The sequence below is a fragment of the Nostoc sp. DedQUE08 genome (genome assembly GCF_034530895.1).
Lineage (GTDB): Bacteria > Cyanobacteriota > Cyanobacteriia > Cyanobacteriales > Nostocaceae > Nostoc.
Genome location: NZ_JAVRCD010000027.1, coordinates 1 through 101,804 on the forward strand (window position 1 = coordinate 1; position 101,804 = coordinate 101,804).

Annotated in this window: 88 protein-coding genes, 1 tRNA gene and 1 other annotated feature; of the genes, 48 read left to right on the forward strand and 41 right to left on the reverse strand. The window is 41.5% G+C overall.

Annotated elements, in window-relative coordinates; translation table 11 throughout:
- Nucleotides 1-64 precede the first annotated feature (64 nt).
- Entirely contained in the window at nt 65-244 is a 180-nt protein-coding gene (locus tag RMY64_RS18665; protein ID WP_322700809.1) for a hypothetical protein, read from the forward strand.
- Nucleotides 245-364: 120 nt separating this feature from the next.
- Here the strand turns inward: RMY64_RS18665 and RMY64_RS18670 are convergent, their stop codons facing one another.
- The gene (locus RMY64_RS18670) at nt 365-1,090 is read right to left on the reverse strand and encodes a DUF429 domain-containing protein (protein WP_322671057.1); all 726 of its coding nucleotides are present in this window, start codon (nt 1,088-1,090) and stop codon (nt 365-367) included.
- Between the two features lie 151 nt (nt 1,091-1,241).
- Here RMY64_RS18670 and RMY64_RS18675 point away from each other — a divergent pair, with 151 nt between their 5' ends.
- Both RMY64_RS18675 and RMY64_RS18680 read left to right on the forward strand, forming a co-directional pair.
- Nucleotides 1,242-2,507, forward strand: coding sequence for a glycosyltransferase family 4 protein (locus tag RMY64_RS18675; RefSeq protein ID WP_322671058.1), 1,266 nt, complete (start codon nt 1,242-1,244; stop codon nt 2,505-2,507).
- Nucleotides 2,508-2,699: 192 nt separating this feature from the next.
- Nucleotides 2,700-3,566 carry a calcium-binding protein gene (locus RMY64_RS18680; RefSeq protein ID WP_322671059.1) on the forward strand — a complete coding sequence of 289 codons (867 nt, stop codon included), beginning with the start codon at nt 2,700-2,702 and terminating at the stop codon, nt 3,564-3,566.
- A 105-nt stretch (nt 3,567-3,671) separates the two neighbouring features.
- Here RMY64_RS18680 and RMY64_RS18685 read toward each other — a convergent pair whose 3' ends face one another.
- From RMY64_RS18685 to RMY64_RS18695, 3 genes are all read right to left on the reverse strand, one after another.
- Nucleotides 3,672-4,817, reverse strand: coding sequence for a PepSY-associated TM helix domain-containing protein (locus RMY64_RS18685; RefSeq protein WP_322671060.1), 1,146 nt, complete (start codon nt 4,815-4,817; stop codon nt 3,672-3,674).
- Between the two features lie 54 nt (nt 4,818-4,871).
- On the reverse strand, nt 4,872-7,490 hold the full coding sequence (locus RMY64_RS18690; protein ID WP_322671061.1) for a TonB-dependent siderophore receptor: 2,619 nt from the start codon (nt 7,488-7,490) through the stop codon (nt 4,872-4,874).
- 153 nt (nt 7,491-7,643) lie between these two features.
- Nucleotides 7,644-8,633 carry an AraC family transcriptional regulator gene (locus RMY64_RS18695; RefSeq protein WP_322671062.1) on the reverse strand — a complete coding sequence of 330 codons (990 nt, stop codon included), beginning with the start codon at nt 8,631-8,633 and terminating at the stop codon, nt 7,644-7,646.
- 349 nt (nt 8,634-8,982) lie between these two features.
- Here RMY64_RS18695 and trpS point away from each other — a divergent pair, with 349 nt between their 5' ends.
- From trpS to RMY64_RS18710, 3 genes are all read left to right on the forward strand, one after another.
- Entirely contained in the window at nt 8,983-9,993 is a 1,011-nt protein-coding gene (trpS, locus tag RMY64_RS18700) for a tryptophan--tRNA ligase (RefSeq protein WP_322671063.1), read from the forward strand.
- Nucleotides 9,994-10,051: 58 nt separating this feature from the next.
- Nucleotides 10,052-10,981, forward strand: a complete 930-nt coding sequence (locus RMY64_RS18705) for a methylenetetrahydrofolate reductase (protein WP_322671064.1) — start codon at nt 10,052-10,054, stop codon at nt 10,979-10,981.
- A 126-nt stretch (nt 10,982-11,107) separates the two neighbouring features.
- Complete coding sequence (locus RMY64_RS18710) at nt 11,108-11,911, forward strand: Rpn family recombination-promoting nuclease/putative transposase (RefSeq protein ID WP_322671065.1); 804 nt, start codon at nt 11,108-11,110, stop codon at nt 11,909-11,911.
- A 147-nt stretch (nt 11,912-12,058) separates the two neighbouring features.
- Here RMY64_RS18710 and RMY64_RS18715 read toward each other — a convergent pair whose 3' ends face one another.
- The 3 genes from RMY64_RS18715 to RMY64_RS18725 form a co-directional block, all read right to left on the reverse strand.
- Complete coding sequence (locus RMY64_RS18715) at nt 12,059-12,304, reverse strand: hypothetical protein (RefSeq protein ID WP_322671066.1); 246 nt, start codon at nt 12,302-12,304, stop codon at nt 12,059-12,061.
- A 223-nt stretch (nt 12,305-12,527) separates the two neighbouring features.
- Nucleotides 12,528-13,082, reverse strand: a complete 555-nt coding sequence (locus RMY64_RS18720) for a phosphate-starvation-inducible PsiE family protein (RefSeq protein ID WP_322671067.1) — start codon at nt 13,080-13,082, stop codon at nt 12,528-12,530.
- An 81-nt stretch (nt 13,083-13,163) separates the two neighbouring features.
- Entirely contained in the window at nt 13,164-14,084 is a 921-nt protein-coding gene (locus RMY64_RS18725) for a tetratricopeptide repeat protein (protein WP_322671068.1), read from the reverse strand.
- A 407-nt stretch (nt 14,085-14,491) separates the two neighbouring features.
- On the opposite strand from RMY64_RS18725, the gene RMY64_RS18730 reads away from it, so the two are divergent.
- Together RMY64_RS18730 and RMY64_RS18735 are read left to right on the forward strand one after the other, a co-directional pair.
- Nucleotides 14,492-16,540, forward strand: coding sequence for an elongation factor G (locus RMY64_RS18730; RefSeq protein WP_322671069.1), 2,049 nt, complete (start codon nt 14,492-14,494; stop codon nt 16,538-16,540).
- 318 nt (nt 16,541-16,858) lie between these two features.
- Nucleotides 16,859-17,755, forward strand: a complete 897-nt coding sequence (locus RMY64_RS18735) for an SPFH domain-containing protein (RefSeq protein ID WP_322671070.1) — start codon at nt 16,859-16,861, stop codon at nt 17,753-17,755.
- A gap of 199 nt (nt 17,756-17,954) precedes the next feature.
- Here RMY64_RS18735 and RMY64_RS18740 read toward each other — a convergent pair whose 3' ends face one another.
- Nucleotides 17,955-18,269, reverse strand: a complete 315-nt coding sequence (locus tag RMY64_RS18740; protein WP_322671071.1) for a hypothetical protein — start codon at nt 18,267-18,269, stop codon at nt 17,955-17,957.
- Nucleotides 18,270-18,564: 295 nt separating this feature from the next.
- Here RMY64_RS18740 and RMY64_RS18745 point away from each other — a divergent pair, with 295 nt between their 5' ends.
- Nucleotides 18,565-18,924 (forward strand): hypothetical protein, encoded by a 360-nt coding sequence (locus tag RMY64_RS18745; protein ID WP_322671072.1) that lies wholly within the window; start codon nt 18,565-18,567, stop codon nt 18,922-18,924.
- Between the two features lie 10 nt (nt 18,925-18,934).
- Nucleotides 18,935-19,585: a Uma2 family endonuclease gene (locus RMY64_RS18750; protein ID WP_322671073.1), complete on the forward strand. Its 651-nt coding sequence runs from the start codon at nt 18,935-18,937 to the stop codon at nt 19,583-19,585.
- 136 nt (nt 19,586-19,721) lie between these two features.
- Here RMY64_RS18750 and rplL read toward each other — a convergent pair whose 3' ends face one another.
- From rplL to rplS, 8 genes are all read right to left on the reverse strand, one after another.
- Entirely contained in the window at nt 19,722-20,111 is a 390-nt protein-coding gene (gene rplL, locus RMY64_RS18755; RefSeq protein ID WP_322665357.1) for a 50S ribosomal protein L7/L12, read from the reverse strand.
- A gap of 93 nt (nt 20,112-20,204) precedes the next feature.
- A complete protein-coding gene (gene rplJ / locus RMY64_RS18760) occupies nt 20,205-20,819 on the reverse strand; it encodes a 50S ribosomal protein L10 (protein WP_322686263.1) in 615 nt (204 codons plus the stop codon).
- Nucleotides 20,820-20,882: 63 nt separating this feature from the next.
- Nucleotides 20,883-21,051: a sequence feature (ribosomal protein L10 leader region), on the reverse strand.
- A gap of 56 nt (nt 21,052-21,107) precedes the next feature.
- Nucleotides 21,108-21,821 carry a 50S ribosomal protein L1 gene (rplA, locus tag RMY64_RS18765; RefSeq protein ID WP_322671075.1) on the reverse strand — a complete coding sequence of 238 codons (714 nt, stop codon included), beginning with the start codon at nt 21,819-21,821 and terminating at the stop codon, nt 21,108-21,110.
- 132 nt (nt 21,822-21,953) lie between these two features.
- Nucleotides 21,954-22,379 (reverse strand): 50S ribosomal protein L11, encoded by a 426-nt coding sequence (gene rplK / locus RMY64_RS18770; RefSeq protein WP_094348918.1) that lies wholly within the window; start codon nt 22,377-22,379, stop codon nt 21,954-21,956.
- A 6-nt stretch (nt 22,380-22,385) separates the two neighbouring features.
- On the reverse strand, nt 22,386-23,033 hold the full coding sequence (nusG, locus tag RMY64_RS18775) for a transcription termination/antitermination protein NusG (RefSeq protein WP_322671076.1): 648 nt from the start codon (nt 23,031-23,033) through the stop codon (nt 22,386-22,388).
- Entirely contained in the window at nt 23,033-23,254 is a 222-nt protein-coding gene (secE, locus tag RMY64_RS18780) for a preprotein translocase subunit SecE (RefSeq protein ID WP_322671077.1), read from the reverse strand. Before secE ends, nusG begins: the two co-directional genes overlap by 1 nt.
- A gap of 189 nt (nt 23,255-23,443) precedes the next feature.
- A tRNA-Trp gene (locus RMY64_RS18785) sits at nt 23,444-23,516 on the reverse strand.
- A 152-nt stretch (nt 23,517-23,668) separates the two neighbouring features.
- A complete protein-coding gene (gene rplS / locus RMY64_RS18790) occupies nt 23,669-24,031 on the reverse strand; it encodes a 50S ribosomal protein L19 (RefSeq protein ID WP_322671078.1) in 363 nt (120 codons plus the stop codon).
- 152 nt (nt 24,032-24,183) lie between these two features.
- On the opposite strand from rplS, the gene RMY64_RS18795 reads away from it, so the two are divergent.
- Together RMY64_RS18795 and RMY64_RS18800 are read left to right on the forward strand one after the other, a co-directional pair.
- A complete protein-coding gene (locus tag RMY64_RS18795) occupies nt 24,184-25,242 on the forward strand; it encodes a glycosyltransferase family 2 protein (RefSeq protein ID WP_322671079.1) in 1,059 nt (352 codons plus the stop codon).
- Between the two features lie 502 nt (nt 25,243-25,744).
- The gene (locus RMY64_RS18800; protein WP_322700810.1) at nt 25,745-26,803 is read left to right on the forward strand and encodes a glycosyltransferase family 4 protein; all 1,059 of its coding nucleotides are present in this window, start codon (nt 25,745-25,747) and stop codon (nt 26,801-26,803) included.
- A gap of 122 nt (nt 26,804-26,925) precedes the next feature.
- Here RMY64_RS18800 and RMY64_RS18805 read toward each other — a convergent pair whose 3' ends face one another.
- A complete protein-coding gene (locus RMY64_RS18805) occupies nt 26,926-27,582 on the reverse strand; it encodes a hypothetical protein (protein ID WP_322686266.1) in 657 nt (218 codons plus the stop codon).
- A gap of 347 nt (nt 27,583-27,929) precedes the next feature.
- Between RMY64_RS18805 and RMY64_RS18810 the strand changes: the two genes are divergently transcribed.
- A complete protein-coding gene (locus RMY64_RS18810; protein ID WP_322671082.1) occupies nt 27,930-28,439 on the forward strand; it encodes a hypothetical protein in 510 nt (169 codons plus the stop codon).
- Between the two features lie 35 nt (nt 28,440-28,474).
- On the opposite strand, the gene RMY64_RS18815 is transcribed toward RMY64_RS18810, so the two are convergent.
- A complete protein-coding gene (locus RMY64_RS18815; RefSeq protein ID WP_322700811.1) occupies nt 28,475-29,299 on the reverse strand; it encodes an ABC transporter permease in 825 nt (274 codons plus the stop codon).
- 486 nt (nt 29,300-29,785) lie between these two features.
- Here RMY64_RS18815 and RMY64_RS18820 point away from each other — a divergent pair, with 486 nt between their 5' ends.
- Complete coding sequence (locus tag RMY64_RS18820) at nt 29,786-30,325, forward strand: DUF3172 domain-containing protein (protein WP_322671084.1); 540 nt, start codon at nt 29,786-29,788, stop codon at nt 30,323-30,325.
- A gap of 138 nt (nt 30,326-30,463) precedes the next feature.
- Here RMY64_RS18820 and RMY64_RS18825 read toward each other — a convergent pair whose 3' ends face one another.
- On the reverse strand, nt 30,464-31,228 hold the full coding sequence (locus tag RMY64_RS18825) for a DeoR/GlpR family DNA-binding transcription regulator (protein ID WP_322686269.1): 765 nt from the start codon (nt 31,226-31,228) through the stop codon (nt 30,464-30,466).
- A 440-nt stretch (nt 31,229-31,668) separates the two neighbouring features.
- Here RMY64_RS18825 and RMY64_RS18830 point away from each other — a divergent pair, with 440 nt between their 5' ends.
- Nucleotides 31,669-33,588 carry a transketolase C-terminal domain-containing protein gene (locus RMY64_RS18830; RefSeq protein ID WP_322700812.1) on the forward strand — a complete coding sequence of 640 codons (1,920 nt, stop codon included), beginning with the start codon at nt 31,669-31,671 and terminating at the stop codon, nt 33,586-33,588.
- Between the two features lie 194 nt (nt 33,589-33,782).
- Here RMY64_RS18830 and RMY64_RS18835 read toward each other — a convergent pair whose 3' ends face one another.
- From RMY64_RS18835 to RMY64_RS18860, 6 genes are all read right to left on the reverse strand, one after another.
- Nucleotides 33,783-34,622 (reverse strand): AMIN domain-containing protein, encoded by an 840-nt coding sequence (locus RMY64_RS18835; protein ID WP_322700813.1) that lies wholly within the window; start codon nt 34,620-34,622, stop codon nt 33,783-33,785.
- A gap of 106 nt (nt 34,623-34,728) precedes the next feature.
- Nucleotides 34,729-35,211, reverse strand: coding sequence for a hypothetical protein (locus RMY64_RS18840; RefSeq protein WP_322700814.1), 483 nt, complete (start codon nt 35,209-35,211; stop codon nt 34,729-34,731).
- A 4-nt stretch (nt 35,212-35,215) separates the two neighbouring features.
- Nucleotides 35,216-37,402 carry a cation:proton antiporter gene (locus tag RMY64_RS18845; RefSeq protein WP_322700815.1) on the reverse strand — a complete coding sequence of 729 codons (2,187 nt, stop codon included), beginning with the start codon at nt 37,400-37,402 and terminating at the stop codon, nt 35,216-35,218.
- Between the two features lie 270 nt (nt 37,403-37,672).
- Nucleotides 37,673-38,959, reverse strand: a complete 1,287-nt coding sequence (locus RMY64_RS18850; RefSeq protein ID WP_322700816.1) for a cation:proton antiporter — start codon at nt 38,957-38,959, stop codon at nt 37,673-37,675.
- Between the two features lie 692 nt (nt 38,960-39,651).
- Nucleotides 39,652-40,086 (reverse strand): hypothetical protein, encoded by a 435-nt coding sequence (locus tag RMY64_RS18855; RefSeq protein WP_322700817.1) that lies wholly within the window; start codon nt 40,084-40,086, stop codon nt 39,652-39,654.
- A gap of 161 nt (nt 40,087-40,247) precedes the next feature.
- Complete coding sequence (locus RMY64_RS18860; RefSeq protein ID WP_322671092.1) at nt 40,248-40,994, reverse strand: GDSL-type esterase/lipase family protein; 747 nt, start codon at nt 40,992-40,994, stop codon at nt 40,248-40,250.
- Between the two features lie 618 nt (nt 40,995-41,612).
- On the opposite strand from RMY64_RS18860, the gene RMY64_RS18865 reads away from it, so the two are divergent.
- Both RMY64_RS18865 and RMY64_RS18870 read left to right on the forward strand, forming a co-directional pair.
- Entirely contained in the window at nt 41,613-43,181 is a 1,569-nt protein-coding gene (locus RMY64_RS18865) for an NACHT domain protein (RefSeq protein WP_322700818.1), read from the forward strand.
- A 1-nt stretch (nt 43,182) separates the two neighbouring features.
- Complete coding sequence (locus RMY64_RS18870; RefSeq protein WP_322671094.1) at nt 43,183-44,274, forward strand: WD40 repeat domain-containing protein; 1,092 nt, start codon at nt 43,183-43,185, stop codon at nt 44,272-44,274.
- Nucleotides 44,275-44,296: 22 nt separating this feature from the next.
- Here the strand turns inward: RMY64_RS18870 and RMY64_RS18875 are convergent, their stop codons facing one another.
- Nucleotides 44,297-44,860, reverse strand: coding sequence for a Uma2 family endonuclease (locus tag RMY64_RS18875; RefSeq protein WP_322671095.1), 564 nt, complete (start codon nt 44,858-44,860; stop codon nt 44,297-44,299).
- Nucleotides 44,861-44,905: 45 nt separating this feature from the next.
- On the opposite strand from RMY64_RS18875, the gene RMY64_RS18880 reads away from it, so the two are divergent.
- Nucleotides 44,906-46,087, forward strand: coding sequence for an ATP-binding protein (locus tag RMY64_RS18880; RefSeq protein ID WP_322700819.1), 1,182 nt, complete (start codon nt 44,906-44,908; stop codon nt 46,085-46,087).
- 442 nt (nt 46,088-46,529) lie between these two features.
- Complete coding sequence (locus tag RMY64_RS18885) at nt 46,530-47,732, forward strand: AAA family ATPase (protein WP_322700820.1); 1,203 nt, start codon at nt 46,530-46,532, stop codon at nt 47,730-47,732.
- 9 nt (nt 47,733-47,741) lie between these two features.
- Here RMY64_RS18885 and RMY64_RS18890 read toward each other — a convergent pair whose 3' ends face one another.
- Together RMY64_RS18890 and RMY64_RS18895 are read right to left on the reverse strand one after the other, a co-directional pair.
- Nucleotides 47,742-48,614, reverse strand: coding sequence for a response regulator transcription factor (locus tag RMY64_RS18890; RefSeq protein WP_322700821.1), 873 nt, complete (start codon nt 48,612-48,614; stop codon nt 47,742-47,744).
- 114 nt (nt 48,615-48,728) lie between these two features.
- Nucleotides 48,729-50,708, reverse strand: coding sequence for a scytonemin biosynthesis sensor histidine kinase (locus RMY64_RS18895; protein ID WP_322689415.1), 1,980 nt, complete (start codon nt 50,706-50,708; stop codon nt 48,729-48,731).
- A gap of 1,663 nt (nt 50,709-52,371) precedes the next feature.
- On the opposite strand from RMY64_RS18895, the gene scyA reads away from it, so the two are divergent.
- From scyA to trpC, 12 genes are all read left to right on the forward strand, one after another.
- Nucleotides 52,372-54,249: a scytonemin biosynthesis protein ScyA gene (gene scyA, locus RMY64_RS18900; RefSeq protein WP_322686283.1), complete on the forward strand. Its 1,878-nt coding sequence runs from the start codon at nt 52,372-52,374 to the stop codon at nt 54,247-54,249.
- Between the two features lie 310 nt (nt 54,250-54,559).
- Complete coding sequence (gene scyB / locus RMY64_RS18905) at nt 54,560-55,621, forward strand: tryptophan dehydrogenase ScyB (RefSeq protein ID WP_322671100.1); 1,062 nt, start codon at nt 54,560-54,562, stop codon at nt 55,619-55,621.
- 25 nt (nt 55,622-55,646) lie between these two features.
- Nucleotides 55,647-56,618 (forward strand): scytonemin biosynthesis cyclase/decarboxylase ScyC, encoded by a 972-nt coding sequence (gene scyC, locus RMY64_RS18910; RefSeq protein WP_322671101.1) that lies wholly within the window; start codon nt 55,647-55,649, stop codon nt 56,616-56,618.
- A gap of 90 nt (nt 56,619-56,708) precedes the next feature.
- Nucleotides 56,709-57,974 carry a ScyD/ScyE family protein gene (locus RMY64_RS18915; RefSeq protein ID WP_322700822.1) on the forward strand — a complete coding sequence of 422 codons (1,266 nt, stop codon included), beginning with the start codon at nt 56,709-56,711 and terminating at the stop codon, nt 57,972-57,974.
- 127 nt (nt 57,975-58,101) lie between these two features.
- The gene (locus RMY64_RS18920; protein WP_322700823.1) at nt 58,102-59,478 is read left to right on the forward strand and encodes a ScyD/ScyE family protein; all 1,377 of its coding nucleotides are present in this window, start codon (nt 58,102-58,104) and stop codon (nt 59,476-59,478) included.
- A 172-nt stretch (nt 59,479-59,650) separates the two neighbouring features.
- Nucleotides 59,651-60,847 (forward strand): scytonemin biosynthesis PEP-CTERM protein ScyF, encoded by a 1,197-nt coding sequence (gene scyF, locus RMY64_RS18925; RefSeq protein WP_322671104.1) that lies wholly within the window; start codon nt 59,651-59,653, stop codon nt 60,845-60,847.
- Nucleotides 60,848-61,297: 450 nt separating this feature from the next.
- Complete coding sequence (locus RMY64_RS18930; RefSeq protein ID WP_322700824.1) at nt 61,298-62,650, forward strand: glycosyltransferase family 4 protein; 1,353 nt, start codon at nt 61,298-61,300, stop codon at nt 62,648-62,650.
- A 37-nt stretch (nt 62,651-62,687) separates the two neighbouring features.
- The gene (gene tyrA, locus RMY64_RS18935) at nt 62,688-63,767 is read left to right on the forward strand and encodes a bifunctional chorismate mutase/prephenate dehydrogenase (RefSeq protein ID WP_322700825.1); all 1,080 of its coding nucleotides are present in this window, start codon (nt 62,688-62,690) and stop codon (nt 63,765-63,767) included.
- 12 nt (nt 63,768-63,779) lie between these two features.
- Nucleotides 63,780-64,424 carry a DsbA family oxidoreductase gene (locus RMY64_RS18940; protein WP_322686287.1) on the forward strand — a complete coding sequence of 215 codons (645 nt, stop codon included), beginning with the start codon at nt 63,780-63,782 and terminating at the stop codon, nt 64,422-64,424.
- Nucleotides 64,421-65,617: a 3-dehydroquinate synthase gene (locus tag RMY64_RS18945; protein ID WP_322700826.1), complete on the forward strand. Its 1,197-nt coding sequence runs from the start codon at nt 64,421-64,423 to the stop codon at nt 65,615-65,617. Before RMY64_RS18940 ends, RMY64_RS18945 begins: the two co-directional genes overlap by 4 nt.
- 356 nt (nt 65,618-65,973) lie before the next feature.
- Nucleotides 65,974-68,166, forward strand: a complete 2,193-nt coding sequence (locus RMY64_RS18950; RefSeq protein WP_322700827.1) for an anthranilate synthase — start codon at nt 65,974-65,976, stop codon at nt 68,164-68,166.
- A gap of 151 nt (nt 68,167-68,317) precedes the next feature.
- A complete protein-coding gene (trpC, locus tag RMY64_RS18955; protein WP_322700828.1) occupies nt 68,318-69,151 on the forward strand; it encodes an indole-3-glycerol phosphate synthase TrpC in 834 nt (277 codons plus the stop codon).
- On the opposite strand, the gene RMY64_RS18960 is transcribed toward trpC, so the two are convergent.
- Nucleotides 69,134-69,418 carry a hypothetical protein gene (locus RMY64_RS18960; protein ID WP_322700829.1) on the reverse strand — a complete coding sequence of 95 codons (285 nt, stop codon included), beginning with the start codon at nt 69,416-69,418 and terminating at the stop codon, nt 69,134-69,136. The genes trpC and RMY64_RS18960 overlap by 18 nt on opposite strands.
- Nucleotides 69,419-69,520: 102 nt before the next feature.
- Between RMY64_RS18960 and trpA the strand changes: the two genes are divergently transcribed.
- From trpA to RMY64_RS18995, 7 genes are all read left to right on the forward strand, one after another.
- On the forward strand, nt 69,521-70,354 hold the full coding sequence (gene trpA / locus RMY64_RS18965) for a tryptophan synthase subunit alpha (RefSeq protein ID WP_322700830.1): 834 nt from the start codon (nt 69,521-69,523) through the stop codon (nt 70,352-70,354).
- Between the two features lie 198 nt (nt 70,355-70,552).
- Nucleotides 70,553-71,776, forward strand: coding sequence for a tyrosinase family protein (locus RMY64_RS18970; RefSeq protein ID WP_322700831.1), 1,224 nt, complete (start codon nt 70,553-70,555; stop codon nt 71,774-71,776).
- Between the two features lie 53 nt (nt 71,777-71,829).
- A complete protein-coding gene (gene trpB, locus RMY64_RS18975) occupies nt 71,830-73,059 on the forward strand; it encodes a tryptophan synthase subunit beta (RefSeq protein WP_322671115.1) in 1,230 nt (409 codons plus the stop codon).
- A gap of 86 nt (nt 73,060-73,145) precedes the next feature.
- Nucleotides 73,146-73,301, forward strand: coding sequence for a hypothetical protein (locus tag RMY64_RS18980; RefSeq protein ID WP_322686292.1), 156 nt, complete (start codon nt 73,146-73,148; stop codon nt 73,299-73,301).
- Nucleotides 73,302-73,306: 5 nt separating this feature from the next.
- Nucleotides 73,307-74,482 carry an anthranilate phosphoribosyltransferase gene (trpD, locus tag RMY64_RS18985; protein WP_322686307.1) on the forward strand — a complete coding sequence of 392 codons (1,176 nt, stop codon included), beginning with the start codon at nt 73,307-73,309 and terminating at the stop codon, nt 74,480-74,482.
- Nucleotides 74,483-74,782: 300 nt separating this feature from the next.
- Complete coding sequence (aroF, locus tag RMY64_RS18990; RefSeq protein WP_322671117.1) at nt 74,783-75,853, forward strand: 3-deoxy-7-phosphoheptulonate synthase; 1,071 nt, start codon at nt 74,783-74,785, stop codon at nt 75,851-75,853.
- A 333-nt stretch (nt 75,854-76,186) separates the two neighbouring features.
- Nucleotides 76,187-77,503, forward strand: coding sequence for an alkaline phosphatase PhoX (locus RMY64_RS18995; protein WP_322700832.1), 1,317 nt, complete (start codon nt 76,187-76,189; stop codon nt 77,501-77,503).
- Between the two features lie 243 nt (nt 77,504-77,746).
- Here RMY64_RS18995 and RMY64_RS19000 read toward each other — a convergent pair whose 3' ends face one another.
- Nucleotides 77,747-78,559 (reverse strand): SDR family oxidoreductase, encoded by an 813-nt coding sequence (locus RMY64_RS19000; protein WP_322686294.1) that lies wholly within the window; start codon nt 78,557-78,559, stop codon nt 77,747-77,749.
- A gap of 203 nt (nt 78,560-78,762) precedes the next feature.
- Between RMY64_RS19000 and RMY64_RS19005 the strand changes: the two genes are divergently transcribed.
- Together RMY64_RS19005 and RMY64_RS19010 are read left to right on the forward strand one after the other, a co-directional pair.
- A complete protein-coding gene (locus RMY64_RS19005) occupies nt 78,763-79,740 on the forward strand; it encodes a threo-3-hydroxy-L-aspartate ammonia-lyase (RefSeq protein WP_322700833.1) in 978 nt (325 codons plus the stop codon).
- Nucleotides 79,741-79,889: 149 nt separating this feature from the next.
- Nucleotides 79,890-80,114, forward strand: coding sequence for a hypothetical protein (locus tag RMY64_RS19010; RefSeq protein ID WP_322700834.1), 225 nt, complete (start codon nt 79,890-79,892; stop codon nt 80,112-80,114).
- A gap of 85 nt (nt 80,115-80,199) precedes the next feature.
- Here the strand turns inward: RMY64_RS19010 and RMY64_RS19015 are convergent, their stop codons facing one another.
- The 3 genes from RMY64_RS19015 to RMY64_RS19025 all read right to left on the reverse strand — a co-directional run bounded on the left by RMY64_RS19015 (nt 80,200) and on the right by RMY64_RS19025 (nt 81,079).
- Entirely contained in the window at nt 80,200-80,343 is a 144-nt protein-coding gene (locus RMY64_RS19015; RefSeq protein ID WP_322686297.1) for a hypothetical protein, read from the reverse strand.
- Nucleotides 80,344-80,409: 66 nt separating this feature from the next.
- Complete coding sequence (locus RMY64_RS19020; RefSeq protein WP_322700835.1) at nt 80,410-80,805, reverse strand: type II toxin-antitoxin system VapC family toxin; 396 nt, start codon at nt 80,803-80,805, stop codon at nt 80,410-80,412.
- Nucleotide 80,806: 1 nt separating this feature from the next.
- Nucleotides 80,807-81,079 (reverse strand): prevent-host-death protein, encoded by a 273-nt coding sequence (locus RMY64_RS19025; protein ID WP_322700836.1) that lies wholly within the window; start codon nt 81,077-81,079, stop codon nt 80,807-80,809.
- Here RMY64_RS19025 and RMY64_RS19030 point away from each other — a divergent pair.
- The gene (locus RMY64_RS19030) at nt 81,067-81,255 is read left to right on the forward strand and encodes a hypothetical protein (protein WP_322697085.1); all 189 of its coding nucleotides are present in this window, start codon (nt 81,067-81,069) and stop codon (nt 81,253-81,255) included. The genes RMY64_RS19025 and RMY64_RS19030 overlap by 13 nt on opposite strands.
- Before the next feature lie 75 nt (nt 81,256-81,330).
- Here the strand turns inward: RMY64_RS19030 and RMY64_RS19035 are convergent, their stop codons facing one another.
- Nucleotides 81,331-81,549 (reverse strand): toxin-antitoxin system HicB family antitoxin, encoded by a 219-nt coding sequence (locus tag RMY64_RS19035; protein WP_322700837.1) that lies wholly within the window; start codon nt 81,547-81,549, stop codon nt 81,331-81,333.
- A 289-nt stretch (nt 81,550-81,838) separates the two neighbouring features.
- Here RMY64_RS19035 and RMY64_RS19040 point away from each other — a divergent pair, with 289 nt between their 5' ends.
- From RMY64_RS19040 to RMY64_RS19055, 4 genes are all read left to right on the forward strand, one after another.
- Nucleotides 81,839-83,146 carry an amino acid permease gene (locus RMY64_RS19040; protein WP_322686301.1) on the forward strand — a complete coding sequence of 436 codons (1,308 nt, stop codon included), beginning with the start codon at nt 81,839-81,841 and terminating at the stop codon, nt 83,144-83,146.
- Nucleotides 83,147-83,270: 124 nt separating this feature from the next.
- Nucleotides 83,271-83,816, forward strand: a complete 546-nt coding sequence (locus RMY64_RS19045; protein ID WP_322700838.1) for an RNA 2'-phosphotransferase — start codon at nt 83,271-83,273, stop codon at nt 83,814-83,816.
- Nucleotides 83,817-84,624: 808 nt separating this feature from the next.
- A complete protein-coding gene (locus tag RMY64_RS19050; RefSeq protein ID WP_322700839.1) occupies nt 84,625-85,839 on the forward strand; it encodes a lipid-A-disaccharide synthase-related protein in 1,215 nt (404 codons plus the stop codon).
- Nucleotides 85,840-86,222: 383 nt separating this feature from the next.
- On the forward strand, nt 86,223-87,959 hold the full coding sequence (locus RMY64_RS19055; RefSeq protein WP_322700840.1) for an ABC transporter ATP-binding protein: 1,737 nt from the start codon (nt 86,223-86,225) through the stop codon (nt 87,957-87,959).
- Nucleotides 87,960-88,185: 226 nt separating this feature from the next.
- On the opposite strand, the gene RMY64_RS19060 is transcribed toward RMY64_RS19055, so the two are convergent.
- Entirely contained in the window at nt 88,186-89,394 is a 1,209-nt protein-coding gene (locus RMY64_RS19060; protein ID WP_322700841.1) for a NupC/NupG family nucleoside CNT transporter, read from the reverse strand.
- 255 nt (nt 89,395-89,649) lie between these two features.
- Between RMY64_RS19060 and RMY64_RS19065 the strand changes: the two genes are divergently transcribed.
- On the forward strand, nt 89,650-95,121 hold the full coding sequence (locus RMY64_RS19065; protein ID WP_322700842.1) for an AAA family ATPase: 5,472 nt from the start codon (nt 89,650-89,652) through the stop codon (nt 95,119-95,121).
- Nucleotides 95,122-95,123: 2 nt separating this feature from the next.
- On the opposite strand, the gene RMY64_RS19070 is transcribed toward RMY64_RS19065, so the two are convergent.
- From RMY64_RS19070 to RMY64_RS19095, 6 genes are all read right to left on the reverse strand, one after another.
- The gene (locus RMY64_RS19070; protein WP_322700843.1) at nt 95,124-96,044 is read right to left on the reverse strand and encodes a hypothetical protein; all 921 of its coding nucleotides are present in this window, start codon (nt 96,042-96,044) and stop codon (nt 95,124-95,126) included.
- A gap of 462 nt (nt 96,045-96,506) precedes the next feature.
- Complete coding sequence (locus tag RMY64_RS19075) at nt 96,507-96,737, reverse strand: hypothetical protein (protein WP_322675137.1); 231 nt, start codon at nt 96,735-96,737, stop codon at nt 96,507-96,509.
- A gap of 234 nt (nt 96,738-96,971) precedes the next feature.
- Entirely contained in the window at nt 96,972-97,805 is an 834-nt protein-coding gene (locus RMY64_RS19080; RefSeq protein ID WP_322700844.1) for a hypothetical protein, read from the reverse strand.
- A gap of 264 nt (nt 97,806-98,069) precedes the next feature.
- Nucleotides 98,070-98,864: a hypothetical protein gene (locus RMY64_RS19085; protein ID WP_322700845.1), complete on the reverse strand. Its 795-nt coding sequence runs from the start codon at nt 98,862-98,864 to the stop codon at nt 98,070-98,072.
- A complete protein-coding gene (locus RMY64_RS19090) occupies nt 98,836-99,159 on the reverse strand; it encodes a hypothetical protein (protein WP_322700846.1) in 324 nt (107 codons plus the stop codon). The genes RMY64_RS19085 and RMY64_RS19090 overlap by 29 nt, the downstream gene beginning before the upstream one ends.
- A gap of 108 nt (nt 99,160-99,267) precedes the next feature.
- Nucleotides 99,268-99,735, reverse strand: coding sequence for a hypothetical protein (locus RMY64_RS19095; RefSeq protein ID WP_322700847.1), 468 nt, complete (start codon nt 99,733-99,735; stop codon nt 99,268-99,270).
- Nucleotides 99,736-99,993: 258 nt separating this feature from the next.
- Between RMY64_RS19095 and RMY64_RS19100 the strand changes: the two genes are divergently transcribed.
- Both RMY64_RS19100 and RMY64_RS19105 read left to right on the forward strand, forming a co-directional pair.
- The gene (locus RMY64_RS19100; RefSeq protein ID WP_322700848.1) at nt 99,994-100,809 is read left to right on the forward strand and encodes a cysteine hydrolase family protein; all 816 of its coding nucleotides are present in this window, start codon (nt 99,994-99,996) and stop codon (nt 100,807-100,809) included.
- A gap of 70 nt (nt 100,810-100,879) precedes the next feature.
- The gene (locus RMY64_RS19105) at nt 100,880-101,335 is read left to right on the forward strand and encodes a cupin domain-containing protein (protein WP_194042486.1); all 456 of its coding nucleotides are present in this window, start codon (nt 100,880-100,882) and stop codon (nt 101,333-101,335) included.
- The last annotated feature ends 469 nt before the right edge of the window (nt 101,336-101,804 follow it).

A 101,804-nucleotide genomic window follows, 5' to 3' on the forward strand; every position in this document is an offset into this window, starting at 1 on the left:
ATGGACATTGCACAGTAGATGACCTCAATTCATCCCTCTATTATGCAACGCCTTTTCGGTTTGGATGGTCTTCGCTACGCTAGATGAGCTACAGAGCTTGGAGAAACAAAAGATTCCCGTCAGTGAATGGCAAGAAATTTCTTTTGAACCTGAGGAAGGAGTGACGCCACTGCCGATGGATGAAAATGACCTAGAGCAAATCACCCAGGCAATTAAGGGAACGTTTTTTCCCAAACACAATTAACTATAAATCTACAATACCCCGGTTGATTAGTCTAGTTTACTAGGGATAAGATATTGCGACGCGATCGCAATATCTAAATCAGAAGCAAGGACTTTAAAGCAGCATACGCGAAGCCTTTGCTCAAATTCTTTGAGGGATGATAATGTATCCAGTAGTGCGATCGCCTAATACCAAATTACGTTTTTCTCCCCAATACCACCAGTATGCAGCAACATAGGCGCAAATTAAGCTATCTAGTTTATCTTCGGTTGCTTTGAGAGCTGCACCTGTGGTGGGGATTTCAAGAAGAAACAAACCGCACAGGCGCAGAGGAGGAGAGAAGGAGGGGAGAATATCAAGAAGATAATTTTGGAGTTTAATTAGTTCTAGACGGCGCTCATTGAGTCGTCCTTTTTTGTATTTGAGGATGCGTTCTAAGTTGAATAGGTTAACGATTGCTGGGTGGGGGAAGACTTCTATTTGATATCTGCTGAGTTTTTGCGGTTCTATCGTGGGGGCGTGGGCAAAGCCGCGTGATTCTAATTCTAAGCCAAAGTTGATGGTGCGATCGGCGAAGGGTAAGTTTTGATTAGCTGGATAGCATCCCGCATGATATTTGCCAAAGTATTTGTGGCTGAGTTTATCGGGGAGACGACTCCCGGTAGCGTTGGGTATAAGGGTAGGTGCATCTACGGCAATAATGGCTGGCTCATCTGGTTGGACGCTGCGATCGATCCAGGTGAGGATGTCTGCAATGGCATCTTTGCGGTCTAGATCGAGTAGTTGCAGTTGTCCATCTATCCATTCTAAACAGCACAATCCACTTGGTTGAGATTTCCAGCCCAAATCAATGCCAATAAATTTCATGATTATAACACGAATTTGCGATTATTTTCGCATTTTTGGGGAAGCATTTATCTAAGTTTACTTGCTAAAAGTTGTGATAAATAATCTTATAATCTTAAGCAGCTTGTCTTAATTTATTTTATCTGGTAATAATTTAATCAAGATTATTCCAATGAAAGTTTTATTTTTACATCCCAATTTTCCCTCACAATTTCGCAACCTAGCGATGGTTTTGGGTAAAGATCCTAATTGCCAAGTTGTCTTTGGGACAAATCGTCGGGAAGGGGAAATACCCGGCGTTTTTAAAGCTATTTATACTCCTTCTCGTGAAGCTGCACCTCAAACTCACCACTACGTTCGCAACCTGGAAAATGCTGTTCTCACCGCTCAAGCTGTCTATCGCGTAGCAGAAAAATTAAAATCCGAGGGTTTCTTTCCAGATATAGTTTATGGTCATTCTGGTTGGGGGCCAACTTTATTTATGAAAGATGTTTTCCCCAAAGCCGAATTATTGTGTTATTTCGAGTGGTTTTATCACGCTCACGGTTCCGATGCAGATTTCGATCCCAACGATCCGGTGAATGTTGATGATGAATGCCGCATCAGGGTCAAAAATGCGCCGATTTTAACGGATTTATATAGCTGCGATCGCGGTCTTTCTCCAACTAATTGGCAGCGTCAGCAGTTTCCCAAAGAATATCATAGCAAACTCACTGTAATTCATGATGGTGTCGATACCAATTATTTTGTTCCCAAACCAGGTGCAAAGTTAGTTTTACCAAGAATAAATCTGGATCTTTCTCATGTCGAAGAGTTGGTAACTTATGTAGGACGAGGAATGGAACCTTATAGAGGTTTTCCACAGTTTATGGAAACGGTAGCGCTACTTCAGCAGCGACGACCTAAATGCCACGTGGTAGTTGTCGGAGAAAATCGAGTTGCTTATGGTAAAAATCTCCCTGATGGTCAGACTTATAAACAATTAATGCTAGAAAAATTAAAATCATCTTTGGATTTATCGAGGCTGCACTTTACAGATAGGCTACCTTACAATGAGTACCTTCAGGTTTTGCAAGCTTCTTCTGCTCATGTTTATTTAACCCGTCCTTTTGTATTATCCTGGTCAATGTTAGAAGTAATGGCAGCAGGATGTTTACTAGTAGCGTCTAAGACTGCGCCAGTTTTGGAAGTCGTACAAGATGGGATGAATGGACTGTTGGTAGATTTCTTTTCTCCTCAGAATATTGCTAATAGGGTTGAAGAGGCCCTGAATAATCCCCAAGAGATGCAAGCAATTCGTGCGAAGGCGCGAGAGACAATCATCAAGCGTTATGATTTGGCAAAACTGTTACCACAGCATTTGCAATGGATGTTCGCTGGTAAAAGTTCTGATAGTTTAAAAAAGCGCCCAGTTTCTAAAGGATTTGGCAAAAATTAGTCATTGATCGTTAATCATTGGTCATTGGTCATTGGTCATTAGCCTCTTGCATAAATATTTTTGCCTCAAGCAAAGGTGCAAATAAAAGTGTTAAAATAACTAATTTTGTAAGAATGATATTAATTATTATTTATTGGTTAATGACAAATGACAAATGACAAATGACAAAGAAATATAAAAGCGATATGTAAAATGCGAATTATTTTTACCATTGCCCATTTTTTCAAACCTAGCGGTGAGGGTCGTCATGCTTCCCAACGCAAAGACCCGCAACCCCGCTTGCAGGCGTTAACTAATAGCCTTACCGCCTTACACCAATTATTTGGTAAATCTCAAAGTATTATTAACATTGCTCAACGAATAGCTTTTCCTGCTAACCAGCCGCAATCGCATGAACTAGATATTGTTATTTGTACAACCCAAGATAATCATATTTTAAACCAGCTTCCCTTACCATCCCATTTATATAAGCATCATTCTACTAATATAGAACCTCTGCTTTTGGGTTTTGAGTGCCAAGCTGTTCTGCAAAGTTGTCTCGGTCAATATGATTATTACTGCTTCTTAGAAGATGACTTAATTATCCACGATCCCTGGTTTTTTATAAAATTAAATTGGTTTACTCAACAAGCAGGTGATTTAAATTTGCTCCAGCCAAATCGTTATGAAATCTCCCCTTACGGTTTGGTTCATAAAGCTTACATTGATGGAGATTTGGCTTTGCGAGTAACTGCTCCTTTTCAAAATGTGCAGGAGCAACCAGAACTCAAGGGTACAATTATGAATGCACCAATTACCTTTTGTCGTGCCCTCAATCCTCATGCAGGCTGCTATTTTTTGAATGCAAATCAGATGGCTCACTGGGCTAATCAAACTTATTTCCTTGACCGGGATATTAGTTTTGTTGGGCCTCTAGAAAGTGCTGCCACCTTGGGAATTATGAAGACATTTCGGATTTACAAAACCTCACCGGAGCAAGCAAGCTTTTTGGATATTCAACACTTTGGAACTGGATTTCTAGGGTTAATTGGAGGACAGGTAAGTTTAGCAAAGAGGTAAATCAAATTTAAGAGTTTGGTTTTTGTGAGCAAAATTAATGCGACAACAGACGGCTTTGATTTTTTAGGCTGGAACTTTAGGGTTCAGAGCAACGGAAGGAAATCCCTAATTGCGACGTAAATCTGACAGTTCTATTGAGCGATCGCGTTTTTTAGTTTTAGCTTGATAACGATACCGCCACATCACAAAGCCAGTGATAAATAAAATTAAAGGTGCAACCCCGACAAATACATAAAGGATACGGGATGGAAGCCCCCAAAAGGTACCATAGTGGAGAGGAACGAAGGAGTTGAGGACGCGATCGCCCAATGATAACTTCAAACCATTATCAACACGCAAAACCTTACCACTGTATTGATCGAGATAAACATTACTATTCCCATACTCTATATTTTCCTGGGGCAGTTTCATACGAATTTGTAAAGCATTTTCTGGTCGTTCGGGGAAGTAAATGCTTTTGATAACAGCATTTGGCAAAGCAGCATTAGCAATTTTGAGTTGTTGCGTTAGTTTTAAAGTCGATTGACCAGGAATTGGTTTGGATACTGGTTCGGATAGTTTCGAGGTGAATGTAACAGCGTAAATAATCGGCTCAGTCAAATCGTAGAAGTTCCAGCAAAAGCCAGTAAAGCCAGTAAACAATAAAAAAACCACAGTGATAATGCCAGCCACTTTGTGAATGTCAAAGTTCGCACGTTTAGGATGAGCATCAAACTTGATTTTGAAGCCTGCAATCAATCTGCGCCAACCAGGCCAAAGAACCAAACCTGTGATACTAAGAATACACATTAGCAAGGCAGTAATACCAACGATAATAATTCCGGTTTGACCTGCCATCAAGGTATAGTGCAAATTAAGCATTATCCCAATCAGGGTTTGATCCCATAGACGTTGACCCATAATTTTCCCTGTATAAGGGTTGACAAAAACCTCTGTTCTTTGACCATCAGTTGATGCCAATTGTCCTATATAGGGAGTATCTGAGGTATCTGGCAAATAAATCCGAAAAAGCTTCAAGTCAGTTCGTGCAGCATACCTAGCCTGAATTGTATCGATCGCGGACTCTGGGGATAACTGCTCTTTTTGGGGCGTAATGTGTCCATATTGTTGAGCGATGGCAAAATGGTCAAAATCTTGCTCGAACACCAACAAGCTACCTGTCAAGCCAACGATAACTAGTACCAGTCCTACTGTTAAACCAAGATAGCGGTGCAAAGTAAATGCTAAATCGCGTATTTTTTTAGAGTTCATGGTAGAAGCTGTGTGATAGTAAACAGGACTTAATCAGTTCAAAAATTGCAGGAATCAAAACTGTACAGAAAACGTTCCCAGGACTGTTAAAGGCGCACCAGGAAGCAGATAATAGCCTTGAGAATCGTAATAGCGAGTATCAAAAAGATTCTTAAAGTTCAGCCCAACCCTCCAGTTATCGCGTTTGTAGAAAATCGTGGCATCTGCACGTACATAGGAAGGTATTTTGAACGTGTTGGGGAGTGTGGCTTCGCGATCGCCAGTATAAAATAATCCTCCACCAAATCCTAATCCTCTCATACCACCGTCTTGAATTTCATAAGTCGTCCAGAGACTACCTCCAGCACCGGGAGCATTTACAAGTGTGTCACCTACAGGATTATATTGGTCACCTACACTTACAAATGCGTCGTTGACAAAGTAGGATGCAATCAGATTCCAGCCTGGTAGAATCTGTCCAGAAAGGTCAAATTCTAAACCGCGACTTTTCACCTCTCCTATAGGGATGTAATAGTCAGAGTTACCTGGAGTGGGATCGGTTGTAGCAACATTTTCTTTGGTGATATCATAGGCGGCAAAGGTCGCAGATAGCCTGTCTTTAATCAGTTCGGCTTTGACTCCTACTTCATATTGAGTGCCGCGCTCCGGTGGTAGTTGAGTTCCATCTACTGTCCGCGAGTCGCTGGGATTAAACGAGCGGCTGTAGCTGGCGTAAATTGAAATTGGTTTAATCGGCTGATAAACAATGCCAACGCGAGGTGAAAAGGCTTCATTATACAACCGATCGACAGTGGCATCATCAATTGGATCTCTACCCAAAGAATCCAGCAGTTGCGCGCGATTTTTGCGGTGAATAAAGTCATACCTGCCGCCTACTAATAGCTTCAAATTTGGCAGCAATGTTACTTGATCTTGCAGATAAACGGCGATGGTATTGCGATCGAAACGATCGCGTTCTGCTGCTTCATCAAACTCTGGTGGCTGGGAAGCGCCATACACAGGATTGAATAAATCAATACTGGGAGTCAGTGAAACAGAACTTCGCAGATAATCGTAGCCACGGATGTTTTTATTCCACTCCAACCCCACAAGAACTTGATGTTGGATGGAACCCGTGCTGAAATTAGTGATTAAATCGTTTTGCAGAGAATAGTTTTGGTAATAAGCAGGACCAGCGGCAAACCTTCGCAGCACGGTAAGACCATCTACGATGCTATTTGGGCGAAACGCTGATTCTTCAGAATTATTAACCGTAACGGAAAAGCCACTGCGGAACTGGATGTTTTTACTAAAGCGATGATTGACGTTAAGAAATACAGAGTTTGTCTCTTTGGAGAAATAATCGTCTGGCTCCCCTAAGAAACGATTGATCGGAGCATTAAAAATATTTGGATCGGGCGGAAGACCATCATAATAGGTGCGATCGACTTTCAGGTATTCATACTCCAGTGTCAATGTTGTCGCATCACCAATTTTGTAGGTTAATGCTGGTGCGATCGCAAATGTTTCCTGATGATTAAAATCAATAAAACTACCAAAGTTCTCGTATGCAGCATTCAGGCGGTACAGCAACGTTCTGTCTGAGTTCAGCGGCCCAGAAATATCAATGGAGGGACGATAAGTGCTAAAATTCCCAGCTGTAAATTCAGCAGAGTAGTAAGGCTCACTGAGCGGTTGTTTGGTAATATAATTCACCACACCTCCCGGCTCAAACTGTCCGTATAGCACTGAAGCTGGCCCCTTGAGAACTTCAATCCGCTCAATGTTTGTCGGATTCACAAGGTCGTCTTGAACAGCAAAACCGTTTCTCAAGTTGTTATAAGTTGTGAATCCCCGAATGTTGTAATTATCTGTAGACCCAGCATAGCCCCCTTGCTGAGTTACGCCACTAACATTACGTGTTGCATCACCAATCCGCGTAATTTGCTGATCCTTGATGACTTGTTGAGGAATGACTTGAATTGACTGAGGTATATCGCGCGTAGGAGTATCAGTTCTAGTCGCAGTTGAGGCATCAGGTACGTTATATCCATCCTGTTCGCCCGTCACTACTAGTTCAATCGGTTCATCACCTTCTGCTGATGGTGTTGGCTGTGTCTGAGTTTCTGGCTGACTTGCAGGACTTGGTTGCGTTTGAGGTTGCTGCTGCGATAGCGCAGGAGTTGCAGCATTAGCCACAGAAAATATTAGACCCTCGTCTGGACTGTCAAACAACTCGACAACTGGTACACTCGCTTTGCCCATCACTGTTACTCGAATAGTATTGGCATCAAAGTTGGTAACAGTTATTTCAGTAACACCCGCAATTGGTTTATCCGAGCGGAATGTAAAAGCCTCACCACTAGGTAAACGCAGCTGTGCATTGGGAATATCAGCAATGAAGTTATTACCAGCACTGCGATTTGCGATCTGCAACTGTTCGCCTTTAGATGTCTGTAAAATCACCTCTACACCCTTGTTAGTAGAATTTGCCTTAACTCCCGTCACCTGCACAACTTCTGTTTGTGGCGTTTGGTTTTGTTGTTCTATCTGAGCCAGCCATTCTTTCACTGTTCTTGCAGAGCCGTCTAGCTCTTGTCCACCATGAATTTGAGTTACTTCCTTTGCCTGAGTTGGTTGTATAACGACAGCAATAATCAAACAGCAAATGAACCAAGATTGCGACAGCTTCATAACTCCACACACTCAACCGTATTTCTAAAAACCGAGCCGATTATTTGAGAATTATTATTATCTAACTCTATTTAGGAGAATACGGAAATTTAGGCGATCGCATATATCTGAAACTGGATTTTTTTTCTCGCAATCGGGATTCACCTTTTGCTATCAGCCTTTGCAGCGACGATAATCTCTAGGGGTTACGCCAAATTGTCGCTTAAACAGGTAGCCAAAATGACTTATGCTTTCATATCCCACTTGAGAAGCAATTTCTGCAATGGTTAAATTAGTGCCGAGTAGTAACTGTTGTGCTTGCTCTAGCCGTAAGGATTGCACATACCCACACACCGTAGTGCCAAAAATTTCTCGAAATCCCCGTTTCAGCTTAAAGTCATTGAGTCCGATTTGTCTGGCTAGATTTAGTAGAGAAGGTGGATGCTGGAGCTTTTGATTGAGAATCGCTTTAGCATGATGTAAACGTTCAATTTCATCGGGACGAAAATATAGCGATCGCTCCAATAAAAGATTATTTTCTCTCCACTGAGCAATTTGAAGCGTCAGTAGTTCCAAAACTTTTGCTTCTAAATACATTTGTCTGAGTGTTTCTCGGAACGGACACTGCAATATTTGCTTCAGCACCAATCGCATCGCCGGCGTGATGGCTCCTAATGGCTGATGAAAACGCTCTTTTGTCGGATTTTCGATCAACTGCTGGAGCAGAGTTGGTAATTCCTTGAAGCTACCCTCAAAACTAAAAAGTAAATCAGGATACCAATAAATACTGATACACTGCTTGCGTTGGTTCGCCGTAAAATGCTCAAACTCCCGAATCTCAGGCAAATAAAATAAGTAGTTATAGCCTGCAACTTCTTCATAATCGTCCCTAACTCCAGGCACATTTGGCGTAGTGGTTCTCATTCCACCAGACAGAAAAAATTTAGATGTCAAAAAAGACGAATCATCGTGTTCGCCCTCAAGAACTACTGCTTCCGAATAATCGCTTTCTTGAATTACTAGCTCAAGGCGATCGCGCAGCATAGTCCAGTGACTACTCACTTGACCAAACCAGGTAGAAAATTTTACTTTTCCCTGATAGTGATTAAGCTGTACATCGTCACATAATTGATTAAAGTCTGTCTCGGTTAAACGAATAGTCATGATAATACTCTCAACAAGCAATTGAGAATAGTATCTATTAAGAGGCAAAGCGATAGCAACTGAAAATATTATCTAAAAAGAGTATAAGTAGGTCAGCACAATTAAAGCTAATTGGCTAGGGCTGTTCGGCTGTTCTTTGTCATTAGTCCTACTGAAATTCAGATCAAATCTGCTGTCATTACTAAATCTATAATTCTGCAACGGCCAGTTGACCTGGAAAATGTCAAAATTAAATGAGTTTTGCGTAGGCGAGTTTGGGTTGATGCAGCCTCTTGTAGATGAAGAAAAGCAAATTGTCACCACACCGCCACTTTACTAGCGTGGATTTGAGATAACTAAGTTGAAATTTATGGGCAAGCAACGTGTTCTTTCTGGAGTTCAACCAACCGGCAATTACCATCTAGGTAACTATTTGGGAGCCATTCGCAACTGGGTAGAAGGTCAGAGCGAATACGAAAATTACCTTTTTGTGGCTGATTTACACGCGATTACAGTGCCACACGACCCAAAACAGTTGGCAGCTGATACCTACACTCTTGCTGCTCTTTATCTAGCTTGTGGTCTTGATTTAAATCACTCCACCATTTTTGTTCAATCCCACGTTTCGGCCCACAGTGAACTCACTTGGTTGCTCAACTGCATTACGCCTCTAAACTGGCTGCAAGATATGATCCAGTTTAAGGAAAAGGCTGTTAAACAAGGAGAAAATGTGAGTGCAGGCTTATTGGATTACCCTGTGCTGATGGCATCTGATATTTTGCTTTACCAAGCCGATAAAGTGCCAGTGGGTGAAGACCAAAAGCAACACTTGGAATTGACACGGGATATTGCAGCTCGGTTAAATCACCAATTTGGTAAACCAGAACAACCAGTTTTGAAGTTACCAGACCCTTTGATTCGCAAAGAAGGGGCAAGGGTGATGAGTTTAGCGGACGGTACACGCAAAATGTCGAAGTCCGATCCTTCAGAGTTAAGCCGAATCAGTTTGCTAGATTCACCAGAGCAGATTCAATACAAAATTAAGCGTTGTAAAACCGATCCGATTCGTGGGCTGACTTTTGACGATCCAGCGCGTCCAGAGTGTAATAATTTGTTAACGCTCTATACATTGCTTTCAGGGAAGAAAAAGGAAGATGTAGCTGTTGAGTGTCAAGATATGGGCTGGGGACAATTCAAGCCATTGTTGACAGACACAATTATTGAGTCTCTGAAACCAATTCAAGAAAAATATCACTCGATAACGGCGGACAAAAGCTATTTGGAATCTGTGTTGCGGGATGGAGGGGAAAAAGCTAGAGCGATCGCCAATCAAACTTTATCACAAGTCAAAACGGCTTTAGGCTATTCTCTTCCTCTATAAGTTTTCACCTTTAGGTGTGATTTGTTATACCATTTAAGAAATTGAAAAGCTTAATGTTATGCATCACACCCACAGCCCCACAGGTTTAAATGACTTTCGCAGAGCTGTACAAGCAGGTAAATTTCTAGTTACTGCCGAGGTAGCACCGCCGAAGGGGGGAGATCCAGCGCACATGATTCAAATGGCGGCGACTCTTAAGGGGAGAGTTCATGCCGTCAATGTTACTGATGGTAGCCGCGCCGTGTTAAGGATGTCTTCGTTAATGGCATCGGTGATTTTATCACAGAATGGCATAGAGCCGATTTGTCAAATTGCTTGCCGCGATCGCAATCGTATCGGTTTACAAGCTGATTTGATGGGCGCTCATGCTTTAGGCATAAATAACATTTTAGCTTTGACTGGCGACCCAGTAAAAGCAGGCGATCATGCAGATGCCAAAGCAGTGTTTGACTTGGAAGCTGTGCGATTGCTGCAACTGATTCGGAAGATGAATCAAGGCGTTGATTGTAATGAAAAACCCTTGACTGATGGAGCCTTAGATTTATTTGTTGGTGCAGCAGTAGACCCGCAATGTAAAAGTTGGTCGGGTTTACAAAGTCGATTTGAACGCAAAATCGAAGCCGGAGCGCAGTTTTTTCAAAGTCAATTGATTACCGATTTTGATCTGCTAGAAAAGTTTATGGATACGATTGCTGCTGGTTATAAAAAACCAATTTTGGCAGGAATATTTCTGTTGAAATCAGCCAAAAATGCCCAGTTTATTAATAGATGTGTTCCGGGTGTAAATATTCCCCAACATATTATTGATAGATTGGCAAAAGCCAAAGACCCTTTTGAGGAAGGCATAAAAATTGCCGCCGAGCAAGTGCAGATAGCGCGGCAATTATGTCAAGGAGTTCACATGATGGCGGTGAAGCGTGAAGATGCGATCGCGCCAATTTTAGATTTGGCTGGGATTGCTCCAGTGAATCAATTGGTATCTATGTAAATTAGACAATGAATCTTTTATTAAAGCAGATGGTTATTTCTATCTGCTTTTTTTGTGTTGAAACAGACGCGGTTACACTATTTTTGGTAGACTTTTAATATTCAATGTTCCCTTGACTAAATTTAGGTGCAAACTGACAAAATATTTTATAGCTTATTTCAAGCTTTTCCTAGCATATTTTTTGCCATAATTGGCGACACAACTGCCAATATCAACGCATATCAATTTGTTTCAGTCGAGCTAAAAGAAACTGCTTTCAGGATTGATGGGGTATTCATCCCCACAAGTGAAACTACAAACCAACCACTTTACTTCGTTGAAGTTCAGTTTCAATTAGACGCAAATTTTTATAGACGCTTCTTTGCCGAAATCTTCCTTTACTTGCGTCAAAACGAATCAGTCAATTTTTGGCGTGCAGTTGTCATCTATCCGCAACGAAGTTTAGATCCAAACGATCGGCTACCGTATCAGCTGCTGCTAGACAGTTCACAAGTGCAACGAATTTATCTAGATGAATTAGATACGAGGGAGAACTCACTTCAAGTTGCGATCGTTAAATTAATTATTGAAAGAGAAGAGACAGCCCTTGACAAAGGTAGAGAATTGATTTTACAAGCAAGGCAACAACTGGCAGATGAATCTACCAGCAAGCAAATTGTAGAATTGATAGAGACTATTCTGTTATACAAATTTACCCAGTTAAGCCGAGAGGAGTTAGCAGAAATGTTGGGTATAGACGACGAATTCAAAAAAACACGGATGTATCAATCAATCAAGGAAGACGGCTTAGAAGAAGGTCGCCAGGAAGGTCGCCAGGAAGCTAAGTTAGAAGCTATTCCCCGATTGTTGGCATTGGGATTGAGTGTAGAACAAGTGGCGGTGGCTCTCGATTTAACGGTGGCGCAAGTAGAGCAAGCAGCCCAGAATTAGTTTATCTTATACTGGGCAGTGCTTGCCTCTAATTTAATCAGCAAGTGTAACGGTCAATAGCCTGTTTTAAACATCGCCTCTTTTTGTTTTAGCTAAACCAGAAGCGATGTCTACGACGGGTTTACACCTACGAACTCAAAACCTGGGTTACATCTTACCGTGTTCCAGCACTTGTTGTAGATGTTGGCGAATCTCTTGTGCGTGTTCAATATCAGATTGCCGCAATTTTTGGAACAACTCTACACAAGGTTGAGAACCTACTTGTTCTGCATCTTTGATGTAGGTATCGTAAGCTTTAACAGCTTCAGCCTTGTTGTGCAAAACGGTGACAAAATCATACTCCAAGTCGCTAATCGCTGTTTGAGACTGTCCGTTACCTGTATTTGTAGTCATAGCTTGAACCTCTTTTAGAATTTCTAATTAACGTTATATTCACCCTTAAAGAGCGATTCATCTTCCAAAAAGAGTATATTTCAATACGTCGGAAGTAACTTGCAAAAATAATTTCCTGATACAGCCTCATACAAAGGAGTGGGGAGTGGGAAAATACTTTTACCCACTCCCCGGTACAGACGTGATTAATCGCATCTCTCCCACTCCCCATTTTCATAACAATTTATCCAAGGGGTTGATTCTCATCACATTGACGTGAATACTGTAATTCCAAGTCGTTTTGTCGTTCTCTACCTCCCCTATACACAACCGGACAAAACTTAGTGTTAGCGCTCATACAATCCATGTGTGGTGTCTTAGCGCACACCACGAGTAGTCCACCCAAAACAAATAACAAACCACAAATTGCAAGCGTATTAACCCAAGAAATTTCCAGCGCTCCGTGAACGACTACCTCACGCAGTAAAGATACTATTGTTACCTCAACTGCCACTCCTACAGAGATACTATGTTCTTGCAAATAGACCATTAATAGTCGAAATAACTCGACTAAAATCAACACAAATAGTATTTTTGCAGTCACATGTTTATAGTCTAGTGGCTGCATGAGGGCGATCGCTATCCCCCACAATTGGATTAGCATGACGGCGAACAAACCCAAACACAAAACAATCACAATTAAGTCTTGAAAGGCTTCCATGTTGCGAACAATTGATTGCCGATCGAGCCAGCGATCGCTAAATAAAAATCGACTCTTCAGGCGCTTTTGCATGTACATTTTTCCAATCGGGACTAGTTCAGACAACACCAGCGAGTCAACCCAATAGTTTTATCTTATGCAATATTAAGTTTTTCTGCCTCAGCGAGGTTGGTAATTGAAATTTTGTGCTTGTTGTAACAATTGCTCGGCATTTTTCGCCCACTGGGGATTTTTTTGAGCATTGTATAAATCTCTAGCAAATTGTAATACTTGTACTGCATCGCCATATTGCTGTAACTGGATAAAAACTAACCCAGCACCATAATAAGCGTTGGGATAGTTAGAGTTAGCTTCAGCTGATTTTCTAAAAGCCTCTAATGCCTCTTGTAATTTACTTTGTTGAAAAAAAATCGATCCGAGATTGTAGTAAGCTTCTGGATACTTGGGATTAATTTTTAATGCTTGATAAAATGCACTTCTAGCTTGGTCGAGTTTACCTTGCTGGAGATAACACATCCCTATATGGTAAGGAGGTTCTGGTGCATTTTTGCTATATTCTATGGCTTTTTTAAAAGATGCGATCGCTTTCTCGCAATCTCGTTGCTGTTCTCGTACTAACCCCAAGTTATAGTGGGCAAATCCGAGTTTGGGATCGAGTTTTAAAGCGTGTTGCAAGTAATCGTTAGCTAACTTGAAATTATTCCCTTCTAACAACGCTCCGCCTAAATTAGCAAAAGCTGGAGCAAATTTCGGATCGGCTTGCGTCGCTCGATAAAATGCATCCGCAGAGGGTTGTAATTGTCCCGTTTGTCGGAATGCTAACCCTAAATTATAGTGCGCTGGTGCCAATGCTGGATCTAATTTAGCTGCTTGTTTAAAGGCGGCGATCGCATCTTGTACCTTTCCCGCCTGAATTGCTTGTAAGCCTTGGTTTAACCAGTCTACGGCAGTTTTAGGATTAGATTGTGCCAACTTGAAGGCGACAGGAGGAGATAGAGCAAGAGAGGGCAAGGAAATACTCATAACCAGCATCAAACTTACTAACCCTGCTATGCGATATTTAAAGAATGATAATCTCATTGATTTTCTGACTCACAACACTTTCAGTTAAATTTACTTCATAAAAAGTTTTTTACAAAAGTTTTTGATTTGGGATAAAAATTTGTGATATTTAACTTTTCTTAAGCTAAATCTTACGACAGGCTACAATTTTTTTAACTTTCGATTAAAGGGAGGATAATAACGAATTAAAGAAGGGGTAATTTTGACTCCAGAGAACCATTTTGTTCAAATAGAATTCAGGAGTCAGGAGCCAGAATTCAGCTGGGAATTCTGTACGACTGGCAAAGAAATAAATCGGTTTAAGACCCTCGCGGACTTGCTACTGTCAAGATTTATGAATCCTGAATTCAGAATAGCTGGATTCTTCTTTAACCCTTGATATATACAGAATCATGCGGTTATAAAAAAACCGCAAGGGGGGTTTTATGAACGAAAAAGTAAAATCGGGTTCGCGGAACGTTGCAATTGTTGGGCCTTATTTAAGTGGAAAAACCACTTTACTAGAAAGCTTGTTATTTGTCACAGGGGCAATTTCCCGCAAAGGCAGTGTTAAGGACAGCAATACAGTAGGAGATAGTGCAGCCGAGTCGCGCGATCGCCACATGAGTGTAGAAGTCAGCGCCGCTAGCACTGAGTATAACGGCATTCGCTTCACTTTTATTGACTGTCCGGGAAGTGTAGAATTTGCCCAAGAAACGTACAATGCTTTAATGGGAGTTGATGCGGCAATTGTAGTTTGCGAACCCATCCGCGAACGAGTCCTTACCCTCGCCCCTTTATTTAAATTCCTGGACGATTGGGAAATTCCCCACCTCGTCTTCGTCAACAAAATGGATCGGGCAAATATTCATGTCCTAGAAACGTTGCACGCCCTAAAAGCAGTATCTAGCCGTCCCCTGGTAGCACATCAATTTCCAATCATGAATGGGGAAGAACTCACCGGCTTTATTGATATGGTGAGCGAACAGGCATATCAATATCATCCCGGCGCACCTGCCGATCCCATTCCCTTCCCTGAAAGTTTAAAAGAAGAAGAACATACAGCACGGGCAGAAATGCTCGAAGCCTTAGCAAATTTTGACGACCATTTACTCGAAGAACTTTTAGAAGATATCGAACCTCCTCAAGAGGAAATCCTCAAAGATTTAAAAATGGAATTAGGGGCAGATTTAGTAGTGCCCGTTTTCTTTGGTGTAGCAGAACAAGATTATGGTGTTAGACCTCTATTAGAAGCCTTGTTACGGGAAGCCCCCGAACCAGAAACTACAGCAGAACGTCGTTTAAAAAACATCAAAGGTGATGCAGCTTTAGCGCAGGTATTAAAAACTTATTACACTCCCCAAGGTGGCAAACTTTCTCTGGTGCGTGTTTGGCGCGGCAAATTAACTGATGGCATCGTCCTCAATGGCATTCGCACTGGTGGAATTTACCGCCTCATGGGACAGCAACAGCAGTCAGTTAACCAAGTTAGTGCTGGTGAAATTGTTGCATTGAGCCGTTTAGAAGGAATCAAAACAGGCGATACAATCTCCACAGAACAGCAGTCGGCAATCAAATTACCCAAAGCTGTAGAGTTGGAACCAGTGTATGCTCTGGCTATTACACCAGAAAAGCGCAACGATGAAGTTAAACTCAGCAGTGCCATCACCAAGTTATTAGAAGAAGACTGCTCACTTGCTTGGGAACAACATGGCGATACCCACGAAGTTATCTTGTGGGGACAAGGCGAGATTCATTTACAAGTCGCCCTAGATAGACTGCGCCGCAAATATAACTTGCCAATGACAACCCACTTACCGCAAGTGCCTTACAAAGAAACCATCCGTAAAACGGTGGCTTCAGTTCATGGACGCTACAAGCACCAAAGCGGTGGTCACGGACAGTTTGGTGACGTTTTTCTCGACATCAAACCCCTACCACGCGGTACAGGTTTTAACTTTAATGAAACTATTGTCGGTGGCGTAGTTCCTAAACAGTACATCCCCGGCGTAGAAATGGGCGTGCGAGAATTTTTGACACACGGGCCTTTGGGCTTCCCACTAGTAGATTTGGCGGTAACTTTGACTAATGGTTCATACCACAACGTTGATAGTTCCGAACAAGCCTTTAAGCAAGCTGCGCGATTGGCAATGCAAACGGGAATACCCCAAGCGGAACCTACCCTATTAGAACCAATTCTGCGAGTGGATGTTACCACACCGAGCGAATTTACCTCCAAAGTGCTGCAACTGTTGAGTGGTAGACGGGGGCAAATTTTAGGCTATGAGGGGAGAAACGATTGGCAAGGCTGGGATAATGTCTCTGCATACTTACCACAAGCAGAGATGCAGAATTTTATTGTAGAGCTGCGATCGCTCACTCTTGGCGTTGGTTCCTTCCACTGGGAATATGACCATCTCCAAGAAGTACCCGAAAAGCTTGCCGAACGTGTCATTCACAGCAATGGCAATGGTGTTAACGGCAACGGCAAGTAATACCAATTTGAAAAAATAATGCGACAAATAGACCATTTGTAGAGACGCGATTCATCCCGTCTTTACCCAAAGATGTGTTGCAATCATTAATTGAATTGGTATAATTTTTGATTTTGAATTAATTGTAAAGTAGCGTATGCCCGCCGCAGGCATCGCTTCAAAGCTAAGATTCCTGATTTCTGAGAAAAGTCGGGAATCTTTTTCAATCTATAAAAGAATTCATAAACCTCTAACTTGTGTGAAATGATATGAATTTCATAAAAGCATTTGGGAATTATGTGATTAAGCATATTCGTCTTAACTACACAGAAAAAACTCATGGGCTTTATAGTCTCTCTTGTAACTAGCCTAATTGCAATTCTCGTCTATCTCAATACAGATAAAATATCTAGTGAAAGGTCACGTTTAGCAATACGCACAATTATGATATTAATTGGCAGTATTGCAGTACTGAATTCTTTTTCTAGGCTTTTGGCGATCGTCCCACCTGGTAATGTCGGTGTCGTCAATTTCTTTGGTGACGTTTCCGAAACTACTCTTAATCCTGGTGTCCACTTGCTTAACCCCTTTAGCAAGGTGCTGAATTTTTCTACTCGCCTTAAGGATATAAAGGAAAATGTAGATGCAACATCCCAAGAAGGTTTGAGCCTAAATCTTGATGTCAGTCTTCAGTACAAGCTCGATCCACAAAAGGCAGCTACAGTATATAAAACAATTGGAACTGATGAAACACAACTGGTGATTTCCAGATTCCGCTCTACTGTCCGCGCCATCACGGCAAACTACCCAGCCAATGCTATTTACTCTACCAAACGCCAAGAAATCGCCCAAAAAATTGACCAACAACTTACCCAAGAGCTACCAGCTTTGGGTTTCATCGTTGAGGAAGCTCTTTTACGAAACATCAAAATGCCTGATACTCTACAAGCTGCAATTCAAAACAAACTGAAGACAGAGCAAGAAAATCAGCAGATGAAATTTGTTTTAGAGAAAGAGCGTCAAGAGGCAGAACGAAAGCTGATTGAAGCGCGAGGTATAGCTGATTCCCAAAAAATTATCTCAGGTGGACTTAGCAACCAAGTGCTGCAATTACGAGCGATTGAAGCTACAGAAAAGCTAGCTCAATCCAATAATTCTAAGCTGGTAATTATTGGTTCTGAAAAAGGCAGTGTACCTATTATGATCCAGCCAGAAACAGGAACCTCAAAGCCCTAAAATTTTTTTCTCAGGTTAATGGCTTGGCAAATAATCTTTGCTTCACTTACACCCGCTTGTTAGGCGATCGCTTCTCGCAGATATTCTTGACGTGGTTCAATATAAATCTGCTTACGAATTTTGCTCGACACAATTTAAATGTTACATGATGTACAATTTAAATTGTGTATTAATTTATAGTAATATTGCGATTGCTAACTCAGCGTTGCGAGACATCGCTTAAAAAATATATACGCTTCAACAAATGAGCACTGGGATTCTTAATAGTATTTCCATAGGCAGCAGAGGACTCTACGATAAGAAGCTTATCGTCACAAGTAAAAAATTCTTTAAATTGCCTATGGAGACTTTCAACATCTTCATCTTCTGACATACTAATCCACCATACATTTTTCAAAACTTTCTCAGCACCAGCATCAGCCCTGATTAACTCTTGTTCAATTTGCTTATAATCTTCACTACGGTTTTCTGTGTCTATCAAATCATAGAGAATAAAAAACTGTTTATTTTTCATAAGAACACTCATAAATACCAAAATAGAGATTGATGTTACTATTCATATTTAAAAAAATCATGCTAGTAAACAGTACAAATACTGGCATTTAGCATAAATGCATTATATTATGCATTGTTTTGTAATAGTATTGCGAGCACAGATTTATCTTACGCAAAGCTGAGGGAGTGGGGTTTTATGGATTTTCTTATTAGCGACTGTGGTCGCAAAGACGTAAAGAAGAGTGCAAGATGTATATTATAGTTTGGGTAAACTATAATATACATCTTGCGATGGAAATTTCCATATACTTATTATGTTTGTGTTTTACAACGACAAGAATAAAAAACTTGAAATAATAGAGATTAAATCAGGAATTAGAGCCTTAGATATAGCAATCAATATTTTTAATTGGCCAAATTATTTTTTGATAAACTTATTTAATAACTTAGTAGATAAAATAAATTCACCAGGTAATCTTTCACAAGATGATAGTGAAAATATCAGAAAAATCATTGAGGAAGGTCGTAAACAAAAAGTTTCAGAAATGGAGATCGAAATGAGTCGTGATGTTGCTACAGGAGTGAGTATAAACGGTCTAGAAGGTGTTGACGTAACAATTGGGTGTAAAGGTAATACTAAATATGTGATGAAGGTAAAATACAAATACGATTAGGTGAAGAACAATGGTAACACTTCAATTACAACAATTAAGTGTTCCGCCAGGACATAGAGTAATACTCCAGGATATTAGCTGGCAAGAATTTGAGGCGATTTTAGCAGAACTTGGCGACCATCGAGCTACTCGATTAGCTTACAGCCAGGGAACTTTGGAGATGAGAATGCCATTACCAAAGCATGAGAAAGCCAAAATCATCATTGGAGATTTGGTAAAAATTCTTTTGGAAGAGTTAGAAATTGACTGTGAAACATTTGGCTCAACCACTTTCAAGCGTGAAGATATGGCTTTTAGTGTAGAGCCTGATGACTCTTTCTACATTCAAAATCATGCTCAAATGATTGGTAAAGAGCGAATAGACTTGAGGGTTGACCCGCCACCTGACTTAGCAATTGAAGTTGATGTTACTTCTAAAACTCAACTAGATGCTTACGAAGCATTGCGATTTCCTGAACTGTGGCGATATGAAAATGGCAAGCTACAAATTAATATTCTTCAGGATGGCAAATACATTGAGTCTGAAATTAGTTCTATTTTTCCCAACTTGCCCACTGTTGAAGAAATTCCCCGGTTTGTCGAACAAAGCCGAACTTTAGGTAGAAGCCCAACGCTTAGGGCATTTCGTCAATGGGTAAGAAAGCAAATCAACCCAACTTAATCTAACCCTTGCTTTTTTAACAACAAATTAGCGTTGTAATACTTAATACTATTTTTATCTGCAATATAAGATTATACGATAAAAAAAGGAGCCTAAGTTAGGCTCCTTAATTAAAAAACTGGTAATAGAATTGTGACTACTTAACAGTCACCTTACCGCCAGCTTCTTCGATGCGCTTCTTAGCATCTTCAGCGGCATCCTTAGCAACACCTTCTTTAACTGCCTTGGGCGCAGCTTCCACCAAGTCTTTAGCTTCTTTCAGACCCAAACCTGTCAATTCGCGGACAATTTTCAGTACGGCAATCTTCTTATCAGCTGGGACTGATTCGAGAATGACTTCAAACTCAGTTTGCTCAACAGCTTCTTCAGCAGGAGCAGCAGCAGCACCAGGCCCTGCAAACGCTACGCCAACAGGTGCAGCAGCACTTACACCAAAAGCTTCTTCAATTTGCTTGACTAATTCAGAAGCTTCCAGCAAAGAAAGAGTTTTTAGTTGTTCTAAAATGTTATCGGTTGTAGCAGACATTGATATAACTCCTGTAATTTTGATTATTTATTTGTCATAGGTCATTAGTCTTTAACTACAGACTTTTGACTTTTGACTGATGAACCACGAAGTCTATTCAGCAGCAGTTTCAGTGCTACTATCACCTTCAGCAGTGCTTTCGGTGCCGCTATCTTGCACAGCAGCAGTTTCAGTACTACCACCACTTTGCTCTTGGTCGGCCACAGCCTGCAAAGCACGAGCCAGCGAACCAGGAACTTCGTTGATACCCACAGCAATCTTGGTAGCCAAGGAATTGATAGCCCCAGCAATTTGTGCGATGAGTTGTTCCTTAGATGGCAAGTCTCCTAGTACCTTGACATCAGGTTCTTTGAGTAGGCGACCTTCCAGTACACCACCGCGAAGTTCTGTCTTCTTGGTGACTTTTTGGAATTCTTGGTATGCCTTAATTGCCGATGAAAAATCATCTTTTACCAGCAAAAAGGCGGAAGAACCATTGAGCAATTCCGATAAAGGCTGCCATTTTTCATCGTCTTTGATAGCAATGCCCATTAAGGTGTTCTTTGTCACCTTACAAACAGTGCCACTGGGACGTAACCGCCGCCGTAAGTCTGTAATTTCCGAAACTGTTAGCCCCTGATAGTCAATTACCAGTGCCAGAGTTGACTCACTCAAAGTTTCTTTGAGGTCAGCAACTATTTCTTTTTTATCTTCTACTGTTCTACCCATTCCAATCTCACCTCCTTAAAACAATCGGGGAAGTGCCCTAGTTGTGTGTTTTTTCTCAACCTGAATCCAAACAACAAACCCCGGCTAAGTTAGCCGGGGTTGAGTAGTAAGACTCGTGATGCCATAGTTATCACACCTTTATGGGTGGTAATTCTGACAATTAGAGTTTTAACCTCGGCAGGATATTTAAGCTGTTAGCACCTGCTGTCTCCGGCTTTGCTTATTTAATTTTGTCATTTGTCCTTTGTCATTTGTCCTTTGCCTTTACAAATGACTAATGACTAAAAATTAACTTGCTTGGCTCAGTTTCAAATCTCTTAGGGCACTGATATCAACTTTAATTGATGGCCCCATTGTGGCTGACACATAAAATGTGCGCCAATAACGGCCTTTAGCTCCTGAAGGACGGTTACGGTCAATTGTCTCCTGCAATGCCTTCAGGTTGACTAACAAATCTTCAGGCGAGAAGGTTGTCTTACCAAACATAACATGGACAATACCAGTTCGATCGGCCCGGAATTCTAATTTACCTGCTTTGAATTCTGCGATCGCACTTCCGATATCAAATGTTACGGTTCCACCCTTGGGCGATGGCATCAAACCACGCGGCCCAAGCAACTTACCCAGCTTTGCCACCTGTGGCATCACATCGGGCGTGGCAATCAGCTTGTCAAAATCCATTCTACCTTTCTGGATTTCGTCAATCAGTTCTTCCGATCCAACTATATCAGCACCAGCGTTGCTTGCTTCGTTGACCTTTTCTCCTCTGGCTATCACCGCCACGCGGACGATTTGTCCTGTACCTTTAGGCAGTGCTACCGTTGTCCGCAACTGTTGGTCTGTATACTTGGGGTCAATTCCCAACCGGATATGCGCTTCAGCAGCTTCGGTAAATTTAGCTGTTGCTGTGTCTTTAAGAAGGGCTAAAGCCTCTAGGGGTTGATAATCTTTTTCTTCTACTTTTGCTTGCAGACCCTGCAAACGACGCGATATTTTTGGCATTTGTTCTCCTGGGGTAATTCCGAAGCCTCGCCTCTCCCCCGATAATTTTTAGTTATTTGTCTTTTGTCATTTGTCCTTTGTCATTTGTGATTTGTTGATTTTTTCTAATGACTAATGACCAATGACCAATGACTAATCCGTAACTGTTACACCCATATTTTTAGCCGTTCCTGCCACAATCTTCATTGCCGCGTCGATATCGTTGGCATTGAGGTCGGGGAGTTTGGTTTGGGCTATCTCTTGCAATTGTGCTTTGGTTATTGACCCAACTTTCTTTTTGTTGGGTTCATTTGAGCCTTTTTCAACTTTCGCCGCCTTCCGAATCAGTACTGATGCGGGTGGCGTTTTGAGTACGAATGTAAAACTCCGGTCTTCAAAAACCGAAATTTCTACAGGTATCACCATTCCAGCTTGGTCTGCTGTTTTGGCGTTGTACTCTTTACAAAACATCATGATGTTGACACCATGTTGACCCAAGGCGGGACCAACTGGCGGTGCTGGGTTGGCTTTTCCAGCATTCAGGGCCAGTTTAATGACCGCCACTACTTTCTTCGCCATTTGTATTTAACTCTGTTTCTCTACCTGATTAAATTCCAATTCTACTGGTGTATCCCTGCCGAAAATTGAGAGCAAGGCTTTAAGTTTACTCCGTTCTGGAGAGACTTCAATTACCTCGCCTTCAAAGTCTTTAAATGGACCAGAAAGCACCATTATCTTATCACCAGTAGCCATGTCAATTTTGACAACAGCTTCTTGTTCGCTGGTTTGTTTGAATATACGTTCAACTTCTGAAGAACTTAGTGGTATGGGGTTGACATGACCGCGACCCTTGCTGCTACCACGTTTTTGTTCTGAACCGACAAAGTTAATTACATGAGAGGTGTTGCGTACCACCTGCCAAGTATCATCATCCATCATCATCCGCACCAGCACATAGCCAGGGAAAACTTTTTCTTCTGTATGCTGGCGACTGCCATCTTTGCGGATTTTCACCGCTGGCGTCTGCGGAATTTCTACTTGGATAATTTTGTCAGCGACATCAAAAGTTTGAATGCGTTGCTCTAAGTTAGTCTTTACACGCTTCTCACAGCCTGAAGCTACTTGTACTGCATACCAGCGTGCTTCTTTTGACGCTGCTTCTGCTGCTTCTGCTTCTGCTGTTTCTTCTGACTGCAACATTGAGTTGCGTGGTTCATCTGTTGCAAAACTCATTAGAACACCTGTTTTGCTGCCCAAGCAAACAATCCATCGACCAAGTATATCAAAGATGCGGAGAGTGCCACCATTAACAACACAGCGGCGGATTCGCTCACTATCTGTTTCCGACTGGGCCAAACTACTTTTTCAAGCTCTTCTTTGGTTCCCTGTATGAAGTTGCCAAAGCTAAACCCATTTGCGGTTTCTGGCAATTCTGCTTCACTTTTTTTGGCCACGACCGTTTATCCCCCGTTTCTTATACTAGATCCTGTTTAATTGTCATCTAGGTTTTGCAGTTTCGACTCTATTTCACTTACTGTCAGTAAAACAACTGCAAATACAATAAGTTTACCCGAAATTATTAGCGCTAACTGCTATATTAGCAGTTGCGTAATTATTTCGGGCTTTGTTTTTTTGCTCTTGAGCGCGCCCTGGAGGACTTGAACCCCCGACATCAGGTTTTGGAGACCTGCGTTCTACCAACTGAACTAAGAGCGCACAAGCTGTTTTTTATTCAGTGATTGCGCTGAACTAAATTTCAGTTTAACGCAATATGCGATTTATATCATACCTTAATTGTGTCGGGAAAACAAGTCAGCGGCAGATGCCGCTTGCAGCTTGAGATTTCTCCCATACTTTTGCAGTCCGAATCACAAAGGGCGGTCAAACCGTTGCTTGATTCGGGTTGCTTTACCTACGCGATCGCGGAGATAATACAGTTTAGCACGGCGGACTTTACCGCGACGTAACACCTTAATGCTGTCAATCCGGGGAGAATGCAACAGAAATACCCGCTCAACGCCCACGCCTTGAAAAACCTTACGAACTGTAATAGTTTCGTTGATGCCGCCGTTGCGCTTGGCAATCACAACTCCCTCATAGGGTTGCACGCGGTATTTTTCGCCTTCCTTGATTTTCACTCCCACTTTTACAGTGTCGCCCACATAAATGTCGGGCACATTCGATTTTATCTGTTCCGCTTCAATGGAGCGGATAATCTCTTGAGCGTTCATAGTCTTTCTGTCTGCTTAAAAAAACTCACGATCATCAATGATAAATCGATAATCCTATTTCAGTCTACTTGTTAGGATTGATAATTGTACTGATACAACAGCTTAAAGATCGAAGCTATATTGCAGAATGCCGTACTACAAAGGAAAAATTTATGAAATTTAGCATCGTCATCAGTACCTATAATCGCTTGAATTTGCTGAAAAGAGCAATTGATTCGGCTCGTAACCAAACAATTGAGTGCGAGGTAGTTGTTGCTGACGATTGTTCTGATGATGACACCCAAACCTATCTCAAAAGCTTAGGGGATAAGGTTGTTTACCATCGTAACGAAGTAAACCTTGGTCATGCAGCAACGGTAAATGCTGGAGTTGCCAAAGCTAGCGGCGACTGGATTAAGTTTTTAGATGATGATGACTATTTAGCGCCCAACTGCATAGAAGAGATGGCAAAGGCGATCGCACTTCGTCTTGATGCTGTAATCTGCTCTTGTGTGGCGGCTCAGGTGGATGGCAATCAAGTTGAACTCTCTCGCACCCCCCAAGTTGGCCCCGGTTTAGCTTTTTATATCCCCCAAGCCGATATTCACTATGGGATGCTTTTAGAGCTTGTACCCTTTGGCACACCTGTACAAGTAGCTTGTCGACGTGATGCTTTTCTACAAAGTGGTGGTTGGGACTCCACACTCGATGCTAACTGTGATGACATCGATTCCTGGATTCGGATTGCTCAGTTTGGCGATGCTATTTTCTTCAATCAGTGTCTTGCTTACCGCACTATTTGGCCGGGTGCGTATAATCAGAAGTTTTCTTTGTCTCGGCGGTTGGCGACAAATATTTTAATGAAGGAAAAAATTTACGCTTTGGTAAATGAGCAACATCGCTCAAAGATTCCTGTCTTTCAGGATATAAAAAATTACCTAAGACTCCATTGGATTTTAGTTGCACTGAAGCAAAAAAATCTCAAGAGTTTTCTTTCCATGATAGATCCATCTATACTTTCTCCTCGGTCTTGGAAGTTTTTGCTAACTGCTATTTCATCACGCCGCTCTCAGGGAAACAATTCTCAGGTTCGTAAACTTGTATTGATTGAGTTGTACTATGATGTCTGGCAAAATGCCCAGAATAAAAGCGCCAGTCTTCAAAATTTAGAATTAGATTCTGTGCCACTGGTGGACTTGCCCATGAGCGCCCAGTCGAACTCTCAGTACTAGATGAGGACGTTACTACCAATTACCAGATCGGTAGCTGTGAAATTCTTCAAAGTTGCCAATGTGGTAGTGTAATCACTCTTACCGTAATTATAATTAACTTGTGTAGAAATACCCGATTGGGCAAATAGTAGGTAGCCATCACTTACGGGATTGCTGCCAGTTTTTTATTCTCTGTTTTGACTGCTGTGTGAAATGGAATTTATATAATCTGCTGTGGGGTACTAGAGTTCGATACCAGAGTATTAAGAAATAGAAAATAAGGTTATAGCAACTTTAAATAGCAGATTCAGCCTTCAGAATTTTGGAGTTTTACCCCGATTTATTGAGCCGTTACTGAATAAGTCTTTAAGCTAAGTAACTGGTTAGAAGCGCTCTTAATCAGTAGAAAGTGGTCAATTTTACGCACTACTGACTACTTTTTAGTTGTCGCTGAAGACCTCAATAATTATGTTGATTTCTATTCAGTTACTTATCTTTATTTTTTATACACGTCTCAAAGATTATGCGAATCATACATATTTTGAACCACATTCAAGAAATAGGTAACGGTATTGTGAATGTGGCTGTGGATCTGGCTTGTCTACAGGCAAAATCTGGTTATGAAGTCGCGGTTGTTTCTGCTGGTGGAGAATACGAGGCTTTACTAGATATTTGTGGTGTCAAACATTACCACTTAGACCAAAGCAGGAAACCGCTAAATACGATTAAAGCAGCTATACGTTACCGAGCGATCGCAGCTCAATTTCAGCCGGATATTGTTCATGCTCACATGATGACGGCGGTAATATTAGCACGCATTTTTAAGGGACGCAAATATGCTTTAGTTTCTACAGTCCACAATGAATTTCAGCGTGCTAGCTTGCTGATGGGTTTAGCTGACAGAGTAATTGCTGTCAGTCAGGCTGTATGTGATTCTATGATTAGGCGTGGTATTCCAGAAAACAAGTTGCGAGTGGTATGTAATGGCACTTTAGGCAGTCCTCGCACCCGACAAATACAAGATTATCAACCTTTACCATTACAGCATCCAGCGATCGCCACTGTCGCCGGGATGTATCAACGCAAAGGAATTGCTGAGTTAATTGCTGCCTTTGAACAAATTGCCTCAGATTTTCCCCAAGCCCATCTTTATTTGGTAGGAAACGGCCCTGATAAACAGCTATTTGAGGCACAGGTACAAGCAACTTCTGTAAAAGAACGCATTCATTTTGAAGGCTTCCAACCAGAACCTCAACGCTATTTGATATCTTGTGACATATTTGTGCTGGCTTCTCACCGTGACCCGTGCCCTTTGGTGCTTTCGGAAGCTAGAGAAACTGGAACCGCGATCGTCGGCACTCAGGTAGACGGGATTCCTGAAGCTTTAGACAACGGGCGAGCAGGTCTTTTAGTGCCAGCAAAAGATAGTCATGCTTTAGCTGGGGTTTTAGTGCAATTACTGAGTAATACCGAGATGCTGCAAGAGTGGAAACAGCGGGCAAAGAAAAACTTAGATAGGCTGAGTGTTGCCCGCGTCCATCAGGAAACAATGACAGTGTATCGTGAGTTAATTACAGAATGAGGGCATTGGGCATTGGGCATTGGGCATTGGGTAATAATCAATAATTCTTCTGCCCCTGCTTCCCCTGCTTCCTCTGCTCCCCTGCCCCTCTGCTCCCCTGCTCCCTGCTCCCCCCAGTCCTCTTAACAGAGCGATCGCTTTAATTTGAAAGCTACGCCTAAAGCGCCAAAAACCAGTACACCCAAAACGTTAGTTGATTCAGGAACAGCGGTGTAATAAGAAGCCACTCTGATGGGCCCGTCTTTATCTTCTTGATCTGCTGGAATTGGTGGAATGATTCCAGCACCTGGCGCTAGATTAGGTAGGCTAGCGAATGGATTGTAAAATAGGCTTCCATTAGGGATTACGCCACCACTAAAAGTGACAGTACTACCCTTGATAGTAATGTCTTTAAAAACGTCCTTAAGATCGGGGTTAACAGAGGAACCAATCTTCCCATCTCCATTAACATCTCCCCACTCGACTGGTTCATTATCAAATGGTGGAGTAGAATTCGGATTACTATAGGACAGCGTTTTTAAATCAAAGACCAAGCTATTTATATCGTATCCGGTAGCATTTACAAAGTTATTAGCTACATCTGGAACACCATATTCTATTACTTCTCCTGGTAGAAACCCTGTAAGGGTTCTTGGTTTTTTGATATCGAGTATGGCTTGATTTTTAGTCGTCACAATGGGTTCTACAAAAATGACGGCTCTTGCTGGTGTCGAAGACAAAAAACTAATTCCTGCTGCTCCTAGAGCAGACAAGGCTATTTTTGTGGCAATTCTAGTCATATTTGTGTCCTTCTGATATTTCTTAACAGAATGCTATAACGTGTGAGTTAAATCAAACAGCAAAAACTCACTTTTCAACCGCATCTACTTGCTAGATAAATAGTGGTTAAGGTGTGCCTGTTTACTGAGTTGATATTTACTCATAGGTTGATTTATAAAGCAATTCTTGTAATGCTTTATCATGATAACTAGTAATTTCACGCAATCTTTATAAAAAATCCAAATTAGAACTTATGCATTGACAGATTAGACAAGATGTGAAGCATAAGTAATTATCCTGACTTTTGATGAACTGTGGTTCATTGCTGTCTTAACGGGACGCTACAACATAGCAGGTTTGAGATGAAATGGTTATAAGATTTAGAGACTATGGCAAACGGCTTTCTGATTTTGAGCAAGAAATTTTAGTATGTTGTCCCCAATGCAATCGCATTGCCAAGGTATTGACTGTAAACTCTGAGCAATCAAGTCTCAGTTCCATGAAAAGAATTACCTGTCAGCACTGTAGCTATACAAAACAACAGTCAAATGCTGCTAAACGAAAATCTGCACTGCTATTGTTGCAGAACAATTACAGGCATAAAAGAAATTCTCGCTATGGAATATTAGACCATTTTTTTGGCTTGCCCTTGTGGCTACAAATCTCTTGTTGCGGTCAGTTGCTATGGGCATATAATGAAGCTCATTTGAACTTCCTGGAAAGCTATGTTCAATCAAGGTTGCGAGAACGCTTGCCAGATGAGTCATTAGGCTGGCACAATGGCAGTCTTGCCAGTCGCCTACCCCGATGGATCAAGCTAACGCAGCATCGGGAAAAAGTTTTACAGAAAATTCAACAGTTAAAGCACAGGTTGTAATCAATGCTTTTACGAATTACGAATTACGAATTACTTTAATCTTGCTGATGAGCAAATTTATAACCACCCCAGAGAGAAAGAGCGATCGCAACCACCAACAAAATCGGTATGCTGTACCAAGGAAACTGAGACAAGGGTAAATGGGCAGCTGCACGCAGTCCGATGCTGGCGTAGGTTAACGGTAACAGGTAAACTACGACTTTAAGGGCTGCCGGTAATGTACCAGGGTCAAAGAAGGTTGCCCCTAAGAATGACATGGGGATAATAATAAAGTTATTGTAGAGTCCAACTGATTCGAGCGATCGCACACTCAACCCTACAATCACTCCTAATCCAGCAAATACCGCACAATTGAGCACCACTAACAGTAAAAACAGTGGGTTGACAAAATTCCAGTTTCCACTTAAGAGCAACGCTACCAAAATCACGGAACCGGAAGTCATCAAACCCCGCACGACTCCCGCCAGCATTTTACCAATGTACAGCGCTAAGGGATTTATGGGAGTTAACAACAATTCCTCAAAGGTTTTGGTAAATAATCTGTCTCCACAAATTGAAAATGTCGTTCCAGCAAAGCTAACTGTCATCGACGACAGCGCCACCATTCCCGGTAATATAAATTCCAAATAGTTGTCATAGTTACCACTAATTCCCGAACCGGGTTTGATGGAACTACCTAAACCCAAGCCAAAAGCTAAAATATATATCAGTGGCGATATTAAACCTGATGCAGCAACTGGTAAAATTCTCACGCGTAAATCTAGCCAATCTCCCCAAAAAATAGTCAGACTATCAGCCAGGAAGATTTGAAGTTGCGAATTGAACCTCTTGCCCGAAGGTAGTGCTCTTTGAGATGTCACTTGCTTTCAATTAGTTATGAAAATTTCATTAAATCTTAATTTACATTGTTTTACACATCAATTACTAGTAGTCTGCGAACCCAAAAATGCGCTTGTGAGGACTGGGGAAAGGGGAAAGGGAAAACGGGTAAGGGATTTAAACCCTTTCCCACTTCCCCTTTAACCTTTACCCCGCCAAGTTCCCTTGGCGTACTATTAGGGGAAACAAAAATATCTCATCCGAAAAATTGAATAATTAACAACAAAAGTTAGATAGTTTAAGCATTCTGACTATATCAATTGTGAAAGTAAATAGCTATATCTGATAACAATTAAAAGTATTAAAATTTTGTTCCAATATCTAGATAAAATAGTATTTTTCTCATTTAACAAGAATATCGCAGAGAAAATCACAGGCAATTACAGTCAAGAATAGGCATACTGAAAGAGGGAGAAAAAACTTTAGACTACTCCCTCCCAAATCGGCGTGAAGGTGATTAAGCAACAATGAAACGTAAATCTACTGGTAGATCGGCTACTACTTCTAAACCCTCTATTTTCCAATCCCCTCTATTTAACTTCACCACCATCGCAATTATGGGAGGGGTGTTGATTTTGGGAATTGGGATTGGCATTGCTTTTAGTTCTACAGCCACATTGTCCCCAGCAAATGTGGCTTCCCGTGACTTCATTGACACCAAAGCACCAAACCCTGAAATTTGTGTGCAGTATGGAGCCAGTGCAATGGTAATGGACGCTAGATTGTTCGTTACTCTCAGCCCCTTTAATGTCTATGTTTCCCAGCCCACTATGCGTCCTGGATGCGTTCTCCGACAAAATAACTGGGCGCTTTTAGAGCAACGTAAGTTAGTGACATCCGATCAGGTAAGAGATTGCAAAAATCGCCTGAACACCTTTGGCTTTACAGGTAACTTGGACAGTGACAAACCTGATATTAGATGTATATATCAGAATGAAGCGGCTCAAAACTTCTTCAACGCTCAACCGGGAGCAGTTGGAACACCTCAGGAAACGGATAGATTTTAGATTTGGGCATTGGGCATTGGGCATTGGGCAAAACAGTTCTGAGTGCTGAGTTAGGAGTTAGAAGTGAGGAATTATTTTCCTTGTCTTCCTTGTCTCCCCAATCCCCAGTTCCCTGCGATCGCATCTGCCTTCATCAGCTCACTCGTACTCGTCACGTATAATTGTTAAACCTAAAGCTTTGTAGGCACTCAGCATATTATTAGATACTGTCGGTGCTGTTACTAGGTAAGTCAGGGCATGAATGGACTCCACGAGATAAGGAGCAGCCGTGTCTAGTTTTTCTGCTGTGACTAATCCGACTACCTCAGCCGATCCAGCAATCATCGCTCGTTTGACGTGGGCTTCGTCTAGGTTAGGTACACTAATCCCAACTTCTGGATGCAAACTGCAAACTCCCAACATGCACAAATCTGCACGAATCATCCGTAATGTCTCAATTGTGACAGTACCCACGTTCACCAAGGCTTTTTTGTAGAGTTGTCCACCTAACATCACAACTTCTATATGGGGATGTTCTGCTAAAGCAACTGCTATTGGCGGACTATTTGTGATCACTGTTGCGTGCAAATCTAGGGGCAAATGACGGGTTACTTGGAGAGTTGTTGTACCTCCATCTAAAATCACCACCTGTCCTGTACTAACTAATTTTGCTGCTGTCCGAGCGATCGCTTCCTTTTCTTTTGGCGCTTGCTTTTGGCGATCGGCATAACTAGCGGTGGCTGGAGATTTCAGGAGCGCTCCCCCATGAACGCGTTGCAATAGTCCGGTTTGTGCCAGTTCTCGCAAATCCCGGCGAATCGTATCCTCAGAAACCTTGAGAACAGCACTAAGTTCTGTCGAAAGTACCTTTTTATCACGACGCAGAATTTCTAAGATAAATTGTCGTCGTTCAGCAGTTAGCATAATTAATTTTCCTGAAAATGCGTTTTTGAACTTGAAATTGCACGTTTGTGAGTTTATACTTATTGATATGCAAGTTCTTGTACGGTAATCCGTAACTTCAATTGAATTCAAGCACATTCATGCACAATTGCATGTATTGATTTTGGCATTTGATGAAATCACACGGTTCCACAAAGGTTCTGAGTGGTTAGCTTGAGCTTGGATAATTGTTGCCCATCGGGGTTTTAACAATTTTTTTGTAATGCGATCGCGCATCCCATCTCAATACGGTTCGGTTAATGTGCTTATTCCTCGAAGATCCCCCCAACCCCCCTTAAAAAAGGGGGCTTCTGACCCTCTTTTACCCCCTTAAAAAGGGGGTCGCCATAGGCGGGGGGATCTTATCCGAACCATATTGCATTCCAATCTGTTCAAATTGTTTTTTATTCAATCAATAAACCATGACTACTATTAATACCCAATTTCCAATCGATCTCGGTGCTTACAAACCTTTAGCGCTCAATCCGGCAAATTCGAGCCTGACAGATGAACAGCGAGAGACTCTCAAAGCGAATATTCAACTTTGCCGAGATGCGATCGTCTTTTTTACAGCGACTGGCGCTGCTAGCGGAGTGGGCGGCCATACTGGTGGGCCATACGATACAGTACCAGAGGTGATAATCCTCGATGCCTTTTTCCGAGGAGCATCGGAGCAATTTGTGCCGATTTTCTTTGACGAAGCAGGACATCGAGTCGCCACCCAATATCTGATGGCAACATTGCATGGTGACTTACCTGCCGAGCAACTTTTACGTTATCGGCAAGCACATTCCAATTTACCGGGACACCCCGAACTAAAACTAACTCCTGGTGTGAAATTTAGTTCTGGGCGCTTGGGCCATATTTGGCCTTACATCAATGGTGTGGCAATGGCGAATCCAGGCAAGGCTGTTTTCTGTCTCGGTTCTGATGGATCGCAGCAAGAAGGCAACGATGCCGAAGCTGCTCGCTTGGCTGTTGCTCAACATCTCAACGTCAAACTGCTTATTGATGACAACGACGTAACGATCGCCGGACATCCTTCTAAATATTTACCTGGTTTCAGCGTCGCCAAAACCTTAGAAGGCCACGGGTTGAAAGTACTTCAGGGAGACGGGGAAGACTTAGACGATTTATACCGTCGCATTTGCGAAGCTGTGAATACTCCCGGAGCGATCGCTATTATCAATAAACGCCCGATGTGTCCTGGTATTGAAGGTTTAGAAGGTTCCATTCATGGTCATGATGTCATTTCTGTAGATTTAGCAGTTAAATATCTAGAATCTCGCGGACAAACTGCGGCTGTCGAATACCTTAAAAGTATTGAGAAACCCAAACAAACATATACATTTCTAGGTTCTGGCGATAAATGGGGCGCTAACCGTAGTGTATTTGGTGAAGCCGTGGTGGGTGTCCTCAGTCGCATGAGTGAAGTGGAGCGTAAAGAAAAAGTTAAGGTCATTGATAGCGATCTAGAAGGCTCCTGCGGTTTGAAGAAAATTCATGAAACATACCCAGAAATATTTATTTCCTCCGGCATCATGGAACGGAGCAACTTCTCTGCTGCGGCTGGATTCGGGATGGACGAGGGCAAGCAAGGTATTTTTGCGACCTTCAGCGCCTTCCTAGAAATGTGTATCTCAGAAATCACGATGGCACGGCTAAACTATTCCAATGTTCTGTGTCATTTTTCCCATGCGGGTATAGATGACATGGCAGATAACAGCTGCCACTTTGGTATAAATAATATGTTTGCCGACAATGGCTTGGATGATGGCTACCCAACACAGTTGTACTTCCCAGCAGATAATAATCAAATGACAGCTTGTGTAGAAGCTGTATTCCATGAGCCTGGACTGCGGTTTATTTTCTCCACCCGTTCCAAAGTGCCCAATATTCAGGACAGCAACGGCAACGACTTGTTTGGAAGTGGTTACAAATTTGTTCCCGGTAAAGATGAGGTTATACGAGAAGGGACACAAGGCTACATTATCAGTTTTGGCGATGCTCTCTACCGTGCTGTTGATGCTGTAGAACGCCTGAAGCAAGAAGGGCTAGACGTTGGTTTGATTAACAAAGCAACTTTAAACACCATTGATGAAGAAATAATTACCAAAGTTGGTAAAGCTCCTTTTGTGCTTGTAGTAGAACCTTTCAACCGTCGCACTGGCTTAGGCAGCCGTTTCGGTTCTTGGCTACTAGAGCGGGGGTTGACTCCCAAATATGCCCATCTTGGAACTTATAAAGAAGGTTGCGGCGGTTTGTGGGAACAGTACCCATATCAAGGTATCGATCCAGTCGGCATCATCAACAAGGTGAAGGAGTTAGTTGGAAAAAAATAATTCATTTATTAGGGCATAGGGCATAGCAGGGAAGCAGGGGAGTAATGAGTAATGAGTAACGAGTAATGAGTTGGAGCAGGGGGACAAGGAGGAATTATTGAACAAGTCTCTCCCAAGTCTTCCCCCTCTTCCTTGTCAACCTTTGTCTCTTCTGCATACCCAATGCCCAATGCCCCATACCCAATTCCCAATTTTTATTTAGTTTTAGGTAAAGGTTGACCAAACTCGATTACCTGGGGTTCGGGATCGTTGGGGATTGTTGGAATTGGAAATTCCGACACCCCTAAAGGAGGAATGTTATTTAAATTACTGGGTTGATTTGGGAAAGAAGCAGGGGGAAGACTCGAAGCAGGTTGTTGAGAGGGAGAGGATGTATTTTGATTTAAAGCAGGTACAGTGACAAAAGGCTGCCCTGAGTTAATAGTAGTTGTTGAGGGCAGTTGATTGGATGGAGGCGGAACTGTGAGTAAGGGGGATTGTTGATTAGTAGCGGTTACAGGTTGTTTACTAGGCGGCTTTTGGAGTGTTTGAGGTTGTTTCTTGGCTGAAGGAGGGGAATTTCCTGATTTTACGGCAGTAGTTTTACCAGAAATAACCGGACGTAATACCCAGCGAGTGGAGTTTTTTCGGGAAACTGGTTGCAGTTGTACCTTTTTGGGATTAAAAACAGTCCCTGCTGCTAAATCTAGGACAATACGTGTATCGTTTGCGTTTAGCTGAGAAATGCGAATGCTTTTGATTGCTCCAGAATAATTTTGTTGTGTGGTAACTTTGCCCAACTTAGTATTCGGTAAATCTACAACCAGACGAGAGGGTTGGGCTAAGTAGAAATAACGAGGGGTTGTGCCTGCTGAAAGAGTGATTTCGAGTTGCTGTGTCTTGGGAGAAAAACGCCAATTATTTAGCTTTGCCCCTGGTGTACCAGCATTAGTAAAAGTTTCGAGAGCGATCGCTGTATAAAAACTTAATATACTGATGCTAAATAACTGCTTGCCCCATTGGTAAGATTGCTTAGTTTTTAGTTCCCGATTCATTCTGTTTATTTGCTCCATAAAACCCATACAATGCACTTACATTGCTGTTTACTTCGCGCTTGCAATCCCGTAGACGCGATGAATCGCGTCTCTACCCACCCCCAATTCAATTAGCTTTTTGAGGCACAGCAGTAAATTTCAGAGTTTGTGGAATACCATTCACGGTTAATTGACCTGTCATATTACCTTTATCCACAAGTTGCATTTGAATTGTGACTGAGGTTAGAGGATCGTTTTGGGGGCGAGGAATATTACAAAGTATCGATCTGCCTACTTTCCCAGATAAATTTAATTGTTGATTTTTGAAGATGCCTGCCAGAGAGTGCTTTTCGTCAGTGTCGGCGTTAGCGTTTGCCGGTAATACAGAGGCATTTAAGTAAATACCTGACTGCTCAATGTTTAACGTCAGAGTATCCGATTTTTCACAGTTAGGCAAATTCTCCGCTAGGGTTAGACGATAGCGACCGTTAACTGGCGGAGGAGCCTTGAGTTTGTTTTCTCCGTAAACAGTGACAGTTTTAAACAACAGTAGCACTGAAATTATTGCTACTCCGTAAAAACTTAAAGATTTGAGGTTGAAATGATTCATGTTCTCAGTTCCTCAATGTTGGCTCTTGACTGCTAACATCAGGAAGCATAGAAGCCAGATGAGCGGTGACTTGACTGTAACGGCGGGTAATCAGCAGGGAGGAGCAACATTGAATGGCTAGTTGATCTGTATATCTTCCCAAGGTTTGACGCTCGATACCCCAAGCGCGGCTGGTGCCAGCAATTGTTAGGTCTACATTTTTTGAGGCTTCGACTACAGCTTGGATTGGATCTGGAGCTTGGACAATTTTGATTTCAATGCGATCGCGTACACTGGCGGGCAATTGTTCCATCATCGTATTTAGCTCGTAATTCAATTCTTCCTTGGCGTGATTTTCTACTATCTGTAATATCTGCAACACACAAGTCTCACGATTGATTAGCAGTCTCAGAGCTATTATTAGTGCTAAATCATCATGGATATTGGCCGAATAAGGTACTAATAAACTTTCTAATTGCTCTTTACCTTTATCTACAAACACTGCTACATCCACTGGGGCAGTAGTAAGCATTTGTCCGACTCGTCCACCTAAACGATTACTACTAAAAGCTGGTCGATGCCAGCCAACGAGAATTAAATCAGCTTGTTCTAATGTGGCAATCTGTGCTGTTTCACGGGCAACGTTGCTAGATATGCGAACGATCGGATGCACACAGGAACGTGTTTCTGGCGGTTCGAGAGTATTAATCAATTCTTCTAGCTGCTGGCGGCGCTGGGCGATTAATCGGTCTGCTTCAACTGGCGTACTTTCAAAGGCATAATCTTCTTGAAATTCAATCAGGCTCAGAGGGTTAACAACAGCGGGATATTGAAAGTTGATGGCGATATTTGCTGCCAACTGTACCAAGCCTTTTTGGGTACTCGGATTCGCCACTGGCACTAAAATTCGGTAGGGACGAATGTAAGTTTCGGCATCAGCGGCGGTGGTAGTTGTTTGTGCTTCTAACTCCGGTTCCACCACATCTAACCTGATCAGCTTTTTCGGATATGTCCATTCCAGCAGTGGCGAGGTCATGAAGGTAGTTACCAATGCCATAATTACCAGCATGGTAAATATTAAGGGAGAAATTACCTTTAACTCTAAACCAATGTTTAGCACTATCAGTTCGGTTAAACCGCGAGTATTCATTAACCAACCGAGTGCTGAGGCTTCCCGTTTACTAATGCCACTGACACGCGCTGCTACATAAGTACCAACATATTTGCCTGCGATCGCCACAGCTAAAACCAACGCACACAAAAGCCACAATTCGGGACGGTTGAGCAAGCCAATCTGCGTTTTTAAACCACTGTAGGCAAAAAATATTGGCAGCAAGAAAATTAGGACAAAATCTTCTGTTTTTATTGCCAATTCTCGGACTAAATCTTCATTTTTGGGCATGGCTGCTCCCAGCAAAAATGCTCCAAAAATTAAGTGAATCCCAATTAGTTCAGTGATTAGCGCCGATGCAACCACTGCCATATAAATCCCAGCTAGCAGTAATTGGCTGAGTCTTCCCGCACGGAGGTAGTGTTTGGCAAGGCCTTGCAAGAACCAACGACCGACTGTCAACATCAAGCCGATGTAAACTATGCTGGCGATAATTGTGGGTACAGCACCAGCAAAGTCACCAGTTCGCGCAACTGCGATCGCAACTGCCAAGAGACACCAAGCTGTCACATCATCCACTGCTGCACAAGTTAACGCCAATGTTCCTAAACGCGTTCCTTGTAAATTGTTTTCAGTAATGATTCGCGCCAACACTGGAAAGGCAGTAATCGACATCGCCGCCCCCAAAAATAAAGCAAAGGCGGTGAACGATACACTTGCATTGGAAACTAGGGGATAAAGTACTACCGCTAGCAATGTTCCTAGAGAAAACGGCACCAAAATGCTGACATGAGAAGTTAAAACTGCTACTTCTAATTGACCGCCGAGGTATTTGGGATTTAGTTCTAGCCCAATTAGAAACATGAAAAATATTAGTCCCACCTGAGACAAAACATTCAGAAAAGGAAAAGTTTCTGGTGGAAACAAGCTAACTGCTAGATGGGGAGCAACTAACCCAAATAAAGATGGGCCGAGCATAATTCCGGCGACAATTTCACCAATTACTAGCGGTTGCTTAATAGAACGAAATGCTAGCCCTACTAGCCGTGAAAGCCCAATAACAATCAGCACCTCAACCAGAACGAGAATAACGATGTGCATGGTTTCCTCAAAATTAACTATCTGGTTTCCCTAAGATAATTCTTTAAAATACTAGAAAATGTCAAGCTTGTTAGATACACCCAAGAGTAATTTGTGCTTCGTTGTTATATTAATTATTGTTACGATGCCGTTGTAGCCGTTATGGGTAATCAAGTTTGTAGTAAGGACTTTAGTCCTTAATTTTCTCAGCACTAAAGCGCTTACTAAAAACCCTCAAAACTAGCTTAGATATTGTACTAAATACTTAATTAATCTAATATTTAATTTTGCTTAATTCAAAGATTTCTCATAGCTTGTACCGTGCAATAAAAAGGCAATCAGTGGTGATGCCATAAGAGTTGTAATAACTGCCATAATCACCATTATAGTGAATAAAGTTGGGGTAATTATACCTTGTTCTAGACCAATATTGAGGATGATTAACTCCATCAAACCACGAGCATTCATCAGAGCGCCGATTGTTGCAGATTCGCGCCAATTTTCCCCCGCCAATTTTGCAGCCAACATACAAGCAACACCTTTACCGAGAATTGCGATCGCAATAATTAACAACGTCACTCCCCACAAAGTAGGTGTGTTTACCAATCCAATTTGAGTATTTAATCCAGAGAAAACAAAAAAAATCGGTAACAAAAAAGAAGTAGTTAAAAACTCCGTATATTGGCGAATTTGTTGGGCGAATTCTCCGCGTGGTGTCACTGCTCCCAACACAAAAGCACCGAATATTGCATAGATACCTGTAACATCGGTAAACCATGCACAAAACATCAAAACTATCAACATTAAAGTCAGGGTTTGTCTGTTCACACCTTCGCGTTTTGTCATGCGTGTGAACGCTTTCAGTAGAGGTTGTCCGAGAAAAATCGCAAATAGCACATAGCAAATTCCACCACCAATTGCTAATATGGCAATGCTCAGAGAATTTTTCACGCTAGCAAGCACAATCGCCAGCAAACACCAAGCAACTGCATCATCAACCGATGCTGCACCTAAAGCCAAAGTACCGAAGCGGGTTTGTGTAAGACCGCGTTCGTAAAGAATACGAGCTAACATTGGAAAAGCCGTAATTGTCATCGATGCACCCAAATACAAAGCAGCTGACCAAGGCATAACTTTTGGTTGAAAGAAATCGCCATTGTGATAAAACCAAAAAGATGCGATCGCTCCTAAAATAAAAGGAGTGATAATCCCAGCCGCAGATAGCAAACTTGCACTTTTAATATGATGTTTTAAGAGTTTGGTATTAAAGTCTAAACCAATCAAAAACATATAAATTACCAATCCAATCTGGCTAATAGCATATAAAATCGACATTGATGGATTGGGTATCTTGAGTCCGACAGCAGTGATGATGGGAAGCTTAGGAAATAGCCATTGCTGAAAATCTGGTGCAATCAATCCTAAAAGTGATGGCCCTAGCATTACACCTGCGATCATTTCGCAAACAACATCAGTTTGACCAAGATAGCGGCGTCCTAAAATCGTGACAATGCGACAAGTGGTCAAAATAACTGTAAGTTGTAGAAATAGCCGAATAACCAGATCAAAATTTGACATTGTACTTCCTTGATTGATGTCTCTGCATTCAAGAATTTCCCTAGAGTTTAAAGTTTTCTTGTTTTACTCATATATAACTACCACATCAGCACAAATGCCAATTTTGTAAACATAAGATAGCTGTTTGTAATTTGATGAGATACAACAATAAATGTGTTCCTTTGGTTTCTAAAGTCATCTTGTTCTTAATAACGCACATAACTGTACGTCAATACAACATATTGCATCCAAACTAAAATCGCCATATATGATTTTTTATGATTTGTTAATTTGCGATTTATAGCCCAATACGCTTGGCTTTGTAAAAAATTGTAGGTTGGGTAAAGCAAAGCGCAACCCAACAAAGCTATGAAAATGTTGGGTTACTCTTCTCCTGTCGGAGACGCTACGCGAACGAGAAGCCGCTTCGGGTCTACGTTCCTCAAATGCCACTTGCTTCTCCCAAAGAGAGACGCTGCGCGTAGCTTGCTTCCCCGAAGGGGTACAAGTCGGGAAACTGCAAGGGTGCAGTGGTTCCCCAGCCTACACAACTTAAGGTTTTTGGCGCTAACCCAAGCGTATTGATTTATAGCCTTATCTATTTGAGGCACAATCAACTGTAGGGACGTACATTTGTGCGTCCCTACCCTACGGTTGAATTACCTGAAAATTGCTAGAATTTTTGATTAAATTAGTTTCGATAATTTGAAATTTTACAACCACTCCCCGCCTCGAAAACGCCAACGAAGGAAGATAATTCGCATCAGGCTTTGGGAACTAATAAAAACCACTAGCCACACCATACTATAGTGCAATAAAAAAGCTCCTGGTGAAAGTTCTTCTTTCGGTAAAGGTATTGGTAAAAAGCCAAATAATTTGACTCCACAAAATATAAATATCAATTCCCATATCCCAGCTAAGAGTTGATAAGCTGCTGGCCAATCTCTATCCCAACGGAATTTTTGGAGATAGTCATAAAGTACATCCCAACCTAAGCCAAAAATAGCGACATAAGCAAGTATCCAAAAATAAACCGAGTTAGCACCAGGGCCAATCCAACCCATTGCAAATGGCAAAGATACGAGTACGCCGACAGTTATCAGTAATAATAATCGAGTTTGCCAGCGACCAAATAAAGTTGGTGTCATAGGAGTGCTGAATGCTGAGTGCTGAGTTAGGAGTTAAAAGTTAGGAGTAATGAATAATATAGAAAAATTAGAGTTTTTATAAATAGATTTTGGTGCTTTTTGCGAGGATGGCAAATACGAGAATATCAGCTAGCCCCAAAGCACCAACACATCTATAATTATTAGGATGGTTTAAGGTGATAATCAAATTTAGAATGGTAAGCTGCATTGGCAAAGCTCATTGAAGGTATGGCATCCCAATTGATTACATCTTCTAACAAAGCTTGATAACCTAGTGTATTGGGATGAAGTCCATCTTCACTCAAGCGTTTGAGTCGCCAACTTTCACCGCGTTCCATCCATTGCTCAAAAATATCCAAATAGGGAATCTGCCGTTTGCTGCAAGCAATTCGAGTTGCTTCTTTGTAGCGGTATTGGTCGGCATGATTGTAATAAAAACAATCTAAAAATGGCATTTTGGCTTCATCTACTGGCACCATGCCCACAAATAACACAGGGCAAAGTTGCTGTGCTAAATCTAGCAGAGATGCAATTTCCTTTTCAAACAATGTAAAATCTGTGTAACTTCTACCATCGGGACGTGCCAACCGGGCTGAGTCATTCACTCCTACGGATAAAATAATCAAATCAGGAACACGATTTCGCAGTTCACCCCGGTGGCGAAATTCAACTTCCAATCTTTGAGCTACTTGTTGGGTGCGATCGCCTCTTACCCCTAAATTATAAAGAATATGACCGGCACTATCCGGCAACATCCACCATCGCCTTAGTTGCTCAATCCAGCCTCCTTTTTCCGGGTCGCCGAATCCATAAATTAAGCTGTCCCCCAGTGCGACAATCTTCATAGGCTGAAAGTGATTTGGTGGTAGAGACAGCTGCATTGAGGAAGAAGCGAGAAATGTGTGCATTTAACGACTATATTTTATATCTTTACAAGATTCTATACATTTCTATACCATAGATGGCTACCTTTAGTGTCCAAGCATTTATGGAGTTTCTACTTGTTGATATGGTTGCAAAGTTAATATTGCCACAGTTGAGCCTCTGAAGGTGAACGTTGAGCCTTTGAGGTCGAACGTTGAGCCTCTGAAGGTGAACGTTGAGCCTCTGAAGGTGAACGTTGAGCTTCTGAGGGTGAATGTTGAGCCTCTGAAGATGAACGTTAAGCCTTTGAGGGTGAACGTTGAGCCTTTGAGGGTGAAACTTGCGGTTTAAAAGCTCAAGTTTGGGGTTTGGTACTGAAAATGGCTATGCGATGTCTACGATGGGCCACGCCTACGCACTATGTTTCAGTTTATTTTAGGTATGTGTGAGTGATGTCTACGACGAGCTACGCCTACGCACTTTGCCAAATGAGTGTGAGAATCGAACCGCGAGGTGCAGAGGACACAGAGGAAGAAGGAAGAGAGAGCGTTAACAAATCTTACTGAAAGTATCGCTATTATATGGCGGTGGCTGGGGTAAATTTTACCATGTGTGGTTAGGATAGGTTGCAGGTGTAAAAATTATCTCTACCGTTAGCGAAGATGAGTATTGACCTTGTAGTTAATGCACTTAAGAATATTGCTAAACCTGCGGCTTCTCTAGTTATCAATCAAGCTCAACACAATGAAAGTGTTGTTAGAACCTTAAGAAAACAATTCAATTTTGACCCAGTACAACCACCTAAAGATGTTGATGGTGTTTATGTTTACTCTTTAATTGAGTATGGTGTGGGTAAGCCAGAAGCAATTCTGAATCTTTTTAGAGAAAACAAGATTAAAAATGCTTTTTGGAGTGCTTATACTGCAAATAATCCCTTGGGTTTCTGCAAGGAAGTAGAAAAGTTTTTGCAGGGTAAGGATTTAGAATATGATATCCGATTATTGAGAATTGAACTGCGATCGCAGTTAGAGGAATTTGGGGAAATATTTATTCAGATTGCCAAAAAAAGCAAATCCAAAGAGTTTGAGCCTTTCCCTGATTGGAATTTAGACGAGTATCCAGCAGAATTTAAGTCGTTAATTAGAGAGAAAATTCGCTCGTTTTGCGGCCGTAAGTTCGTTTTTGAGACATTTAACCAATTTATCACCAAAAATCGCAGTGGTTACTTCACTGTAATGGGTGATGCGGGGATGGGGAAGAGTACCATCGCTGCTAAATATATTTGGGACAATAAATCACCATGCTATTTTAATATTCGCTCAGACGGTCGTAATCGAGCGGAGCTATTTCTTGACAGTATTCGCAAACAATTAATTAAGCGTTACCAGTTGCAGAATGCCGAAAAAGCTAATTTAGCAGATTTACTAGAACAGGTTAGCAAAAAACTGACTGCTGGCGAACATGTTGTAATTGTAATTGATGCTCTGGATGAAGTGGAACAAGAAGCAGGGGGTAATCTTTTAGATTTACCACCGTCGCTTCCTGAGCGTGTTTATTTTCTGCTGACTAGACGACCTTATACTATAGATAAAAAACGCTTGTCTGCACCAGATGTCCCCGTAGAGGAACTAGATTTAAGGGGAAGTCAGTATATTAATTTAAGTCGTGAAGATATCAAGGAGTATATTCGGTTCTTTTTAAATGTTGATCAAGACTATAAAAATGCACTTAGACAATGGATGCAAGACCGCAATATTTATGATAACGATTTTGTTGAGCAGGTAGCAACTAAAAGTGAAAATAATTTCATGTACCTGCGCTATGTTTTGCCAGGAATTACTAAAGGTGACTATAAAGACCTGATTTTAAAGCAATTACCCGATGGTTTGCAAGAATATTATCAAGATCATTGGCGGCGGATGGGGATGGATGAAAAACCCCAGGAAGTAAAGGTATTTATCTTATTTATTTTAGTGGAGATTGGTACACCAATTCCTTGTGAGATAATAGCAGCTATTGCTGAACAGGATGAATATAATGTGCAATTAGTTTTAGATGAGTGGGTTGAGTATTTGAAGCTGTTGAATATAGAGGGAGAATACTGCTACAGCATCTATCACGCTAGTTTTTTAGACTTTTTGAAATATAAACGGGTTCTGGATTCTAAACGGAAGCTATTTCAAGAGGTTAATCAACGCATTGCGGAATATCTTGTACAAAAGATGGCGTGAGATGGGAGAATTCGCTGACAAATTAGCGGCACAAAGTCCCGCTTTTCAACGTGCTTACTTGGGTAGTTTAGCGCCAAACTTGGTGAAGTCAGGCAAATTAGAGAAGTATTACCAAACCCTAACTAATTTTGATTTTATGGTGGCAAAGATTAACCATCCTGAGTTTGGAGTGCAGCCGCTAATTGAAGATTATGATTTGATTAAGGATTCAGAGGTATTAAAAAACCCAGAGTATAACCAAAATAAAATTCATGTTCTGAAATTAATTGAAGGAACATTACGGCTATCAGCACATATTTTGAACAAAAACCAGATAGAGTTATTACCTCAACTATGGGGGCGTTTACTATCTTTTGAATTACCAGAGATTAAAGCTTTTTTGATGATGGTCAAGCAATCACAATCTCAACCTCAACCTTGGTTTCGCCCACTGATACCTAGTTTAGATCCCCCTGGTCGAACTTTGCTACGCACGCTCACTGGTCATAGCAGTTCAGTAGATGCTATTACCGTTACTTCCAACGGTAAATACATAATTTCTGGTTCAAACGATAAAACGCTAAAAGTATGGGATCTAGAAATAGGCAAGGAAATTTCCTCTTTTACAGGACATACTGACAAGATAAATACAATAGTAGTGACGCCTGACGATAAACTCCTGATTTCTGGTTCAAATGACAAAACGATCAAAATTTGGGATTTGGAAACAGGAACAGAGCTTTACACATTAATAGGTCATACTGACTCTGTACAAGCCGTAGCTTTGACACCTAATGGTAAACAGGTGATTTCTAGCTCAATAGACAATACTCTCAAAGTTTGGAATTTGAAAACAGGGCAAGAAATTTTTAGTATTACAGGCAACGGCAATCAAGTAAATACTGTTACAGTTACGCCAGATAGTAAGCATTTGATTTATCATATTTCATACGACAACTCTATCCAAGTCTTGGATTTGGAAAGTCAGAATGTAATAGCCAGTTTTACAGGGGAAAGTGCATTAACCTGCTGTGCTGTTGCATCAGATGGCATGACAATTGTGGCAGGTGAAGCATCAGGTAGGGTGCATTTTTTGCGTCTTGAGACAAGATAGAGGAATGAGGAAAGAAATAATTTTATCTGCCAAAGATTTCTTTGACGGTAATATTAACGTCAGGGAAGGCTTGAATTGATAAAGTTTGACCGCTAGTGAACTTTTGCATCAGCTGATATCCTGCGGCTGTTGGTTGTTGATAAACTTCCACAATTTGCTCGTTAATATCTACTAACCAAACTTCAATTATGTTTGCTTCCGCATATAAAGGAATTTTCTCTTCCCGGTCATACATCACAGTCGAATCAGATACTTCAATTAATAAAAAAATATCCTGGGGTTGGGGGTGTGCTGTGGCGTAGAAATCATTACGGGGTTTAAGTAATGCCACATCTGGCTGAGGTTCTGAGTTATCGTTCAACGCGATCGGATTTTGAGCAGCAAGTATAACCCGTTTACCCAACAGCTGCACCAACAGATTAACTAGTCGATTTACACAAGCAGCGTGTTTTGTCCCAATCGGCGACATCTCAATAATCTCTCCCCGAATCAATTCCACTCGGTCATCCTCTGTGAGAATCCCCGACTCAACCATCTTATGATATTGCTCAACTGTGAATTTCCGTCTTAGCAATTGTATAGACATCGCCACCTCCACTGTTGCCTCATCTTTTAATTATTCTCCAAAATCATGAATTCACCACCCAAACCACCCACTGCAATCAATTCCAGAGGACATCCCACGGAGTTTGAGCAAATCATTCAAGAAAAAAGCCAAAACTTTGTCGGTCGTGAATTTGTTTTCATTGCTATTAACAACTTTCTCCACCGCCATCACCAGGGTTACTTCACTATCATTGGCGCACCCGGTAGCGGTAAAAGTGCCATCCTCGCCAAATATGTGACAAACAATCCTCAAGTTATTTATTACAATGCCGAACTTGAGGGTAAAAATCGTGCTGACGAATTTCTCATAAATATCTGCACGCAACTCATTAATCAATACTCGCTTAATTACACCTCCCTGCCTGATAACGCCACAGAGGGAAGTTGGTTTTTCTCTAGTCTTCTCCAGCAAATCAGTGATGAGTTAGAACCCGATCAAAAACTGATAATTGCCATTGATGGATTAAATTGCATTGACCGTAACAGCCAACCACCTGGTACAAATCTGTTTTATCTCCCCCGCTATCTCCCGGATGGGGTCTATTTCCTCCTCACTCGTAGACCTTTCTTGCGGGAGAAGTCGGGTTTATTAATTGAAACGCCGTCCCAAAGTCTTGATTTAGCAGATTATCCAGAACAAAATCGGCGAGATATTCAAGCATATATTCAAAATTACCTAACCCCCGATGAAGAGATCCCCCCAACCCCCCTTGAAAAGGAAGGCAATATTCCCCCCTTGTTAACGGGAATTAGGGGGGATCTTAAATTTTGGCTGAGTAATCACCAGATTAATCAGCAAGAATTCTGCGATCGCCTCACCGCTTTGAGCGAAAATAATTTTATGTATCTCAGTCAGGTAATAAGTGCGATTGCAGAAAATTTCTACCTAATACCTTTCCAGTACAATCAACTCACGCCTGGTTTAGAGGCATATTATCAGCAGCATTTACACAAAATGTTTCCATCCGAACAAAAGACGAAACATAGCACAGATGTGTTAAATGTTTTAATCCAGCAGCAAAAAGCAATATCGGTGGAAGCGTTGGCGCAACCCGCCGCAGGCATCGCACAAATCATTGATACTGATGAGTATGAAGTTGAAGAAGTCCTAGAAAATTGGCTAGAGTTCTTACAGCAAAAACAAATCGCCTCAGAAACCCATTACAGTCTGTATCATTCCAGCTTTCGAGACTGGCTAGGTAAATAGCAAATAAAACCTTCTGAAAAATATCCACGGACATGATATACAGCAGAATTCAAGAGTCAGAATTCAGGAATCAGAATGGGCTATGCCCCACTGCGCTAACAGAAGTAAAACAAGCTTTGTACCTTCAGGCTAGCTTGTGTACTTCATCAACTTGAAATATGCTGTAAGTCCTCATCTACAGACGGATAAGTAGTGCAGGTACATCAATCGCTAAAAGTAAGCAGTCACTTACCAATTGGTTTGTCAAAAAAGTTGACATAAGTAGTTTTTTTGTAATGCAGTGTACTACAATAGTAATGAGTTAAATTAAAAAGACTTCTTCGCCAGTACAGTGGAAATAAAATTACCATTTGCACGCAATTAGTTGATATTACGAGAAAAAATTTTCAAAACTTTCTACTTAACACAAAATAACTTAATTAACGCTGCATAACCGATAAATATGGATTTTGACTATTTTAGAAGCAATGAAGGCAGTCCTACAAATAATACTCGGCAAAGCTTACTTGCTTGCGGTTGGCGACCATTTAATCGAGAATTAGACTGGGGGTTTTTGTGGCAACTATTGTACAGTGACTCCCGCGAATTAAGTCAAAAAAGTTTGAATTTGGCGAGTAATATTGCTGATGTTTTAGGACGAAACAATTATGCTTGGTGGGCTAATTTATTAAGTGTTGTATCTGATAATACCCGCTACGAAGTTGAAAAGTTTTGGAATTACATCACGCCAGATCCGCAATCACCAGATCATCGCTACAAAGATGTTTTGAGTACGGAAACGCCTATTGTCCAATTTGTCAGTCGTAGTAGTATTCCTATTGATTATGTTCTGAATCGACTGCAAGAAATTACTGTACTGCGAGTTTTAGGTGTATTGGGTAATCCTGATATTATTACTCAGTATCACTCAGAAAGAGATTTTTACTTTCCGATAGATAAATTTGTTAGCTGGGAACGCTTAGACGTTATTAATACTGTTTACGCTTACTGGTCTAAGTATGACATTTGGTTGCAAATCGATCCTTACGATCGCGGCCGACGACAATATACTTTAATGGCGAAAAATCTCGCGCCACTAATTAACAAAGCAACTTACGACTTAGCAGTGATGCTGAGTGGATATCAAAGTCGTGTAGGCAAAGTTCATAGTCAATTTAACATTCGGACATTTCCCGCAGATATCCAAAACTTTACTGATTCTGTACAGCAAGCGATTTTAAATCAAAACCAGTTAGCGGTTGTTGTACATGGACAACCAGGTACTGGTAAAACAGTCTGGACACAGGCAGTAGCAAAAGAAATTCTTGTACCTTTAGGGTATGTAATTTTTATTTTAGATCATGATGCGATCACTAATTTTGTCCCACCGACTTACATAGAACGTATTTGTATCGTTATTAACGAAGCTGATAATCTAGCGCAAAATCGTGCTTCGGAGGTAGCGCAATACAATAACAAAACCGAACACATTTTGAGTTTGCTAGATGGCACTTTATATCAGAGTGTAATTGATGATTCTGGTATTCAGATGCAGCAACGGTTAGTTGTCTTGATGACTTGTAATACTACTGAAAGATTAGATCCAGCCATGTTACGTAAAGGTAGGGTGGATTTAATATATGAATTTACACAACTATTTGTATAAAATCCACTTTCACCACAGTTTCACCTGTTTTTGCGATACAAGCTGATGCTCTTTGCGCCAAGCTTGGGGAGGTAAACCGTGATGTTGGCGAAACTGACGGGAGAAATGAGACACATCCTGATAGCCTAATGCTTTCGCTATCTTCTCGACTGTGTGATTATTATTTTGGAGTAAAAAACAAGCTTCCGCCATCCGGCGTTTGACAATCCAGCAGTTTACAGTCTCTCCACTTGTCTCCTTTACTCGGTTAGTTAAGTAAGCCGATGAGTAACCAACAGCAACAGCCACATCACACAAAGTAATTCCTTCATGATAATGGGCCTCGATAAAGTCGAAAACTTCTTTTAATTGCGGAATGTTGGGAAAGATTGACTTAGGACGAATGTTGACTTCTTTCTCAGAGGCGATGGCAACACCGACAGCGATCGCTGTAGTATCATCTGTAAATGCTGATGATTTTGGAGCTTTCTCTAATTTCCTAGAACACCAGTATTGAAGATTAGCTTGTTTTTCCAAGCGAGTAGCGATCGCTCTGAGCAATTCGTCTAGTGTTGAGGGTTTGCTAAGATAGTCATCTGCTCCCAATTCCATAGCTTTGCGAACATCTGCTCTAGTACTACTGCCAGTCAGAAAAATGAAAGGAATAATTGCTGTCTGAGGATCTTGGCGTAGTGTAGTTAAAACGTTATAACCATCCATATCGGGCATCGTGATATCGCAAATCACTAAGTCGGGTATACGCTTTTGTGCTTGGTGGATGCCAGCAAGACCGTTGTCAGCACCTATTGTATCAAAACCTTTACCCTCAAGACCCTTTAAATAAAGATTGCGAGTAACGTTATCATCTTCAATAACGAGAATTTTCTTTGACGATTCGGACATAATTTTCTTTTTGCAGAAGCTAATTACTAGACTATTTGCTGAATATCTAAATAGACTCGTTCCGAGAGTTATGATTGTTAAATTTTTAGTTAATAACTATCTTCATTTCAACACTCATAACTCGAAACAGGTCAACTCTGATTTGATTAATGGCAGCATTACTGTAAACGTAGAGCCGACATCAATTTCACTTTCTACAGAAACTTGACCATGATGTAAATCTACAAGAGTTTTAAGAATCGATAGTCCTAGTCCAGTGCCAGGTATATGATCGATATTACTACCACGGTAAAATGGCTCAAATATTCGTTGTTGGTCTACTACTGAAATACCGATCCCCCTATCTTTCACTTGGAAAATTATTTTTTCATTTTGGCAAGATAGTTCTAAATTAATTGCCAGATTCGAGAGAGAATACTTAATTGCGTTATCAAGCAAATTCTTCAAAATCGGCTCTAGCAATTTTTTATCTATATATGCTGTTAGAGTTTTATCTTGACTGACAAAATTGATTGTTTTTTGGCTAACAATCATCTGCATTTGTGCAACTAAATCTTCACAAAACTGAACTAATTCAAGCGGTTTGGGTTCAAAGTTTAATTTTGCTGATTCTGCTTTCGAGAAGAACAAAATATCATCCAACATCAGGCTCAATTGTTCGGTGGCTTTTTGAATGTGATCGAGTAATGGTTGGATTTTCTTCTGTGTACGTTTGTCTACTTCTTCTTTAAGTAAACTATTAGAAAATGAAACAATATTCAGTGGAGTTCGGAATTGATGGCAAACCATAGCAAGAAAACGCGCTCTAAGTTCGCTAAGTTGTTTGGCTTGTTCTAAAGCTTGGTTAAGACCTAATTCTGCATATTTGTAATCGGTAATATCGATACCTGCAATTAATTCGACTGGGTTTCCCCCAAAATCCAGCACTCCGTCAAGCTTGGCAACTGCACAAGCTAGCCAGCGCTCCGTGCCGTTTTTTGTTAAAATATTCATCTCCTGGTATTCAAAATCAGCGGCTTCATCCTGCTTACGTACTTGCCTGCGTTTTTTGCTCTTAATCAGTCGGCGAAGATCGAAACCTGTTAGTAGTTCCTCTTTTGTGTAGCCAGTGAGTTGCTCTACTGCCGGATTTATGTAGCAAAGCCGCGTACCTTGAATCAGAAAAGTACCGGCATCTGTCGTTTCTGCTAAAGTCCGAAATCTAGTTGCGTTCAGTCGTAATGCTTCTTCAGTCTGTTTCGATTCAGTAATGTCCCAAATACTCCACACTCTCCCAATAATTTTACCCTCAAGCAATTGAGGTTTAGAATAGTGCGCGAAAACTCTCCCATCTTTCAACTCTAGAATGTCGTAACTCTCGAAATCAGATTGGCTAGACACTTCCCAAATCAGCCGACTAAAGGCTTGTGGATCTTTTAGTTGGCTCTCAAAAAAGGATTTGCATCGAGGACATTTCTTAGATAGTATTAGGGACTCTGGGATCTGCCACATATCCACAAATTTCTGATTCAAGCTCAGAATATCTCCCTCAAAGTTAACTGCAACAATACCAATAGCAGTAGACTCAAGAGTAGAGCGAAGTAAAGAAAGAGATGTTTCTAGTTCTACTTCTTTGTCCTTGAGTTGAGAAAATTCTTGTTGCAAATTGTCTTTGGCATCTTTTAATTCATCGGTCCACTTTTGGACGCTCAATTCTACTATTTCATCCGTTTTCTCACGAGCAAAGGCACAGCCAAATTCCATATCTTGGTGTTTTACATAGTTCATCGATATTTCTACCAGAAATATCCGACCTCCTTTTGCCCGATAGCGAGATTTAAAGGTAAGGGAACCCTGTGAGCTAATATCTGACCAATTATGCTGCGAAAAATCTACATCTATATCATGCAGCCTCATAGAAAGTAATTCCTCACGGGAATACTCAGTCATCAGGCAAGTGGCATCGTTGACGTAAAGAAACTGCCCGTTTGCTCCTAAACAAAAGGCAGCATCTACAGCGTGATTTATTAGGAAGTGAGCAAACTTCATCTCTATTTCTGGTTGCAGTGCCCATTGATTGTTCGATCTAGCTAGTGTATATTCGCCAGAATTCATGTTCATACTTCCTCCTGGTAATCAATCAGCACCATTCCCATTAAAGAGTTAATAGTCATAAATTCCCAAAATCTTTGGTGTACTTTTTGGCTGTTAAAAAATAAAAATAGTCAAAATAGTTAGTATATTAAAAAATATTACTAATTATTCTTAATAAAACTTATCATACCAGGAAAAGGTGAATTGTTAAACCAAATTTTTCTAAAAAAATAAACTAAATATTTTTTTAATTATTGACTTAAACAAGTTTTTATATACAAAATTTAGAGCGGTCAATCAGCCCTGTTAGATAAAAGTTCAACGCTCTTAATCTATAAGTAAAAAAAATATTTTAAATTTAACCTAGCCCTGTATGACAACTAACTAATAGACATCTTTAGAAATTAACTACGCATTAGCAATAACCCTTGTAAAGATGTAGCAGTGCTACCTCTTTATAAGAGTTCACCAATCTAAAATTCCTGGGATTTCCACTGGGGAAAGGTTAAAGAATAAAAATTTTTCTCCTTTAGCCTTTTCCTTAACAAGAATTTTGGCAAACTAGTTGTGTAGAGTCCTTTGATTTTCAACATAAATGAATTTGCGGTAGTGGGTCTGGCTTAAATGAATAAACTTCAACTTATCAACTTATTTTCTTAATTTATCTTAACCTACCTTCTCAGGAATTTAACTATAGAAGAATATGCTTAGTCATCTGTCGCAAGAAGTACATTTGTATCACCAGTGTACGTAAGAATTATGTGTTCTATTGTATGTTTTCTTTCAAAAACTAAGTCCGTATTCGTATATTAGGTATATACTGTTGATTTATGCATTATCAAAAACACTTTTTTAAAGATATTCATGCCCTGAATACTTTGTCATCTCTCAAAGGAACTATAAAAAGTCAAAAAATGATGTCTTTATCGTTACAAATAATTGACTCAAAGAGTTTTTGGTGGCAATATAAAGACCGCTTAATCGCCTCATGCTTAAATTCGGATAAAAAGTTGTGTAAGTTCTAAAGCAAAAGAATTGACACCCACATCAAAAGATTTCCTATTGCAAATTTGGTAATGTGCCGCTTCTGCGATTGCAGAATATCAATTTTTCAGGTGGCTAAGTTGCAAATGTGACAATCACGAAAAAAGCAAAAAAATTGACACATACATCAAAAGATTTTTCATTGTAAATTAGGTTTTTATTCTAGCGGTCAAGAAACTTATCAAGCGTTTCTTAATTAGATCGGTGCTATTAAAGCTAACTATATTAAGTTTTGTAAACATTCTGAGACACGCTTAACTTCGGTTAATTACCAGTTTCTACACCTTTACACAACTTAGTTTTTTCCCACCGAACTACCGCCGATCTACTTAAATACTGTAGTCATCACATAGAAGCGAAAAATTTGACATCCTTATCAAAAGATTTTTGATTGTACAACAGTCTTCATCTCCTTTATTCTGGTGGCAAGAAGCACAGCCTCAACTGTTGTATGCTTTTGGTAAAAATTTTTTGGTACTGCGCTCACAAGCATCAATCAGCAGCGATTCGCCATTTCTACTCTTGACCAAGCTAGGTCATCGCTGCAAGAAACAACAGAGTTGTTTGTAATAAATATTTCTAGCGCTGTGATTGTAAACTAAAAAGCCTTTGTATAACTTTCTGAAATTACGTGAAACCAATGAGTCAAAACTATACTGGTTCAAATCCTCTCATCACCACTGAGCCATACAAGGAACTTCCCGCAAACAGATATGTAGAATCTGTGTCTGACTCCCGTCAGCTTGATGAATCGGAGAATAATGGGGGAATTCAGGCTTTTTTAAACGATGAAACAGCCCCAACGCTCTCAGTTGCCGATGCGATCGCTCAAATGTTGGAAAATTTGGGAGTAAGCTACGCTTTTGGTGTCGCAGGTGGTGCAATGGCAAGCCTTTGGGGTGCGTTATCCAATAGCAGCATAGAGGTGTTAAACTTCCGCCATGAAGCCGGAGCAGCATTTGCAGCCACCGAGGCTTACTTTGCAAATAATCGCCCAACTGTAGTTTTTACCACAGCCGGGCCGGGGATCACTAACGCCCTCACCGGGTTATTTGCGGCTCGTGGTGAAGGTGCAAAGGTGATTTTGTTGTCGGCTTGTACCTCAGCACCGCAGCGTGGACGTTGGGCAATTCAAGAAACCAGCACTTACACATTGCCCAGTGGAGGAATTTTTACCCCAGGAGCGTTATTCAACTATGCAGTCACGATTGAATCTGCGGCTCAACTACCGCAGATTTTCCGTAAACTTGCATTAGCGATGGCGCAACCAGGCGGATTTGTTGCCCATTTGAGCATTCCCACCAGTGTGCAAACAAGTTTAGTTGAGAATATAGCTTTACCCCAGCTAGATATTTCTCCGTTTCCGATGACTGCTTCCAAAGAAGCGATCGCTAAATCTGTAGAGTTATTATCATCTGGCCCCTTTGCTATCTGGGTTGGTTTCGGTGCGCGTGACGCAGCAGAAGAAATTCTGGAACTGGCTGAAAAAACCGGAGCAGCCGTTATGTGTTCGCCCCGTGCTAAAGGTATTTTCCCTGAAGATCATCCCCAATTTGTGGGTGTTACAGGTTTAGGCGGTCATGCTTCCGTCTTAACTTATATGGAACAGCAACCTCCACTACGCACACTCGTATTAGGAACCCGTCTTGGCGAACCGACTTCTTTCTGGAGTTCGGCGCTAGTTCCAAAAGGAGGTTTTGTCCATGTTGATATTGACCCAGAAGTGCCAGGTGTAGCCTATCCTCACGTTGAAACTTTCCCAGTTCGGTCTGATATCAAAGCTTTTGTGAAAGAGTTGTTGCAGCAATTGCCGGATGCTCCTGATTCTACAATGTCGCTACCTCGTCCAGAACACAAAGCAATTGAACCTGCTACAGAGGTAGATTATCCAGTGCGGCCAGAAGTATTGATGGCAGCAATTCAAAAGATAATTGTTGAAGATAGCGATGCCGTAGTCATGGCGGAGTGTGGTAACTCGTTTACTTGGTCAACGCATCTACTCCAATTTTCCGAAGCCAATCGTTACCGAGTCAGTACCGGAGTCGGAGCAATGGGCCACGCCGTCACCGGAGTATTGGGTGCAGCACTGGCGAGCAAAAGCAAGGCTGTAGGGATTGTTGGCGATGGAGCAATGCTGATGAATAACGAAATCAGCACAGCCGTGAAATACAAAATTCCGGCAATCTGGATTGTACTCAACGATGCGCGTTACAACATGTGCCATCAAGGAATGAAAATCTTGGGATTAAAGGGCGCAGATGCAACAATGCCACCAACAAACTTTGCGATGATTGCTCGTGGGATGGGAGCAGAAGCGATCGTTGTCGTCAGAGAGTCGGATATTGAAGCTGCATTACAACAAGCGATCGCATCAAATGTCCCTTTTCTCATTGATGTAGTGATTGATGCCGACCGCCCAGCACCTTCTGGCGGACGTAATAAGAGTTTGGCAGCACAAGGAATTAAATCAAATGCCGCTAAAAATCCAGCCAAGCAGGTTTCATTTCCAATGGTTTGATTTTAAAAGTTTGCAATCTCATTCAATTGTTATAGACACTAAAACACTGCAATCAAGCTGAATTTACAACGCAGTTTTGATTAGTTAATTCAGTAAAAGAGAAAGGATGAGTTTAGAAGCGACAAAAGTTTTCTTTTAGTCAGAAACTCCACTCAAAAAGCTGGAATCTAAAACTTCTTTTTTAAACCCTAAGTCTTTTCTTAACTTCATCTAATCTTAATATTCAAGAGTGTTTTTATGTCTATATCTTTATATTTTGTAATGTTCATTACTTTCTCTAAACAATTCCAACCAATATCAAGAGGACAAGATGCTGCTATTTGAAACTGTTAGAGAAATGGGTCACGAACAAGTTCTGTTTTGTCATGGTAAAAATCCAGAAATTAAGGCAATTATTGCCATCCATGACACAACCTTGGGCCCAGCAATGGGAGCTACAAGAATCTTGCCTTATGTCAACGAAGAAGCTGCTTTAAAAGACGCACTTCGTCTGAGTCGTGGAATGACATATAAAGCTGCCTGTGCCAACATTCCGGCTGGTGGGGGAAAAGCAGTTATTATAGCTAATCCGGAAAATAAAACAGATGATTTGTTAAGAGCTTATGGACGTTTTGTTGATAGCCTGAATGGACGTTTTATTACCGGACAAGATGTCAATATTACCCCTGACGATGTGCGGACAATTAGTCAAGAAACGAAATATGTTGTTGGGGTATCAGAAAAATCTGGCGGGCCTGCTCCCATAACTTCACTAGGAGTTTTTCTGGGAATTAAAGCTGCTGTAGAATCTCGTTGGCAGAGCAAAAGACTTGATGGGATGAAAGTTGCAGTTCAAGGCTTAGGAAATGTCGGTAAAAATCTCTGTCGTCACTTACATGAGCATGATGTCCAGCTTTTTGTTAGCGATGTAGATCCAGTCAAAGCAGAAGAAGTGAAACGGCTTTTTGGCGCAACTATTGTAGAACCATCTGAAATTTACTCACTTGATGTAGATATCTTTTCTCCTTGTGCTTTAGGAGGAATTCTTAATAGTCATACAATTCCTTTTCTGCAAGCTTCGATTATTGCTGGTGCAGCTAATAATCAATTGGATAATGAGCAATTACATAGTCAAATGCTTGCCAAAAAAGGGATACTTTACAGTCCCGATTATGTAATTAATGCTGGAGGATTAATTAATGTTTATAACGAAATGATTGGTTATGACGAAGAAAAAGCTTTCAAGCAAGTGCATAACATTTATGACACGCTATTAGCAATTTTTGAGATTGCTAAAGAGCAAGGAGTTACTACCAACGATGCTGCCAGACGATTAGCAGAAGACCGGATCGACAAGATTAAGCGAAGTAAAACTACAGCGATCGCAGCTTAATTATTATTATCTTCAGGAGTGAAAAATGGAAAAAAATACCTTTGCTACATCAGCATATATTGCTACTTCCCCAGAAAGCGCTTTTGAGTATCTTTGTAGTTTAAAAAACTTAGATGAATGGACGCTTTATAGCCGGATGAAAGAGCAAATTGACGAAGATACCTGGCTGGGAACTGCGTCTGGTTATCACAAAAATCTCTATTATCATGTTAAAAAATTAGAAAATCCACTTTTCTACGGCATTGAGTGGCACTGTGGATTAGAGTATCAGAAATATTTTCAGGTTTACCCTGTTTTGCTGTTTCCCACTGATTATATCGAGCCGGGAACAGATGAAAAAGGTGTGTACTTTCACTGGTTGAGCTTTGTCGATCCCAAACGGCAGACTCAGATGATCATGCAGGGAATTCACACAGTACATACTTCTGAATGTCGCTCTCTCAAAGGGAATTTGGAACGTAAAGCTGGTCTGACCTCAGCAGCTAAAGGAAGCCACTTTATTGATACAGACACCATTTATGTTGATGCTCCTGTTGAAATTGGTATTGAATACTTAAAGGATTTACAAAACATAGATGAGTGGGCACATCTACTGCGACCGAATGGCGATATTACTTCTGATTCAGGTGAATTCAAAGATGAATATGACCAGAAGGTAAAAGTTTCTGTGCGCGTTCATAGTCTGAGTAAATACTACTTGCTTGAGCAAGAATATTATTATCCAGATTACGAATATTATCAGCGTTCTGTAGCGTTACTCATTCCAACCGCTTACGCTTTCGCCGATCCAGAAGCCTCTGGTTTTATCTTGCATCGAATCACATTCTGGAAAACAGATGGAACTGTAACCCACGGCAAACTTCAAATTGAAGACTATGGCGCTGAGAGCATGAACATCAAACGTTTACTCGAAGCCAAAGCTGGCAACCTCAAATCATTTGATCGAGGAATGAGCTATCTACCAAAAGCTCCAGAGCCACTAGTTAATAGTCATTAGTCATTGGTCATTGGTCATTGGTCAACTAACAAAAAAAAAGGACAAAGGACAAAGAACAAAGGACAAATGACAAATGACAAATGACGAAATATGAAACATAAACAACTTACTATTACCTTCCTCACTTTTTGTGTTACCGCTTTTTCGGGAATGAAAGCTGCCTCAGCTGCATCCTTTTCAGTAATCGCCGACGGTCTATATAATGCCGGAGGACTAAGCTTTGGCCCTGATGGCGATCTCTATGTTACAGAGGCGGGCATCGGGGGAAGTGGCGGTTGTGTGCCACCAGCAAGCGGTCAAGGCGACTCTCTATGCTATGGCACAAGTGGGGCAGTTACCAAAATTGAGAATGGTAAAACCGAGCGCATACTTACAGGACTTCCTTCTATAGCATTACCAGATGGTACTGGAGCCGGTGGCCCTCGTAACATCCAATTTGATGCTACAGGTAAACCTTATGTTCTGATTGGGTATGGGGCGAATCCAACCTTTCGCGATCGCAATTTAGGTGACACTGACCTCGGTAAAATCATTGCTCCCGACTTTAAGACCAATTCCTGGACGAGTGTTGCTGATTTAGCTAACTATGAACTCGCCAATAATCCCGATGGTGGTGATGTCGGTAGCAATCCCTTGGGCTTTGTAATAGATGGCAATAAGTTAGTTGTAGCTGATGCAGGTGCAAACGACTTACTCAGTGTTAATACTAGCGGTAGTAACTTGCAAGCTCTTACTACCTTTCCCCAAGACATATTAACTAATCCCGTCTTTCCACCTTCTGATACCCCATCCAATGAACCGGCACAGGTTCCATCTCAAGGGGAAGCGGTGCGAGGCCCATCGCAGTTTGCCACTCAACCAGTACCTTCGGGCGTGGCAAAAGGGCCTGATGGTGCTTATTACATCAGCCAATTTACTGGTTTCCCTTTCCCAGAAAGCGGCGCAAAAATCTATCGAGTCGGTGCTGATGGGAAATCATCAGTCTTCGCTGATGGTTTTACCCAACTTACAGACTTGCAATTCGATCCTGCGGGCAATTTGTATGCTTTGCAGTACGCCAATCAGTCAGCTTGGAAGGGTGATTTTGATGGTTCTGTAATCAAAATAGCTCCCGATGGCACACGCACAACTCTTCTGAGTGGCAATGGATTAGAGTCGCCTAGTGCCCTGACTATTGCTGCTGATGGTGCAGTATACGTTACCAACCGAGGCGATCGCCCTGGATTTGGACAAGTTCTCAAAATTGAAAATACCAAGTCTATTCCTGAACCTGATTCTGCTTTAGGTGTGTTAGCGATCGCTGCCTTGGGCGTTGGTTGGTTGCACAAGAAGAAAGAGCTACCAAACCTCCCATAAATAGAGTCGTGGCGCTCGAATAAAGAGTTTCAAACCAATCTTGCGTTCCTCAAAGACTGCAATTCGTTGTCTTTAAAACCATAAAAGTTTCCCCAAACAAATTATTTAACTCTCAATCTCCAAAGGTATGAAACTCAAGTCATTTGCTCTTACATCTGTTACATTTTGTTTTACTGCTATTTGTGGAACACTATCTGCACAAGCTGCAACGCTAACGACAGTTGTCGATGGAGTTAGTAATGCACGGGGTGTTAGCTTTGGCCCTGACGGCAGTCTCTACGTAGCAGAGCCAGGTATCGGCGGTAACGGAAATTGCCAACCATCTCCGAGTACGTTGTTTCAGCCTATCTGTGCTGGTAATACTAGTTCACTAGTCAAAGTTTCACCAAACGGCACAAAACAGCGTCTACTTAATAACTTTCAGTCTTTAGCAGAGCAACCCACCGGCAACCAAGGCGCTGGTATTGAAGACATACAATTCGATTCTAAAGGGAATGCTTATCTGCTGACAGGGTTTGCCGGTTATCCAGGAAACCGCGATCTAGCAACACTTAACCTTGGTTCTAAATCCCCACTCCCACCACAGCAACTTGCAACTTTCCCGCCATCAACGCCCGATAAAGTTTTGAATACGCCGCTTCTAGCACAACTGTACCAAGTTGACTTGAACACCGGATCTCTCAATAGTATTTTTGACTTTGCTAAAAATGAAATCACCCAAAATCCAGACAAGGGGGATGTAGTTACCAATCCCTACGATCTGGCTATTAGTGGCGATAATGCTTATGTCGTTGATGGGGGCGGGAACACTGCTTACAAAATCAAGCTTGACGGAAGTAAGTCACAAGCGATCGCAATTCCTAAAAATATTATTAGTAAGTCAGATTTGCCACCAGGATTACAATTACCTCCTGGGCTATTAGAGGAACTTCCAGGAGGAAAAATAGCAATTCAATCAGTACCCACAGGTGGCGCAATTGGCCCCGATGGAGCTTTATATGTTGGTGAATATACGGGTTTTCCTTATCCAGATGGTAAATCGCGGATCTTCCGCATTGGCGAAGATCAAAAACCAGAAGTTTTTCTCGATGGCTTTACGCACATCACCGACCTAACCTTTGATGAGAAAGGTGATTTGCTGGTTTTACAGTTCAGCGACAAGTCCCAGTTGGGGGGTGACATCACAAATCTACCTGGATCTCTCATCCAAGTTGCTCCTGACGGCACTCGTACAACGCTTGTTGCAGCAGGTCAAGGGCTAGATTCGGCTGATGGAATTGATATTGGCCCTGATGGCAAGATTTATATTACCAATCGCGGTGTCGGCCCAGAACGCGGGGAAGTTGTTCGGGTGGATGGTGTCGTTGCCGAAAAAGTCCCCGAACCTGGTTCAGTAGTCGGCTTACTAGCACTTGCTAGTGTAGGCGCAACTGCTGCTTACGCCAAGCGCAAACGCCAACACAAATTGGGTGAAGAGTTGCTAACCGAAGCAGAGACTGTCTAAATCCCTCTTTACCTGACACCAGGTAAAGCTTACAGAATAGGCTGCTGCCCAAAAGAGAAAGTTGCATTTCCAACAAGAGGCAGCAGCCCAAATTTCAGAGTTCCCAAACTAGGACGGGGAACAAAATTAGTCTAGGAAAGAGTATACCTTATACAACCAGGACTTAAAACTCATGGGATTAGTCAAAAATTTGTCAATTGGCATTCTCGGTACTGGATTGATGGTGTTGGCAACAGCAGCCCAAGCCAAAGCTGTAACATTAACTTACGACAGAAGTATCGGCAGTCCTGGCTTCGGGCCAGGGCAGCTTTTTGTTCCCCAAGGGATAACGGTAGATGATTCGGGGAATACCCTCATAGCTAACGGACGCGGTGTTAACCCAGATGGTACTCCTAACTACAACCTCGGTAACAAAATTGAAAAATTTAGTCCCACCGGTCAGTATATTGGAGCAATTGGTTCCGGCGGCACAGGGCCCGGACAGTTTGACGAGCCAACAACTGTAGACTTTAATCCCGTAACAGGGGATTTGTATGCAGGTGATGTTTACAACAACCGCATTAATCAATTCGATCCTCAGGGTAACTTTATTAGATCCTTTGCAAACGGAGATTTTACCCCTCGTGTAAACGATCGGATTTTCTTTGGGCCATCTGGTGTGACTTTTGACAAGACTGGCAACGTTTACGTAGGTGATTTTAACGGCGAAAGAATCCTCAAATTCACACCTGACGGAAAGCAAATTGGTGTCATTGGTGGCACTTTAGGCACTGCACTAGGAGAAACTCAAGGTGTAGCAGGTATAAGAATTTCCCCAGTCAGTGGAAATATCTTTCTAGCTGACCAGTATAACAACCGCGTTCAAGTACTCGATCCAAATGGCAAACCTCTGTACGCATTTGGTTCAGCAGGTAGCGGCCCTGGACAACTTCTTCAGCCAATTGGCATCGAAGTGGATGACCAAGAGAATGTTTATGTAGCTGATTCTATCAACAGCCGCGTTCAGGTATTTGATAAAAACGGTAAGTTCTTGACTTCCTACGGTGAAAATGCACGCGATGCATCAGGTAATCCTGTACCGCCTCCAGCATTAACTGGCCCTCCTTTTGGTAACCCCCTCGACCTCACACCAGGCAGATTTAACTGGACTGGTGGCACAACCCTCAAAGATGGCAAGCTGTATGTGGGCGATTTCTTCCAAGGTCGCGTCCAAGTGCTAAACGTAGAGGGCAGAAGGCAAGTACCAGAACCTAGTTCAGCATTGGGTTTAGCATTGCTTGGGCTTGGGGCTGCTACCGTCACATTGCGGAAACGCGGGCAACAAAAGCCAGTCTTCAGTTTAGAGAAGACGTTGCAAAAACAGTGCTGAGTTCTCATGATTTAGTAGCAGTAAAGTGACCGAATTCGAGTTCAGAGGTCGAAGTTCCAAGTTCAGAAGCTGAAGTTCCGAGTTCAAAGGTCGAAGTTCCAAGTTCAGAGGCTGAAGTTCCAAGTTCAGAAGCTGAAGTTCCGAGTTCAGAGGTCGAAGTTCCGAGTTCAGAGGCTGAAGTTCTGAGTTCAGAGGTCGAAGTTCCCAGTTCAAAGGCTGAAGTTCTGAGTTCAGAGGTCGAAGTTCCCAGTTCAGAAGCTGAAGTTCCGAGTTCAAAGGCTGAAGTGGATTAAACAAAATCTAAAACTTCTGTTTCGTGGGGTGCGTTATGCCCTTGGTAACACACCTTACGAAAATTTCAGGTCATTAAATCTGGAATCAGGGAGATAAAAACTGGAAATACTAAATAAAGCCAAGATTATCAAGGTGCTTTTAGCACATTAACGGTTAATGCACATTCTGATTTATTCATACAACTATCATCCAGAACCAATTGGTATTGCACCTTTGATGACTGAACTAGCAGAAGGGCTGGTGAAGCGAGGGCATCAAGTGCGGGTAATCACAGGTATGCCTAACTATCCTCAGCGTCAGATTTACGATCGCTATCGGGGTAAGTTATACGTTACTGAAAAGAAAAATGGTGTCACTATTCAACGTAGTTACCTGCGGATTAAGTCTAAACCTAACCTTATAGATCGGCTACTGCTAGAGTTGAGCTTTGTCTTTACAAGTTTGCCACAAGCTCTCAAAGGTGAGCGACCTGATTTAATTCTCTTAACAGTGCCACCGTTACTCGTTTGCTTACCTGCAACTTTAATAAGTTGGCTATACAACTGTCCAGTAGTGCTGAATGTGCAAGATATCCTCCCGGAAGCTGCTGTGCGTGTTGGGCTAATTAAGAATAAGTTGATGATTCAAGCTCTGGAAGCTTTAGAAAAATTTGCCTACCGAACTGCACATACCATTAGCGTGATTGCCGATGGTTTCGTAGATAATTTAATCCATAAAGGTGTACCTGCTAATAAAATTGCCTGCATTCCAAATTGGGTAAATCTAAATTTTATCCGTCCTTTACCAAAGGAGAATAACTCCTGGAGAGCTTCCCATCAACTTGATGATAAATTTGTAGTACTTTATTCAGGTAATATTGCTCTGACGCAAGGTTTAGAGACAGTAATAGAAGCAGCATCTCGGTTGCGTCATATTAATGATATTGTCTTTGCGATCGCCGGTGAATCTCAAGCTCTCGAAAGGTTACAAAAACATTGTCTTGCTTGTGGGGCAGATAACGTTTTGCTGCTACCATTGCAACCGCGAGAAAAACTACCGCAAATGTTAGCAGCTGCTGATGTTGGGTTGATTGTGCAAAAGAGCAATGTGATTTCCTTCAATATGCCTTCTAAAATACCACTGCTGTTAGCCAGTGGTCGCCCAATTGTCGGTTCAGTTCCCGCCACTGGTACTGCTGCCAAAGCTATCAAAGAAAGCGGCGGCGGCGTTATCGTTGAGCCAGAGTCAGCAGATGCTTTGGCCGCTGCGGTATTAGATTTATATAATCAGCCGGAACTAGCAGCACAATTAGGGCGCAAAGGAAGAAAGTTTGCGGTAGAAAACTACTCTTTTGAGCAAGCGCTAGATCGGTATGAAGAGTTATTTTATGATGCGATCGCCAAAAGAGCAACAACTTTGGATATCTTGCCCGAATTGAGTTCTAAAAAATCACTTGTTGAGCAAGAGCTTGTGGTACATACCTTGCCCCTTGTGCGCGTGATATCTCAAAGACAAATGACAAATGACTAATGACAAATACTTCGGCTTCGCTCAGTACAAGTGACAAATGATAAATTCAGATCGGCTGAAAAAAACTGACCAAAGGTTGATCGCCTTATTGAGCGATCGCATATCATTATTAGCAGCATCAGAACAACCTTCTCTAGATCGACAACTGGCTGATGTCGCTCCCCTGCTCGCCCAAGCTGGTATTCCTGAATCTGTTTGGGCAAGTTTGCTAAATAGTTGTCATGCCAGTTTGATTCCTAAATATGCAACAAATCATGTCAGTCCCCGACAAATTACCATCATCGGTGGACGCGGTAGGATGGGAAAATTATTTAAAGAGCAACTTTCGCTAGTAGGTAATAATGTTAGCGTCCTCGAATCCGAGGATTGGGAATACGCAGAGCAACTATTAAGTCAGACAGAATTAGTTTTAGTCAGCGTTCCTATTGAACATACAGTTGATGTTATCAAGCGTGCAGCTAAATACCTCGCCCCAACTACCGCTTTGTGTGACATTACGAGTATTAAAACACAGCCAACTCAAGCAATGCTCGAACACCATTCCGGGCCAGTCATGGGTTTACACCCAATGTTTGGGCCAAATATCAAATCGTTTTTTGGACAAAAAGTAGTAGTGTGTCCAGGTAGAAACGATGATTCATTTCAATGGTTTTTAGACTTTATTAAAAGCCAAGGTGGAGAGTTAATTGTTTGTACGCCTGAAGAACACGATCGCATGATGACGATTGTCCAAGCAACGCAACATTTCTGTAGATTTAGTCTTGGCATTTTCTTAGCACAAGTAAAAGTGGACATAGAGCAGAGTTTAACAATGTCAACTCCTAACTACCGTCAAGAAATTGACATTGTTAAACGTTTGTTTTCCCAAAACCCTCACTTATGTGTGGATATTATGCTCGCTACAGAAGAAAGGTGTGATACAATTAGCTTTTTAGCTGATACTTATAGCCGTTTGGCGAAACTAGTAGCAAAGAAAGACAAAGACGCATTAATTCAAGAATTTGAAAAGGCTCAAAGTTTTTTTGAAGATAAAATCAACACTTTTATCCAGCCTTTAAATACAATGGCTATCCCACGAGATTTTCAACCAAAAATTCACACAAATATTAGCATTTAAATCCACAAAAATATGCTGATAGACATATTTCACGATACTGTTTGTCCTTGGTGCAGAATTGGGAAAAAACATCTGTTTGATGCACTAGCACAACAGCAAGAACAAAAAGTACATATTCGCTGGCATCCTTTTCTTTTAGATAATACTGTTCCTGCCGAGGGATACGAATTTCGCAGCTTTATGCAAAATAGAAAAGGTATGAAAGCGAAAGAAATACAACAGATATTTGATAGTACGCAACGCGCAGGTGAGGCGGCTGGAGTTAAGCTAAATTTTGATAAAATCCGTTTGGCTGTCAATACTAAGCTTTCTCATCAACTGATTGCACTTGCACCCGCAAACGTAAAAAACGATGTCGTCGAAGCTATATATAAAGCTTATTTTGAAGACGGTTTGAACATTGGAGATATTGACGTTATTGTTGCCATCGGTACAGCGTATCAGATGAATGCTAGCGAATTAAAGTTGCAATTAAACAATCGCGCGGTGAGTGATGCAGTTATTGCTGAATCAACATTTGCTCGGTTAAATGGCATCAACAGCGTGCCGTTCTTCGTCATCAATGACAAAGTTAAGGTAAATGGTTCTCACTCCGTAGAGGTATTCCTGGAAACTTTGAATCGTGCTGCACTTTTAGATATACCTGCAAAAATATGATAGTTGACATCAAGCAAAAAAGTAGATTAATTCATCAAAGTGTTTCGGTTACTTTTAATTACGAAGTTTACTTTACCCACAATTTATTTGAGTTAAAAAATCCTACCTTAGCCCAAGTGATTGGTGCGGATGAGGAGACAAAGCCAAAGAAATTAGTTGCAGTAATAGACGCAGGAATATTAAAGTATCAACCTGAATTGGTGAAGCAATTAGTCGCGTATACCAAGTTTTATGCAGAGGTATTAGCGATCGCAGCCGAACCGATGATAATTTCGGGGGGAGAAGCTGCTAAAAACGATCGCACTTTATTAGAGCAAATCCAGCAACAGATTGAAGCTGCTGGATTATGTCGCCACTCTTATGTGTTAGCGATCGGGGGCGGGGCGGTGTTGGATTTGGTAGGATATGCAGCCGCAACTGCTCACCGGGGAATCCGGCTAATTCGGGTGCCGACAACGGTGTTAGCGCAAAATGATTCTGGGGTTGGTGTAAAAAACGGCATCAATGCCTTTGGGAAAAAGAATTTTCTTGGCACATTTGCGCCACCTTATGCAGTTATCAATGACTCTGCCTTTTTGACAACCCTAGACGATCGCGATTGGCGTTCTGGAATTGCAGAAGCAGTCAAAGTGGCGCTGATTAAGGATGCTAGCTTTTTTGATTTTATCCACTCTCACACGGCAGCTCTGAGGCGGCGAGATATGGATACTATGCAACAGGTTATCTATCGTTGCGCTCAATTGCATTTAGAACATATTGCCAATGGCGGCGATCCTTTTGAAATGGGTTCGTCTCGTCCCCTGGATTTTGGACATTGGGCGGCTCATAAACTGGAGCATTTGACAAATTATCGCTTGCGTCATGGCGAAGCTGTTGCGATCGGTATTGCTCTGGATAGCACTTATTCTTATTTGGCAGGATTGCTGGATTGTTCGGAGTGGGAACGGATATTAAATAGTTTATCGGCGTTGGGTTTCACGTTGTATGTGCCAGAACTAGCTGAGAAGTTATCACAATTGGAAGATCCTGATTGTTTGTTTCGGGGTTTGACTGAATTCCGCGAACATTTGGGGGGAGAGTTGACTTTGACGCTGTTGAAAGGGATTGGAAAAAGAATTGAGGTTCATGAGGTGAATTTGTTGTTGTATCGGCAAGCAATATCTCTGTTGCAGGAAGTGAGGGGGGAGTTTTAAACGCAGAGGGACGCTGAGGGAAGCGCAAAGGAACGCAGAGGTTTTATGAGGCGATTTACTACTTTTGGGGGAGGCGGATTTTTTTATAGGGTTGTTGGTAAATGTACTAGAAAAGCAGTATAAAAAACGAATAAATTGACACCCAATCGAAAAATTATTCAATGTCTTATCTGCTTGATATCTAGTATTGTTAAATAAGAAGCAAAAAGTTTTTGATTACATCTTTTAAAAAGAATATGTTGGCTTGGATGGATAAAAGATTATCTAAGTCTGTTCTAGGTTTGAAAATAACTACTAATAATGATTAATGGTTGCTGCTTAATGATTGACTAACAAATATTCTAGAGAAATTACTCATGGTTTTTGATTCACGTTCCTACAATACTCTCGGCGGTGTAAGTGTTTCTCGCTCCATCACTGAAGTTAAGATGGACACTGCCCTTGATGATATTCTGTTCCATTTAAATTCTCAGCGTGGAGGATTGCTAAGGAGTAGCTATGAATATCCAGGCAGATACAAAAGATGGGCGCTCGGATTTGTCAATCCACCGTTAGAGTTGACTACCCAAGGAAACTCTTTCACTTTGATAGCGTTGAATGAACGCGGTCAAGTACTTTTACCATTTCTTGTAGAGAAACTATCCCAGTCAGAACAACTTGAGAACATCACCCAAGAAAATAACAATATTGTCGGCTTTATTAAAGCTACAAAAAAATTATTTACTGAAGAGGAACGTAGTAAACAGCCTTCATCATTTACCGTTGTCCGCGAAATTCTATATACTTTCTCTAGTCAAGAAGACGAGCATTTAGGCTTGTATGGTGCGTTTGGTTATGACTTAGTTTTTCAGTTTGAACCAATTACTCAACATTTAGAACGTCCTACAGATCAGCGCGATTTGGTGCTTTATTTGCCAGATGAATTGATTGTTGTTGACTATTATCAGCAACGTGCATTTCGTTTCCAATATGATTTTAAAACAGCGCATGGCAATACCAAGAATCTTCCGAGAACTGGTGAGTCTGTAGATTATCGCGGCAAACATCTTTTACCAAATCAAACTGCTGACCATCAAGTAGGCGAATATGCGAAAAAAGTTGAGGTTGCACTCGATTATTTCCGCAGAGGCGATTTATTTGAAGTTGTTCCTAGTCAAAACTTTTTTGAAGGCTATGAAGACGAACCCAGCAAGCTATTTAATACCTTAAAGGAAATAAATCCCAGTCCTTATGGGTTTATTTTTAATTTAGGTGGCGAATATCTGATTGGTGCATCTCCAGAAATGTTTGTGCGGGTTGAAGGTAGGCGGGTAGAAACTTGTCCAATTAGTGGTACTATTAGCCGGGGACAAGATGCTCTTGACGATGCGGTGCAAATTCGTCAGTTACTCAACTCCCACAAAGATGAAGCTGAGTTGACCATGTGTACTGATGTCGATCGCAATGACAAATCTCGAATCTGCGAACCTGGTTCAGTACGAGTCATCGGTCGTCGCCAGATTGAATTATACAGCCACCTGATACATACTGTAGATCATGTTGAGGGTACTTTGCGATCGCAATTTGATGCTTTAGATGCCTTTCTTTCGCATACATGGGCAGTTACAGTCACCGGCGCACCCAAAAGAGCAGCAATAGATTTTATTGAACGGCACGAAAAGAGCGCCCGACGTTGGTATGGTGGAGCAGTCGGCTATTTAAATTTCAACGGGAATTTAAATACTGGCTTAATTCTACGGACAATTCGATTAAAAGATTGCATCGCTGAAGTGCGAGTCGGTGCTACTGTCCTTTATGACTCAATACCTCAAGCAGAAGAACAAGAAACAATTACCAAAGCTGCTGCTTTATTTGAAACGATTCGCCGTGTAAAGCAAACGAGTCAGAAAATTGATAAGTCTGGTTCTCTAAAATTAAGCAAACAGATTCCAGGTGTAAAATCTAGCAAACGCATCTTATTAATAGACTACGAAGACTCATTTGTTCATACCCTAGCCAATTACATTCGCCAAACTGGTGCAAGCGTCACCACACTGCGTCATGGTTTCTCGGAATCGTTATTCGATACAGAACGCCCTGACTTAGTTGTATTATCTCCTGGCCCTGGTAGACCAAGCGATTTTGGAGTTTCCGAGACTGTCGGTGCCCTTCTGCATCGCCAAATTCCGATTTTTGGAGTTTGTCTGGGACTGCAAGGCATTGTTGAAGCTTTTGATGGCGAATTGGGAGTTCTTAACTATCCTCAACATGGGAAATCCTCACGAATTTTCGTCACCGATTCCAATTCTGTCACCTTCAACAACTTACCGGAATCCTTTGCAGTCGGTAGATATCACTCATTATTTGCCCTACCGCAACGTTTGCCAAAAGAACTCAAAGTAACAGCGATTTCTGATGACGACGTAATTATGGGCATTGAACATCAAACACTTCCCATCGCCGCCGTTCAGTTTCATCCAGAATCAATCATGACTTTAGGTGGAGAAGTCGGTCTGAAAATAATTAAAAATGTGGTGCGTGCATATACGCAATCATTAGTTAGGAGTTAGGAGTTAGGAGTTAGGAGTTGAGAGTTGAGAATATGAAATATGGAATTTGTAAACTGAAATTCTTAACTCAAAAACTCATAGATAACTCATAATTAACAACTAATAACTCTTAACTCCTAACTCCTAACTCCTAACCTCCCCCAAGCAGTTTATGACTAACCAAGTTGCTCCTTCCCGCCATATTCTTGAAGAAATTGTGTCGCATAAAAGGCAAGAAGTTGCACAAATGCAGCAAGAATTGCCTTTAGGCTCTTTGCGACAACAGTTAAATACAGCCCCAACTGTGCGAAATTTCTTGACTGCTTTGCAAGATAATCCCAATCAACCTAGTTTAATTGCTGAAGTAAAAAAGGCATCACCTAGCCGTGGGGTTATCCGCGCAGATTTTGACCCTGTTGCTGTTGCTCAAGCTTATGAACGAGGTGGTGCAGCTTGTTTATCAGTCCTAACTGACGAAAAGTTCTTTCAGGGCGGTTTTGATAATCTGCGAAAGGTGCGTCAACAAGTTGCATTACCTTTACTGTGCAAGGAGTTCATCATTAACTCCTATCAAATTTATTTAGCACGGACAGCAGGCGCAGATGCAGTATTGTTAATTGCAGCTATTTTATCAGATCGAGAACTCCAAGACTTTTTGCGAGTGATTCACGATTTGGGCATGACTGCGCTAGTAGAAGTCCATACCTTAGCTGAACTAGATCGAGTACTAAAGCTTGATAACCTAAGTTTAGTAGGAATCAACAATCGCAATTTAGAAGACTTTACCCTTGATTTAGGAACCACACAGCAACTTTTAGCAGAGCGTCAACAACAATTACAAAGCTTAGATATCACCGTCGTCAGCGAGTCTGGACTGTATACACCTGCTGATTTATCTCTTGTCGCTGAGGCTGGCGCGCGTGCAGTTTTGATTGGCGAGTCTTTAGTTAAACAAAGCGATGTAGAACAAGCTGTGCGTGAGATTTTACTAATTCGTAATTTGTAATACTTCGGCTACGCTCAGTACAAGTTCGTAATTCGTAATTGGTAAATCTAAAAAAATGAAGCTCTGATATTCATTCACGAGTATAAAAGACTCGTTAACGGAGATAAAAGCCTCATTCACGAGTATCAAAGCCTCGTTAACGGAGATAAAAGCCTCATTCACGAGTATCAAAGCCTCGTTAACGCAGCAAAAAGCCTCATTCACGAGTATCAAAGACTCGTTAACGGAGATAAAAGACTCGTTAACGGAGATAAAAGCCTCATTCACGAGTATCAAAGACTCGTTAACAAAAAATTTAGCATGGGCATCGCTAATTGCTAAGTGTAAATTATTCTAAAACTATTAAACAATCATTAACTATTTTTCAGCATGACCTCTATCTCCGATTCCTTTCAAGCTTTACGCGATCGCCAACAGTGTGCTTTAATCCCTTTTATCACAGCAGGCGATCCTAACTTAGAAACTACTGCCGAAGCCTTACGCATCTTAGATCGCAACGGTGCTGACTTTATCGAGTTGGGCGTTCCCTACTCCGATCCTCTCGCAGATGGGCCTGTGATTCAAGCAGCAGCAACCCGCGCTTTACAAAAAGCCACGAAATTAGAGCAAGTGCTAGAGATGTTGCACATAGTCATTCCTAGCCTGAAAGCGCCGATAATTCTATTTATGTACTACAATCCCATTTTGCATCGGGGTATTAAGTTGTTTTTGGCGCAAATTGCTGTTGCTGGGGTGCAGGGATTGGTAGTACCAGACTTACCCTTAGAAGAAGCAGAAGAATTAATTCAAACTGCTGCCTCTTTTGGAATTGAGGTAATTTTACTCGTCGCTCCTACAAGTTCTCAAGATAGAATTGTTGCGATCGCTCGTCAATCTCAGGGTTTTATCTATCTAGTTAGTGTTACAGGCGTTACAGGTATCCGCGCTCAAATCCAAAACCGCGTAGAGCATTTAATTACCGAGTTGCAAAGCGTCACCAAAAAACCCATCGGCGTTGGTTTTGGCATCTCCGCACCAGAACAAGCACATCAAGTCATGGAATGGGGTGCAGATGCAGTGATTGTTGGCAGCGCCTTTGTCAAACGTTTAGCTGAAGGTAGCCCAACAGAAGGATTGCAAGCCGTGGAAGAATTTTGTCGAGAACTTAAAGCAGCCATCACAAAAAGTCAGCGCAAAAATCCATCTCTTCAAGAGGTGGGATAAATTCACCCGCAGACCTGGGGAGCATACACAAATTAAATTACCCCCCTTAATCCCCCCTTGTAAAGGGGGGAAACAGGAATCTAGTTCCCTCCCCTTTACAAGGGGAGGGTTAGGGTGGGGTAAAACCAGGTGAGTAAAGTATTTCAGACTTGTGTATACAACGTAGCACCCCTCTGCTCCTCTTATTCCATTAAGACAATGAAACTACTGCTGAAATCGGTCAAAATATTAATTTATAGCTTACTTATAGTTAGCAGCTGTGCCCTTACAGTCTTCGCCCACGATCGCCTTGACAAGGGACAATACAAATACCATTGGAATCATAATCTTCCAGGACAATACGCTCACCTAGCTGTAAGAAAGAACGTAACTGACCTAACATCAGCAGAGAAAACAGCCTTCGTTAAGGCTATCAAAACCTTAAAAACTGTCATACCCGCAGGTAGCAAGGTCAGTATTTACGACCAATTCGTTGCCATACATATAGGGGCAACACGCTTGATTCACAACCATAAAGGACATTCCGATGGTTCCGTCCAAGAACTTGCTCATGAAAATGCCGCATTTTTCCCTTGGCATCGAGAATATATCCGCAGATTTGAACAAGCTTTGCAAGCAGTAGACCCAACTGTTACTCTCCCATACTGGGATTGGACAGACCCCAAATCACTTGATGTAATTTTTAACGATGACTTTCTTGGTTCTAACGGTCAAGGAGTAACCATCAAAATTCCCAATCAAGGAAACTTTACAGGCGGCGCTGTACCTGGGGCTTTTTCGGCAGCAAATGGCTGGGTTATGAATCCAGCATTAAATATTGACCCAGAAACCCAAACATCATTAGGTACATCACTTGTCCGCTTTCTCAGACTACCTCCTGCCAGTGATTATCCTGTGCCCAAAAAAGATGTTGAGCGTGCCCTTCGTCTGAATAACTATTCTCTATTTCGCCCTGCCTTGGAAGGATTTATCTCTGTAGATGAGCAGGGTAAAGTCACCCCCGGAGGATTTATACACAATTACATTCATGGCTTAGTCGGTGGGGTACAGATAGACGCAAGCACAACACCCATAAAGTTTAAGGGTCTAGGTACTATGGGCAATATCCCAAGTTCGCCTTATGACCCAGTATTTTGGTTGCATCATGCCAACGTAGACCGCCTCTGGGCTGAATGGCAAGACAACGGTCATCAAGGTAGCGATTTTTATCCTGCCAATGGTCAACCTTACGGGCACAACCTTAAAGACCTAATGTGGCCTTGGGACGGCGGTATGTCTACCCCCAAAGCTACAGCGTTAGGAGATTTACTATTGCTATTACCAAATTTTAACTCTGACGATTTGGTGCGCCCTATAGACGTTTTGAATCACCAAAAACTGGGCTATACCTACCAAACCTGGGAATGGAAAACCCAAAGATGATTCAAAGTTAGAACCAGAGTAAAAAATACTTGAACATGAAAGGATTTTAACCAATGGTAAACATACTAAACATCAATACTGCAACTGTACAACCAGATTCTTTGGGCAGGTTTGGAAAATTCGGCGGTAAATATGTCCCGGAAACCTTAATGCCTGCATTAAGTGAATTGGAAGCGGCGTATCACCAATATTGCAATGAGCCGAGTTTTCAAGCAGAATTGCAAAACTTAATGCGTGATTATGTAGGACGACCCAGCCCATTATATTTTGCTGAACGCCTGACAGCTCATTACGCTAGACCAGATGGCACGGGAGTGCAAATTTATTTAAAGCGCGAAGATTTAAATCATACAGGCGCTCACAAAATTAATAATGCTTTGGCTCAGGTGTTACTCGCTAAACGCATGGGTAAGCAACGGGTGATTGCAGAGACAGGTGCAGGACAACATGGCGTAGCAACTGCAACTGTGTGTGCGCGATTTGGTTTGAAATGTGTGATTTACATGGGCGTCCAGGATATGGAACGCCAAGCCCTGAATGTGTTTCGCATGAAATTAATGGGTGCAGAAGTTCGACCAGTGGAAGCAGGTACAGGAACTCTCAAGGATGCAACTTCGGAAGCAATTCGAGATTGGGTGACGAATGTGGAAACAACCCATTACATCCTCGGTTCCGTTGCTGGGCCTCATCCCTACCCGATGATTGTGCGTGACTTCCACGCGGTAATTGGTGTAGAAACTCGCGCTCAATGCCAAGAAAAATGGGGAGGATTACCAGATATTTTACTGGCTTGCGTGGGTGGAGGTTCCAACGCGATCGGCTTATTCAATGAGTTTATGCATGAACCTTCGGTGCGCCTAATTGGAGTCGAAGCTGCGGGTGAAGGTGTAAATACAGAAAAACACGCTGCAACCTTGACAAAAGGTAAAATAGGTGTATTGCACGGTGCCATGAGCTATTTACTGCAAGATGATGATGGTCAAGTCATCGAAGCTCATTCAATTAGTGCCGGATTAGATTATCCCGGTGTTGGGCCAGAGCATAGTTATTTAAAGGATCTTGGCCGCGCCGAATATTACAGCGTTACCGATAAACAAGCTTTAGATGCATTCCAAAGACTTTCCCAACTAGAAGGGATTATCCCAGCTTTGGAAACAGCTCATGCGATCGCATATCTCGAAACCCTTTGTCCCCAGTTAACAGGCAATCTCCGCATCGTCATCAATTGTTCCGGCAGAGGTGACAAAGATGTGCAAACTGTCGCCAAAGTCCTAATTCCTTAATTTTTTCTTGTCGTCATTTGTCATTTGTTATTTGTTATTTGTTATTTGTCATTTGTCATTTGTCCTTTGTCCTTCGTAAATGAACAATGACCAATACAACTCTTAGAGAGGCTGCGCCAACAGCTTCTCTACCAGGCGCTGTTTGCGTTCTCTCAGTACAAATGACCAATGACCAATGCTCAATGCCCAATGCCCAATGCCCAATGCCCCATGCCCCATGCCCAATGACAAATGACAAATGACCAATATGATCGCTATAACTCAAACTCAACCTGAAAACATCTCCATCCCTTCTGAGTTCTACAACTGGCCAGCTTTATTGCAACAGTTGCTAAATCGCCAATCCTTGACGGTTTCCCAAGCTGCGGATTTGATGCAAGGTTGGCTCACAAATGCCATTCCCGATGTTCTATCAGGAGCGATTTTAGCCGCAATTCAAGCTAAAGGCGTCTCTGCCGAAGAATTAGTCGGCATGGCCACCGTCTTACAATCCCAAAGGCTAGGGACTGGGGACTGGGGATTAGGGACTGGGCAAGAGTTTTCCCAATCCCCAATACCCAGTACCCAATCCCCAATACCCAGTCCCCAGTCCCCAGTCCCCTTAATTGACACCTGTGGAACTGGTGGAGATGGTGCTTCAACCTTTAATATTTCCACTGCTGTTGCCTTTGTGGCCGCTGCTGCTGGGGTAAAGGTTGCCAAACATGGCAATCGTTCGGCATCCAGCAAGACTGGTTCGGCGGATGTGCTGGAAGCTTTGGGTATAAATCTTAACGCCACTCCTGAAAAAGTACAAGCGGCAGTTGGCGAAGTTGGAATCACCTTTTTGTTTGCTCCTGGTTGGCATCCTGCACTAAAGGCGATCGCAACTTTGCGAAAAACTTTGAAGGTGCGGACTGTTTTTAATTTACTCGGCCCGCTAGTAAATCCCATGCGGCCGACAGGGCAAATTATTGGTGTCAACGACCCGCTTTTACTAGAAGAGATTGTGCAAGCCTTATCCCAACTGGGATGTCAGCAAGCGATCGCCCTCCACGGACGGGAACGTTTAGATGAAGCGGGTTTGGCAGATGTCACTGACTTGGCTGTACTCCAAGATAAAAAAGTCCGCTCTCTAACGCTCAATCCTCAAGAACTAGGTTTGGGTTTTGCACCGACTGCGGCGTTGTGCGGTGGAGATGTCCAAGAAAATGCCCAAATCTTGAAGGCAGTTTTGCAAGGTAAAGGCACTCAAGCGCAACAGGATGTAGTCGCTTTAAATACAGCCTTAGCCCTGCAAGTTGGTGAAGCTATTGATGGGGAAACTGATGTTTTAGCAGGTTGTGTTAAAGGTATTGCCCTTGCCAAGGAAATTCTCCAAAGCGGTGCAGCTTGGACAAAACTAGAACAACTTGCAGAATTTTTGCATGAATCACCAAGGTAGGGGCACAGCATTGCTCATGCGTGTCAACTTAAGCCAAAAATAGCGTACTGATTAGGCGTTGTTCACCCGCCAGGGAATATAATTCCCTGACTAATTGCTCAAGTCTACTGAAGTAGACTGAAAATTTTCGCGCTCTTTAGTCCTCTTCAGAGGAGTTTAACTATGAGACAGGGATTTACAATCCCTGGCGGACGTGAGGTTTCGCGTTAAGTTGACACCAATGAGCATTGCTGTGCCCCTACGAACGCATTGTATTACACCCAGGAACTATCAAGAACAACCATACAGAAGGAAAAACAGATGATTATCATACTTAAGAGCGGTACGCCTGTTGAGGAAATTACTCGCATTAGCCAAGAACTGAGAGACACTTGGGGAGTGACGGTAGAAAAAAGTGTTGGCACTCATAAAGTTGTGCTGGGGCTAATTGGTGATACTACAAGCATTGATAAATTACAGGTTCAGGAATTTAGCCCTTGGATTGAGCAAGTATTACGAGTGCAACAACCTTTCAAGCGGGTAAGTCGAGAATTCCGTCATGGAGAAGCTAGCGAGGTTGTTGTTCCTACACCTAACGGTCGTGTCTATTTCGGCGAACATCATCCGATTGTAGTGGTAGCCGGGCCTTGTTCTGTTGAAAATGAAGCGATGATTGTCGAAACGGCAAAGCGGGTGAAGGCAGCTGGAGCGCACTTTCTACGTGGCGGAGCTTACAAACCCCGTACTTCACCCTATGCTTTTCAAGGTTATGGTGAAAGCGCTTTAGATTTGTTAGCAGCAGCGCGGGAAGCTACTGGTTTGGGTATCGTCACAGAACTGATGGATGCTGCCGATTTATCAGCAGTGGCGAAAACAGCTGACATCATCCAAATTGGGGCGCGAAATATGCACAACTTCTCGCTGCTGAAAAAGGTAGGCGCTCAAGATAAACCAGTGCTGCTGAAGCGGGGAATGTCTGCCACAATTGACGAGTGGCTGATGGCGGCAGAATATATTTTGGCATCTGGAAATCCCAATGTAATTCTTTGTGAGCGTGGAATTAGAACCTTTGATGGTAAATATGCCCGCAATACTTTAGATTTATCAGTGCTTCCGGTGTTGCGATCGCTTACCCATTTACCAATTATGATCGATCCGAGTCATGGTACTGGTAGGTCTGAATATGTGCCATCGATGGCAATGGCTGCGATCGCCGCTGGTACAGATGCCTTAATGATAGAAGTTCACCCCAATCCCGCAAAAGCTTTATCTGACGGGCCTCAATCTCTCACCCCTGAGAAATTTGACCGCTTGGTTCAAGAAATGTCAGTCTTGGGCAAACTAGTCGATCGCTGGCCTACACCTGCATTCGATCGCATTGGTGGGCGTTAAATTCAAACAAAATTCAGGAGCGGAGCAAAGATGCTTCGCCTTTGGTCAGAATCAGGAGTCAGAATGAATTCTGACTCCTGATTTCTGTTTAGATAAAACTTATAGCACAAGCTTTGGTGGTTAGGACATCAACAGACAATAAAACTTAGACACAAAAAGGCTTTTCACCCAGTCCCCAGTCCCCAGTCCCCAGTCCCCAGTCCCCAGTCCCTTGCTATATTTATATAAATTCATCTTTGATTAACTAACCTAAATTAAATAAAGCATTACCCAAACTTAATCACAATCAAATATTTTTTCTTCAGCATTATCTGAAGTAACCAAATCATCCCCATGACGCTTTCAAGACGTAAATTTTTTGCAGTAGCAGGTACTACTGCCGTCGGCACTTTGATGGTGTCTCCTTTGGAAGGTCTTCTTGCCAGAAAAGCCTTTGGTAAAAAACTTGGTAAAGGATATGGCCCACTTTTACCAGATCCCAATAGTTTGTTAGATTTACCAAGCGGATTTGAGTATCAAGTCATCTCTCGCACTGGAACCCTGATGAGCGATGGCAATCTAGAGCCTAGCAATCATGATGGTATGGCAGCCTTCCCTGGGCCCAAAAACACAACCATTCTGGTTCGCAATCACGAACTTAGCATCAATTCCGATACGCGAGTACAAGTACCAAATCCCTACGATCCCATTTGCAGAGGTGGCACTACGACTCTGGTTGTTGGACGCGATGGCCAGCTGATCGAACAGTTCAGCTCTCTCGGCGGAACCATTCGTAACTGTGCTGGTGGTTTAACTCCTTGGGGTTCATGGATTAGCTGTGAAGAAGATACAACTATACCAAGTGCAACTAATGGAGTCACAAAGTTACACGGTTACAACTTTGAGGTTCCAGCTAGCGCCACCTCTCCTGTAGCTCCAGTGCCTCTAGTTGCGATGGGACGGTTTAATCATGAGGCTGTAGCTGTAGATCCCAAAACTGGATATGTCTATCAAACTGAAGATAGAGGAGATAGCCTCTTCTACCGTTTTATCCCAAAAGTTCCTGGTCGGTTAAAACAAGGAGGTATTCTTCAAGCTCTGAGGATTATAGGTAGACCAGGAGTCAACACCAAGACTGGCTTCGTAGTAGGGCAGAAGTTAGCTGTAGATTGGGTGAATATTCCTGACCCCAACCCAACAACTACAGATAATGTCAGAGTGCAAGGTCGCAACTTAGGTGCAGCCCAGTTTAGCCGTGGGGAAGGCATCTATTATGCGAGCAACAAGGATAAGAAAGGCAAAAATGGCAAAGGAGAATTTTACTTCACTGCTACAGATGGTGGCCCTGTAAGCGGTGGCCAAGTCTGGCGCTATATTCCGGGTGAAGAGACAATTGAATTGTTTGTCGAGTCTCAATCTAAAGATGAACTCGATATGCCTGATAACATAGTCGTAGCACCTTTTGGCGATCTTATCGTTTGTGAGGACGGGGACGGTGATAATTTCTTAATTGGTATTACTCCCAGTGGTGAAATCTACAAATTTGCACGTAATGCCCTCCAAACAGGTGAGTTTGCTGGAGCCTGCTTTTCACCTGATGGTCGTACTTTGTTTGTTAACATTCAAAGCCCTGGTATTACTTTAGCTATCTGGGGGCCTTGGAAGAAGTAATAGAGGCTAATATAAATGGTACTAAGAAAAGCCCAAAGGTTTGTGTAGCCTTATCGCCTTGTTCCCAGCCTCCAGGCTGGGAATGTATTTAAAGTGGGCTTCTGCCTCTTGTCAAGCTACTGGAGGCAGAAGCCCACCCAGAATGGGTTAAAAGCCTTTAGGCTCTTAACCAGCCAGAGCAAAATTATTTACTCTAAAAAATCCATTGTTCGGGTCTTATTGAAAAGAGTAGAAAATTTCGAGCTACCTCTTTTTTTGAAGTTCGTGCATACTTCTAACAACCTTTGTGACTAAATTTCTGGGTGTAAATCTGACGCTTTCAGTTAATATTTTATTTCTCATCCCAGGAACAACAACAGTTTTGTTTTTCATTAAGCCCCGATAACCAATCCTTGCGACAGTTTCCGTATCCATCATTCTGTTAACACTAGCAATCTTTGAATCTTCCATTGCAGCATTTTGTTGGAATTCTGATGCTGTTGGCCCTGGACAAAGAACAGTCACGCTGACACCTGTACCCTCTAATTCATTAGCGATCGCTTCTGAAAATGATAATACATAAGCTTTAGTAGCAAAATAAACTGCCATTAAAGGCCCCGGTTGAAAAGCCGCGGCTGAGGCCACATTTAATATTTTTCCATAGTTTTGCTCGACCATATCTTTGAGGAACAACTTCGTTAAATGAGTCAGGCTGACCATATTTACCTGAAGCATTTTCAATTCAGTGCTAAGGTCTGTTTCGCTAAATGCTCCATAAGTACCAAAACCAGCATTATTAACTAGCACATCAATCTTGATGGATGCTTGCTGTAATTCTGTAAAAATTTCTTCTGGGGATGTGGGGATAGATAAATCCTTAACAAAAATTTTGACGGCAATACCAAATTTTTGCGGCAATTCATCTATAATTTCAGTAAGTTTTTGTTCATTTTTATCTACTAACACAAGATTATAATTATGACGAGCAAAAATCTGGGTTAATTGATAGCCTATGCCACAAGCCGCTCCTGTAATTAGAGCAGTTCTTTTTTGCCGACTTTCAGATTTTTTATTCATGTAACAAAAATGATTAACTGGAATTAATTAACTTTTATAAATTTAGCTACAGCAATATATAATGTCTGCTGTAGCTATTTTTATGCAGACAATAAATGATGCTATCCACCTGAAATGAGTATGCTTCAATCCAGGATATTAGATGCAAATATAAAAATCTGTATCTATATAAACAAGAGCAAGAATGTTTAATATTGTTATCAATGTCACAGCATAATTCCGTTACTATAACTGACGTGCAAGCAGCACAAAAGCGAATTTTGGGGATTGCCCACCGCACACCTGTACTAACATCTAGAATCGTTAACGATCGCACCAATAACCAAGTATTCTTTAAGTGCGAAAACTTTCAACGCACAGGGGCATTTAAATTTAGAGGAGCGTACAATGCCCTAGCCCAACTATCGGTAGCACAAAAACAAACAGGCGTTATCACCTATTCATCGGGAAATCATGCCCAAGCGATCGCTTTAGCTGGACAATTACTAAATATTCCCACCACTATTGTCATGCCTGATGATGCACCTGTTGTCAAACAAACTGCTACTCGTGGCTATGGTGCAGAGATAATTTTGTACAATCGCCAAGAAACAAACCGAGAAGAATTAGCCCAAAATTTAGCAGATGAGCGCTCTTTGACACTCATTCCCCCTTACGATCATCCCCATGTAGTCTCTGGACAAGGGACAACTGCTTTAGAACTGATCCAAGAAGTTGGTGAATTGGACTTACTATTAGTTTGTTGTGGCGGTGGTGGATTACTTTCAGGATGTGCGATCGCAGCCAAGTCCCTTTTACCCAATTGTAAAGTAATTGGGGTAGAGCCAGCACTTGGCGATGATGCGACCCGCTCCTTTCACACCAAAACTCTGCAAACAGTCAAAAATCCTAATACCATCGCCGATGGTGCGCGGACTCCTAGCCTTGGTAAAATTACTTTCCCCTTAGTGCTGCATTACGTCGATGATATGGTGACGGTATCTGAAGAAGCGATTCTTCGCACCATGTTTTTCTTGTGGGAACGTCTGAAAATTGTCGTTGAACCTACTGGAGTATTAGCTGCTGCTGCTTTACTCGAAGGTGTGGTGACAGCACCAGAAGCGAGAGTTGGTGTCATCATTAGCGGTGGAAATGTAGATTTGGCGCAAGTTGGTAAATTGTTTTCTGTGGGATTGGATTGAAAACTTAAATTACCAGCAAAGTTTCTACGTAAATTGGGTATTTATTCAGTTAAACGGCTATCAGATCGGCTGATACAGTAAAATTATAGTGATAGGCTATAGTAACTTTATTAAAGCTAAAGTCCCTATATGTTGGAATTGAGGTAAAAATGGAAACTACAACAAGAAAACAAGCTTTAATCAAAGCTATTTATGAGCGATTAGAACAAGCTTATGAAGATACTTTAGAGGATGTCATAGAACTTTTAGACATTCGTAAAGCAGAAGACGAAGAGGATATTAAAGCTTTACATGAAGGACAGGAAGATATTAATAAAAATGGCACTATTCCTTGGGAGCAAGTTAAACGAGAATTAGCCAGTGAATCAATATAAAATTTAATTTTCTAATACTGCATTTAAACAACTTAAAAAATTACCTATAAAAGTACGGACAAGGATACAAACAAAAATAGACGAGCTAGCTGATAATCCCTGCCCAAATCAACCTGTCCCGTTCTTCTAACCGCTCTGATTGATTAAATTGGAGAATTGCAACAGTTACGCGCCCAACTGCTGTCAATGGTATTGATGTGGGCGATCGCATTCTTACCAACTGTTTCAAATAAGCGATGTCTACGACGGGCTACACCTACGCATTCTTAGCAAATGTGTCAAATTGGAAAAAGATTCAATTAAATGGATTCAACGTGGATATACCACAACCCTCAAAATCCTTAATATTTCTAGTAATAAGTGTCAAAGAATGTATTTTAGCTGTTGCCGCAATAAATATATCAGCTTGCGAGCGCGGTTTACCTTGAGTTCTTAAAAAACCTCTCAATTCACCCGAACACTTGGCAATTTCTGAGGTGATGGGGAGAATTTGACAGTGAGTGAAGAGAAAGTTTTCAAACCAGTTTTGGATTCTAGCATTAGGCTTGGCTGTTAAACCATAATAAATTTCCTCAATTGTAATCACACTTAAATTAATAGATGTCACAGTAGCAGTCCATTCTGTCACCCCTGGATTTGGTATTGGGCGAGTTAATTCACTAATTATATTCGTGTCACAAAGATGGCTCATCCTATTCTTCCGTAAAAGGATTGTCGCGATCGCTTCGTGGTGGTATCTCTAAGCTATAGTTTTCTTCGCTACATAACTGCTGAAGTTCTTTAAAGACTTGAGCTAGAGATGTTTTAGCATTTTTTTGCCGCCAGTCTAAAAATTCTTTAAAAAGCTCAGGGTCTACAATTGCAGCCACTAATTCCTCTTGAGTATAAATTAGCTGAGGTTCAAGACTTGTAGCATTAATTATGGAAGGTAGCTGTGCTTTGGCTTCTTCAAGTGTCCATTTCATTGGAAAAACCTCCAAGTTTTGGAAGTATTGCATATAAAGGCTGTTCTCAAGTTAGCTTATTTTCTCAAGCGATGTCTGGCGACAAGAAGCAAAGCTTCTACGCACACTTCGCTGCCAAATTAGCGATGTCTACGACGGGCTACACCTACGCACTTTTGATGATGCGGTTAATATAGGCGCTCGTACCCTTGATATGGGATTGATACGAGCGATCGCCTCCAGTTATTGCTCGCATCATCGCGCTATCAGCTTTATTCTGTCAGAGTATCAAGTTTAGCCAGTACTCTTAATCCTTCTTCTGGGTTGCCAATTGCAGCCATTGCTTTAAATCTTGTATGGGCATCAAATTCTGCTAGAGCTATGGTTGAAAGTTCTTCAATCAACTTATTAACACTGATGCCTTTGGCTTGAGCAAGTTGCTTCAATCTATTATGCTTATCGTCTGGTAAACGAATAGTTAAAATTGCCATTTTTGTTTAATTCCTAATAATGTCTTCAGGTTTTAATATTGATAAGTTAGGAAATAGTTTCGTTTATTTAAAACATCCTCTGTATACAGGGAAAATGTTTTTTCCTGCGTGGTCTATTTCATTAATAAAGTGCTACAAATGACATTTACAATCCAAAAATTGTGTTGATAATGAAATGGCGATCGCTTATTTTCCAAAAAAATTTGCTTGAAAAACCAGGAACATCAGGGCTTTTACGAATAAAGTTAACATATGTTAATATTGTTTGGTTTAGGTACGGATATTCACTATGGTTTCCATAAAGACCGTTCTAAAAAATTCAGAGCAAGTTACTCGGTTGTTTTCTCATCTGGAATTTGATGGAAAAAAACTCAATCATCAACCGGGTAGTGTATTAGGAAGTACTGCATTGATTGCAGGAACTACTGTTGGGGCTGGGATTCTGGCTCTACCAGCCGTTACCCTGCCATCGGGTATTGTACCATCCACATCTGGACTGATTGCTGTTTGGCTCTACGCTTTAGTTTCGGGGTTATTGGTTGCAGAAGTTACCTTAAACACGATGCGAACAGAAGGGCTTTCAAGTATAGGTTTTTTAGGAATTGTTGAGAAAATCCTTGGTAAGGTGGGAGCGCGAATTGCTGGCGGTGCATATTTATTCATGCACTATGCTCTGTTGGTGGCATACATCACCGAAGGCGGAGAGATTTTAGGAACGGCGGCGGCAAAAGTTTGGGGTATGCAGATATTGCCGATGTGGATGGGCACAATGGCTTTCACGCTCTTGTTTGGTGGCATTATGTATCTTGGGCGAGAAAAGTTTATTGAGAAATTAAACAGCGCCTTTGTCGGAATTGTCATTGTTTCCTTCTTAGGACTATTATTTTTGGGAGGAAGGCATATTCAGAGTGCCCAACTATTATTTCAAAACTGGAGTGCGCTCGGTAGTGCCATTTCAGTGATGTCTGTGGCACTGTTTTTCCAAAACGTTGTGCCATTGGTTGTGACGCAACTCGAAGGAGATGCCCGCAAAATTCGTCAGTCTATCTTTATTGGTTCTGTAATTCCTCTAATTATGTTCTTGGCGTGGAATGCCGTAATTTTAGGAAGCGTCAGTCCCGATATGCTACATAGTACCTCTGGCGGTACAAGTGTTTTCGATCCACTACAAATTCTTCGAGCAGGTGGCGCGGGGGAATGGTTAGGAGTATTAGTATCCATTTTTTCAGAGTTTGCGATCGTCACCTCATTCATTGGATTTGTGTACGGGTTGCTGGATTTGTTCAAAGATATTTTTCTACCTGCACAGTGGCAACTTTCTAGCCGCTTACCCCTCTATTCCCTGGTTCTTTTCCCGCCGATGACTCTCGGAACGCTTAACCCCAGCATCTTTTTTACTGCCCTAGATTACACTGGAACATTTAGTATTTCAGTTCTCGGTGGAATTATTCCAGCGTTAATGAGTTGGAAGCAACGTGAAAACTCAGATAGCACAAATCAACCACTCGTTCCTGGCGGCAAAGTAACACTCATTGCGATCGTTGGAGTGGCATTAGCCATGATCGGAAGACAAATTCTGTCAATTTACACCAAATAAAACCATCAATAAAAATTATGTGCTACAAAAAAATATAATTGTAGTATAAATATATTAACCACAATCAAACTGCAACATGAGAGTCAAATGACCAATGACCAATGACCAATGACTACTTAATCAAATGAATGATTCTCGACTCGTCAAAATCAGCAAATATCTCAGCAAATATCTGCGACATACACCGGATACCATTGGCATTAAACTTGCTCCTGGCGGTTGGGTTGCTGTTGATGACTTACTTACTGCTTGTGCCAAAAACAAGTTTCCGATTACCCGCCAGGAATTACAGATGGTAGTTGAATTCAACGAGAAGCAACGCTTTTCTTATGATTCTACAGGTAATCTGATTCGTGCGAACCAAGGACATAGTGTAAAAGTCGATTTACAATTAGAAGCTGTTGTTCCTCCAGATGAGCTTTATCACGGCACAGGACACAAATCTGTAGAGTCAATTCTGCAAACAGGACTTTGCAAAATGTCGCGGCATCATGTCCATTTGTCAAAGGATATAAAAACAGCAGAAACTGTTGGTGCAAGGCATGGAAAACCAGTGGTTTTTGCTGTAAATACTGCGGCAATGCACCAGGCAGGTTACATCTTCTATTGTTCTGCTAATGGTGTTTGGTTAGTCGATAATGTGCCACCTGAATATCTACAAAAAATTTGAATTTTAACGTGAGTCTCCAAGGAGGCGCATCTGCGGGAAGGGCGAAAGAAACAAGTCAAATCCTCTTTCCTTCTGCCTCCTGCCTCCTGCCTCCTGCCTTATTTCTTAGGAGTTCAACGAGTGCTATTTTGACCTCTCCCCCAGCCCCTCTCCTACCAGGAGCTACGATGTACACACAAGTGTTGGTGCAGTGTATCTATCCCGCCTCGGAATTTATTCCGAGTCTCATAACCAAAGTCCTCTAAAAGAGGACTAAACTAAATTTCTTGTTTAGTCCTCTAAAAGAAGCCTTTCGCTTATCAGCCCGGAACTTTAGTTCTGGGCGGGATATTTGCTCAGTGACTAAAACCAGCAAAAAATAGCTCGACAGTAGATGAAATTGATTCTATGTCGAACACCCAAGGGGTCAGATGATGATTGCAATACAACTTTTTTATAACTTTGTCGTCATTGAAAAGGATAAGAGAATTTGGTGACAAGGGGATAGATTTTCAACAAATCATTTCTTCTGTTGCCTTGTCTGATTGCGATCGTTACTTAAAATAGCTCGTTCAATTTATGAACTCAGATCGACGTACCCATAGCGCTTGTACTCCCAATACTGTATTCTCTGATAGATTAGCTTTTGCAAAAACAGGGATTAGCAGTAATTCCATTCCGGTTGACACCTAAAAAAGTAACTTTGTAGATTTGTCTATAAAATTACAAACTCTCAATAGTAAAAATACTATCAATCTCTTAGCCTACTCACCCAATGTAGGTTAAAAATCTCACCAAACAAGCATTTTAGACCTATCCAAACCCCAAGATGCCTTCTAAGCGAATCTTGTTTATCAGTAACGGCCACGGAGAGGACAACCACACCTCTCATGTTATTCAAACCCTGCGCCAATTGTGTCCTTCAATTGAGATGGCGGCAATGCCGATTGTGGGAGAAGGAAAAGCTTACCGTAGCTTGGATATTCCCATTATTGGGCCCACACAAACAATGCCCTCCGGCGGATTCTTTTACATGAAACGCCTCTATTTGCTGAAAGATTTTCAATCGGGATTGATTGGGTTAACGTGGCGACAATTACAAGCGGTGTTGCAGTATGCTCCCAACTGCGATTTAATTATGTCTACTGGGGATTTTATCTCCCAAACATTTGCTTACTTAACAAAGCGTCCCTTCGTTTCGTTTATCTCTTGTCTTTCTGCCCTTTATGAAGGGCGATTGCGGATCAATCCACTGCTGTGGCACGACCTGAATTCTTCTCGATGTCTGACAGTTTTTACTAGAGATTCCTATACGGCTTTCGATCTCCAACGGCAAGGTATAGCTAAGGCTCAGTTTGGTGGGATTCCAGCTTTAGATCGCCTTGTCCCCACTGGTAAAGACTTGTACTTAAAACCAGACATTCCGGCGATCGCACTTTTACCAGGATCGCGGATGCCGGAAGCCGCGCGAAATTTCAGTTTGCAGTTGCAACTGGTGATAGAAATTGCCAAGGTGATGCCTTCAGGATTCCAGTTTCGCGCCGCCTTAGTACCAAATTTGATGGCGCAATTAGACGACATTGCTCAAAGTCAAGGTTGGCAACTGAATCAAGGCATCCTCACCTATTCTCCTCCAGGAAGTTCTGCTGAGGAATCACCGCTTGTAGAAGTGAGATGTTACTCAGATGCCTTCAGTGATATCGTATATTACTCTGACCTCGTTATTGGGATGGCAGGGTTGGCAGTGGATTTAGCTGTAGCGATCGGCAAACCGATTATCCAGATTCCCGGAGAAGGCCCTCAATTTACCTATCAATTTGCAGAAGCGCAAACGCGGCTGTTGGGTATTTCTGCCCAAACCATCGGCACTAAGCCAGCAACCCCTGAGATTCTCAAGCAAGCAGCGAAACGAGTCGTTGAAACTTTACAAGATTCAGACTACCTCGCTAAGTGCAAAGAAAATGGCCCTGAGCGATTTGGCCCACCCGGCGCATCTGAGAGAATTGCCCGCTTTATACTAAACTCTCTAGGAGAAACTGAGTAGAAATTGCGCCAGAATTCAGGAGTCAGCACGGTTGGGTAACATGGTGTGGTAGGCTAACGCCGTAATGCACCTCAATTCTGACTCGTGAAGAAGGCAGGAGGCAGGAGGCAGAAGGCAGAAGGTCGCAATACAGTGTAGGTCTGTTCGCGGAGCATCTCTGAAAGAGAAGCCTACACTGTATTGCAGGACACCAAATCAGAGATTTTGGAGTGGGGCTTAAACCCTTACTCCCTTTGGTCGCGGTAGAAGGTTGAGGGCAGTATTCTTTCTGCCTCCTGCCCTCAGCATAGTAACCTTTATTGCTAACTCCTGACTCCTAACTCCTAACTCCTAACTCCTAACTCCTAACTCCTAACTCCTAACTCCTGAATTCTTACTTACTTATGAAAGTCCGCTCTAGTTACTGGCAACTGTTGCCTTATCTTTGGCCCCAATGGCTGCTGTTAATCCGGGGATTGGCTTGTATCTTAGGATTTGTGTTATTTACCCTAGCAGTACCCTATTTAGCAGGTCAGGTCGCTTTTTATCTTGGCCAGGGAAATGTAAACCAGATTGCCTACTGGCTCGGACTAGCTACTTTAGTATTTTTGATTCGAGGGCTTTGTCAATACGGGCAGAATGTCTTTATGATCGCTGCCGCCCTGAACATGGTTTTAAACTTGCGTAAGCGGGTTTATGCCCACCTGCACAAACTTGGATTAGATTACTTTGAAACCACACAGACGGGAGACTTAACTTATCGCTTGACTGAAGATATCGATCGCGTCGGCGAGATTGTAGACAAGTTATCTCATCAGTTTCTTTCCAATTTGTTGCAGTTAATTGCAATTCCCATTTACATGCTCTACCTGAATTGGCCCCTCACTCTTGCGGGTTTGATTTTGGCTCCTTTAATGGCTTGGTTAATCGGGCAATTTGGTCAGCGATTGCTTGTGCTATCTCGCCAGAGCCAAAATCAAGTTTCCAATTTATCGGCAATGCTAACTGAAGTATTTAGTGGGATTCGCGTTGTTCAAGCTTTTGCAGCCCAAGAATATGAAGTGAAGCGATTCAATAAAGAAGCAGAAATCAATCGCCAAGCTAAGTATCGCGCTCTACAACTCAAATCGATTCAGTTTCCCGTTGTCGGTTTTTTGGAAGCAGTTAGTATTATGCTGCTGTTTTTATTAGGAGGATGGCAGATTTCTCAGAATCAGCTGACAGCTCAAGGGTTTATCAGTTTCTTAGCTGCTGTGGCTTTACTGATTCAGCCAATCGACTTGTTGATTAGCAATTACAACGAGTACAAACAGACCGAAGCTTCTGTGGAACGGATCTTTGAACTGATGGCGAAGGAACCTAGCATCAGCGAAAAACCGAATGCTCAGGAAATGCCACGAGTTGTTGGCAAGGTTGAGTATCGTCATGTCGATTTCGCCTACAATCCCGACCAGCCAGTTCTTAAGGATCTTTGCTTAGGCGCTTCTCCTGGTGATGTCATTGCCTTAGTTGGTTCTTCTGGAGCTGGCAAATCGACATTAATTAACCTTTTACTTCGCTTTTATGACCCTCAAAGGGGTCAAATTCTGGTTGACGATCTTGATATCCGTGATGTCACACTCACCAGTTTGCGCCATCAAATTGGCATTGTTCCCCAAGATATTACCCTTTTTTCAGGGACGATCGCAGAAAATATCGGTTACGGTCAGGAAAAATTAGATTTAGCAGCGATTCAGTCAGCGGCAGAGATTGCCAACGCCCACTCCTTTATCACCCAGTTTTCTCAGGGTTATCATACCTGGTTAGGCGAACGTGGAGTTAACCTATCGGGAGGACAACGCCAAAGATTAGCGATCGCTAGAGCAGTTGCTAACGATCCTCGAATTCTCATCCTGGATGAAGCTACCTCTGCCCTAGATTCTGAATCAGAAGCGCTAGTTCAAGAAGCACTAGAGCGAGTGATGCAAAATCGTACCGTGTTTATTATCGCCCATCGCTTGAGCAGCGTTCGTCGGGCTGACTGCATTCTCGTAATCGAACAAGGACAAATAGTTGAAGCTGGTACTCACACCTCCCTCCTGTCTCAGGAAGGACGGTATGCCCGTTTTTATGCCCAACAGTTATACTCTACAGATGAGTAGTATGTCAATAAATGAGTTATGAGTTATGAGTTATGAGTTATGAGTAATACCCATTACTTATTACTCATTACTTCAAAATTAAAGACAGTTGGAGTCGGGGATTTAAACCCCAACTCAATTGATACTACGTGTAATGGTCGGGGTCTTGAACCCTTGAATTTACGATAAATAATTGATGGATAAATTAAGAGTAGAGACGGCGATTTATCGCGTCTCTCTAACTTTTTCAAATCAACACCCCAGCAATACAAGCGGTGATAAAACCCGCTAACAATCCGCCAATCATTGACCTTACACCCATACGAGCTAAGTCATGCTGGCGATTGGGTGCTATCCCCGCAATGCCGCCAATGGTAATGCCAATTGAACCGATATTTGCAAAGTTACATAATGCGTAAGTTGTAATAATTACTGCCCGTTGAGAGATTTTTCCATTTTCAATTAGTGCCTTCAAATCCAAAAAAGCAATAAACTCATTGAGGATTGTTTTTGTACCTAATAAAGCCCCAACTTGCCGACAATCGGCCCAAGGTACGCCCATTAGCCACGCCACGGGAGCCATGAGAAAAGACAAAATCCACTGTAATGAGAGTTGTTGTAAGCCCACAAATGCCCCCAACCATCCCAAAAGTGCATTCAGGGCAGCTAATAATCCCAAAAAGGCGATAATCATCACCCCAACGTTAACTGCTAGCTTCACGCCTTCAATTGCTCCGGTGGTAGCAGCATCAATTACATTTACATAATTGGTTTCTATATACGCTTTTGCTTTGCCAGTCGTCTCTGATATTTCTGTTTCTGGGTAAAGTAATTTTGATACCACCAACGATGTGGGAGCAGTCATAAAGAAAGCAGCAATCAGGTGTTCTGCTGGGATGCCAAAGGAAAGATACGCTCCTAGTACTCCCGCCGCAATTGTGGCAAAACCACCCGTCATCACGGCATGGAGTTCTGATTGCGTCATATTCGCTATATAAGGTTTAACCATCAGCGCCGCCTCTGTTGGCCCCAAAAAGATGTTACCTGCACAGGATAAAGATTCAGAACCCGATGTTTTCATTGTTTTCATCATTACCCACGCCATCACATTTACGACTCGTTGTAAAATGCCGTAGTAATACAAGACGCTGATGAAAGCAGAGAAAAAGATAATTGTCGGTAGCACTTGGAAAGCAAAAAAATGATCTTTAAAATTTTCTCCAAAGACAAATTTTGCCCCAACATCAGAAAAGGCTAAAAATTGACCGACAATATCTCCCAGAGATTTAAACACATTTAAACCCCAAGGAGTTTTAAGAATCACAAGTGCAAACAAAAATTCCAATCCCAAACCCCATACGACTATGCGCCAACGCACTGCACGACGATTAACAGAGAAGGCATAGGATATACTGAGAAAAACTAAAATTCCCAACGCAGAGATAGCGCGTTCCATGTTTACTCCCGGAAGGTATTGTTAAGGCACTTAGTCACAGAGCATACACAAAATCTGCCGTTTTTTGGGGTTTTGTAGCCAATTACTAGAGTTTTGATGCTGTAAATAAGAATTTAGCGATGTCTACGACGGGCTACACCTACGCACATTCATATCTTGTTACAAAACGGTCTTCCCAAACCTTAAGCACATTTGTATTAATAGGAACAACCAATGTAAACAAGAAAAAATTAATCTTGGAGGGAAAAGAGAATTATGGTAGCACTGACCGGTTATCAAATAAATGAACTAATTTATTCGGGATCTAAAACCCTAGTGCATCGCGGCATTAGAGAATCAGATAAAAAACCAGTAGTAATTAAATTGTTGCGACGTGAGTATCCGACATTTTATGAACTCGTGCGGTTCCGCAATCAGTACACCATTGCCAAAAATCTAGACATTGACGGCATTATCAAAACTTATAGCCTGGAGAACTATCAAAACAGCTATGCCTTAGTTATGGAAGATTTGGGAGGGATTTCTCTCCAAGAAGAGATGGCGAGGTGGGGAGATGGGGGGATGGGGAGAACTACTGATGGGTTGCAGACATTTTTTCACATTGCTTTGCAAATTGTCTCCATTCTTGATGGACTGTATCACAATCGGGTGATTCACAAAGACATCAAACCCGCTAACATTTTGATCAACCCTGCCACAAAAGATATAAGACTGATCGATTTTAGTATCGCCTCCTTACTTTCTAGAGAAACGCAAACTCTGACTAATCCAAATATTTTAGAAGGGACGTTAGCATACCTTTCTCCCGAACAAACTGGACGAATGAACCGGGGAATTGACTATCGCAGCGACTTTTATTCCTTGGGTGTCACCTTTTTTGAACTCCTCACCGGAGAGTTACCTTTCAAATCTGATGAACCGATGGAGTTGGTGTATTGTCATTTGGCAAAGCTTCCTCCACAGGTACATAGTCTCAATCCTGAAATTCCGCCAATTCTGTCTGAAATCATTGGCAAACTGATGGCAAAAAACGCCGAAGATAGGTATCAAAGTACATTGGGGTTGAAGTATGACTTAGAAATTTGTTGGCGTCAGTGGCGAGAAACTGGCAGGATTGATGTCTTTGAGTTAGGAGTGCGTGATATTTGCGATCGCTTCATCATCCCAGAAAAACTCTATGGTCGGCAAGCAGAAGTAGAAAGCTTACTCGCAGCATTTGATAGAGTCGCTAACCCCCCTGAATCCCTCCTTGCTAAGGGGGGACTAAGGGGGGTAGAAATGATTTTAGTAGCAGGTTTCTCTGGTATTGGAAAAACTGCCGTTGTTAACGAAGTTCATAAACCCATTGTGCGACAACGGGGTTATTTTATCAAAGGAAAATACGATCAATTTCAACGCAATATTCCTTTAAAAGCTTTTGTCCAAGCATTTCGAGATTTGATGGGGCAATTACTGAGTGAAACCGATGCCCAACTCGAACAATGGAAAGCCAAAATTATGACAGCTTTGGGTGAAAATGCTCAAGTAATTATTGAAGTTATTCCCGAACTAGAAAAAATTATTGGACAACAACTACCAGTACCTGAACTTTCAGGGATTGCTGGACAAAATCGCTTCAATTTACTGTTTCAAAAATTTCTTCAGGTTTTCACAACCAAAGAACACCCATTAGTAATATTTTTGGATGATTTACAATGGGCAGATTCAGCATCTCTAAAGTTTATGCAATTACTAATTAGTGAAAGCGAAATTCACTATATGTTAGTTATTGGTGCTTATCGAGACAATGAAGTATATCCAGCACATCCTTTGATGTTAACCTTAGCAAAAATTCGTAAAAATGGGGCAAATTTTAATACTATTACTTTAGCTTCTCTCAATCATACAGATTTAAATCATATAATTACTGATACTCTAAAATCTAACTTAGAGGTTGCTCTACCTCTCACAGACTTAGTATATCAAAAAACTCAAGGCAATCCCTTATTTACTAATCAGTTTCTCAAGTTTCTGCACGAAGAGAAGTTAATTAACTATAACTTTGATATCGGTCATTGGCAGTGCGATCTTGCTCAGGTTAGAGCATTAGCATTTACTGAGGATGTGGTAGAGTTTATGGTGCTTCAGTTACAGAAGTTACCAGAAGCAACTCAAAAAGTTTTGCAGCTTGCAGCTTCTATTGATAATCAGTTTGACCTAGCAACTCTCGCAATTGTCTATGAAAAATCTCTATCAGATACAGCAATAGACTTATGGAAAGCTTTGCAAGAAGGTTTAATCATACCCACCACTGAAGTTTACAAGTTTTATCAACAGGAATTAGAAGAATCTATAATTACTTCTGATTCCTCAATGCTCAATTCTACTTCCTGCTCCTACAAATTTTTACACGATCGCGTTCAACAAGCTGCTTATTCTCTAATTCCTGAAAATCAAAAGCAGACAGTACACCTCAAAATTGGGCGATTAATGTTGAGGAATATCTCGCTTGAAGAACGCGAAGAACATTTGTTTAAATTAGTCAATCAGTTCAACTTAGGAGTTGAATTAATTACTCAACCAGAGGAACGAGAAGAACTGGCAAAATTAAATCTAACTGCAAGTCATAAAGCCAAAATTTCGACTGCTTATGAAGCCGCTGTAGAATACACAAATTTTGGAATTAAGTTACTCACCGAAGATTGTTGGCAACATCAGTATGACTTGGCTTTAAAACTGTACTCAATCTCTGCCGAAGTCGCCCATCTTAACGGTGATTTTGAACAGACGGAACAATGTATACAAGTAATATTACAACATGGCAAAACACTGATAGATCGAGTCAAAGCCTACGAAGTCAGAATTTTATCTCAGGTAGCACAAAACAGAATGGGGGAAGCTATAAAAACGGGACTCCATGTTCTCAAAATATTGGGAATAGAACTGCCCGAACAGCCAACACCAGAAGATATTAACCGCGGACTACAGGAGACACAATTAGCTTTAGATGGTAAATCTATTGAAGGGTTACTAGAGTTACAAGTAATGACTGAGCCAGATAAGTTAGCAGCCATGAATATTTTGACAAATATTGCTGCTGCCGCTTATCTAGTTATCCCAGAACTCTATCCCTTAATATTATTTAAACAAGTTAATTTATCCCTCAATTATGGAAATACCGCTAATTCGCTTTATGGATATTCATCTTATGGGCTGATTCTTGGCGGGATTGTAGGAGATATTGATTCAGGTTATCAATTCGGTCAACTAAGTCTAAAACTATTAGATAAATTAAATGCTAAAGAATTCATTGCTAAAACATATATGATTGTTTATGGCTGTTTGAATCATTGGAAGAAGCATCTTAATGAACTTTTACTTCCTATACAATCAGCTTATTATAGCGGGGTTGAAACAGGAGATTTAGAATTTGCAGGTTACTGTGCATGTAATTATTCTTTGAGTTCATATTTTGCTGGTAAAGAATTATCTTCTCTAGCACAGGAAATAGGAACTTATAGTCAAGGACTGGCACAAATTCGTCAAGAACCATCCTTACATAAAAATGAACTTTATCGGCAAGTAGTGCTTAACTTACTCTCAAAAAATCAAAACCCTTGCCGCTTAATCGGTGATGCTTACAATGAAGAAATCATGTTGCCGCTTCATATCCAAGGCAACGATCAAACTATGATTTGTTCGTTGCATTTTAATAAATTGGTTCTCTGTTATTTATTTGCTGAGTATACTCATGCTATTGAAAATGCTGACTTAGTACAGAATTATTTAGAAAGTCTTCTTGGAAGTATTATTTTTGCTCTATTTCATTTCTATGATTCTCTGAGCCAATTAGCCGTATATTATGATGCTTCTGAAGATAAGCAAGTATTCATTCTCAAAAAGGTTACAGCAAATCAGGAAAAAATGCAGAACTGGGCGCATCATGCGCCGATGAATCATTTACATAAGTTTCATTTAGTGGAGGCTGAACGCTATCGTATTCTCGGCGAATATATTCAAGCAATGGAAATGTATAATCGCGCCATTCAGGGAGCTAAAGAAAATGAATATATTCAAGAAGAAGCTCTGGCTAACGAACTCGCTGCCAAATTTTATTTGGGATGGGGTAAAGAGCAAATTGCCCAAACCTATCTGATAAACGCTTACTACTGCTATGTTCGTTGGGGCGCTAAAGCCAAAGTCTATGATTTAGAAAAACGTTATCCTCAATTACTCGCCCAGATTCTGCAATGGGAAACAATTCGCCTTAATCCTACAGAAATAGCATCTACTCTCCATAACATGTCCCTATCTACTTTTACTGCTGATACGACAATTTCATCCAGCAGCGCCAGTATTTCAGATGCTTTAGATTTAGCAAGTGTTCTTAAAGCCTCTCAAGCACTGTCTAGCGAAATTCATTTAGAGAAGTTGCTCTCTACATTAATGCAAGTGGTAATGGAGAATACTGGAGCGAAAAAATCTGCTTTAATTTTACTTAAAGATAATATTTGGGTGATTGAAGCAATCGCAACATCTCAGCAAGTGCCAACTATTCTGCAATCTATTCCCATTGAGTTCAGCCAAGATATTCCTCTGACTCCAATTAACTATGTCAAACGCACCTTAGAAACATTGGTAATAGATGATGCAACTGCGAACAATTCCTTCACCTCCGACTCCTACATTATCAGACAACAACCGAAGAGTTTGCTGTGTACTCCAATTCTCCATCAAGGGAAGTTAATCGGCATCCTTTACTTAGAAAATAATCTAATTGCTGGAGTGTTTACTCATGATAGATTGCAAGTAATCAACCTATTGTGTTCACAAGCTGCCATCTCTTTAGAAAACGCTTCTCTCTATCAGCGATCGCAAGAGAATGCCCAACAATTAGAACACTCACTTACAGATTTAAAACAAATGCAACTACAACTGGTGCAAAGTGAGAAAATGTCAGCATTAGGTAATTTAGTTGCAGGTGTAGCCCACGAAATTAATAACCCTGTAGGCTTTATTGCAGGTAATATTCAACCTGCTGTTGATTTAGTCGAAGATTTGTTTAACCTCATCGAGCTTTATCAAGAAAAGTTTCCAAATCCGGGTGTAGAAATTGAAGAAAAAATTGCCGAAGTTGACCTAGAATATATCCGAGAAGATTTGCCAAAAATGATTTCTTCGATGAAAGTAGGTATCGATCGAATTCGGAGTATTAGCAATAGTTTGCGAACCTTTTCCAGAGCAGATACAGAAAATAAAGTTGCTTTTAATATTCACGATGGTATCGACAGTGCAATTTTGATTCTGAAGCATCGTTTAAAAGCATCAGAATTACATCCAGATATTAAAATTGTAAAAAGATACGGTGATATATCTTTAGTAAAATGTTTTCCTGGACAACTTAATCAAGTATTTATGAATTTATTGGCAAATGCCATTGATGCTTTAGAGGAGTCCAATATTGGACATAATTTTCACGACATTAATAATAAAATTGAGATTAAAACTTGTTTGAGTGAAGATAAGCATCAAGTTTTAATTTACATTCAAGATAATGGGATGGGAATGTCTGAGGAAGTCAAACAAAAGATTTTTGACCATTTATTTACAACTAAATCTGTTGGTAAAGGTACAGGATTAGGATTAGCGATCGCCCGACAAATTATTGTAGAAAAACATGGCGGTACTCTAGATGTTAATTCCCTACAGGGAGAAGGTACAGAATTTGTGATTCAAATTCCGATTTAAAATTACGCTTCTTGGCGCGGGTAGCCAAAGCTAAGATGACTGCCAATGAGTGTATAGAAGTCATTTTGTGCGTGTGCAGCCCCTCCTGCACAACCCGGAACCTTGCACTTATCGCTAACAGTTTGGGCGACTTTAGAAAGCTCACTGGTGTGTGGTGTCATGTCCCATCCTTCGCCACCATAGCTGCTTGTGGTTTTTTCAATATTATGCAAAACGATCGCTTCCAGCTGCCAACCATTGATTTTACACTCGCCCAAGCGATAAATTTTAGACAATGCTGGATATGATAAAGCTAAACGTAACTCTCTTTCTATTTGCGTGAAGTCAGGCTTTTCCGGCTGCATCTGCAAGTAAGCAAGCAATTCTGCGGCTGATGTGCCAGTTCTAAAAAACACCAATGCGTAACCGTCTCCCCCAGAAACGACTCTCCAATCAACTAAGGTGAGTTCTGGTGACTGCGCCAGCGCTACAATCAATGAAGTGTCAGTTTGGTTATTTGTGCCAGTTATTCCGCCATAACCAGACTCGATGCCAAAATTGCGATCGCAAACACCAATAATTTGCCAGACATAGTGTGCAACAGTAACTATAGGTTCATCTCTTTGTATACCCGATACTACTTCAGCATAGTTGCTCTGGTCAACATACAAATCGTAAGAACCTGGAGTATTGGAGTTTCCACATGGCGCATTGATTAATTTGCCAACAAAGTGGCAATGTTTAAAGCCAGACAGTGGATGCTGGCGCACCAAAGCCGCAAGGCGTTCAGCATCAGACAAAGCAAAAGTGGCACTGAAGTAGTAGTGAGGGCCTTGTCTGCACTCTTGGATTTCCCAGAACCAATCCTGAAATTTACTCACTATATAAAGATAAATACAACGACATAACGACCAAGATAACTGGTGATAGATAAGATCGAACACCCAGGATATAGCGGTTTTCGCTTAGGTGCAGTACATTTTTGACCTCACTTCCATTCCTCTCTCCTAAAAGGAGAGAGGCTTTGAATCTTACTCCCCAACGCTAGTAGGGAAGGGGTTGGGGGTTAGGTCTGTACTGCACTCAACTGAGAACTGCTATATAATCTCTAAGCGATCGCTGTGACGTGTCGGGTTGCTGACAGACTCACCCAAAAAAACGCTCATAATTGTCATGGCTACCGATCCAAAACCATGTCACTGTGTCTTGTTCCAAAACTCCAAGTGCTCGACAGCCTCGCGTTACCCTCACTGACCAAATCCCTTCCTGATTGTTGATGCACTTGAAATGTAAAGACGGGTGAAATGGATTTTCTGCCCACAGCTTATATGCTTTCCTGGCACTTTGCCTAATTTCGCTGCTCAACTGTCGATACTCAGACCAAAAGGAAGGAAGTACTGCTGACTTCATAGCTGGTCGTAGTTCATTGCAGTAGCTTGTCCCTCTGCAATTTCTTGTTTGGCTTGTTTAGCAGCAGTAATAAGTTTTGATTGTGTTCTCTGAAACGATTCATTCCATCTGATTTCATCTTGCAGATCATGAATGTACTCTCGCAGATGCTCTGCAATCCGATCTTGCACCTCAATGGGTAAAGATTCCATCATTTTGATTACGGTGGTAATTGCTGCTGACGACATGGTGAATTGCTCTCGTACAACACTTTGCTCTTAAAGCTAACACCGATCGCCTCTCTCTATTCATCAAGCTCTCATGCCTAACGACATCATTGACTCTAATCCAAACGCAATGAGCAAGTGTGGTGCGTAGCCGTAGCCCGTCGTAGACATCGCTCAAATACCCAATTATTTTAAAATGTTCAACAAATGCAATGTTAGCTTGTGCCACTACTTAATAATAGTCACGATACCTGACTAGAATAAGTACTTGCTGTACTTAATGTAGTGGAAAAGACTTCTTATTGATGAGATAGTTGTCAGTATTTTGCCAATAGCTGCGGTTGAACTTAGTTCCCATCGCTCCATAGATTTGGCTTCCATGCTATGGCCTGCCATATTACGAATAGATCCGATTGCTTGTGAGATATCACGTTGTTTAGTGTTAATGAAACTATAAGCAGTTCCCAAATCATCCCTGTAAGCATACAAAACACCGTTGGCTAATTCTGAAATGCCAGACTTTGCTCCAATTTTTTTTACGTCAATAGTTCCAATTTCAATAGAAAGCCTTCTCAAAATATCCTCGTAAGCTCTTCCCGAACATTCGATAGCACTTCTTGGGTTATCTTGATAAGTAAGAAGACTAGCTACCAATTCCTCAAGTTCACTGTGGGTAAGCCATTGGAAGACCTCATCACCAAGGACTCTGTTTAAGTAAAGTCTTACTCCTACATCATCTAGCAAATCTCTAGAAAAATCTTCTGTTAGCTCTTTTACCTCTAATTCATACTCTTTGATGATTAAAGATCCTTTAGCATCAATTAAATTGCAGGTCTTAGCCCACAGACTTAGCAACTCGAAAATTGCTTTAATATCCTTATTAAAAGAGTAAAAAGAACTTAGCCTCCTAGCTGATACTTCGAGGCTATCTCCTATCGCTAAGTGACGAAGAAAAAGAATAAAAGGCTCCCATGCTTGAAGCCACTTTCTAAATACAGCAATCTTCAACTCTTCAGAAGGTTTAGCAGTAAGCAACTCAGAGCATTGCTTGACCGTGGCAAAATAACCATTATCTTGGTTGTCTATCATTCTAAGAGGATGTTTGAAAAGTTTTCTTCTCGGTAACAAAACGTTCTAGATTCCCCTAAATCCCCCGATAAATTGGGGGACTTTGATTCCGGTTCCCCCCTTTTTAAGGGGGGCTAGGGGGGATCGGTTAGTGCCTAAAATCACAGCCAACCACTTTTCAAACAACCTCTAAGTAAGCAAGCCGCATCAACTGCACTTTTGACATAGGGCTTGCTTTTTCCTGTATATTTTTCCAAAGAGTCTAGGTTGGCTTTACTATAGGAACTACGAATTACTATATCCATCACTAGACTCACTGATACTTTGTGAGCAGGTAGTTGATAAGTCAGATTCTCGATCATCGTCAAAAATTCCGTGAGTAGCTTTGAAGAAGGTAATGATTTTGCTGGTATCCCATTCACTCATGTCAACATTAATTGAAATAGTAGTCGGTATAACACTCAGTGTTGTACCCCGCAAGGACGGTAGCTCGATATGAGATTTAGATTCAGCAGCAGGTGTCTGGCTGACCGATGAATGATCCTTGAAAACTGGCGTAGAATCAATCACATCTATCTGCTCAGAATCAAGACCTGAAGACTCTTCTTCTAACGTTGAATCAGACTTATCAGAATTACATGCTGCATCAATTAAAGATTTCGCATTTTGACTCCATTCGATACGCGATGGCTGTCCTCTCCTGCCATTTATAAATTTACCAAGTCCCGTCAACGAGAGGAGTTTTCCAAAGACAACAACTCCATCATCACGGTTACTCGCAGAAGAGCCATATCCATGCTTCCACCAATAATCTTTTATAGTTTGTGTTTCTGTAGTAGATAAATTATTACTGTGAGAAATACTTTCAAGGTAGTGACCATAGGGCGTATAGTCAAGAAAGAATTGAAGAAAAAGTTCTTCTCTACGTTTGTTGTCTTTTTCAATAGCCAAATCTTTTCCAGCAGAACTAAATATTAGTTCCTTGTCCAAAATACCTAATATTTCAAGAGCTTTTCGAGAAGTTTCAAAGTTTGATTTGTTGTATATCTCTTTAATACCTATATGTTTGTAGCACTGCATCAATAGGCACAGTGGATATAATACTTAGCCCAGCAACAGGTGATTTCACAGCACTGATCTTTCCTTTTAAAAGTCGTAATGCAACACTAGGCAGATTTGGTGTAACAAGTAGCAACGGTTCTGGATTTTCCCATCTGATTCGCGTAGTACTTTGCTTCTTGGCTTTACTTGAGGAGTTATCCAACAACTGAATATACATCCCCGATGAGTCAACAGATTCAAATTCAGTACGTATCTTTTTCATCGCTTCAGCTAAACTATGAGCTAGTTTTTGGTCACTATTTGTCGCAGCCATATAAAAGGGATATGTCCAAGGAATTCCATATTTTAGTAAATCGATCTGCTTATTATGCTTCTGCTCAACTAGTTTTCTTATAAATTTAGGAATGACTAAAGAACAAGCCTATTCTAAAGAATCAACATTCGACAAAGATGGTAATGATTTACTGGGGGGATAAAGTTCATCAGTAATTTGGGAATAAAGACAATAGAGAGGAAACAAGCGGTAATGACGTGCAAAATTTAGCAGCAGGCGACGTTGCTCACCTGAACGATAGTTAAGAAAACGACAAGTCGAAGTATCTGGATTAACAACTTTTGCTTGAACTAATAAGGATAACCAAGCACCAGGTTCACCTATGCACCATAACCAGTCAGCACCACTTTGTGATCCTTCTTCTCTACGACTGAATTTCTTAGTCAGGATAAAATCGCTGTGCTTTCGCGCAATTGTTACCAAGTTTATATCAGTGATACTTTCTTCAAGGATGCCTAAACGAGATGACAGACTATCTTTAATAATGTTGTTTGTCCAAAGTGTACATTCTTGAAATGTTGCACATAAATCACTAAGTGATAATTTAATGCTCACTCCGCATGATGTCTTAAGCTTAACAACTTGTTATTATTTTATAGTGTTTCTTGTGTCTACTTGTATTTTACAACCCCATAACTGTGCGATAATGTGCTTAAATTTGCGCGACGGTTTCAGACTTGCGCTTGGTCTCCCATTGACTACGGTTAAATAATTATTGCCGCAATTGATCAATTTTAACCTTGATTAAGTAATTGTATTCTCAACTGAATTTCAAGTTACAAAATAGAAAATGGTGTTGGGTATTGCAATTTTATGAATTTACCATTACGGACATTGGGAGTTGCACCAAATGCGTGGACAGTGAATGATGCGATCGCAGATATCACTCGTCCTCAAAAGACCCCACAACCCGTTATCTTATCAACAGAAACTAAAACCCTGCGCCTAGACTTGGCAAAGACTGCTATCCTCGTCATTGATATGCAAAACGACTTCTGTCACCCTGATGGCTGGTTAGCGCATATCGGTGTGGACGTAACTCCAGCGCGTCAGCCTATTGAACCTTTGAATAACTTACTTCCAGAACTGCGTGAGGTTGGCGTTCCAGTGATTTGGATAAATTGGGGTAATCGTCCCGACTTGCTCAATATTAGTGCTAGTTCGCGCCACGTCTATAATCCCACAGGGGAAGGTGTGGGATTGGGCGATCCACTACCAAGCAATGGTGCTAGAGTACTTATGGCAGGTAGTTGGGCTGCGGCAGTAGTAGACGAGCTAGAACAGATACCCGAAGATATTCGTGTGGATAAATACCGCATGAGTGGGTTTTGGGATACACCTTTAGATAGTATCTTGCGGAATTTGGGAAGGACAACATTATTTTTTGCTGGTATTAATGCCGATCAATGTGTGCTGACCACGTTATGTGATGCCAACTTCTTAGGATATGACTGCGTATTGGTTAAAGATTGCACCGCTACCACTTCTCCTGAATATTGCTGGCTGGCGACATTGTACAATGTCAAACAATGCTTCGGTTTTGTTACTGACTCGCAAGAAATTTTAACAGCGCTGCAAAATGGTGAGGAGCGATCAAAGACGCGATTAATCGCGTCTGTACAAGAGTAAGGAGTTAATATTCAAGACTCAGATTTTAGGAATTTTCATACCCATCGATAACTTCAGAGGGGATAAATAAATGTACGCTACTCGTTGTGTAATTCCGGTTATCAAATCTAGCAAAGATTACCAAGTATATCGCATCAGTCCCGACGCCTCTAATCGATTAGCAATTATTTTCGATTCGACAAATGCTAATACTTCTTTGACTTGCTGCATAGAAATTTTTGATGTTGGTGGACAAACGCCCCCAAATCGCCATCAGTGGGCGGTGGAAATGTTTTTTGTTCTCAAAGGGGAAGCGATCGCTATATGTGACGGCAAGAGTGCCACAATCAAAGCTGGAGATAGTTTATTAGTCCCTCCCACTGGTACTCATTTGATTAAAAATACTGGTTCTACTCGCTTGTACACGTTGACTGTGATGATTCCCAATGAAGACTTTTCGGAATTGATTCGCAGTGGGATACCGGCGGAGTTAGATGAAGAAGATATGGCAGTAATAGGGAGATTTGATGCTTTGATGCCCTGTTAAAGATATTTGAAACCTCTGTTCTATTTCTCTCTCCTACAAAGCTACGGTGTACACACAAGTTTTGCCGTAGCTATATCTTTATTAATAAATGAAATCTCACATTGCGCTTCTATCTTGCCTCGCCTTTGCCTTTCCTGCTCAAGAATAGCCTGCCTTAACGTGAGTTCGATGAACCTCTCCCGGACAACTTTCCTCTCCCACGGGGAAAGGGAGGAGCAACGAGAAATTAGGGTTTTCTCCCCTCTTCGTGTCGGCTACGGTGTACACACATCTCTAAAAATCCTACCCACCCAATATTTCTGTTCAAGTGAAAGTCCCACACTGAGCAAATGTCCCGCCCTGAACTAAAGTTCCGGGCTGATAAGCGAAAGTCCTCTAAAAGAGGACTAAACTAAATTTCTTGTTTAGTCCTCTTTTAGCTCGACTTTATCCATTTTTAATTCAATCAAGCAGCGTAAACAGCAATATC

Bases quoted from the DNA above. Each gene is read 5' to 3' on its own strand.
- RMY64_RS18665 (WP_322700809.1), top strand. From the start codon at position 65: ATGGTCTTCGCTACGCTAGATGAGCTACAGAGCTTGGAGAAACAAAAG.
- RMY64_RS18670 (WP_322671057.1), bottom strand. From the start codon at position 1,090: ATGAAATTTATTGGCATTGATTTGGGCTGGAAATCTCAACCAAGTGGA.
- RMY64_RS18675 (WP_322671058.1), top strand. From the start codon at position 1,242: ATGAAAGTTTTATTTTTACATCCCAATTTTCCCTCACAATTTCGCAAC.
- RMY64_RS18680 (WP_322671059.1), top strand. From the start codon at position 2,700: ATGCGAATTATTTTTACCATTGCCCATTTTTTCAAACCTAGCGGTGAG.
- RMY64_RS18685 (WP_322671060.1), bottom strand. From the start codon at position 4,817: ATGAACTCTAAAAAAATACGCGATTTAGCATTTACTTTGCACCGCTAT.
- RMY64_RS18690 (WP_322671061.1), bottom strand. From the start codon at position 7,490: ATGAAGCTGTCGCAATCTTGGTTCATTTGCTGTTTGATTATTGCTGTC.
- RMY64_RS18695 (WP_322671062.1), bottom strand. From the start codon at position 8,633: ATGACTATTCGTTTAACCGAGACAGACTTTAATCAATTATGTGACGAT.
- trpS (WP_322671063.1), top strand. From the start codon at position 8,983: ATGGGCAAGCAACGTGTTCTTTCTGGAGTTCAACCAACCGGCAATTAC.
- RMY64_RS18705 (WP_322671064.1), top strand. From the start codon at position 10,052: ATGCATCACACCCACAGCCCCACAGGTTTAAATGACTTTCGCAGAGCT.
- RMY64_RS18715 (WP_322671066.1), bottom strand. From the start codon at position 12,304: ATGACTACAAATACAGGTAACGGACAGTCTCAAACAGCGATTAGCGAC.
- RMY64_RS18720 (WP_322671067.1), bottom strand. From the start codon at position 13,082: ATGTACATGCAAAAGCGCCTGAAGAGTCGATTTTTATTTAGCGATCGC.
- RMY64_RS18725 (WP_322671068.1), bottom strand. From the start codon at position 14,084: ATGAGATTATCATTCTTTAAATATCGCATAGCAGGGTTAGTAAGTTTG.
- RMY64_RS18730 (WP_322671069.1), top strand. From the start codon at position 14,492: ATGAACGAAAAAGTAAAATCGGGTTCGCGGAACGTTGCAATTGTTGGG.
- RMY64_RS18735 (WP_322671070.1), top strand. From the start codon at position 16,859: ATGGGCTTTATAGTCTCTCTTGTAACTAGCCTAATTGCAATTCTCGTC.
- RMY64_RS18740 (WP_322671071.1), bottom strand. From the start codon at position 18,269: ATGAAAAATAAACAGTTTTTTATTCTCTATGATTTGATAGACACAGAA.
- RMY64_RS18745 (WP_322671072.1), top strand. From the start codon at position 18,565: ATGTTTGTGTTTTACAACGACAAGAATAAAAAACTTGAAATAATAGAG.
- RMY64_RS18750 (WP_322671073.1), top strand. From the start codon at position 18,935: ATGGTAACACTTCAATTACAACAATTAAGTGTTCCGCCAGGACATAGA.
- rplL (WP_322665357.1), bottom strand. From the start codon at position 20,111: ATGTCTGCTACAACCGATAACATTTTAGAACAACTAAAAACTCTTTCT.
- rplJ (WP_322686263.1), bottom strand. From the start codon at position 20,819: ATGGGTAGAACAGTAGAAGATAAAAAAGAAATAGTTGCTGACCTCAAA.
- rplA (WP_322671075.1), bottom strand. From the start codon at position 21,821: ATGCCAAAAATATCGCGTCGTTTGCAGGGTCTGCAAGCAAAAGTAGAA.
- rplK (WP_094348918.1), bottom strand. From the start codon at position 22,379: ATGGCGAAGAAAGTAGTGGCGGTCATTAAACTGGCCCTGAATGCTGGA.
- nusG (WP_322671076.1), bottom strand. From the start codon at position 23,033: ATGAGTTTTGCAACAGATGAACCACGCAACTCAATGTTGCAGTCAGAA.
- rplS (WP_322671078.1), bottom strand. From the start codon at position 24,031: ATGAACGCTCAAGAGATTATCCGCTCCATTGAAGCGGAACAGATAAAA.
- RMY64_RS18795 (WP_322671079.1), top strand. From the start codon at position 24,184: ATGAAATTTAGCATCGTCATCAGTACCTATAATCGCTTGAATTTGCTG.
- RMY64_RS18800 (WP_322700810.1), top strand. From the start codon at position 25,745: ATGCGAATCATACATATTTTGAACCACATTCAAGAAATAGGTAACGGT.
- RMY64_RS18805 (WP_322686266.1), bottom strand. From the start codon at position 27,582: ATGACTAGAATTGCCACAAAAATAGCCTTGTCTGCTCTAGGAGCAGCA.
- RMY64_RS18810 (WP_322671082.1), top strand. From the start codon at position 27,930: ATGGTTATAAGATTTAGAGACTATGGCAAACGGCTTTCTGATTTTGAG.
- RMY64_RS18820 (WP_322671084.1), top strand. From the start codon at position 29,786: ATGAAACGTAAATCTACTGGTAGATCGGCTACTACTTCTAAACCCTCT.
- RMY64_RS18825 (WP_322686269.1), bottom strand. From the start codon at position 31,228: ATGCTAACTGCTGAACGACGACAATTTATCTTAGAAATTCTGCGTCGT.
- RMY64_RS18830 (WP_322700812.1), top strand. From the start codon at position 31,669: ATGACTACTATTAATACCCAATTTCCAATCGATCTCGGTGCTTACAAA.
- RMY64_RS18835 (WP_322700813.1), bottom strand. From the start codon at position 34,622: ATGAATCGGGAACTAAAAACTAAGCAATCTTACCAATGGGGCAAGCAG.
- RMY64_RS18840 (WP_322700814.1), bottom strand. From the start codon at position 35,211: ATGAATCATTTCAACCTCAAATCTTTAAGTTTTTACGGAGTAGCAATA.
- RMY64_RS18845 (WP_322700815.1), bottom strand. From the start codon at position 37,402: ATGCACATCGTTATTCTCGTTCTGGTTGAGGTGCTGATTGTTATTGGG.
- RMY64_RS18850 (WP_322700816.1), bottom strand. From the start codon at position 38,959: ATGTCAAATTTTGATCTGGTTATTCGGCTATTTCTACAACTTACAGTT.
- RMY64_RS18855 (WP_322700817.1), bottom strand. From the start codon at position 40,086: ATGACACCAACTTTATTTGGTCGCTGGCAAACTCGATTATTATTACTG.
- RMY64_RS18860 (WP_322671092.1), bottom strand. From the start codon at position 40,994: ATGCACACATTTCTCGCTTCTTCCTCAATGCAGCTGTCTCTACCACCA.
- RMY64_RS18865 (WP_322700818.1), top strand. From the start codon at position 41,613: ATGAGTATTGACCTTGTAGTTAATGCACTTAAGAATATTGCTAAACCT.
- RMY64_RS18870 (WP_322671094.1), top strand. From the start codon at position 43,183: ATGGGAGAATTCGCTGACAAATTAGCGGCACAAAGTCCCGCTTTTCAA.
- RMY64_RS18875 (WP_322671095.1), bottom strand. From the start codon at position 44,860: ATGTCTATACAATTGCTAAGACGGAAATTCACAGTTGAGCAATATCAT.
- RMY64_RS18880 (WP_322700819.1), top strand. From the start codon at position 44,906: ATGAATTCACCACCCAAACCACCCACTGCAATCAATTCCAGAGGACAT.
- RMY64_RS18885 (WP_322700820.1), top strand. From the start codon at position 46,530: ATGGATTTTGACTATTTTAGAAGCAATGAAGGCAGTCCTACAAATAAT.
- RMY64_RS18890 (WP_322700821.1), bottom strand. From the start codon at position 48,614: ATGTCCGAATCGTCAAAGAAAATTCTCGTTATTGAAGATGATAACGTT.
- RMY64_RS18895 (WP_322689415.1), bottom strand. From the start codon at position 50,708: ATGAATTCTGGCGAATATACACTAGCTAGATCGAACAATCAATGGGCA.
- scyA (WP_322686283.1), top strand. From the start codon at position 52,372: ATGAGTCAAAACTATACTGGTTCAAATCCTCTCATCACCACTGAGCCA.
- scyB (WP_322671100.1), top strand. From the start codon at position 54,560: ATGCTGCTATTTGAAACTGTTAGAGAAATGGGTCACGAACAAGTTCTG.
- scyC (WP_322671101.1), top strand. From the start codon at position 55,647: ATGGAAAAAAATACCTTTGCTACATCAGCATATATTGCTACTTCCCCA.
- RMY64_RS18915 (WP_322700822.1), top strand. From the start codon at position 56,709: ATGAAACATAAACAACTTACTATTACCTTCCTCACTTTTTGTGTTACC.
- RMY64_RS18920 (WP_322700823.1), top strand. From the start codon at position 58,102: ATGAAACTCAAGTCATTTGCTCTTACATCTGTTACATTTTGTTTTACT.
- scyF (WP_322671104.1), top strand. From the start codon at position 59,651: ATGGGATTAGTCAAAAATTTGTCAATTGGCATTCTCGGTACTGGATTG.
- RMY64_RS18930 (WP_322700824.1), top strand. From the start codon at position 61,298: ATGCACATTCTGATTTATTCATACAACTATCATCCAGAACCAATTGGT.
- tyrA (WP_322700825.1), top strand. From the start codon at position 62,688: ATGATAAATTCAGATCGGCTGAAAAAAACTGACCAAAGGTTGATCGCC.
- RMY64_RS18940 (WP_322686287.1), top strand. From the start codon at position 63,780: ATGCTGATAGACATATTTCACGATACTGTTTGTCCTTGGTGCAGAATT.
- RMY64_RS18945 (WP_322700826.1), top strand. From the start codon at position 64,421: ATGATAGTTGACATCAAGCAAAAAAGTAGATTAATTCATCAAAGTGTT.
- RMY64_RS18950 (WP_322700827.1), top strand. From the start codon at position 65,974: ATGGTTTTTGATTCACGTTCCTACAATACTCTCGGCGGTGTAAGTGTT.
- trpC (WP_322700828.1), top strand. From the start codon at position 68,318: ATGACTAACCAAGTTGCTCCTTCCCGCCATATTCTTGAAGAAATTGTG.
- trpA (WP_322700830.1), top strand. From the start codon at position 69,521: ATGACCTCTATCTCCGATTCCTTTCAAGCTTTACGCGATCGCCAACAG.
- RMY64_RS18970 (WP_322700831.1), top strand. From the start codon at position 70,553: ATGAAACTACTGCTGAAATCGGTCAAAATATTAATTTATAGCTTACTT.
- trpB (WP_322671115.1), top strand. From the start codon at position 71,830: ATGGTAAACATACTAAACATCAATACTGCAACTGTACAACCAGATTCT.
- RMY64_RS18980 (WP_322686292.1), top strand. From the start codon at position 73,146: ATGACCAATACAACTCTTAGAGAGGCTGCGCCAACAGCTTCTCTACCA.
- trpD (WP_322686307.1), top strand. From the start codon at position 73,307: ATGATCGCTATAACTCAAACTCAACCTGAAAACATCTCCATCCCTTCT.
- aroF (WP_322671117.1), top strand. From the start codon at position 74,783: ATGATTATCATACTTAAGAGCGGTACGCCTGTTGAGGAAATTACTCGC.
- RMY64_RS18995 (WP_322700832.1), top strand. From the start codon at position 76,187: ATGACGCTTTCAAGACGTAAATTTTTTGCAGTAGCAGGTACTACTGCC.
- RMY64_RS19000 (WP_322686294.1), bottom strand. From the start codon at position 78,559: ATGAATAAAAAATCTGAAAGTCGGCAAAAAAGAACTGCTCTAATTACA.
- RMY64_RS19005 (WP_322700833.1), top strand. From the start codon at position 78,763: ATGTCACAGCATAATTCCGTTACTATAACTGACGTGCAAGCAGCACAA.
- RMY64_RS19010 (WP_322700834.1), top strand. From the start codon at position 79,890: ATGGAAACTACAACAAGAAAACAAGCTTTAATCAAAGCTATTTATGAG.
- RMY64_RS19020 (WP_322700835.1), bottom strand. From the start codon at position 80,805: ATGAGCCATCTTTGTGACACGAATATAATTAGTGAATTAACTCGCCCA.
- RMY64_RS19025 (WP_322700836.1), bottom strand. From the start codon at position 81,079: ATGAAATGGACACTTGAAGAAGCCAAAGCACAGCTACCTTCCATAATT.
- RMY64_RS19035 (WP_322700837.1), bottom strand. From the start codon at position 81,549: ATGGCAATTTTAACTATTCGTTTACCAGACGATAAGCATAATAGATTG.
- RMY64_RS19040 (WP_322686301.1), top strand. From the start codon at position 81,839: ATGGTTTCCATAAAGACCGTTCTAAAAAATTCAGAGCAAGTTACTCGG.
- RMY64_RS19045 (WP_322700838.1), top strand. From the start codon at position 83,271: ATGAATGATTCTCGACTCGTCAAAATCAGCAAATATCTCAGCAAATAT.
- RMY64_RS19050 (WP_322700839.1), top strand. From the start codon at position 84,625: ATGCCTTCTAAGCGAATCTTGTTTATCAGTAACGGCCACGGAGAGGAC.
- RMY64_RS19055 (WP_322700840.1), top strand. From the start codon at position 86,223: ATGAAAGTCCGCTCTAGTTACTGGCAACTGTTGCCTTATCTTTGGCCC.
- RMY64_RS19060 (WP_322700841.1), bottom strand. From the start codon at position 89,394: ATGGAACGCGCTATCTCTGCGTTGGGAATTTTAGTTTTTCTCAGTATA.
- RMY64_RS19065 (WP_322700842.1), top strand. From the start codon at position 89,650: ATGGTAGCACTGACCGGTTATCAAATAAATGAACTAATTTATTCGGGA.
- RMY64_RS19075 (WP_322675137.1), bottom strand. From the start codon at position 96,737: ATGTCGTCAGCAGCAATTACCACCGTAATCAAAATGATGGAATCTTTA.
- RMY64_RS19080 (WP_322700844.1), bottom strand. From the start codon at position 97,805: ATGATAGACAACCAAGATAATGGTTATTTTGCCACGGTCAAGCAATGC.
- RMY64_RS19085 (WP_322700845.1), bottom strand. From the start codon at position 98,864: ATGCAGTGCTACAAACATATAGGTATTAAAGAGATATACAACAAATCA.
- RMY64_RS19090 (WP_322700846.1), bottom strand. From the start codon at position 99,159: ATGGCTGCGACAAATAGTGACCAAAAACTAGCTCATAGTTTAGCTGAA.
- RMY64_RS19100 (WP_322700848.1), top strand. From the start codon at position 99,994: ATGAATTTACCATTACGGACATTGGGAGTTGCACCAAATGCGTGGACA.
- RMY64_RS19105 (WP_194042486.1), top strand. From the start codon at position 100,880: ATGTACGCTACTCGTTGTGTAATTCCGGTTATCAAATCTAGCAAAGAT.